The sequence below is a fragment of the Cellulomonas terrae genome (assembly GCF_007990265.1).
Taxonomy (GTDB): domain Bacteria; phylum Actinomycetota; class Actinomycetes; order Actinomycetales; family Cellulomonadaceae; genus Cellulomonas; species Cellulomonas terrae.
Map to the genome: position 1 here is coordinate 1 of NZ_BJWH01000005.1, position 115,343 is coordinate 115,343.

Here is a 115,343-nt window from a genome sequence, read left to right on the forward strand (position 1 = left end):
CCCGCCCCCGTCTGGCAGACCGAGTCGGGCTACTGGCGGGTCCCGCCGGAACGTCCCGCCGACTGGGGCCTCACCGAGGACCAGCACGCCGTCGAGCTCCTGGTCGCGGACCCGTCCGGACACGTCGCCGTGTACATCGGGGCCGTCGGCAAGGGTCGCATCGACCTGGTGAGCGACGCCATCGTGCGCACCGCCTCCGGGGCCGACGTGAGCGCCGGCAAGCGCCTCTACGGACTGGTCAACGGCGAGCTCATGTGGGCGCACGACATCGCCGCGTTCGGTCACCCCATGCAGTCCTACGCCTCCGGCCGCCTCGCGCGCGTCGGGGCCCTCACCGACGACGAGGCCTGATGACCACCGACGTTCCCGTCGAGACCCCGGCCACCCACGGGGAGCCCCCGCGGCACAGCAGCCCGCTGCTGGCACGCCGCGGTGCGGTCCGTGGCGCGGGTCCCGACGACGGTGTCGCCTGGCACTACGGCGACCCGACCGCCGAGCAGCGCGCCCTGTCCCGCGGCGGCGCGGTGGTCGACCAGTCGCACCTCGGCGTCGTCACCGTCACCGGCCCCGACCGGTTGACCTGGCTGAACTCGATCACCACGCAGGAGCTGACGGCGCTGGCGCCGCGGACCTCGACGGAGCTGCTGGTGCTCAGCCCGCAGGGGCACGTGGAGCACGCCGCGGGTGTCGTCGACGACGGCGAGACCACCTGGCTGATCACCGAGACGCCCATCGGGCTGGCCGCGTGGCTGAACCGCATGAAGTTCATGCTGCGCGTCGAGATCGTCGACGCGACCGACGACTGGGCCGCCATCGGCGAGCCCGTCGACGCGGAGGGCGCGCCCGACGAGCCGATCACCTGGCGCGACCCGTGGCCCACCACGGCGCCCGGCGGCACCCGGTACGGGCCGGCCGACGACGAGCACCCCGGCGCCGACCGCGACTGGCGGCTCGTGCTGGTCCCGCGGGACCGGCTGGTCGAGGAGGTGCGCGCACGGGAGGCCGCCGGCTGGCCGCTGGTCGGCACCTGGGCCAGCGAGGCCGCACGCGTCGAGGCGTGGCGTCCGCGCGCGTCCCACGAGGCCGACCACCGGACCATCCCGCACGAGCTCGACTGGCTGCGCACCGCGGTCCACCTGACCAAGGGCTGCTACCGCGGGCAGGAGTCCGTCGCCCGCGTGCACAACCTCGGCCGGCCGCCGCGCCGCCTGGTGATGCTGCACCTCGACGGCTCCGGGCACCTCCTGCCCGAGCCCGGTGCGGCGGTGCACGACGTCGTCAGGAGCGCCGACTCCCAGGAGCCCGGCCGGGTGGTCGGGCAGGTCACCACGGTCGCGCGCCACCACGAGCTCGGCCCGGTCGCGCTCGCCGTGGTCAAGCGGTCGGTGCCGGCGGACGGCGAGCTCGTCGTGGACTCCGAGGCGGGGTCCGTCGCGGCCGGCCAGGAGCAGATCGTGCCCGGCGACGGCGTGTCCGTGGACCGGCCCGCCGCGCGCGGGCCCCTGACCCGCGGCCTGGGGCAGCACCCGATGCTGTGACGGGTCCGGACTCGCGCGCGCGCGTCGTCGCCGAGGTCAGGCTCCGCCAGGGCTGGGCCCGGGTGCGCGCCGCGTGGTTCCCGATCCTGCAGGCGTCCGTCGCGGCGGGGATCGCGTTCGCCATCGCCAGGTACGCGGTCGGGCACCCGTACCCGTTCTTCGCCCCGGTCAGCGCGTGGATCGCGCTCGGGTTCACGACGGACCGGTCGGTCCGGCGGGTCGCCGAGCTGGCCGTGGGCGTGGCGATCGGGGTCGCGCTCGGGGACCTGCTGGTGCACCTCATCGGCAACGGCGCCTGGCAGGTGGCCGTGGTCCTGTTCCTGGCGGCGATCATCGCGCGGTTCATCGACCGCGGGCAGATGCTCACGACGCAGGCGGGTGTGCAGGCGCTGGTCATCGTGGGCCTGCCCGCGATCTCCGCGACCGGGGGGCCGGTCGGGCGGTGGGTCGACGCGGCGATCGGCGGTGCCGTGGCGCTCGCGGTCGCGCTGCTGACCCCGCGCGACCCGCGTCGGTACCCCCGGACGCTCGCGCGTGCCGCCGTGGAGGACCTGGCGGGGGTGCTGCGCATCCTCGCGCGCGGGCTGCGGGAGGGGTCGACGGCGGACGTCGAGGACGCGCTGGTGCGGGGGCGGGCGTCGCAGCCGGCCCTCGACGAGTGGTCCGAGACGGCGACGAACGCCGGCGAGCTGGCCCGGGTGTCCCCGACCATCCGCAAGTACCGCGAGGAGCTGGCCGGGCTCGCCGCCGACGCGGTCCTCATCGACCGTGCCATGCGCAACGCCCGCGTGCTCGCACGGCGCTGCCTCTCGGCAGTCGACGCGCACACCCACGACATGGCGACGGTCGCGGCGCAGGTCGAGGCCACCGCGAACGCGGCCGACGAGCTCGCAGCGGCGCTGGGTGCCGGCCGTGACCCCGAGCGTGCGCGGACCCTGCTGCTGGCCGTCGCCGGGGCGCTCGACCCGTTCCGGCTGGCCGCGAGCGACTGGCAGGTGCAGAGCCTGGTCCTGCTGCACCGGTCGCTCGTGGTGGACCTGCTGGAGGCGGCCGGCGTCGCCCCGCAGGCCGCGCGCGACTCTCTGCCCGAGATCTGACCCGCCGGGTCGAGCCGGGACGGTGACCGGACGGCCGACCGGCCCGCAACCTCCCCCGCCCGGGGGGCGGGTTCGGTACGGTCGCTGCGTGGACGTCTCGGTCAGCGCGTTGCGCGCAGAGCTCAGGCAGTGGATCGAGGCCGCACGCGCCGGGGAGGACGTGGTCATCACCGAGCGCGGGATCCCCGTGGCGCGGCTCAGCGGCATCGCGGCGGCGGACCTGCTGACGCGGCTCGAGCGGGACGGGCTCCTGACGCCCGCCCCGGCACCGCGCCCACCGGCGCGGTCGTCCACGGAGCGCGGCGCCCCGGCGGCCAAGGGCGGGGTCTCGGACCTGGTCCGTCGGCTGCGGCGCTGAGATGGCGGTCGTCTACCTCGACACCAGCGCGCTGGTGAAGCTGTGCGTCGCCGAGCCCGGTTCCGCGCTGGTCGCGGCGCTGTGGGACGGCGCCGACCTCGTGGTCACGTCCCGGCTGGCCGATGCCGAGGTGCGTGCGGTGCTCGCCGGGGGCCGGCGCGCGGGCCGGCTCGACGACGAGGCGGCGGCGCAGGCGCTCACGGCGTGGGAGCGGCTGTGGCCCGGGCTGCACGTGCTGGAGCTGCGGGACGTCGTGACGGCGTCGGCCGCCGCGCTCGTCGGCCGCCACCCGTTGCGCGCCGCGGACGCCCTGCACCTCGCCTCGGCCCTGGAGCTGCGGTCGCCCGACCTCGTCGTCGCCGCGTGGGACGAGCACCTCGCGGCTGCGGCGCGCGCCGAAGGCCTGCTCGTCGTCCCGTGATGTCTCGTAGGCTCGCCCCGTGATCGCGAGCCTGCAGGTCGTCATCTTCTTCGTCTTCTACATCGCCATCTTCGGGCTGAGCCTGTGGGCGCTCATCGACCTGCTCCGGCGGCCGTCGAGCGCGTTCCCGCAGGCCGGGAAGCGGACGAAGGGGTTCTGGGGAGCGATCGTCGGCGTCGCCACGGCGGTGTCCTTCAGCGTGATCCCGATCCCCGGGGTGCCGCACCTCCCGTCGTTCCTCGCGCTGCTCGCGGCGGTCGGCGCGATCGTGTACCTGGTCGACGTGAAGCCGGCCGTGACGCCGTACTCCGGCCGGCGCGGTCCGCGCGGTCCGTCCGGCCCCTCCGGCGGCTGGTGAGCGTGACCGACATCGGAGCCGCCGCGGTCCCGCTCGCGCGGGTGCTGCGCGGGGGACTGGTGGAGTCTGTGCACACCGGCCACGTCGTGGTGCTGGCACCCGACGGGTCGCAGCGGTTCGCCCTGGGTGACCCCGACGCGACGATGTGGGCGCGGTCGTCCCTCAAACCGTTGCAGGCGGTCGCGATGCTGCGCGCGGGGCTCGACGTCGACGGTGCCGAGCTCGCCCTGGTGTGCGCCAGCCACAACGCGGAGCCGGCGCACCTCGACGTCGTCCGCGGCATCCTCGCGTCCGCGGGACTGGGTGCCGACGACCTGCGGAACACCCCCGACTGGCCCCTGGACCCCGACTCCGCGTGGCGGTGGCGTGCCGACGGGCACGGCACCGAGCCGCTCACCCAGAACTGCTCCGGGAAGCACGCGGGGATGCTCGCGACGTGCGTGGCCGCAGGCTGGCCCACACAGGACTACCTCGAGCCGGAGCACCCGCTGCAGGTCGCGACGCGGGCGGTGGTCGGTGAGCTCACCGGCGTACCCGTCGAGCTGGTGACGGTCGACGGCTGCGGCGCACCGCTGTTCTCCACGACGCTGCGGGGGCTCGCCCGCTCGTTCGCGGGGCTCGCGTGCGGCGACGGGCTCCCGCGGCGCACAGGTCGAGCGATGTCCGCGCACCCGTGGCACGTCGCCGGCACCGGTCGGGACGCCACGCGGTTCATGGAGGCGGTCCCCGGCCTCGTCGCCAAGGACGGGGCCGACGGCGTCTACGCGGCCGGGCTGCCCGACGGCGGTGCGGTCGCGCTGAAGATCGTCGACGGGTCGTCCCGTCCCCGGCCCGCCGTGCTCGCGGCCGCGCTCACCGTGGCGGGCGTCGACCGCGCGCTCGTCGAGGCCGTCGCCCTGACGCCCGTGCTGGGCCACGGGAGGGCCGTCGGCGAGGTCGTCGCGACGTTCGGCGCATGAGGGCCGTCGTCCAGCGCGTCACGCGCGCGTCCGTGACGGTCGACGGCGTCGTGGTCGGCGCGATCGACCGGCCCGGGCTGGTGGCGCTCGTCGGCGTCACGCCGGGCGACGGTCCCGTCCAGGTCGAGCTGGTCGCCCGCAAGATCGCCGAGCTGCGCATCCTGCGCGACGAGCAGTGCGCGGTGGACGTCGGAGCCCCCGTGCTCGTCGTCAGCCAGTTCACGCTCTACGCGGACACGCGCAAGGGCCGCCGGCCCACCTGGAACGCGGCGGCACCCGGGCCGGTCGCGCAGCCGCTCGTCGAGGCTGTCGTCGACGCCCTGCGTGCTCGCGGGCTCGAGGTGGCCACGGGGGTGTTCGGGGCGGACATGGCGGTCGAGCTGGTCAACGACGGACCGGTGACGATCCTGCTGGAGTCGGTACCGGACGCCTAGCCACGCTCGCAGCGGCTCGTCGCGACGCTCAGCACCTCCATGCCGGGCGGCGGCGCCGGCGGGTCGACGATCGTGGGGTCCGCGGCGTCGGTCAGGCGGACGCCGAACTGGTCCCGGCAGTACGCACCGTCGCCGAGCGCCTCCCAGCCGCGGGCCACGAGCTCGGTCCCGACGTCGGCCCGCGCGGTGCCGGAGTCGACGACCGCGTACAGGTACGACACCTGGGAGCACTCCTGGAGGCAGAGCGTGTTCTCGACGCTGGACACGGTCAGCAGCTGGGCGCCGGTGGCCACGGGCAGCGACGCGCCGACGCTGGTCATGCGCGCGAGGCTGGGACCTCCCAGCCCGCCCAGGGTGAAGCCGACCGCGAACAGGACCGTGGTCGCGAGGGCCATGAGCCACCAGCGGGAGGGCGCTGCGCGCAGCAGGAACCAGGTCGGGACGAGCGCCACCAGCATGAGCGCGATCGCGACCGCCGTGCTCGCGGTGGTCCCCCCGTTCCCGGTCAGGAGGAGCGTGGCGCCCACCAGGAACGTCCACGCCGTCCAGACGGCCAGGACGCCGACTCCGCGGAGCACCCACCTGCCGGCCGTCGCCCGACGCTCCTCCTCGGCGGGCTCCGTCACCATCGCCACCACGGCACTCCCTCCCCGGCCGCGACCGCGCGGCAGCACAGATGCACGCCCGCGCGATCGGTGCTCCGCGGGCCCGACGGAACATACCGAACCAGGAGGAGCCCTGAGCCACGAGAAGGTCGGGGGCAAACCACCCGAAAGGATTCAGCACCGACCACCGTGAACCGGGAGGGTCCGGACAGACGGAGAGGGCCCCTCGGAGTAAGCGTCCGAGGGGCCCTTCCGTGCTCGCAGGTCTTCCGTGACCGGCGGACCGGTCACCGACGCCGCGCTGACGGTGCGGCTACGTCCCGGCACCCGGTTCGTCGCCGACGCGGTTCACCCCGAGGGGCTCCGGCACCGACGACCCGCCACGGGCGGGACGACTGCGAACGACCTTCCGGTCCTTGACGGCCCCCGCGTCGTCATCCGCGGGTCGTCGTGTTGCCACGGCGATGTGGTCGTCCGTTCTCCGGTCGGTCCGACATCCACAGCCTGTCCCCACCGGCGCCACCTCCCCGAAGGGCGTTCTGCGCCGCCGGCTCGAGTCCCCGAAGGGTCCCGTGCGTCGAGGTCCCGGCCCTGTCCGAGTGGTCCTCGACCCGGTCCACGTGATCTCCGAAGAGGCCACCTGACCTGCGGTTTCAGTCTCCCCGGGAGGGATCCTTCGCCTGCGGTTCTCGATCTGTCGATCTCGATGTGAGATTTCTAACCCTCTTCGGCAGGGGGCCGCAAGGGCTTCTCGGAGCTTTCTTTGTCCACCGCTCTACCCACACCCTTGTCCACAGGTTCGCCCGCGTGAACGGCCGGTAGACACAGGGGTGTGGACGAAAGATGTGGACGACGGGCGCGTCGTTCACCCGTCCGGCGGGGGGCCTCTTGTACCCTGAGAACCGGTGAAGGCCCCTCGGAGTAAGCGTCCGAGGGGCCTTACCCATGTCGTCGGGCGACGGGGATGATGGCGGGATGCTGATCGAGGCGGTGCTCGGCGACATCACGACGCAGGGCGTCGACGTCGTCGTCAACGCCGCGAACTCGTCCCTGCTCGGCGGCGGGGGAGTCGACGGCGCGATCCACGCCGCCGCCGGTCCCGAGCTGCTCGCCGCGTGCCGGGAGCTGCGCCGGACCACGCTGCCGGACGGGCTGTCCGTGGGCGACGCCGTCGCGACCCCCGGCTTCCGCCTGCCCGCCCGGTGGGTGGTCCACACCGTCGGCCCGAACCGGCACCGGGGGCAGACCGACCCCGTGCTGCTGGCGTCGTGCTTCGCGCGGCCGCTCGAGCTCGCCGTGGGGCTGAGCGCGTCGAGCGTCGCGTTCCCCGCCGTCAGCGCCGGCGTGTACGGCTGGGCCGTCGACGACGTCGCCCGCGTCGCCGTCGGGACCGTCCGGGCGTGGCAGGAGGGGACGACGGCCCCGGGCTCGGGACCGGAGGGCGTCGCGCTGGTGCGGTTCGTGCTCTTCTCGTCGGCCGCGCTCGACGCCTTCCGTGCGGAGCTGGACCGCGCGTAGCGTCACCGGCATGCCCGAGCTGCTGCCGGCCCTGCCGGACTCCGAGTTCCGTCGCGTGCTGTGCGTCGTCGCGCACCCCGACGACGTCGAGTACGGCACCTCGTCGGCGGTCGCGATGTGGACCGCGCGCGGGGTCGAGGTCTCCTACCTGGTGCTCACCCGGGGAGAGGCCGGCATGGACGCGACCCCGCCGGACCGCACCCGGGAGGTCCGCACCCGCGAGCAGGTCACGGGATCGGCGGCGGTCGGGGTCAGCGACGTGACGTTCCTGGAGCATCCCGACGGCGTGCTCGAGTACGGGCTGCCGCTGCGGCGGGACATCGCGCGGCGCATCCGGGAGCTCCGGCCCGACGTGGTGCTCACCGGGTCGTGGGAGATCGAATTCGTCGCCGGGCTGAACATGGCCGACCACCGCGTCGCCGGGCTGGCCACGCTCGACGCGGTGCGCGACGCCGGGAACCGATGGGTGTTCACCGAGCTCCTCGACGACGGCCTGGAGCCCTGGCAGGTCCGCTGGCTCCTGGTCAGCGGGGACCCGCGGGCGACGCACGGCGTGGCGGTCGACCGCGACGCCCTGCAGGCCGGGATCGCGTCCCTCGACGCGCACGCCGAGTACCTCGCCGGGCTGCCGGGACACCCGGCGCCGAAGGACATGCTCCCGATGATCGCCGGCATGCAGGGGCGTGCGATGGGGGTCGAGCACGCGGTCCTGTTCCGCGCGTACGACCTCCAGGCACCCCCGCCGCTGCTCGACTGACTAGCGGCGGGCGCGCGCCGGGCTCACCGCCTCCTGCGGGTGCAGCACGAGCGCCGTGGCCGCCCGGCGCCGCTGGAGCACCTTGTCGACCTCCGCGACGATCGGCAGCAGCAGCGCGAGGCCCAGGCAGGCCAGCCACTGCGGACCGGACAGCGGCTGCGTGGTGAGCCACCTCTGCAGGAAGCCCAGCTCGGTGGCCAGCACGACGAGGATGACGGGGACCGAGAGCACCTTGACGGCGGTCAGCACCGGGGCGGCGAGGCCCGACTCCGGCTCGCGCCGCAGGACCAGCCCGGACAGGACCGAGCCGAGCCCCATGACGACGAACGCCATGGTCATCGACGCGGTGGCGCGGTCGGCGGCCGGGGTGTCCGGACCGGCGACCAGCGGGACGGCTGAGGCGATGCACAGGACGGCGCCGTAGAGGATCCAGCGGCGCACCGCGGCGCCGTTGCTGATGCCGAGCCTCGGGTCCCGGGGCGCTCGGTCCATGATCCCGGGGCCGACCGGGTCGAGCATGATCGCGATCACCGGGAACACGCAGACGAAGAAGTTGAGGAAGAGCACCATCATCGGGGTCATCGCGACCCCGTCGGCGATGTCGAAGACGCTGGCCGCCAGGAACAGCACGACGAGGCCGATGAGCTGGCTCATCTGGAACCGGATGTACGCCGTGATCTTCTGGTAGATGCTGCGGCCCAGCTCGACGGCGTGCACCAGGGTGCTGAAGTTGTCGTCGGTCAGGACCAGCCGCGCGGCCTGCTTGGTGACCTCGCTGCCGGAGCCCATCGCGACGCCGATGTCGGCCTGCTTGATCGCGGCGGCGTCGTTGACGGCGTCACCGGTCATGGCGACCACGAGGCCCTGCTTCTGCATGAGCTGGACGAGCCGGAGCTTGTCCTCGGGGGTGACGCGGCCGAACACGTGCAGGTTCGGCAGCCGCTCCAGCAGCTCCTCGTCGGTGAGGGCCGCGAGCTCGGGTCCGCTGATCGCGCCCGGGCCGAGGCCCAGCTGCCGGCCGATCGCGCTGGCGGTCACCGCGTGGTCGCCCGTGATCATGCGGACCTCGATGCCGGCCTTCAGGGCGATCTCGACGGCGACCTTCGCCGTGGGCCGCAGCGGGTCGACGATGCCGACCAGGCCCACGAACACGAGCTGCTCGACGTAGGACATCGGGTCGGCGACCAGGGCCGTCTCGTCGGCGGGCGTGAGGAACCGCGTCGCGAAGGCGAGCGTGCGCAGGCCCTGCTCGGCGAGGCGGTCCATCTCCGCCTCGATGTCCGGGCGCATGGTCTCCAGCGGGACCACCTCGCCTGGACCGGCCAGGGCGTGCGTACAGCGCTGCAGGACCACGTCCGGCCCGCCCTTGACCACCTCGACCAGCGACCGGTCGCCACGCCAGGGGAGCCAGTGGGCGGTCGCCATGAACTTGTACGCCGAGTCGAACGGGACCTCTGCGACGCGGGGGTACGTCCGGCGGCTCTCCTCGGCGTCGATGCCGAGCTTGGCGGCGAGCACCACGAGCGCGGCCTCGGTCGGGTCGCCGATGACGGCGCCGTCGTCGGAGACCGTCGCGTCGCTCGCCAGGCAGAGCCCGTACGCGAGCGGCGTCAGGTCGGGCACCTCCGCGCCGGCCGTCTGCAGGATCTTGCCGGTCTTGGCGTACCCGTTGCCCTCGACCGTGAAGTGCTGCCCCACCGTGTAGAGGGCGACGACCGTCATCTCGTTGAGGGTCAGCGTGCCGGTCTTGTCGGAGTTGATCGAGCTGGTCGCCCCGAGCGTCTCGACGTCGTTGAGGTTGGCGACGACCGCCTTCGCGTCGGCGAGCTGCCGGGCCCCGTACGCGAGCATGGCCTGCACGAACGTCGGCAGGCCGGTCGGGATGGCGGAGATGGCCACCGCCGTCGCGAGGAACAGCAGGTCGCTCGGGGACTGGCCGCGCACGATGCCGATCACCACGATGACCGCGACCGCGCTCCACGCGATGACGCCGAGGACCTTGGTGAGCTTGTCGAGCTCGCGCTGCAGCGGCGACTTCGTCTTCTCCACCGACGACAGGAGCGTGGCGATGGTGCCGATCTGCGTGGTCATGCCCGTCGCGGTGACGAGCATCGTCCCCGTGCCGCGGGTGACGGACGTGTTCTGGAACGCCATGTTGGCGCGGTCGCCGAGCGGGACGTCCTCGTCGGCGAGCGTGAGCACGTCCTTGCCGATCGGGGTGCTCTCCCCGGTCAGCGCCGCTTCCTGGGTCTCCATCGTGGCGGTCCGCAGCAGCCGGCCGTCGGCGGGCACGATGTCACCGGCCTCGAGCTCGACGATGTCGCCGGGCACCAGGTCGTGGGCGGGGATCTGCACCAGCGCGCCGTCCCGCCGCACGCGGGACTGCGGCTCCTGCATCGTGGCCAGGGCGTCGACGCTCTTGCGCGCGAGCATCTCCTGGCGGGCCCCGATGACGACGTTGATCACCACCAGGAACCCGACGATGAGGGCCGTCGACCCCTGCCCGATGGCCGCGCTGACCGCCGCGACGGCGATCAGCATGATGTTCATCGGGTCGCGCAGCTGCTGGAAGACGACCGACCACACGGACGGTGGCGCCTGCGCGGTCAGGGTGTTGGAGCCGTACCGCTCCCGCCGGGAGGCGACCTCGGCGGCGGACAGGCCCGCCGTCGGATCGGTGGAGAGCTCCGCTGTCGCGGCCTCCGGGTCGAGGGCCCACCAGCGGGTGGGCGCCGTCTCGGTGGACTGGGGGGCAGCGGTCTCCGTCACGTCAGCTCCTGGCCTCGGCGCTCGCCCCCGTGGGGGCCCTGAGCCGACGCTAGCGCGAGATGCCCGGATCGGGGACGATCCGGGCATCTCGCGTGCGTGATCAGGCGACGGGCAGCGCGACCTTCTCGTGCGCGGGCTCCGGGTCGGCCTGCCGGCTCAGCGCGCTGGGCCACCACATCGCCTTGCCGATGTCGAGGTTCAGCGCCGTGACCAGCACGGACCGGACCACCAGCGTGTCCAGCAGCACGCCGAACGCCACCGCGAACCCGATCTCCGCGAACGCCACCAGGGGCAGCGTGCCGAGCACCGCGAACGTGCCCGCGAGCACCAGCCCGGCCGACGTGATCACCCCGCCCGTCGCCGCGAGCCCGACCAGTGAGCCGCGGCGGTGACCGAGCCGGATCGCCTCCTCCCGGACCCGCGTCATGAGGAAGATGTTGTAGTCGATCCCCAGCGCGACCAGGAACACGAAGACGAACAGCGGGAACGACGTGTCCGCCCCGGCGTAGCCGAAGACGTACCGGAACACGAGCGCGCTGACGCCGATCGCGGCCCCGAACGAGAGCACGACCGTCCCCATGAGGACCAGCGGGGCCAGGATCGACCGGAGCAGGACCACGAGGATGAGGAACACCACGAGCAGGATGATCGGGATGATCAGCCAGTTGTCCGCCGCGGAGGCCCGTTGCACGTCGAGGTTGACCGCCGTCGCGCCGCCCACCAGGGCGTCCGCGTCGGGCACGGCGTGCACCGCGTCCCGCACCCGGTCGACCGTGTCGTAGGCGTCGTCGCTGTCAGGAGCCGACGTGAGCGTGCCCTCGAGGTACGCGAGGTCGTCGTGCACGACCGGCTCCGAGATGCTCGCCGGGTCGATGCCCTCGACCTGCGCGAAGACCGCGGCCACGTCCGTGGCCTGGTCGGCGTTCGCGATGACGACGACCGGTGAGCCCGCCCCGCCGGGGAAGTGCGCGGCGAGCACCTTCTCGCCGACGATGGACGGCTGCTCGCCGCGGAACGACTCCTCCGTGGTCAGGCCGGTCGGGTTGAGGACGACGACGCCCAGGCACGCCACCGCGAGGATCGCGGACGTCGCGATCCAGGTCGTGCGCGGGCGGCGCTCGATGCGGCCACCGACACGGGCCCAGAAGCCGTGCTCGGACGGCTCGTCGTCGCCGAGCTTCGGGGTGCGCGGCCAGAAGATCCACCGGCCGCACGTCACCAGCAGGGCCGGCAGCAGGGTCAGCATGACGAGCACCGCGACGCCGACGCCGACCGCCGCGACCGGGCCGAGGCCCGCTGTGGAGTTCATGGTCGCGAACAGCAGGCACAGCATGCCGATGGCCACGGTGGCGCCCGAGGCGATGATCGCCGGGCTGGCGCGGTGCAGGGCGAGGGCCATCGCCTCGTGCCGGTCGCCGTGCTTGCGCAGCTCCTCGCGGTAGCGCGCCACGAGCAGGAGGGCGTAGTCCGTGCCCGCGCCGAACACGAGGACCGTGAGGATGCCGGCGCTCTGCGCGTTGACAGTCAGGTCGTAGTTGTCGGCGAGCAGGTAGATGAGGGCCTGCGAGACCGTGAGCGCGACACCCGCCGACAGGACCGGCAGGATCCACAGCACGGGGCTGCGGTACGTGATGAGCAGGATGACGATGACGACCGCGACGGCCGCGTAGAGCAGGGTGCCGTCGATGCCCTCGAACGCGGCCGACGAGTCCGCGGCGCTCCCGGCCGGACCGGTCACGTAGACGTCGAGGTCCCCGGCGCCGTCCTCGGCGGTGGCGCGCAGGTCGTCGACCGCGTCGGCCGCGAGGTTCCAGCCCTCCGCCCCGAGGTTGAGCGGGACGATGATCTGGGCGGCCTGCCCGTCCTCCGACGGGATCGGACCGATCACCTCACCGTCGAGGGTGTCGAGCGTGCCGAACTCCTGGGCGTCCGCCGCGACGGCCTCCAGGTCGTCGGCGGTGAGGCCCGAGGTGCGCTCGTACACGATGACCGCAGGGATCGTGTCGGCGGAGACGAAGCCGGTGGCGACGTCGAGCACCTCCGTCGACTCGGCGTCGGCGGGGAGCCAGGACTTCGCCTCGTTGTCCTGCGCACCGGTGAGCTTGCCCGCGAGCGGTCCGAGGAGCGCGACCACGACGAGCCAGAAGACGATCACGGCGAACTTGAGGTAGCGGTGGGTGATCCACCCGGCGACCTGAGACATGGGTGTGTTCCTCATGTAGGGGTGTCGACGACGACAGGAAGGTGCGGCCTGTGCGACGGGAGATACATCGTCGAGGGGCCGGTGTCGGTGCTGCGAACGAGCCTAGGATTCCGCCGTCGCCAGGCACAGGGATATCAGGGAGACCCCCGAACGACCCCTCAGGTTCCCCTCAGGAAAGGGTCAGGGTGGCCACCGCGCGCTCGACGTCGGCGATGTCGTTCCAGACGTGGAACGCGAGGCGGACGCCGCCGCCACGGCCCGCAGCGCGGGTGCCCTGTGTCGCGAGCAGGGCCCGCCGCGAGCCGGCCGCGTCGTCGGGCAGCCGGACGATCGCGCTGCCGCCCGGCGGCAGTCCGACGCCCGCACGGAACGCGTCGGCCAGGCCGACGGTGTACCGGTGGACGGCCTCGCGCTCGGCGTCCGCGAAGAGCTCCAGCGCCGGGACGGCCCCCACCCAGCACAGCCAGGCGGGGGACACGTCGAAGCGCCGCGCGTCCCGGGCCAGCGCCATCTCCGGCCCGTACACGGACGACCAGATCTCCTCGCCCGCGTACCAGCCGGCGCTCGTCGGGCGCAGCCGGTCGAGCAGCTCGGGCCGGACGGTGAGGAACGCGGTCCCGCGCGGGGCGGACAGCCACTTGTAGGACGCGCAGACGGTCACGTCGACCAGGGTCGCGTCCACCGGGAGCCAGCCCGCGGCCTGCGTGACGTCGCAGACGGTGAGGGCGCCCGCGGCGGCGGCAGCGGTCCGGACGGCGTCGAGATCGGCCACGCGCCCGTCGACCGACTGCACCAGCGAGAACGCGACGACGTCCGTGGACGGGCGGATCTCCTCGGCCAGCGACTCCAGCGACACGGTCCGGACGGTCACGCCCCGGTCAGCGTGCGCCAGGAACGGGAACACGACCGACGCGAAGTCGCCGTCGATCGTCACGACCTCGGCGCCGTCCGGCACGCTCGCCGCGACCAGGCCGACCAGCGCGGACGCCTGCGAGCCGACGGCGACCCACGACGCGTCGACGCCGACGAGCTGGGCGTACGCCGCCCGGGAGGCCGCGACGGCCTCGTCGTAGATGCCCAGGTCGGCCTTGCCGGCCTGCCAGGTGTCGAGCGCGTCGCGCATCGCGTCCACCGTCGCGCGCGCCGGGAGGCCACACGTCGCTGCGTCCAGGTAGCCGGGGACGTGTCGGAACGCGGCGCGCAAGGTGTCGACGGAGGTCATGCGTTCGATGGTCGCCCGGCGGACGCCCATCACACAACGACGGGAATCCATATCAAGCCATCACGGCGAGTGATACTGGTGCGGTGACGCACCGGTCGAGCCACCCCCCGACGTCCGAGCATGTGGCCGCCACGGCAGCCATGTCCTCGGGCGGTCCGGCTGACGCTGTCGCTGCGTCCGAGCACGTGGTCGCCCCGGCAGCAGCCACATCCTCGGACGTCGGGGGTGTCGTGGGGCTCGAGGTCGCGTCGTTGCGGATGCTGCGGGCCATCGCCGACGCCGGGACGATCACCGGTGCCGCCGCGCTGCTCGGGTACAGCCAGCCCGCGGTCAGCCAGCACGTCCGCCGCCTGGAGCGCCGGCTGGGCACCGCGCTGCTCGACCGGTCCGGCCGCTCGATCCGCCTGACCGAGGCGGGGGAGGTGCTCGCCCGGCACGGCTCCACGGTCGGCGCCGCGCTGCGGGCGGCCGACGCGGAGGTCTCTGCGCTCGCGGGCCTGCGGGCCGGTCGCGTGCGGGTCGTCGCGTTCCCCTCGGCGAGCGCCACGATCCTGCCCGGGGCGCTCGCGGACCTGCGGCGTCGGCACCCTGGGCTGACCGTCACGCTCGACGAGGCCGAGCCGCCCGAGTCGCTGCACGCGCTGCGGGCGGGTACCGCCGACGTCGCCCTGGCGTTCGCCTACCCGGGCGTCGACCTGGGGCGCGGCGAGGACGACCTGGCCGGACTGGTCACCCGGCATCTTCTCGACGACCCGACGATGGTCGCCCTTGCCGCGGACCACCCCGCCGCCGACCGGGACGAGCTCGACCTCGCCGACCTGGCGGACGAGCCGTGGATCGCCGGCTGCCCGCGCTGCCGCGGCCACCTGCTCACCGCGGGCGCCGCGTGCGGGTTCGCGCCGTCGATCGCGTACGCGACCGACGACTACGTCGCCGTCCTCGGGCTGGTCGCGGCCGGTCTCGGCGTCGCGCTGCTGCCCGAACTGGTCCGGCCGACCGCGCAGCGGCAGCCCGGCGTCGTCCTGCGTCGCGCGTCAGGCACGTCGGCGCGCGCCGTGCATGCCGTGACCACCCCGGACCTCCTGCGGGTGCCCGGCGTCGTGGCGACGATCCAGGCGATCGCGGCGGCGGCCGAGGATCGCTGACAGCTCCCCGCGCTCAGCCGGCGAGCGCCTCCTGGAGCGTCGTCTCAGGCGGGCCTGCGTAGACCGGGGAGCGGCCCGTGAGCGCGTCCCACGCCGCACGCCAGGACGCCGGCAGCTCGCGAGCGCGCCAGACGAACGCCTGGATGGGCCGGACCGACTCCGACGACACCCCGACACCGGTCACGGAGATCCCCGCCGCGGTGCATGAGAACAGCGCGCGGCGCACGTGGTAGTCCTGCGTCACGACCACCGCGTCGCGGACCCCGAATACGTCGTGCGCCCGGACGCAGGAGTCGTGGGTGTCGAAGCCGGCGTGGTCGCGGACGACCTTGTCGGCGGGGACGCCGTGGTCGACGAGCCAGTCGAGCATCGCGGTCGGCTCGTCGTGCTGGGCCGTGCCGTTGTCGCCGCTGACCAGCAGGACGTCGACGACGCCCCGCGCGTACAGGTCGCGTGCGGCCTCGAGCCGGCGGGTCAGGTAGACCGACGGGGCGCCGTCCGGCTTCAGCCCGGCCCCGAGGACGAGGGCGACCGGCGTGGTCGGGACGTCGGCGGCGCCACGGACCTCGCTCTGACCCACACCCTGCACCCAAAGGACGGGGGCGGCGACCAGGGCTAGCAGGACGCAGCCCACGATCCACGCGACGCGGCGCCGGTTGCTCACGCCCGGAGCGTAGGGCGCGCGAGCGGGCTTGCGTGTGGACTTCGTTCCGCCCAGGGGAACGAAGTCGTCACGCGGGGCCCGGCGTCGTGGCGACGATCCAGGCCATCGCTGCGGCGGTTCGCCGCGGACACCTCACCTGACGGTCGCCGCGAGGCGGCGGGCGGCGACGGCGAGGTGACTCGACGAGCGACTGGCAGCAACGGCCGCCAACCCTTCCGGCAGCTCCACGCCGATCCCACGGCGCTCGGCCAGCTGCGCTGTCAGCTCGACCGCGTCGGCAGAGCCGCGCAGCCGGTGAGCACCCGTCATGAGGACACGGAGTGCACCGAGGACCGCGGCTTCCGCGTGGTCGTCGATGCGCGCGGCGTCGGTCAGGGTCTCGACGAGGCGGTTGAGCTTGGGCGGCAGGTCGTCGGCGACGCCGTCGGCGTCCGGGACCAGCAGCGCGAGCAACTCCTCCCCGAGGACGTCGGCATCCAGGCGGCCCGATCGTGCGGCACCGGCTAACGCTTCTGCGGCCCCGGTCCGCACGGTGACGTCCCGGAACGCGGCCAGGCGGACCAGGGCCGCCGATGCCGGGCCGTGGAGCGGGGCGCGGGACGACCCGAGCGCACGAAGGACGGGCAGCAGGTCGGCCCGCGGCCTGTCCGCGTACATCGAGAGCAGCGGAAGCAGGTGAGCTCCGAGCAGGTCCGGGTCGTGCACGAGGACGGTGGCCCAGTGCCGCGGACCGGCCCCCCAGCGCGCGTCGTGCCAGTCGACGACACTGAAGTGGTCGTGCCAGCCGGTCCGTACGGTCGACGTGTCCAGCCAGCCGAGCACGGGGTCGTCCGGTGCCCCCCGTGCCGACCCGGGGACGAACCAGCCCGTCACTCGTCCGGCCGGGGCGTAGTGCGTGAACGGGCGGTCCATCGTCTCGCGGACCCAGCGATCCTCGACGCCGAGCGTCCGGAGCGCGTCAGCTGTAGAGGCGCTGACGAGCTCGTGCAGACTGAGCGCACCGACGGCCTCGAGCTCCGCACGGGTCGAAGGCTCCAGCCGAAGCAGGGCGGTGCCGACGTCGTGTGGCGCCCACCTCGCACCTGATTCGGGCGCCTGAGCCAGCCGCCGGACCAGGGCCTCGCCGTCGATGCTCCCATCGCTGGACGTCGGGGTACTGAGCAACAGGGCACCGCTGCCGACGACCGCCCGCAGCTCCACCATGCGTCGGTAGGTAAGCATGGGCGGAACCCACGACGGTTCGCGCCACGTCAGTGTGCCCGAGGCCCAGGGCTCAGGGGCGACGGCCGCCCCCGGAGGTGCATCCTCGGGTCGATCGATGGATCCTCCCCTGCGCCGGACGCCGTCGACGGCGGCGCCGACCGGTACGCCGAGCCAGGCCCGCACCAGGTCGACGAAGGACGCCGCCATCGTCCAGTCGGGCGCGGTCAGCGTGGGCTGGTCGGGATGGAACGTGTGCGTGAGCGCGGTGAGCGTCCGCGCGTCCTCTGGCCGAAACCTGACGAGACCGTCGAGGGCACGTTCGAGGTCCTCCGGGGCCGAGTCCCCGACCGGGATCCGCGCGAGCAGGTCGACCAGCTCATCGACGTCGCGGACGGACTCGACGGCACCCGCGCGCGGCAGGTCGACCGGAGTGGGTGGTGCGATCGGCTCGGCGACGGCAGCACTGGCTCCCGCCGGAAGGCCGAGCTCGGTACGCAGTGCGTCTCCGGTGCCGCTGAAGCGCGCATCGATCACCGCCACGACGTCGCGTCGTGCCTCCGGCCCAGCTGCGGGCAACGCTTCCCTCAGGACCGCCGCAGTCGCGCGCGCCAGGTCGGGACGGTCCGGGTCAAGACCCTGCGCGAGGACGCGGACGAGGGAGTCGGCAGCGAGGTCGCCTTCTGCGTATCGGCGTTGGAGCAGGCGGAGCTGCGCGCGGACCAGACCCTTGTCCGGACGAGCCAGGACCGCGTCGCTCACGTCGACGAGCGATTCGGCGTCGCAGCGCACTCCGTCCCGTGCGAGGGCGGCCTGTGCCCAGCCGACGCTGACTCGTGACGGAGCGGCGAGGAGGGCGACCACGGAAGCCGCGTGCCCGGCCAGCTCGTCGTCCGTGGGCGCGAGCCAGCCGGCGAACTCCTTCCACCCACGTAGGTCGTTCTCCGTGAACGGGTTGCCGAGTGTGCCGATCAGCGCGTCCAGCACGTCCGCGCGACCCTCGTCTGTGCCGCCCGTGAGCGCCTCGACCAACGATTCGGGGCGTTGCGTCGACGCGCACACGCTGAGCACGAGCCCGGCACCGGGGACATCGAAGGCGTGCCGCAGCGACCTGGCCAGCTGCGGGTCCGACCGCACGCGGCCGGGCAGGTCCTCCCACGGGTACGCGTGCAGCGACCACGTGGCCCAGGCCGGGCTGTCCGGCTCGTCTGCGAGGTCGGCCTGCACCAGAGCGGCGACCGCCCGCCAGACCTCGCCGCGGTACCAGTCGGGCCGGAACAGCCCCCGAACGACGCTGTCCGTCCACCGGCGTCCGCGGGCGCGGAACAGGTCGAGGACGGCGGGGGGCGCCTCGGTCGCCGGCACGGCGAGAAGACTGGCGAGCGAGGACGCCATGTCCCACGCCTCCGTCGCCGTCCCGAGTCGGGCTATGGCGAACGCGGCGGTCTGCTCGCTGTCGAGCCCGGTGCTGGGGACCACCGTGTAAAGGGCGCTCCCGACGTCGCTGCGGCGGCCCGCGGGGAGTGGTGCCACGGCCTCGACGACGGCGGCTTGGTCCGCGGCGATGATCGCTCTCGAGATCGTCTCGGCGTCGGCACGCGCCATTGCCTGCAGACGCTCCATCCTGCGAACCAACGATCGCTGCTTCTCCGTGAGGGCCGCGAGGAGCTGGTCGTCGTCGCCCAGACGGCTCTCGGTGTCAGCCATCGGTGCGACGGTCCGCGAGGCGGACTGCGAGCACGTGGGCGCACGGTCCGCGCCCCGAGCCGTGCTTCGCGTACCAGGTGCACGTGCATCGCTCGGCGCCGTCGGCGCCGCGCCGTACCAGGTGCCGCCCACCCGAGGTGCGTACTGAGTGGTCGGCTCCGTCCGCGACCACCGCGCCGTCGAGCACCAGGCGCTGGGCGCGGGCCAAGCGAGGGTGCTCGCTGAGCACGTCTCGTCCGAAGGGCAGGACGCGGTCGAAGTAGCGTTGCTCGGCCACGTCGAAGCCGCGGCGGCCGTGTGCGGCCTCGAGCGCGTCCGGGTTGGCGTCGACGAGATCCTCGAGCAAGGCTCCCTCGCCGGAGAAGCCGCGCGTGGTCTGCGGGCTGAGCGACACAGACAGGCGGGAATGGGGAAGGTCGACAACCCAGCAGCTCGTCGCCGCCGCGTCGCCGACCTGGCCGTACACCCGCAGACCGGTGGCGTGCCGCAGAACGCTCTCGAGCACGCGGATCCGCTCCGGTCCTCCGACCGCGACCGAGCCCGGCGCCGGACTGGACCCGAGACGGAGGCCGCTCCTGAGCGGCTGCACCCAGAACACCGCCTGCGCCGGGGTGCTCCGGGGGAGCGAGCGGACGAAGGCACGCAGACCCATCGTGTCCACCTCTGCGACGAGGCTGAGTTGTGCGAGCAGGACCTGGAGCTCGGCGAGCGAGCGGACCCAGCGTTGGGGCAGGCTCACCTTGCGCTCGTGCGCATGCCCGTCGAGCGTGCGGACGTCGAGGCCCTCGTCCGCGACCGACAGCCGCATCGGGTCCCCCTTCCGGACCTGCGCCAGCAGGCGGCGGAGCGCCGGGTTGATGTCGACGTTGGTCGTGCCGTGTCGTGCACGGCTGATGTCCAACCCGCTCGGCAGCACGTCGAGCCGAGCGGTGACGCCGCAGCACGCCGAGAGACTCTCGAACCGTAGGGCGTCCGGATCGGCGGTCACGATCGGGTCCGATGCCTGCAGTCTCTGGAAGGATCCGGGCGGGACGTAGAACCGGGTACCCGGAAGGTGGCCGACGGCGAGCAGGCCGGCGGCGACGACGTCGGATCGTTCAGCGTGGGCGTCGAGAAACACCGTCGTGTCGGTGGTTGTCAGCTCGACAGACGTCGCTCCGTCGGAGATGCGGCCCTGCGACGGACGCGCGTACCGGTAGAGCACGTCGACGGAGTTCGCCATGCCGCTCCATCGGCCCGGTCCGCGTTCGAGTTGAGGTCGTGCCCTCATCTCATCGTTACTGTGTCGCCAGCATCGTCGCTGTCGAAGGGGCCTGAGACGTGCCACCGCTCTGGACCGCCCGCCGCCTCTTCTGGACCGGCGTCGCCGTCGCGCTCGGTGCTCGGCTCGTCGCCGGCTTCGTGCTCGGGCCGCTGGTCACGGTGGTCGCTGCCGGGTACACCGTCCTCGCCTTGGTCGAGCAGCTGGCGGCGCTCGCGGTGTACGCGGGGGCTGCGATGGTCGGTGCGTCCTTCGTCGTCCGCGTCCTCGGGCAGCGCGGCGTCGTGCCCGCGTCGGCGCGCAACGCGAACAGCGCACGACCCCACGCCCGGTCGAACAAGCTCTAGCCCAGCGTCGCGAGCCAGGTGCGGACGGCGTCGGCCACGGCGGTCGCGCTGGTCGGGAGGTGCGGGCCGGGCAGGAAGACGGTGGTCACCGGGCCGGGGACCGCGGACAGGTGGTGGGTCAGCTCGTCCGGGGAGCCGAACGGGTCGGTGGAGCCCGAGACGGCGAGGACCGGGACGCGGATCTCCGGCAGGTGCGCGATGCGGAGCGTGTCGAGGCGGCCCGGCGGGTGCAGCGGGTAGGAGAGCAGGACGAGCCCGGCCGCGGGCAGACCCTGCGCGACGGCCATCGAGCACATGCGACCGCCGAACGAGCGGCCGCCGAGGACCAGGGACCCGGTGCCGACGCCCAGTGACGACGCGAACGCCTCGGCCTGCGCGCGGACCTCCGCGATCGCCGGTCCGGCAGTCTTCGGCAGGTCGACGCGCAGCACGGGCAGCGGTGCGACGGCCTTCTCGACGGCGACGAGCGGCGCCGCGTCGCGACTCCCGCCGAACCCGGGGGTGAGCAGCAGGCCGGCGACCATCACACGAGCCCGAGGACCGAGCGGATCGTGCGGACCACGCCGTTCGCGTTGTTCGAGGGGGCGACGAAGCGCGCGTGCGCCCGGACGTCGGGGTGCGCGTTGTCCATCGCGAACGAGTAGTACGCCGCGTCGAGCATGCCCACGTCGTTGAAGTAGTCGCCGAACGCCATCGTCTGCTCCGGGGTGATGCCGAGGCGCTCCTGGACCGCGCGCAGGGCATGACCCTTGTCGGCGGTCGGGCTCATCACGTCGACCCAGTGCTTGCCCGACACCAGGGGGTCGAGCTGCTGCAGCAGGGGGCCGGCGCCCGCGGCCGCCGAGCCGAAGTCGTAGACCGCGACCTTGAGCACGTCGTCGTCGACCGCGAGCAGGTCGTCGACCACCTCGAGCCTGGCGTAGTACGGCGTGGCCTGGTCGAGGAAGGCGTCGTCGGACCGTTCGACGTAGGCCGAGCGCTTGCCGCACACGACCGTGCCGAGGTCCAGGTGGGTCGCCGAGCGCACCACCTCGACGGCGGCCCGGGCCGTCGTCGGGGACAGGCCGTCCGCGCTGATCTCCTCGTCGTGCTGGACGACGTAAGACCCGTTCTCCGCGATGTAGACCAGCTCGTCGCGGGCGAACTGGCGGCGCAGCGTGGCGTACTGCCGGCCGCTCGCCGGGCACAGCAGGATCCCGCGGGCGGACAGCTCGTCCAGCAGCGGCCAGAAGTCGTCGTGGATCCGCTTCTCGTCGTCCAGCAGGGACCCGTCCATGTCCACGGCGATCAGCCGGATGTCGGGGACGGTGTCGAAGTCGGGAGGTTCCACGGGGACGATCTTCTCAGCCGGCCTCGCGGGCCAGGTGCTCGACGGTCGCGACCAGCGCGGTCAGGCCCGTCTCGACGTCGGCCAGGCTGACGGCCTCGTCGGGGTGGTGGCTGATCCCGTCGGGGTTGCGCAGGAACAGCATGCCGACGCCCGTCACCGCCCCCATCGCCATGGCGTCGTGCCCCGCGCGGCTGAACAGGGCGGGGACGTGCCGACGGCCGGTGTGCTCGATCCCGGCGCGCACGACGTCCTGCAGGAGGGTGTCGCACCGGACGGCAGGGGCCTCGTGCAGCTCCCGGGCGGACCACGTGAGCCCGCGCCGGCCGGCGATCTCGTCGAGCTCGCGCGTGATGGCTCCCCAGACGCGGTCGCGGTCGTCGTCGTGCTCGCCGCGCAGGTCCACCGTCAGCCGCGCCTCGCCGGGCACGACGTTGACCGCGCCGGGGAACGTCTCCAGCCGCCCGACGGTGCCGACGATGTGGTGCTCGGCGCGGCACAGCCGCTCGACGGCGAGCGCGACCTCGCTGGCGCCGAGCAGGGCGTCGTGCCGCTTCTCGTAGCGGGCGCCGCCGGCGTGCCGGGCCTCCCCGTCGATCTGCACCGCGAACCGGCGTGCGCTCGCGATCGAGGTCACGACGCCCAGCGGGGCGCCGCCGTCGTCGAGCTCCGGGCCCTGCTCGATGTGCGCCTCCAGGTAGCCCGCCAGCGACTCCCGCGACCGCGCGGCCGTCTGGACCCGGCCCGGGTCCAGGCCGAACTCCGTGAACGCGGTGCGCAGGGTGGTGCCGTGCTCGTCGGTCAGGTCCCACCACGCCTCGTCCCAGCGGCCGGCCATCGCGGACGACCCGAGCAGCGCCGTGCCGAACCGGGCGCCCTCCTCGTCCCAGAAGGCGACGACGTCGAGCCCGAACCGCAGGGTGCCGGACACGGGCCGCAGCGCACGGACCACCTCGATCGCCATGAGGACGCCGAGGATCCCGTCGTACCTCCCCGCGTCGCGCACGGTGTCCAGGTGCGACCCGAGCAGCAGCGACGGGGCGTCCGGGTCCCGCCCGGCCAGGTGCCCGCACTGGTTGCCGGCCGCGTCCTGCCACGTGTCCAGCCCGACCTCCCGCATCCACCGGGCCGCCACCCGGTTCACGCGCGCGTGCTCGGGGGACAAATAGACGCGCTCGATGCCGCCGGACATCGAGGTGTACGCCGCGAGCTCGTCGCAGCGCGCCATGATGCGCCGGGCGGCGGTGCGGGCGTCGAGCATCAGGCCTCCGCGTAGGCGGCGTCGACGCCTCCACCGTGGGGCACCCGCGCACCGGCCCGCCGCAGCACCTGCTCGAGGGCGGCGAGGGTGGTCAGCACGGTGTCGAGCCGTGCGTTGGCGCCCATCGTGCCGATCCGCCACACGCGGCCGTGCAACGGTCCGAACGACGTGCCGATCTCGATGCCGAAGTCCTGCAGCAGCGCCCCGCGCACCGCGTCGCCGTCCACGCCGTCGGGGATCTCGACCGCGACCACGTTGTTCATCTTGTGCGCCACGTCCCCGAACACCCCCAGCCCCAGACCACGGACCCCGGCGAGCATCGCGCGACCGGCCCGCTCGTGCCGGTCGATGACGGCCTGCCGGCCCTCGTCGACGATGATCCGCGCACACTCCCGCGCCGCGTACAGCATGCTCGTCGCCTCGGTGTGGTGGTTGAGCCGCCGCGGTCCCCAGTAGTCGAGGATCATGCCGAGGTCGAAGTAGTTGGAGTGCACGGGCTCGCCGACGTCCTCGTCGGACTCCTCGCGGATCCCGGCCTCGATGCGGCGACGCCCGCGGATCACCTCGACCGCCTTGTCGGACAGGCTGATCGGCGCGCTCCCCGACGGGCCCGACAGGCACTTCTGCAGCCCGGCCGTGGCGGCGTCCAGACCCCACGCGTCCATCTCGAACGGGTTGCCGCCCAGCGACGCGGTCGCGTCGGTGTAGAACAGCACGCCGTGCTTCTCGCAGAGCGCACCGAGCTCCTCGAGAGGCTGGAGCATGGTCGTCGACGTGTCGCCCTGCACCGTCGCGAGCACGTGCGGGCGGACGCGCACGATCGCCTCCTCGACGACGGACGCCGGGAAGACCTGCCCCCACGGCACCTCGATGGTGTGCACCTCGGCCTGCGCGCGCAGCGCGATCTCCGCCAGCAGGTGCCCGAACCGCCCGAACACCGGGACCAGGACGCGCTCGCCGGGACGGACGAGGGACACCAGGGCCGCCTCGATCCCGGCGCGCGACGTGCCGTCGACCAGCAGCGTCGCCTCGTTGGTCGTGGCGAAGACCTCGCGGTACAGGGCCATGGTCTCGTTCATGTAGCCGGTCATCACCGGGTCGTACTGGCCGACGAGCGGCGTCGACAGCGCCCGGAGGACCCGGGGGTCCGCGTTGACCGGGCCCGGGCCCATGAGCAGGCGGGGCGGCGGGTTCACCGGGTGGGTCATCTGAGGCCTCCGAGGGCGTGCCGGACCAGGGACAGATCGGTGCCGCGCGCCCCGACGAGGCAGACCCCGACGGGAGCGGGTCCCACGCGCAGCGCGGGGACGGACAGGGCGGGCAGCCCGCCGATGCCGGCGAGCGCCGTCGTGCGCAGCGTGGCAGCACGGACCTGGTCGAGCTCGGCGGCGCTCGCGGTCCGCACCGGAGCGGGGCCGGGTGTCGTGGGCAGGACGAGGACGGCGTCGTCGACGAGCGCGCGGATCACGTCCGCGAGCCGCTCGACGGTCGACCGGGCGGATGCCTCGTCCGCCGGGGTCACCCCGCTCGCCAGCGCGAACCGCTCGCGCACGCCGGGTCCGACCGCGTCGGGGTGCGCGGTGACCCAGGCGCCGTGCGCCCGCCACGCCTCCGCGGCCTGCACGACGTGGAAGGCCTCGAACCACTCGTCGAGCGGCCCGACCTCGACCTCCTCGAGCGTCCCACCCGCCCAGGCCTGGAAGGCCTCGCGCGTCGCGGGCTCGACCAGCTGGAGCACCTCGACGGGGACCACCCGGCGCGCGGGCAGCGGCGGGGCGTCGTCCTCGAGGCACCACGTGACCACCGCGTCCATCGTCGTGCCGTCGCGGGTCAGCCAGCCGACCGTGTCGAACGACGGCGCCAGCGGCACCATGCCCTGCCGCGGCACCAGCCCGTGCGTCGTCCGCAGCCCCCACAGACCCTGGTAGCTCGCGGGGACGCGGATCGAGCCCGCCGTGTCGCTGGCCAGCCCCACGTCCGCCTGACCGGTCGCGACCGCGGTCGCCGGACCGCTGGACGAGCCGCCCGGCAGCGCCCCCGGGACGGCGCCGTTGGCGGGCGTGCCGTAGTGCGGGTTCGCGCCCGCGATCGAGTACGCGAGCTCGTCGGTGCGGGCCAGGCCGCGCACCGACGCACCCGCCTTGAGCAGGTCGAGCACCGCCGGGGCGTGCTCGCGCTCACGGGCGGCACCCCGCAGCCACGTCGGGTTGCCGGCGCCGATCCGGTAGCCGCGGACGGCGAACAGGTCCTTGACCGCGACCCGCAGCCCGGCGAGCGGTCCCTCGAACGCCCCCTGGTACAGCGGGTCCCCGACCGTCCGCCAGACGGACCGGTCGAAGCTCGGCGTGCGGCCGGTGACGTGCGCGGCCGTGATGCGCCACCGCCCGTCGGCCAGCTGCCACACCTGCGTCTGCAGCCCGGTGCCGCCGCCCTCGTAGCGGGACGTCGCGACGATCAGCCAGCAGTCGTCGGCCAGGCGGCGGGACTCGACCCGGTCCAGCACCCGTGGCGCGATGCCGCCACGCGTGCTGCGGAAGGCGCTGATCGCGTCGTGCCCGACGAGGAGGCCGTCGCTGTCGCCGCGCAGCGTGCCCTCGCCGGGAGCGAACGCGTCGTCGAGGGCCGCGACGTCGTCGGTCGCCAGCGCGCGCTCGTAGGCGTCGAACGCGTCCTGGAGGTCGCTCGGGATCATCGCTCGATCGCCGCCAGGTCGGCCTTGCGGATGCGCGCGTGCGCCCCGCAGACCCGGTCGACCACCTGTGAGATGTCGATGTCGGTCGCGGCGGACAGGTACGCGTACGCCAGATGCTCGTCGAGACCCCACCGTGCCTGCAGCAGGGCCAGCGCGGCGCGGACGCACCTGCGGACGGCTTCGTCCAGGTCGGGATCCATGCCTGTCGGCACCAGGTACTCGGGCGTCTCGACGAGCGGCCCCTCGAACGGCCCGAACCGGGCGAGCGCCTCGACCGCGGGGATCACGTCGAACCGGAGCGTGACCCGCAGGGACGCCTCCAGCGCGGTCAGCGCGACCTCGCCGTCGCCCTGCGCGTAGTGCGGGTCGCCCACGTACGCCAGCGCACCCGGGACCTGCACCGGCAGGTACAGCGTGCTGCCCACCTGGAGCAGGTTGATGTCGATGTTCCCGCCGTGCGTGCCGGGTGGCACCGAGTGCGGGCGATCGTGCCCGGCGACCGCGACGCCCATGATCCCGAGGAAGGGCGCCAGCGGGAACTCGATGACCCGCTCCCCACCCTCGACCGCGGGAAGGCAGCCGACGCGGCCGTCCCTGACCGTCGTGAACACGCTCACGTTCTCCGGCCCCCGCGGCAGCTCACCCGGCAGCGCGCCGCGCCCGTGCCGGTTCGAGATCACGCCGTAGGGGACGCGCGGGGTCGTCTCCAGGACGGTGATCGCCAGCAGGTCGCCCGGCAGCGCGCCCGCGACGTGGATCGGCCCGGTCACCACGTGCGGCCCGTCGTGCCCGGACCGCGTCAGGGCGGCGACGATCTCGACCGCGTCGGTGAGCACGTCGTCGGGTGCGACGCCGTGGCGCCCGAAGAACGCCAGCGGGTCGCTGCCCTGGTCGTCGAGCAGGCCCTCGTGGCTGACCGTGTCGATGGTGACCTCGGTGCCTGCCTCGACGCGGAGCACCGGGGTGTCCGCCTCGCACGGGAGGCGGCCCCACAGGACCGTGTCCGGGGTCGACCGCAGGTAGGCGGCGGCCCGGATCTCACCCGTGCCGGGCTGCAGCGTTGCACTCATCGGTCCCGCACCCCCACGATGACGCCGTGATGAGAACCTGGGACGACGCACGCCGACACCTGGTGCTCATGCTGGCACTGACGTTCACGACCGGCATCGTCGACGCCGTCGGCTTCCTCGGCCTCGACCGGGTGTTCACCGCGAACATGACCGGGAACGTGGTCATCCTCGGCATGGCGCTCGCGGGTGCCGACGACCTGCCGGTGCTCGGCCCGGCGCTCGCGCTGGTCGGCTTCCTGGCCGGCGCCGCACTCGGCGGACGCGTGCTGCGCACCGCCCCGGCCGGCTGGTCCGACCGCACGAGCGGCACGTTCGCGGCCACCGGCGTGCTCGCGGTCGGGCTCGGTGTCGGGGCGCTCGTCGCGCCCCCCGTCGAGGGCACGGTCTGGGCGCTCGTCGTCACCACGCTGCTGGCCGTCGCGATGGGGCTGCAGGCGGCGAGCGCGCGTCGGCTCGCGGTCAAGGACGTGACCACGGTCGTCGTGACGTCGACCCTCACAGGCCTGGCCGCCGACTCCCGGCTCGCCGGAGGGGCGGGCGACGGCTGGGCGCGACGCTCGCTCGCGGTCGCGCTGATCCTCGTCGGCGCCGCGGTGGGGGCGTTGCTGCTGCACGTCGGCGGCGAGCGCGGCGTGGGCGTCGGGATGCTCGTCGCGGGCGTGCTCGCGCTGGTGGCGGCGGTCGTCGGGCACGCGCACCGCGAGGCCTGACCGCTCACGCACGGGCGCGGCCCCGTCCGGGTGCCGTCACGGCCCCCTCGTGCACGACGGGCGTCCCGTGCAGCCAGACGGTCCGCACCCCTCCCGTCAGCGTGGCGCCGTCGTAGGGCGACACGGGGTTGCGGTGCTCCAGCGCGCGCACGTCGACCACGCGCTCCTCGTCGGGTGCGAACGCGACGAGGTGCGCGGGAGCGCCTTCCTGGAGCACGCCGAGCGCGTCGAGCCCCGCGACACGGGCGGGGCCCGTGGTGAACAGGGGGAGCAGGTCGTCCAGCGCGACCCCACGGCGCCGCGCCTCCGTCCACACCACGGACAGACCCAGCTGCAGTCCCGCGATGCCGCCCCAGGACAGGCCGAAGTCGGCGTTCTTCAGGTCGGGGGTCGACGGGGAGTGGTCGGAGACGATCGCGTCGATCGTCCCGTCGAGCACGCCCGCCCACAGCAGGTCCTGGTTGCCGGCACCGCGGATGGGCGGGCAGCACTTGAACTGCGTCGCCGCCGACGGCACGTCCTCGGCCCGCAGCGCGAGGTAGTGCGGGCACGTCTCGACCGTCAGCGGCAGGCCGTCCGCCTTCGCGGACCGGATCAGGTCGAGGGAACCGGCGTCGGACAGGTGCAGGACGTGCGCGCGGGCGCCGGTGCGACGCATCGCCTCGATCACGCGGGCGATCGCGTGGCGCTCGCTGACCGGCGGCCGGCTGGCCAGGAAGTCGGCGTACCGCGGCCCGAGGGCACCGTCCGCGTGCAGGTCGGCGGGGTCCTCCGCGTGCACGATCAGCACGCTGCCGAGCGTGGCCACCTCCGCGAGCGCCGCCTGGAGCTGCTCGGCGTCGAGGTGCCCGAACTCGTCGACGCCCGACGGGGTGAGGAACGCCTTGAACCCGCGGACGCCCGCCGCGTGCAGCGGCCCCAGGGATCCCAGGTTGTCCGGCACCGCCCCGCCCCAGAACGCCACGTCGACGCTCAGCTTGCCGGCGGCCGCGGCCCGCTTGGCGGCGAGCGCCTCGACGGTCGTGGTGGGCGGGAGGGAGTTGAGCGGCATGTCGACGATCGTCGTGACCCCACCGGCGGCCGCGGCGCGGGTGGCCGACGCGAACCCCTCCCACGCGGTGCGACCCGGCTCGTTGACGTGCACGTGGCTGTCGACGAGACCGGGCAGCAGCACCTCGTCGTCGGCGAGCTCGACGGCCGGGGTGTCGTCGGGGGAGCCGATCGACGTGATGCGTCCGGCGGTCACCGCCACCTGAGCGGGCCGCCAGGCGTCGCCCACCCAGGCGCGGCGGGCGCGCACGACGAGGTCAGGAGGCGTCATCTGCGTCAGGCTACGGCCACGGGCGCGTCCGCGCGGATCTCGAAACCCGCGAGGAGACCGGTCATCTGCTTGGCGGGCGGCGGTGCGTACTCCCCGGTCGCGGCGGGCCGGAGCCCCAGGGCGACCAGGGACTGGGCGAGCACCGTGCCCGCGGCGACGCCGTCGACCACGGGGACGCCGACCTCGTCGCCGACCACCGCGCACAGCTCGGCCATGCCCGCGCAGCCCAGGACGACCGCGTCGGCCCCGTCCTGCTGGACCGCGCGTCGGCACTCGTCGACGAGCCGGGCGCGGGCCCCGTCGATGGCGAGGACGGGGACCTCGCACGCGCGCACGGCGACGCACGCGTCCCGGAACCCGTACCGGTCGACCAGCTCGCGCGCCCGGCCGGTGGTGCGGCCCAGCGTGGTGACCACGGCGAACCGCCGGCCGACGAGGGACGCGGCGTGCATCGCGGCCTGGGCGATCCCGATCACCGGACCGCGCGCCAGCTCGCGTGCGGCGTCGACACCCGGGTCGCCGAAGCACGCGACCACGTAGGCGTCGACCCCCTCGGCCTCGCCGAGCGCGATCTGCTCGAGGAGGCCGGGGACGGCCAGCGCCTCCTCGTAGTGGCTCTCGATCGACGCGGGTCCCATGGTCGGCTGGACGGCGTCGACGAGGGTGCCCGGTGCCGCCACCACCCGGGCGGACCGACCGATGAGGTCGGTCATCGCCCGGGTGGTGTTGGGGTTGATGACGCGGAGGTGCACGCTAGACCTCTGCGCCGACGCCGGTGCGCTCGACCGCGGTGCCGTCCGAGACGTGCTCGTCGGACGCGTCCAGCACCGGGATCTGCGGGTTGCGCCGCTCCAGGAAGACGAAGATCCCGTAGCCGAGCCCGCAGCCGATGAACCAGCTGTAGCTCGCGATCCAGGTCACGTCGAACGCGCCCATGTCTGCGAACGCCTTGGGCAGCACCGCCGCAGCCACCGAGACGAGGCCCGCGACGAGCACGGTCGCGACGGCGTTGCGGTTGTAGCCGCCGGAGTACCAGTACCGGCCCTTCGTGGACATCGTGAACATGTCGTCGACGTGCACGCGCTGCTTGCCGACCACGTAGTAGCCGGCGATGAGGATGCCGAACAGCGGACCGATCAGCGCCCCCAGGACCCCCAGCGTGTAGTGGATGGCGGTGGCGTTCGAGTACCAGTTCCACGGCGTCAGCAGCACCGAGCCGACGGCCGCGATCATGCCGCCCATGCGCCAGCTGATCCGCTGCGGGGAGACGTTCGAGAAGTCGAACGCGGGCGAGATGAAGTTGGCGACGATGTTGATGCCGACGGTCGCGGTGACGAACGTCAGGCCGCCCAGCAGGATCGCGAACGGGGTGTCGATCTGCTGCACCGTGTGGATCGGGTCGGTGATGAGCTCGCCGAACACGGGGACCGTCGCCGACGCGCAGATGACGGTCAGCAGCGAGAAGAACAGGAAGTTGACCGGCAGCCCCAGGAAGTTGCCCTTCTTCACCGCGCTGAAGCTCTTGCCGTACCGCGCGAAGTCGCCGAAGTTCAGCATCGGCCCCGAGAAGTAGGACACGACCAGCGCGATCGCACCGAGCATCACGGGGATCGACGCCCAGAAGCCCATCGGCGGACCGGAGGAGAGGTTGAGGGAGATGTTGCTCCAGCCCGCCTCGGACACCAGGTAGATCGCGAGCATGATCATCACGACGTAGACCGCGGGACCGGCCCAGTCGATGAACTTGCGGATGGTCTCCATGCCCGTCCAGAACAGCGCCGCCTGCGCGACCCAGAGGATCGCGTAGGAGATCCAGCCGAGCGTCGACAGCCCGAGGAAGCCCGTCTCGAGCAGGGCCTCGGAGCCCGGGATGAACTTGAGGAAGATGATGTTGAGCGCCTCGGCCGCGAGGAACGTCTGCACCCCGTACCAGGCGACCGCGATGAGGCCGCGGATGATGGCCGGGATGTTGGCGCCGAGCACGCCGAACACCGCGCGGTTGATGACCGGGTACGGGACACCGGTCTTCTGGCTCGGCTTGGCGACGAGGTTGCAGAAGACCTGCACGATGACGATGCCGACGATGAGCGCGACAAGCACCTGCCAGCTGGCGATGCCGAGCGCGAACAGGGAGCCGGCCGTGACGTAGCCGCCGACGCTGTGCACGTCGGACATCCAGAACGCGAAGATGTTGTACGACGACCAGGTCTGCTTCTTCAGCGGTGCCAGGTCCTCGTTGGTGAGCCGGGGGTCGTAACCGGGCTCGACGGTGCCGGCGCCCGGGGGCAGGCCGGCGGCCTCGACGACGTCGTTCGGCAGCTCTGTGGTCTCGGGGTTCATGGGTGGTCCTCACGCGGGGAGAGTCGTGGTGGGGGTTCGTGCGAACCGGTCGCCGGCGTCCCGACGAGCTCTGTCCGTCTGTGTCCGTCATCCCGTACGGTGAAGCGATCGCTGAACGCCTGTGAATCTATGACTTCACAACCTGCTGTCGGTTTCCGGTTTGTGAACTTTGGGCTTCAGTCCTGAGTCGTGAGGAGACTGTCGTGACCGCGGTGGACGATGCCGGACGGCTTCTCGACGCGTTCGACGCCGAGCAGCTCGGCGCCCGCCTGCGCCAGCTGCGCGAGGAGCGCGGACTGACCCTGCGCGAGGTCGGCCGGCGCGTCGGCATCTCCACCAGCGCGGTCTCCCAGATCGAGCGCGGCGTGCTGCGCCCGTCGGTGAACCGGCTCTTCGCGCTCGTCACCGCGCTCGACGCGAGCCTCGTCGACGTCTTCGGCGGGCCGTCGGTCGTCGCGCCCCAGCCGGTCGCCGACGGCTACGTCGTGCGCCGAGCCGTCGAGGCCGACGTCGTCCGCCTCGCGGGCGGGGTCGTCTTCCGGCGCCTGTCGCCCGGACCGTCACGCGACGTCGACTTCTTCGAGTCCACGTACCCGCCCGGCTCCACCGGCGCCGAGCAGAACGAGCTCCTCACGCACGTCGGCTACGAGATCGGCACCGTGTCGCAGGGCGAGCTGACCATCGACTTCCCCGACGAGCGCGTCGTCCTCCGCGCCGGCGACACCGTCTCCTACGCGTGCGGGACCCCGCACCGGCTCAGCAACCAGACCGACGGCGTCACCGTCGCGACGTGGGTGATCGTGCACCCCGACCGGACGTCCTGAGCGTGCGTCGAGGGGCCGGGCGGCGTCGCCCGACCCCTCGACGGGACGGTCAGCGGTGGCCGTGCCGCTTGTCGAGGTCCACCGTCCAGACCTCGCCACCGAGCGTGACGACGTAGGCCGTGCCGCGGATGACCTGGAACGAGACCGGCTGGTTGAGCCCGTCGGCCAGGAGCTCGAGCGATCCGTGCCGGCCGACCTTCAGCAGCTGGCCGGTGTACGGCGACGCGGGCGAGCCCTCGTCCCCACCCGTCCAGACGCCCTGCGCGAGCGCGTACAGCCGGTGGTCCCGCCCGGCCTGGACGTCGATCATCAGCGGAGCGCCCGAGGCGACCTCGGTCGCGGAGTCCGACCACGGCCCGAACGAGACGATCTTGCCGTTCTCCGGCAGGTGGGGGACCGGCCCCGACTCCGTCATGTAGACCTTGCGCCCGTCGACGGCGATCCCGGTCGGGACGATGTTCCCGAAGGCGATGCGCACCGAGATCGAGCCGTCGAGACCCACCCGGTACACGCGGTTGTGGTGGCCGTCGGTGACCAGGAAACCGCCCTTGTACGGCACGAACGCGTACTGCACCCCCGTCTCGACGAAGAAGCTCGTGGCCGGCGGGTTGTCCTGGGCGAACGTGCCGAGGTCCGCGAGGAGCGTGACGGTGGTCGGCCCGTCCACCCGGTAGATGCCGTTGACGCCCGTGCCGCCGACCTCGGGGGTCACGAACGTGACCAGCACGTACGCCGTGCGGCCGACGAACGCCACGTCGGTGACGCCAGCCCCGTTGTTCGTCGGCAGACCGCTGACGAACGGTGTCACCGCGCCTGTGCGGGGGTCGATCCGGGAGACCGCCCCGGCGACCGGTTCGGTGACGTACAGGGCGCCGTCCGGGCCGACCGTGCTTCCCCAGCCACCGGACAGGCCGCTGACCAGGAGCCGAGGCTCCCCGCCGGGCGACGGACGGTGCGCGCTCGCGGTGGACGGCGCGAGCACCAGCAGCAGGACTGCGGACAACAGGACAAGAACTCGTCGGGGACCCATAGGACCCCTCCCCTCGACAACTTCCCGGAACTCGTGCGTGTCGGGGTTGCGGGGGCAGCGGCGACGTCGCCCCTGCGCGCCCGGGATGCTCCTTCGGTGCCCATCGAAACTAGACCTGGAGGCGGTCGGGAGAAATGACCCGAGGCAACCGCTCGACGCGGTCGGGCACCACCGGCCGCGGACAGGGGACCGGTCGACCCTAGGCTGGACGGGACGAGGCGCGTCGGGAGACTCGAGGCGGGCGCGCCCAGGACACGGGAGTCCGGATGACCAGACACAGCGTGCACACCGACGACGCCCCCGCCGCGCTGGGGCCGTACAGCCAGGCGATCGTCGCCGGCGGCTTCGTGTTCTGCTCCGGCACCGCCGGCATCGACCCGGCGACCGGAGAGGTCCCCGAGGGGATCGAGGCGCAGACCGAGCTCGCACTGCGCAGCATCGCCGCGACCCTCGAGGCTGCGGGCTCGTCGATGGACCACCTGGTCAAGACGACGATCTTCTACTCCGACGTCGCCGACTTCGCCGCGCTGAACGCGGTGTACGCCCGCCACATGCCGACGCCGCAGCCGGCGCGGTCGGCACCCGCCAACGTCATCCTCCCGCGCGGGCTGCTCGTCTCGATCGACGCGATCGCCACGCTCCCCTGACCGCGGGCGCGTGGGCGGCGGGGGGACGTCGTCACGCCTGCGGCGAACACGGGCAGTCGAGGCACCACCCCGCAGTTAGCATCGAACAACGCCGCCCCGTCGACCCCCGGTGCGCCAGCCAGGGGAGCCGGCACGCAGCTCGTGAGGAGTGCACATGTTCGAGAGATTCACGGACCGAGCCCGTCGCGTGGTCGTCCTTGCCCAAGAAGAGGCACGGATGCTCAACCACAACTACATCGGGACGGAGCACATCCTCCTGGGCCTCATCCACGAGGGTGAGGGTGTCGCAGCCAAGGCTCTGGAGTCGCTCGGCATCTCGCTCGAGGCCGTGCGCGCCCAGGTGCAGGAGATCATCGGCGAGGGCCAGCAGGCTCCGTCGGGTCACATCCCCTTCACCCCGCGCGCCAAGAAGGTCCTCGAGCTGTCGCTGCGCGAGGCGCTCCAGCTGGGGCACAACTACATCGGGACCGAGCACATCCTGCTCGGCCTCATCCGTGAGGGCGAGGGCGTCGCCGCCCAGGTCCTCAACAAGCTGGGCGCGGACCTGAACCGCGTGCGCCAGCAGGTCATCCAGCTCGTCTCCGGCTACCAGGGCAAGGAGCCCGTCGCCGCCGGCGGTCCGCAGGAGGGGCAGCCCTCGGGCTCGGCCGTCCTCGACCAGTTCGGCCGCAACCTCACGCAGGCTGCGCGCGACGGCAAGCTCGACCCGGTCATCGGGCGCGAGAAGGAGATCGAGCGGGTCATGCAGGTGCTGTCCCGCCGCACCAAGAACAACCCGGTCCTCATCGGGGAGCCCGGCGTCGGCAAGACGGCCGTCGTCGAGGGCCTCGCGCAGGACATCGTGCGCGGCGACGTGCCCGAGACGCTCAAGGACAAGCAGCTCTACACGCTGGACCTGGGCGCGCTCGTGGCGGGTTCGCGCTACCGCGGTGACTTCGAGGAGCGCCTGAAGAAGGTGCTCAAGGAGATCCGCACGCGCGGCGACATCATCCTGTTCATCGACGAGATCCACACGCTCGTCGGGGCCGGTGCCGCCGAGGGTGCCATCGACGCCGCGAGCATCCTCAAGCCGATGCTGGCGCGCGGCGAGCTGCAGACCATCGGTGCCACCACGCTCGACGAGTACCGCAAGTACGTCGAGAAGGACCCGGCCCTGGAGCGTCGCTTCCAGCCGATCCAGGTGGCCGAGCCCAACCTGCAGCACGCGATCGAGATCCTCAAGGGTCTGCGCGACCGGTACGAGGCGCACCACCGCGTGTCCATCACGGACGCCGCGCTGGTCGCCGCCGCCACGCTGGCGGACCGGTACGTCAACGACCGCTACCTGCCGGACAAGGCGATCGACCTGGTCGACGAGGCCGGCGCCCGCCTGCGCATCCGCCGCATGACGGCTCCGCCGGAGCTGCGCGAGCTCGACGAGCAGATCGCCGAGACGCGCCGCGACAAGGAGTCGGCGATCGACGAGCAGGACTTCGAGAAGGCGGCCCGTCTCCGCGACGCCGAGAAGCAGCTCGGTCTCAAGCGCGTGGAGAAGGAGAAGGCCTGGAAGTCCGGCGACCTCGACGCGGTCGCGGAGGTCGACGAGGAGCTCATCGCCGAGGTGCTGGCGATCGCCACCGGCATCCCGGTGTTCAAGCTCACCGAGGAGGAGTCCAGCCGCCTGCTCCACATGGAGGAGAACCTGCACAAGCGGGTCGTCGGCCAGGACGCCGCCATCAAGGCGCTCTCGCAGGCCATCCGTCGTACGCGTGCGGGCCTCAAGGACCCGAAGCGTCCCGGTGGGTCGTTCATCTTCGCCGGCCCCACGGGCGTCGGGAAGACCGAGCTGGCCAAGGCGCTCGCGGAGTTCCTGTTCGGTGACGAGGACGCGCTGATCCAGCTCGACATGTCCGAGTTCTCGGAGAAGCACACGGTCTCGCGGCTGTTCGGCTCGCCTCCCGGCTACGTCGGGTACGACGAGGGTGGCCAGCTCACGGAGAAGGTCCGTCGCAAGCCGTTCTCGGTGGTCCTCTTCGACGAGGTCGAGAAGGCGCACGCGGACATCTTCAACTCGCTGCTGCAGATCCTCGAGGACGGTCGCCTGACCGACTCGCAGGGCCGGGTGGTCGACTTCAAGAACACCGTCATCATCATGACCACGAACCTCGGCACCCGGGACATCGCCAAGGGCCTCATGACCGGCTTCCAGGCCGGCGGGGACCTGTCGACGTCGTACGAGCGCATGAAGTCGAAGGTCAACGACGAGCTCAAGCAGCACTTCCGGCCTGAGTTCCTCAACCGCGTCGACGACGTGGTCGTGTTCCCGCAGCTGTCCCAGCCGGAGATCTTCCAGATCGTCGACCTCATGGTCGCGAAGCTGGCCAAGCGTCTGCGGGACAAGGACATGGACATCGAGATCACGCCCGCGGCCAAGAAGCTGCTGTCGGAGAAGGGCTACGACCCGGTCCTGGGTGCTCGGCCGCTGCGCCGCGCGATCCAGCGGGACATCGAGGACGCACTGTCCGAGAAGATCCTGTTCGGCGAGCTCAAGGCCGGCCAGAAGGTGATCGTGGACGCCGAGGGCGAGGGTCTGCTCGGGGAGTTCCTGTTCCGCGGCGTCCCGCGTGGGGCGCACCCCGCGGAGCCGGTCGCCGTCGGTGCCTCGTACGGCACCCCCGGCTCGGGCACCGACCTGCCGGCCGCCGGCCCGACCATCAGCGACAGCGGGACGGGCACCCTGCCCCAGGTGGGCTGACCTCGCACCGCACGCACGACGAACGCCCCGGTCCACTGCGGACCGGGGCGTTCGTCGCGTCCGGACACCGGGACGGTGGCAGGGTGGGTGCATGCCTGGACAACGCCGTCTGCCCCGATCCGCACCCGAGGAGCAGGGGGTGGACCCGCAGGCACTCGTGCGGCTGGTCGACGCGCTCGTCGGCTGGCCCGAGCTCCACTCGCTGATGGTGGTGCGGCACGGGACGGTGGTCGCGGAGGGGTGGGCGGAGCCGTTCGCGCCGGACCGGCTGCACGAGCTCTTCTCGCTCAGTAAGAGCTTCACGTCGACGGCGGTCGGGTTCGCGGTCGCCGAGGGGCTGCTCGGTGTGGACGATCTCGTCCTGGACCACCTCGCGGACGAGGCGCCGGCCGAGCCGGGCGAGAACCTGCGGCGGATGCGGGTCCGGGACCTGCTGACCATGACGACCGGTCACGCGGACGACCCCACAGAGCGGGTGTTCCAGACCGGCGACTGGGTCAGGGCGTTCCTCGCGGAGCCGGTCGAGCACGAGCCCGGCACCTTCTTCGTCTACAACACGGCGGGCACCCACGTGCTCGCGGCGCTGGTGCAGAAGGTGACCGGGCAGCGCCTGATCGACTACCTGGGCCCACGGCTGCTCGAGCCGCTGGGCATCGAGGGGGCGACGTGGCAGCAGTCGCCGACCGGGGTGGACGTCGGCGGCAGCGGGTTGTCGGCGACCACGGAGGACGTCGCGGTGTTCGGCCAGCTCTACCTCCAGGACGGCGTCTGGGAGGGGCGGCAGGTGCTGCCCGAGGGCTGGGCCGCCGAGGCGACGAGGCTCCAGGTACCGAACGGTCCGAGCCCCGACGTGGACTGGGCGCAGGGGTACGGGTACCAGTTCTGGCGCGGACGCCACGGCAGCTACCGCGGGGACGGCGCGTTCGGACAGTACTGCGTGGTGCTGCCTGACCAGGACGTCGTCGTGGTGACGACGTCCGGGGTCGGCGAGATGCACGGTCAGCTCGCGCTCGTCTGGGAGCACCTGCTGCCCGGTCTGGCCGACGGGCCGCTGCCGGACGACCACGACGGCCGGCGGCTGCTGACGGAGCGGCTCGGCGGGATGCGCCTCGACCCGCCGCACGGGTCGCCGACGTCACGGACGGGGCACCGGCTGCGGGGGCGGACGATCACGTTCGAGCCGAACACGCTCGGGATCCGCAACGCCGTGCTGGAGACGGGCGACGGGCACGACCGGCTGACCGTCGACCACGAGGAGGAGACCGTCATCGTCTCCGTCGGGCACGCCGAGCCGGTGCTCACGCGGACGAGCCTGCGGCGCGGTACCCCGGAAGACGTGCTGGTCAGCGGCACGTGGACGTCGCCGGACTCCTACGTGCTGACCGCCCGGTTCGTCGAGGCGCCGTTCGTCCTGACGATGACCGCGACGGTGACCGGTGACGACGTGGTGGTCGACGGCGGGTTCAACGTCTCGTTCGGGCCGACGGAGGTTCCGCGGTTGACGGGCTCCCTGGTGCAGGACGAGGACGTCTGGGTCGGCTGACCTGGCAGGGAGGCGCTCGCGGGAGTTCGATCGGCCGTCTCGGCCTGGGTCAGCTGAGCTCCAGGACCGTCCACCAGTCGTTCACGTCGCGCTTGCGGTAGGCGGTGACCTCCTGCTGCCCTGCGGTCAGCCGTGCGTCGGAGGCGCGGTGGGAGTGCAGGGCGGCGTCCGTCGCGACGTGCACGAGCCGGACGCGGGCGCCTGCGGTCCACGGGCGGGCGTCCACGACCTCCACGCGCCAGTCCGCCGACGCGTCGGCGGTGTCCGAGGCGCTGACCTGCTGCTGCCGCGACAGCGGTGACTGCACCCCGGCGCTGCTGCGCAGCCACCCGCCCGTGGACACGTGCTGCAGCCGCACGACCGACCCGTCGCGCAGCCCGGTGCCGTCGGGCGTCCCGGCGGTCCCGACCAGCAGCCAGCGGTCGTTGTCGTCGGACCCGGCGAAGCACGTGACCTGCTGGAGGCCGTCGGAGCCGGGGTGGGTGTACGGGAGGTCGTGGGAGTGCAGCGTCAGCCCGGTCCACACGTGCGAGAGCTTGACGGTGTCACCGGTGGACACGGGGTCCTTGACGCCGGGCGCCTTCTTGGTGAGCACCCGGGGGCGTCGTGGCGTGTAGTCCTGCAGGAAGAACCCCCGCCACGAGTGGCCGTTGGACGCGGTCCAGTCGTGCTGGTCGGCCTCCGACGTGAGCGTCACCGGCTTGCGGGGCGTGTTGCTGTCGTAGATCAGCACGGTGGTCCGGCCCGTGGCGCGGTCCTGCTCGTAGCCGTACGCGACGACCTGGTGGTTGTCGCCGATGGAGGCCAGGTTGCGCGCGACGACCAGGCCGAGGACCACGGGCCGTCCTGCGTCGATGGACGCGATGAGCCGGGGGAGCTCCTCCTCCTTGGTCCAGCGCGTGACGCCCTTGAACACCCACGTCTCGTCGTCGGAGTGCATGGACCAGGTGACGAACTTCGCTGCGGAGCCGGTGAAGAACGAGTCCCGCAGGCGCTGCGTGAACAGCTGCGCGAGCCAGTGGCTGTCGGGCGGGACACGGCTGGGCGCCCACAGGTCGGAGCGCCACGCAGGCACCGGCTGACCAGCGAGGAAGTAGTCGAGCGCCGCGTACGCCATGCCGCCGCACCGGCCCGCCGTCGTGATCTTGGCGCCGTTGGGCAGCGTGAGCACCTCGTTGACGAACGCGTTCGGGAACGCGAAGCCGTGGGTGGCGGGGTCGAACGCGACCGCCCGTCCGGTGAGGACCTGCTCCGGCATCGCCATCCCTCTCGTCCCTGCGAGCCGCACGCCCGCGCGCGGCACCCTCTTGTCGAGGGTGACACGAAGGAGTCGGGAGGGGCGGGTGAGATACACCGACGGCCCCGGTCGTGCGACCGGGGCCGTCTGTGCGTCCTGCGCGAGGTCAGCCGCCGTAGCTGGCCAGGTACGCCGGGATGGTGGCGGTGCCCTGGGCCACCCCACCGGCGTCGTTGATGACGTGCGCGATCACCCCGTTGCCACCGAGCGACACCGTGAGGATGTTGTGGAACCTCACGCCCGGCTTGACCGGCACCTGGAACCCGCTGTCGACGACGATGCTCGGGTCGACGTTGAAGAAGCTGTACACGCCGCCGCCCCACAGCTCGTGGGTGGTCACGGCGTCGGCCACCCGGTAGCCCGCGTAGCCGCGGCGGGTGCCGTTCTGCCACGCGGCCTGGTTCGGCACGTCGTACGGGAGCTCGTTCTGGTAGAAGATCGTCCGCCCGCGGTCGCCGTTCCAGAGGGTGTTCTCCTTCTGGTAGTGCTCGACGAACAGGCCCAGCCCGAGCACGTCGTTGCCGTTGACGACCAGCCCGTACGCGGACGGGTTCTCGGTCCAGCCCACCCCGGCGCCGTGGTCGCCGCGCCACGACCAGATGTGGTCGATGATCGTGTCGTCGGAGTTCACGACGATGGCCGACGTCACCTTGCCGGGGATCCGGCCGCCGACGCGGACGAACACGTCGTGCAGCGAGACCGGGTTGGCGGCGCGGTCGGTGTGGTTGCCGGCCGACCCGACCTCGAGCATCGCCGGGGAGTTGACGACGCCCGCGTCGAACAGGACGCCCGCGATGCGGACGCCGTTGACGTCGCCGACCCTCATCGCCGTCTGGCCGGCCGTCGGGACGATCGTCGCGTAGCCGAGGCCGAGCACCACGGTGTCCGGACGGTTGACGTCGATCGTCTTGTCGAGCGTGTAGATCCCCGGGGTGAGCAGCAGGTGCAGGCCCTGCGCCAGCGCGGCGTTGATGCGGTCCGCGCTGTCACCGGGCTTGGCGACGTAGAACTGGGTCAGCGGGATCGACGTGCCCGGGGTGTTCGGCCACGAGACGCCACGGGCGTTGGTGCGCGTCGACGGCACGAACACCGCGTAGCTGGAGCCGTCGAGGTACAGGTACGGCTTCTCCCGGCTGATCGGCGTGGTGTCGAGCACCGTGTGCGACGGGTTCGGGAAGCTCGGCGCCGGGGAGCCGGTCACGCCGGAGAACACCATGTTCCAGACCGAGCCCTCCCAGCGGCCCAGCGCCGACTCGCGGGTGTACCACTGCTGCTGCGACGCCGACTTCATCGCGCCGTCGACCTTGGAGTCGGCCGTGAAGCCGCCCGAGGCCCAGCCGTACGAGGACGGGAACACCGCGAGGTCACCCGCGACGTGGATGCGCCGCATCGGTGCCGCCTGCGAGACGGCCCAGCGGTTCTCCCCGGTGAACGGCGTGATCTTCAGGTTCTCCATCGAGCGCCAGAAGTTCTGCGTCGCGTTGCCGCCGAACCACTGGGCGTCGGCCCACACGCCGCCGGTGATGTTGACGTCGTCGGGGTTGCGGCCGAGGCCGTTGATCGACGTGTTGAAGCCGATGTGCGCCTGGACGTCGTAGGTGCCGGGGGCGAAGAGGAACTGGTCGCGACGGGTGCCGAACTGCGCCTCCTCCTGGGCCGTGAACGTCTCGTCGAGCTTCGCCTGGATCGCGGCCTGGCCGGTGCTCGGCGTGAACACGTGGACGTTCGGGCCGAGGTCGCCACCGCCCGGGATCGGGTCCGTCGGGGTGGTCGTCGTGCCGGTGCTGATCTGGACCTCCCAGAGCGAGTAGCCGTAACCGGTGCCGCGGGCCGTCAGGTCGAGCCGGACGTAGCGCGCAGTCGCCGCGACGTCGAGCGTCTGCACCCCGCCGGTGCCGTTGGTGACCGTAGCCGCCGTCGCCCACGTGGTGCCGTTCGTCGACGTCTGGACGCGGAACGCCTTGCCGTACGCGCCCTCCCACCGCAGCGTGACCTTGCAGACGCTCTGCGACGAGCCGAGGTCGACCTGCCACCACTGCGCGTCCGCGAACGTGCTGGACCAGCGGGTGCCGAGGTTGCCGTCGACCGCCGCGCTCGCGGGCGTGCCGCCGTTCTCGGTCGTGGACGCCGTGGCCGTCTTGCCCTGGGCGACGTTGGCGGTGCCGCAGGTGCCCGGCGTCGGGGTGGGCGTGGGCGTCGGCGTGATCCCGCCGACCTCGCCGAACACCTGGAACTCCCACAGCGAGTAGCCGTAGCCGGTGCCGCGGGCCGTCAGGTTGAGCCGCACGTACCGGGCGCTGCCGGTGACGTTCAGGTTCTGCGTGCCGCCGGTGCCGTTGGTGACCGTGGCGGCCGTGGACCAGGACGTGCCGGTGGTGGACGTCTGGACGGTGAACGCCCTGGCGTACGCGGCCTCCCACACGAGAGTCACGTGGTCGAGCGTGGCGGTCTGGCCCAGGTCGACCTGGATCGTCTGCGGGTCGGCCGCGAGGCTGGCCCAGCGCGTGCCGGCGTTGCCGTCGACGGCGTTGCGGGCGGGGGTGTAGTCGGCGTTCTCCGTCGACGACGCCGTGACGGTCTTTCCTTGGGAGAGGTTGACGGGGGCGGCGTTCGCGGCCGAGGCGGCGGTGATCGCGCCGACGGCGACGACACCGGCCGCCAGGACCGCGGCGACCCAGGCTCGCGCCCGGGAGTGGACATGGGTGTGCATGAAAGGTTCCTCACGGATCGGGTGCCGGCTCCGTCGCCGCGCACCGGTGGGAGCACGGCCCGGCCGGACCTGATGCGGGTGCGGCCGGGCCGTGCGGCTGGGGTGCTACGGGATGAGCTGGTAGTTCGCGTCCAGGACGGCTCCGGCCCACGGCTTGTACAGGTCGTAGCCGCGCGGGTTGCACTGCAGACCGCCGTTGATGCAGTGCTCGGTCAGCGCCTGGAGCACGGCCGGGTCCCACGCGTTGAAGAAGTCGTAGTGGAACGAGAAGCCACGACCGCTGGAGAACCGGACGTCCGACATGTTCCCGTCGGCCGGCCAGGACAGCTTGAACTCGATCATCGGCACCGCGACCGGGTGGGTCGCCGTGCACTCGCCGTTGACCGGGTACGCCATGTGGCTCTTGTGGTTGGCCGAGTCGAGGTTGATCCCGTCCCAGCAGCTCGGCGCCTGGTAGCGGACGTTGAGCTGCGAGCCGATCGGGCAGCTCGCCGGGATGTCCCAGTTGAACGAGCTGTTCCCGCACTCGAAGCCCTCGACCGCGCCGGGGGCCGTCCGAAACTCGTCCTTCGTGGCCGTCATGCTGCCGACGAGGAACCGCAGACCCTGCGGGAACGGGACGACCTTCTTGTAGTCGATGATCCCGGCCTTGTAGTAGATGGTCTGCTCGTTGCTGGCGATGACCTTGGTCTCGCCGCGCATGAGCGTCGGGAACCAGTACGCGGACTCGTCCTGCGGGACCGTGCAGCTGGTGCTGTTCGCCGCCAGCAGCGACGCCGTCGTCGTGTTCGCGTTCGTCGAGCGGTTGCCCAGGAACGTGTGGCTGTGCGACGCGCCCGCCTGGCCCGGGTACACGATCGGGTCGTCGTTGAGCGTGTGCGTCGGGGTGCAGTTGGCCTGGAACTCGTGGTGCGTCACCGACGTGTCGGCGCCCGGCGGGGCCGGCGGCAGCGGCTTCGGGGTGTGCGCCGGAGTGGTCGCACCACCGGTGCCGAGCACGGCGAGGTCCCACAGGGAGTAGCCGTAGCCGGTGCCGCGCGCGGTGAGGTTCAGCCGCAGGTAGCGGCCCGTGCCCGACGCGGCGACCGTCTGGTTGCCGCCCGTGCCGTTGCTGACCGTGGCGACGGTGGTCCAGGTGGTGCCGTTCGGGGAGAGCTGCACCTGGAACGCCTTGGCGTAGGCCGCCTCCCAGCGCAGCTCGACGCGGTCGACGGTGGCGGTGGCGCCCAGGTCGACCTGGATCCACTGCGCGTCCGAGAACTGGCTCGCCCAGCGGGTGGTGCCGTTGCCGTCGACGGCCTTGGACGCCGTGAAGTCCGGGCCCTCCGCCGACGAGGACGTGGCGAGCTTGCCCTGCGAGATGTTGACGGGTGCGGCGCTCGCGGACGACGCGATCGCGACGCCGGTCGCGACGAGCACGGCGCAGAGTGCACCGGCGAGCCAGGGCCGGGTCGTGCGTGCACGGGGACGGGTGGGCATGAGGTCTCCTTCGAGGTGGACCACGCGGGTCAGGACAGGTCCGAAGGAGGTGCGACGATGCACGCACGCCTTCGGCGTATCGGCTCTGTGAGGGGTTGGCCGAGGGTGGTGCCCGGGGCGGGTGGCCGCCCGCCCCGGGCACGTCAGCTGGTCAGGAGTAGATCCCGACCTCGTACAGCGAGTAGCCGTACGCGGTTCCGCGGGCTGTTCCGTGCACCCGCACGTAGCGGGCCGAGCCGGCGGTGTTCAGGGTGTCGACGTTCCCGTCGCCCGCGGTGACGGTGGTCAGGGTCGACCACGTGTTCCCGTCGTTCGACGTCTCGATGCGGTAGCCCTTGCCGAATGCGGACTCCCACACGAGCTGGATGGACGAGAACGACCGGACCGAGCCCAGGTCGACCTGGATCCACTCGCCGTCTGCCCAGTTGCTGGCCCAGCGCGTCGCGTAGCTGCCGTCCGTGGCCTGCCCCGGCGTGAAGTTGCCGTTGTAGGGGTCGAACGACGACGCGGTGGCCGGCCGGCCCTGGGCGATGTTCGTGCCGCCGACCGCCGGCGGGACCACGCGGAACGACCTCGTCTCGACGCCCACGTTGCCCTTGCCGTCCTCGGCGAACACGTAGACCTTCCAGACGCCGAGCGTCTGCGGGGCGGTCACCGTGAACGTGCTGCCGCTGCGCGTGAACGTCGCCGGCGCGAGGCCGCCGGAGTCGTTCACGTACTTGCTGTTCAGCAGCACGTTGTAGGTGATCGGGTCGCCGTTCGGGTCGCTCGCCGCGGCGTTCACCGTGAACGTCGAGCCGGCGACCACGCTGCCGCTGTTGGGCACGGTCATCGAGCTGAACGTCGGGGGAGTGTTGACCCCCGCCGCCCCGGCCGAGCCGCCGTACGCCTTGGCGACCGCGTAGTACGAGAGGCGCTTGTTGTTGCCCGGCTTCACGTTGAACCAGATGCCGCCGAAGTCGCCCTCGTTGCCGTAGTGGAACAGCGTGGCGCCGAGCGCGACGCCCGGGTGCGCCTTGATGCAGTCCCACGCCCGCGTGTAGCCGGCCGCGTTCTGTGCGTCGGTGCCCTGGTCGGGCACGCCGTTGGCGTCGTCGGGGACCTCCCACTCGCCGGCCGGTCCGCCCTCGGTGATGAGGTACGGCTTGGTGTAGCCGCCCGCGATCCACGTGGCCTTGGCGTCGCACACCGCGTTGTAGGCGTTCAGGCCGTACAGGTCGAGGTCCGGCGAGTTCGCCTTGTAGTACGGCCACGCGCCGGTCCACGCGTCGGTCGACGTCACCGGGTGGTTCGGGTCGATCTGGTGGATCCGCTTGGCGGCGTCGTTGACGAACGTCGCGTAGGCGGCGCGCTGCGCCTCGAGCTCGGCGCCCGAGTAGCAGTTCCCGAGGCCGAGCAGGGACTCGTTGCCGACGTTCCACATGAGCACGCCGGGGTGGTCCTTGTAGGCCGTGACCCACGTGACGATGTCGTTCATCGAGTTCGCCTTGTACGTCGCGTCCGTGACGTAGTTCGGGCAGCCGCCCGAGCCGGGACCGCCACCGGGAGCCAGCCAGAAGCCCGCGACCGTCCGCATGCCCGCGGCCGCCGCCGCGTCGAACAGGACCTTCGAGCCGGCGTCCGTGCCCCACGTGCGGATGGTGTTGACGCCCATCGCCTGGAGGGTGGCCGCGTGCTGCGGGAACTCGGCCGGGGCCGGACCCCACGTCATGCCCTTGGTCACCCAGTTCTGGCCGTTCACCAGCAGCGACCAGCTCCCCTGGGTCCCCGCGATGCGGACCTTTCCGTCGGCGGGGCCGGTCGGGTCCGGGGTCGGCGTCGTGGTGCCGCCGCCGGTGGTCCGCACGGCGACCTCCCACAGCGAGAAGCCGTAGCCGGTCGCGCGGGTCTGCAGGTCGAGCCGCACGTACCGCGCGGTGCCGCTCACCGTGATCGACTGCGTGCCGCCCGTGCCGTTGGTGACCGTCGACAGCGTCGTCCACGTCGTGCCGTCGGTGGAGCCCTGGAGGCGGAAGGCCTTGCCGTACGCGCCCTCCCAGCTCAGGGTGACGGCGCAGACGGCCTGGCTCGCGCCGAGGTCCACCTGCCACCACTGGTTGTCGGCGAACGTGCTCGCCCAGCGCGTACCGGCGTTGCCGTCGACCGCGAGGCCGGCCGCCGTGCCGGCGCCCTGCTCGGAGGACGACGCGGTCGCGGTCTTGCCCTGCGCGACGTTGGTCGTGCCACAGGTGCCCGTCGTCGGCTGCGTACCGCCCGGCGTGCCGTAGACCTGCACCTCCCACAGGGAGTAGCCGTAGCCGGTGGCGCGCTTCGTGCCCAGCAGCTGCACGTACCGGCCGCTGCCGGTCACGTTCAGGGTCTCCTTGCCGCCCTTGCCGGTGGTGGTCGTGTAGATGCTCGTCCACGCCGTGCCGTTGTCCGACGTGCGGATCTGATAGCCCGACCCGTAGGCGGCCTCCCAGGTCAGGACGACCTGCTCGACCTGCGCGGTCGCCCCGAGGTCGATGGTCAGCCACTGCGCGTCGGACGGTGTGCTCGCCCATCGGGTGCCGGCGTTGCCGTCGGTGACCGCCGACGCCGGCGTGTAGTCGGCGTTCTCCGTGGACGACGCGGTGGCGGTCTTGCCCTGCGAGAGCAGGACGGGCGCCGCCTGGGCGGTGGCGGGGAGGGTGATGCCGGCCGCGACGAGCGCGGCGGCGGCCAGGACGCCGAGCAGGCGGCGGCTGCGGCCGGGCGGTGGGGCGGTCCTGGCAGGGGGGTGGGCGGTGGTCGTGAACACAGGTGTCTCCTCCGGGGCGTGCCCGTGGCAGGGGACGGGAGGTCGGTCCGCAGTCGACCTCGTCGTCGATCCGGTGCGCCGGGCGTGCAGTTCGTCGTTGAGCTGGTGCCGGTCGATCTGGGAGAGCGCTCTATCGTCCGATCCGAGTTCGAGCCGGCGACATCGTGCTGAAGGGGTGGGGATGGTGCCCTCTCTGGCTCCCGAGGGGACCGTATACCCGATTTCACCCGCTCGTACAGTCGAGCCGCTGGGAGAAGTGGTCATCGTGACGCCCGAGACCGCTCAGGATCTGCGAGAGCGCTCTCCGATCCTGCTATCCTGTCGGCATGGCAGACGAGCCCGGGGCGGGGAGTGCGAGCACGGCCGCACTCGGGGGGACGACGCCCTCCGCCACTCTGGAGGCGACGCCGCCGGGCGGCGTGGCTGTGGTCATGACCTCGGACGACGCGCCGCTCGCCCGGGAGTCCGCGGCAGCGCGGAGACCCGCAGCGCCGGGCGTCTCCGGCTCCGGGGCGCCCACCCTGGAGGACGTCGCGCGCGTGGCCGGCGTCTCGAGAGCCACGGTGTCACGGGTCGTCAACGGGCAGCGTCGCGTGGCCGCCGACATCCAGGCCGTCGTCCGCGAGGCCATCGCCACGACCGGCTACGTCCCCAACCTGGCGGCTCGGTCCCTCGTCACCCGTCGCACGGGTGCGGTGATCGTCGTGGTGTCCGGCGTCGAGGAGCAGGGATCGCCGTCGACGATCGACTTCGCCGACCCGTTCTTCGGTCGGGTCGTCGGCGGCATGCTGCGCGCGCTGCGGCCCCACGACGTCGACCCGATCCTCATGCTCGCCGAGACGGACTCGGACCGCGCCCGCGTGCTCTCCTCCCTGCGCAACGGCAACGCGGACGGCGCGCTCGTCGTGTCCACCCGCGGCGACGACCCGATGCCGCGCCTGCTCGTGGAGGCGGGGCTGCCCGCCGTCGTCTTCGCGCGCCCGGGCAGGCCGATCCCGCTGAGCTTCGTCGACGTCGCCAACCGCGACGGTGCACGCCTCGCCGCCGAGCACCTCGTGGCACGCGGCTGCCGGCACGTCGCAGCGATCTCCGGTCCCCTCGACGTCCCCTCCGCGCAGGACCGGCTCTCCGGGTTCCAGGACGCGATGGCCCGGCACGGGCAGGCGTTCGTCCCGACCGTCGGGGGCAACTTCACGTACGAGAGCGGCGTCGTCGCGATGACGTCCCTGCTCGCCGACTACGGGGACGTCGACGGGGTGTTCGCCTCGAACGACCTCATGGCGCTCGGCGCGATCGAGGCGCTCCAGGCCACCGGCCGGCGGGTGCCCGAGGACGTGCGCGTCATCGGGTTCGACGACAGCTCCGTCGGCGCTCTGTCCCGCCCTGCGCTGACGTCCGTGCGGCAACCGATCGAGGAGATGGCCGCCGAGATGGCCCGCATCCTCCTCGACACGATCGCCGACCCCGGCCGGCGCGTCACGTCGACCATCTTCGAGCCGACCCTCCGCATCCGCGACAGCGCCTGACCCTCGCCCGTGCGGACGCCCGCGTCGTCCAGCGGTGACGTCCGCATTCCGACGGATAGGAACCCGCACGAGGGCGGACGTTGCGCCTCGCGCACACGCGGGTGCAGACAGCGCGACGTCCGCACGTCCGAGCGGAGGGGGGCTCGGTCGTGCGGACGTCGCGGTGCAGAGGTGGTCAGCCGCCGATGGCAGCCTCGACCTCGAGCGTGTACTGCTTGGCCGCGTCGGCCGGGCTCAGGCGGCCGAACAGGACCTCCTGGTTGATGCGGCGGGTGATCTCCGCGACCTGACCGGCGCCGACGGGCGGGACGACCGGGCCGTCGACGATCTCGTCCTCGAGGTCGGCCAGGAACTCGGCGGCCTGCTTGTCGGTGGGCGAGAACTTGTCCTGCACCGCGGCGCGGACCTCGGTGTTGGCCGGGAGGCCACGGTCGGAGAGCAGGATCTCGCCGGCGGCGGGGTCGTTGAGCAGGAAGTCGACCAGCAGCGCGGACTCCTCCGGGTGCTCGGACTTGGCCGAGACGGAGTAGTACATGGCCGGCTTGAAGTACATACCGGTGCGCTCCTCCTCCGACTCGCCGGGGACGCGGAGGAGCGTGAGCTCCTTGCCCGACGCGTTGGTGATGGCGGTCAGCTGGTTGGTCCAGAACCACGCCATGGCACCGGTGCCCGTGCCGACGAGGGACTGCTCCGGACCGCCGGCGTCGACCTCGACGGTCTTGGCAGCGTCAGGAGCGCCGCCACCGGCCTGCAGGTCGAGCGAGTACTGCCACCACTCGGCGAGGGTCTTCTCGTCGTACCCGAGCTTGTGGTCGTCGGTGTACAGGGACTCGCCGCGCTGACGGGCGAAGATGGAGAACCCGGGCTCGTTGAAGCCGTAGTCCTGGGCGCCGTAGATCGTCTTGCCGGTCTTGGCGGAGATCTCGTTGGCGATCTCGACGTAGTCGTCCCACGTCCACGTCGTGTCGTCGGGCATCTCGACGCCGGCCGTCGCGAACGCGGCGGGGTCGGCGATGATCGCGTACGCGTTGACGCCGGTGGCCACGCCGTACAGGGCGTCGTCGATGGTGCCGGACTGCAGCACGTTCTCGTCGATCTTCGACGTGTCGACGCCCAGCTCGTTGAGGTCGGCCAGGACGCCGCGCGAGGCGTAGTCGTTGAGGAACCGCTCCTCCTGCGTGATGACGTCGGGGGCGTCACCCCCGGCGACCGACGTGCCCAGCTTGTCGAAGTAGCTGTTCCAGTCGGTGTAGTCCGGGACCACGGTGATGTGGGGGTACTTCTCCGTGAACTTGTCCAGCACCTGCTGCGTCAGCTCGTGGCGGGTGTCGGAGCCCCACCAGGAGAAGCGGATCTCGACGGGCGCCGGCGGGCCCGAGGAGGTGGCCTCGGCGGCCGGTTCCTCGGAGCCGGCGCAGGCGGTCAGGGCCAGGGCCGCGACGGCCAGCAGGGCACCTACGCGGAGGGACGATCGGGGGCGGCGCATGTTTCTCCTTGGTTGACGAGGACGACGGTGTGCTGTCAAAGGCCGGCGGAACAGGACTGCTACTTGATGCCCGTCGTCGCGATCCCCTTGACCAGGTACTTCTGGCCGAACAGGAAGGCGAGGAAGACGGGGATGAGCGAGACGATCGACATCGCGAACATCGGCCCCCACGAGCTGGCGCCGGTGGAGTCCAGGAAGGTGCGCAGAGCAACCGGAGCGGTGTACATGTCCGGTCTGACGAGGAAGATCAGCTGGCTGAAGAAGTCGTTCCACGTCCAGATGAAGGTGAAGATCGCCGTGGTGGCCAGGGCCGGCAGCGAGAGCGGGAGCATGATCCGCAGGTAGATGCGCCCGTGCCCGCACCCGTCCAGGCGCGCTGCCTCGTCCAGCTCCCGGGGGATCCCGCGGAAGAACTGGACCATGAGGAAGATGAAGAACGCGTCCGTGGCCAGCAGCTTCGGGACGATCAGCGGGAGGAACGTGTTGATCCAGTCCAGCCGGGCGAACAGGATGTACTGCGGCACGATGATCACGTGGATCGGCAGCATGATCGACATGAGCATGATCGCGAACCACAGCTTGCGGCCCCGGAACTCGAGCCGCGCGAACGCGTAGGCCGCCATCGAGCAGCTGACCAGGTTCCCCAGCAGCGAGCCGAGGACGATGACCGCCGAGTTGATCAGGTACCTGCTGAACGGGTACTGCAGCGCGTTCCAGCCCTCGGAGTAGTTCGTCCAGTCGACCTCGGACGGGATCAGGGACACGTCCCGGAAGATCAGGTCGGTCGGCTTGAACGAGCTGACCAGCAACCAGACCAGCGGGTAGAGCATCAGCGCGCAGAGCGCGATGAGGCCCGCGTGCTTGAGCGCGGCGCGCCGGCGGTCCGGCCACGGGGACCGGTAGCGGACGGGCGGCGCCTCGTCGGCCAGCGCGGCGATGCGCTGGGCGGGCGTGGGGGCGTCGGTGGGCACGGTGCGCACGTGGACCTCAGTCATCGTAGAAGACCCAGAACTTGGAGGCGAAGAAGTTGATCAGGGTCATCACCGCGACGATGAGCACCAGCAGCCAGGCCATGGCGGAGGCGTACCCCATGTCGAAGGCTGTGAATCCCTTCTGGTACAGGTAGAGCGTGTAGAACATCGTCGAGTCGGCCGGGCCGCCGGTGCCGCCGGAGACGACGAACGCCTGCGTGAAGCTCTGGAACGCCCCGATCACCTGGAGGACCAGGTTGAAGAAGATGATCGGCGTGAGCAGCGGGAGCGTGATCGAGCGGAACTTGCGCACGACGCCGGCGCCGTCGATCGCGGCGGCCTCGTAGTACATCTCCGGGATCTGCCGCAGCCCGGCCAGGAAGATGATCATTGGGGCGCCGAACGTCCAGATGTGCAGGAGCACGAGGGTCCACAGCGCGGTCTCCGGGTCGGACACCCAGCCCTTGCCCTGGATGCCGAACAGGGCCAGGAACTCGTTGACCAGACCGTCGATGCCGAACACCTGACGCCACAGGATGGCGACGGCGACCGAGCCACCGAGCAGCGAGGGCAGGTAGAGGACCGAACGGTAGAAGGGGAGGCCCTTCAGGCCGCGGTCGAGGATGAGCGCCAGCGCCAGGGCCGCGAGCAGCTGCAGCGGGACCGCCGTGAACACGTACGTGAACGTGACCCTCAGCGAGTTGAGGAGCCGAGGGTCCTCGAACAGCCGCGTGTAGTTCTCGAGGCCGATCCACTCGGGCGGCTGGAGCAGGTTGTAGTCCGTGAAGGACAGGTAGCCCGATGCGATCATCGGACCGATCGTGATGAGCCCCAGGCCCAGGAACCACGGCGCGAGGAATATCGCGGCGCTCTTCCCGTCGCCGTTGCGCAAGCCCCGCCGGGAGGGCGCGGTCTTGGCGCCCCTGGCGGTCTTGCGCAGCTCTGTCACTACGGACATGTCGTCGATCACCTCACTGTGTTCGCGATAAGGATCCGACGAGAAACCGGTTCCTCGGTCGGTACCGTAGCACCCGTGGAACGGGTTGGGAACCGGTTTCCCGTGGTGTATGTTCGGCGCGGAGCCGCCCTCACGTCGGTGGCTCGACGGGGACCGCAGGAGGCTGCAGTGACGCAGAACGGGTGGACGCGCAGCGCGTCGACCATCGCCGAGGTCGCGCACGCCGCGGGCGTGTCCCGGGCGACAGTGTCACGGGTCATGAACGGCCGGTCCACGGTCGACCCCGAGCTGGCGGCGCGGGTCCGGGAGGTGGCCGAGCAGCTGCACTACCGGCCGAGCAACACCGCGCGCAGCCTGTCGCTCGGGCGGACCAACACCGTCGCCGTCGTGGTCCCCGACCTGGCCAACCCGATGTTCCAGCAGGTGCTCCGCGGCGTCGCGTCGGCCGCCGCCGAGGAGGGCTACCGGGTCCTGGTCGCGGACACCGCCGAGCACGCGGCCGACGAGGAGCGCATCGCCCTCGACGCGCGCCTGCGCTGCGACGCGCTCGTCCTGGTCTCCCCGCGCATGCCCGAGCAGACGCTGCGCGCGCTCCTCCCCGAGATCCGCCCGGTGGTCGTCGTCAACCGGGCCGCCGACGGCTCGACCCCGACGCTGGCCATCGACTACGCCGCCGGCATCGACCAGATCGTCGAGCACCTCACCGGCCTCGGCCACCGGCACCTGCTGTACCTGGCCGGTCCCACGGACAGCGCGTCGCACGGCGCCCGCCTCGACGCCCTGCGGGTCGCGGCCGCCCGCCGCGAGGACGTGCGGCTCAGCGAGCGGCCCGCGGGGTCGTCCGTCGAGTCCGGGTACGCCGCCGCGCAGGACGTGCTGGAGTCCCGTGCCACCGCCGTCGTCGCCTACAACGACCTGGTCGCGTTCGGCCTGCTGGCCCGGCTCAACGAGCTCGGCGTGGCGGTGCCCGGGGACGTGTCGATCACGGGGTTCGACGACATCGAGCTCGCCCGGTTCGCGACCCCCTCGCTGACCACCGCGACCGTCCCGCAGGCCGAGCTCGGCCGCCAGGCGTGGGCGCACCTGCGCTCGCTCGTCGGCGGCGACACCATCGACCCCACCCCGCCGCTGATCGAACCCGTCCTCGCCGTGCGGGCCAGCACCGGCCCCGTGCCCCCGGCCGCGCGGCTGGGCCGGCGGACGGCCACGGACCCCGTGGGACCGGAGGTCCCCGAGCTCACGGCGACCGGCTGGGCCGCCGACCTGGGCTCCTTCCTGCTGCGGGGCAGTGCGCGGGGCTCGTCGACCGTCCCGCTCGCCCGCTACGTCTCCGGCGAGCGCGTGCCCAGCGTCCATGCCCCGCGCCCGTACCTGCACCCCGTGCACTCGGCGGCCGGCACGGCCCTGACCGAGACCAGCCCCGTCGACCACCGCCACCACTACGGCGTGTCCATGGCCGTCCCCGTGGTCAACGGCACCAACTACTGGGGCGGTCGCACCTTCCTGCGTGACGAGGGCCCGACCCTGCTGCCGAACCACGGCCGACAGGTCAGCTCGGGTGCGCGCCTGGACGACGACGGCGCGACGCTCGTCGACGAGATCGAGTGGCTCGACGAGCGCGACCGGCCGCTGCTCTCCGAGGACCGGCGGCTGTCCGCCGCGCCCCTGGCCGACGGCCGCGGGTACGTGCTGCGCTGGTCGAGCGTGCTGCACGCCGCGCACGGACCGCTGCGCATCGAGAGCCCTGGCACCAACGGCCGGCCGAGCGCCGGGTACGGCGGCATCTTCTGGCGGCTCCCGTCGGCGGACGTCACCACGGTGCTCGGGGCGGGGCTCGTCGGCGAGGAGGCGGTGCACGGCAGCCTGTCGCCGTGGCTCGCGTTCGTGCAGCGCCGTGAGGGTGCGACGACGACGGTCCTGCTGGTCCAGCACCCCGAGCAGTTGCGCCCGTGGTTCGCCCGGGTGGCCGAGTACGTCGGTGCCGGCCCTGCGCTCGCGTGGGACACCGTGGTCGACGTGGCGGCGGGCGACCGTCTCGACGTCGGGCTGGCCGCCGTCGTGGTGGACCGGGCGCTCGGCGCCGACGAGGCAGGACAGCTCGCCGCGCAGGCGTGGGGATGAGCGTGCACCCGGTCCGCGACGCGAGGCAGCCCACCGCGACCGCCCTGCCGACCGTCGCGGTGGTCGGCATCCACGGCCACGGCGCCTCGCACGTCCGCCGGGTCGTCGACCTGCAGGAACGCGGCCTCGCGACGCTCGCGGCCCTGGTCGACCCGCGCCCGCTGGACGGCGAGGCCCCGTGGTACCCGGACCTCGACACCCTGCTCGCGGAGGCCCCGCCCGACGTCGTCGTCATCTCGACCCCGATCCACACCCACCTCGCGCTCGGATCCGCGGCCCTGAGGGCCGGCTGCGACGTGCTGCTGGAGAAGCCGACCACCGCGTCGCTCGCCGAGCACGCCGAGCTGCTGGCCGTCGTCGAGCAGACCGGGCGGCTGTGCCAGGTCGGGTTCCAGACATTCGGCTCCGGTGCGGTCGACGAGGTCGCACGGATCGTCGCCACCGGGGAGCTGGGGGAGATCACCGGGGTCGGCGCCGTCGGCACCTGGGTGCGGACCGCGGCCTACTACGAGCGCGCGCGATGGGCCGGGCGGCGCACCCTCGACGGGGTCGAGGTCGTCGACGGGGTCGTCACCAACCCCCTGGCCCACGCGATCGCCACGGCGCTCCTGCTCGCGGGTGCCAGGACCGCGGACGACGTGACCGACGTGCGCCTCGACCTGCACCGCGCGCACCCGATCGAGGCGGACGACACGTCGGCGGTCGTCGTGGAGACCCGCGCCGGGATCCGCGTCGCCGCCGGCCTGACCCTCTGCGCCCCCGAGCGATCGCCGGCGCGCGTCACGGTGCGCGGGACGCTGGGCACCGCGAGGCTGTTCTACGAGACCGACGAGATCGAGGTGTCGTCGCCGCGCGGTACCCGTCGGATCCGGTGCGGTCGTGTCGACCTGTTGACCCAGCTGCTGACCGCCCGCGCCCACCCGCCCGTCACCCTGCGGTGCTCGGTCGCGGACACCGGGGCGTTCCTGCGCGTGCTCGAGGCCGTGCGGACCGGTCCGGACCCGCTGCCGGTGCCGGACGCCTTCGTGGAGTGGCTCGACGAGGGCGGCGCCCGGCACCCCGTGATCGCCGACGTCGAGGAGTGGTGCGCGCGCGTCGCCGACGAGGGGGCGACGTTCACCGAGCTCGGCGCCCCGTTCGCGGTAGCGCGCTGAGCGCGGTCTACGCTCACTGCTCGTGATCCTGCGCGACTACGGCGAGAAGGACGGCCCCGCGACGCTCGACGTCTTCCGCCGCGCGATCCGGCTGACGGCCGCCCGCGACTACACGCCCGAGCAGGTGGCCGCGTGGGCGAGCGACGAGATCGACCCCGCCGGGTGGGCGGACCGACGGCGGGCGTCGCGCACCCGGGTCGCCGAGGTCGACGGCCGCGTGGTCGGGTTCACGGACGTCGACGAGCGCGGCTACGTCGACATGCTCTTCGTCGACCCCGCGGTCGCGCGGCGGGGCGTGGCGACCGCGCTGCTGGCCTGGGCCGTGAGCACCGCCCGGGAGCTCGGAGCCGCCGAGCTGAGCACCCACGCGAGCCTGACCGCGCGGCCGTTCTTCGAGCACCACGGGTTCGTGGTCGTGACGGAGCAGCGGCCGGTGCTGCGCGGCGTCACCCTCACGAACTTCGTCATGCGACGAGACCTGGAGCCGGCGGCCGACTGAGTGGCGGACCGCGCCGTGCGGCTGCGCGACGGGGGAGCCGCGCCGAGGCGTGCCAGAAGGCACGCGTGCGGCACGATCGGACCATGTCCGGACGGTGGCGGCAGGCAGCGGTGCTGGCGGGTGCGCTCGCGCTCGTGGGCTGCACGCCGGGCGGACCGTCGCCGAGCCCGACGGCCGCGTCGACTCCGATCCCGACCGACGTGCTGGCGGGGATCAGCGTCGAGGTCCGGCAGGGGCGCAGCACGTGGGCGGACCGCGTCGTGCAGGTGCGCGTGACGAACGCGGGTCCGGGGGACGTCTCGGTGGCAGGCGTGCGGCTGACGACGCCCGACGTCGAGGGGGTCGCGGCGACCGACAAGGGGAGGGTCCTGCGTGCCGGGGTGGACCGTGACTTCTCGGTCGCGCTGGGCGACCCGGTCTGCGACGACCCGGGCTCCAGCCCGGCCTCCGTGGAGGTCGACGTCACGGACGACGCAGGACGGCGGTCGACCGTCGTGGCCGAGCCGACGGACCCGCAGGGGCACCTGGCCCGGATCCACGGCGAGGACTGCGCGGCGGTCGCGGTGGCGGAGGGGGCGACCCTGACCCTCGCGGACGCGATCACGACCACGGACGTGGCCGGCACCCCCGCCGCGCAGGTCGTGCTCGCCGTCGAGCCGGTTCCCGGTGGGCCGCGGGTGGAGGTCACGCAGGTGGACCGGACCGTGCTGTTCGCACCGCCCGGAGGGGCCGTGAGCTGGCCGGTCGCGCTCGACACGGACGCCGGGCCGGGCACGGCGACACTGCCGGCGACTGCGGGGCGGTGCGATCTGCACGCCGTCGCCGACGACAAGCGCGGGACGTTCTTCGGGGTGCACGCGCGGGTGGACGGGGTCGACCAGCCGGTGTTCTACCTGGCGTCGAGCGAGGCGTTGCGGTCGGCGCTGTTCGCGTTCCTCCGGACGGCGTGCGGCGCCGAGGCGACCGGCTGACGCTCATGCAGCGACCCCTGTCCTCAGCCGCGACAACGGGGACGGCGACGGCAAGCACACGCTGACCACCAACCTGTGGTGGGGCATGAACGCCACCGAGTACCGGCTGTGCGAGGACGGCGTGCTCATCGACACGCAGTCCCTCGTCGCCCGTACACAGCGCAACGTCCGCGCTCGGGTGGGGTCCAGGCCCCTCGAGTGCGGACGTTGCGGGTGGTGGGTCAGGGGAGGCGGACGTGCTGGGGGCCCAGCTCCTTCACCGTCGAGACGCCCAGCAGGGCCATCGTGCGGCGGATCTCGCGGTCGAGGATCGCGACGGCGCGGTCGACGCCGCGTTCGCCGCCGGCCATGAGGCCGTACAGGTAGGCGCGGCCGACGAGGGTCGCGTCGGCGCCCAGGGCGACGGCGGCGACGATGTCGGCGCCGGACAGGATGCCGGTGTCGGCCCAGACCTGGGTGCGGTCGCCGACGGCCTCGGCGACGTCCGGCAGCAGGCGCAGCGGCACGGGGGCGCGGTCGAGCTGGCGGCCGCCGTGGTTGGACAGCACCACCGCGTCGGCGCCGGCGTCGGTCACGCGGCGCGCATCCTCGACGGTCTGGATGCCCTTGATGATCAGCGGCCCGTCCCAGGAGGCGCGGATCCACTCCAGGTCCGCGATGGTCATGGTCGGGTCGAACAGCTTGTCCAGCAGGTCTGCGACGGTCCCCGACCAGGAGGACAGGGACGCGAAGGTGAGCGGCTCGGTGGTCAGCAGGTTCATCCACCAGGCGGGGTGGGTCGCGGCGTCGACGACGGTCTTGACGGTCAGCGCCGGGGGGATCGAGAACCCGTTGCGGGCGTCGCGCAGCCGGGCGCCGGCGACCGGGACGTCGACGGTGAGCATGAGCGCCTCGTAGCCGGCGGCCTTCGCGCGGGCCATGAGGTCCTCCCCGGCGGAGCGGTCCTTCCACACGTACAGCTGGAACCACTTGTGCGCGTCGGGTCCGGCCTTCGCGACCTCCTCGATCGAGGTCGTGCCCATCGTGGACAGCGCGTAGGGGATCCCGCGGCGCTGGGCCACCCGGACCACCGCGCGCTCGCCCTCGTGGTGCATCATCCGCGTGAACCCGGTCGGCGCGAACGCGAACGGCAGCGCCGACGCGGTGCCGATCATGTCGGTGGTCGGGTCGACGTGGGACACGTCGTGCAGGATCGACGGCTGGAACTCCAGCTCCCGGAACAGGTGCCGCGCCCGGCGCAGGCTGATCTCGGCCTCGGCCGCGCCGTCGGTGTAGTCGAACACCGAGCGCGGGGTCCGCTTGCGGGCCAGGGTGCGCAGGTCGGTGATGGTCAGCGCGTCCGCGAGGCGGCGCTCGGTGCCGTTCAGGACCAGGGGCTTGGGTCGCAGCAGCGGCTTGAGCTCGGACCACGAGGGGATCTGACGGTCGGTCACCGGGACTCCAGGGTGTGTGGCGCATCGTCGGGCAGCACAGGATTGAAACGATACATTATCGTGGTCGGTCTCGGCCGGGCAGGGCGGCCCGACCGGGTCGAGTGTGGCACCGCGAGCCGGACCACAACGCGTTTGTAACGATTCAGCGAGATTCGTTGACAGTCGCTCGGGGCCTCGCCTAACGTCCGGAATGCGCTTTCACACCCCGAGCAAGGAGGCTCAACGACGATGAAGCGAATCATCTGGAAGACAGCCGCTGGAGCAGCCGTCGCCGCCCTCGCCCTGACCGCCTGCTCGTCCGGCGACTCCGGCGACGCCGAGCCCACGGCCAGCTCCACCGGTCCGGACACGTCCGAAGTGACCCTCAACTTCACCTGGTGGGGCAACGACGACCGCGCCGCCCGGTACAACGAGGCGCTCGCGCTGTTCGAGGAGAAGTACCCGTACATCACCGTCCAGACCAGCTTCGCCGCGTTCCCGGACTACTGGACCGCGCGCTCCACCGAGGCCGCCGGTCGCTCCCTCCCGGACGTCATGCAGTTCGACCTGTCGTACCTGCGTGAGTTCAACCAGAACGGCCAGCTGCTCGACCTGCAGGAGTGGGTCGACAACGGCACCATCGACCTCGGCGGGTTCGACGAGACGCTGACCACCGCGGGCGTGCTCGAGGACAAGATGATCGGCATCCCGACGTCGACCAACACCTTCGCCATGTTCCAGAACCCCAACGTGATCGAGCAGACCGGCGCGACCTTCCCCGACGAGGCCGAGTACACGTGGGAGGACTACAACGAGTTCATCGCCGAGGTCTCCGGCGCCGGCGAGACGACGGCCGACGGGTACGCGCTGTACGGCGCGGTCGACTACACGGGCACCTTCTGGTTCTTCATCCAGTGGCTGCTGCAGAAGGGCGTCACCCCGTTCGAGGACGACGGCACGTTCGGCTTCGACGAGGCCGACGTCACCGAGTTCCTCGACCTGACGGCCGACCTGCGCGCCGACAAGGCCGTGTACCCCGTCGACCGGAACGTCTCGCTCGCACCCAAGGGCGGCTTCACGGTCAACGAGACCGCGTCCGAGATGAGCTGGGACAACTTCCTGGCCGGCTACGTCGCCGACTCGGGCACGCAGAACCTCTCCATGGCGCAGATCCCGTCGATCGAGGCGGGCGAGAAGGCCCTCTTCTTCAAGCCGTCCATGCTGCTGTCCTCGGGCGCCAACACCGAGTACCCCGAGCAGGCCGCGACCCTGATCAACTTCTTGCTCACGGACCCTGAGGTCGGGAAGATCTTCGGCACCTCGAAGGGTGTCCCGGCGGACGCCGACCAGCGTGCCGCCGTCGACACCACCGAGGGCAGCGTCGACGCCCAGGTGATCGCGTACGAGGAGAAGGTCGCCGAGCAGGTGACCGAGTCCACCCCGATCCCCGTCAAGGGCTTCGGCACGATCGAGGCCAAGTGGCGGACCCTCGCGGAGGAGCTCGCCTACGGCACGCTGAGCGTGGACGAGTTCGCCGAGCAGTGGTTCGCCGAGGCTGAGCTCTCGACCCAGTGACAGGTGGTGGGCCGCCCCCGGACCGGCGGGCGGCCCACCCCCCACCTGCGGCCCCTCGGAGCCGCCTGTACATCGCACCCGACGAACGGATCACGCTCGTGACCCTCACTGCTGAGGCTCCGACAACGGGCCCCTCGACGGCCGCGCACACCGCGGCCCGCAAGCGCCGCAAGCGGACCGAGTCCCTGGCCGGCTACGCCTTCCTGAGCCCCTGGCTGCTCGGGTTCGTCCTGCTCACCGCGGGCCCCATGATCGCCTCGCTGTACCTGGCGTTCACGAACTACAACCTGTTCGCGCCGCCCGAGTGGATCGGCCTGGAGAACTTCACGCGCCTGTTCGACGACCCGAACTACCGGCAGGCGTGGAAGGTCACTCTCACCTACGTCGTGCTCGGGACACCGATCAAGCTGCTCGCCGCGCTGGCCGTCGCGATGCTGCTGAACAACGCGTTCAGCGGCAAGGGGTTCTACCGGTCCTCGTTCTACGCACCCTCGCTGATCGGGGCCTCGGTCTCCATCGCGATCGTGTGGAAGGCGATGTTCATCGACAACGGCATCGTCGACCAGGTCCAGCAGTTCTTCGGCTTCCCCGCCGGCGGCTGGGTCGGTGACCCCGAGCGCACGATGCCGATGCTCATCCTGCTGACCGTCTGGCAGTTCGGGGCGCCGATGGTCATCTTCCTGGCCGGGCTCAAGCAGATCCCGACCGAGCTGTACGAGGCCGCGTCGGTCGACGGCGCCGGAGCCTCGCGCAAGTTCTTCAGGATCACGCTGCCGATGCTCTCGCCGGTGATCTTCTTCAACCTGCTGCTCGAGATGATCCACGCGTTCCAGATCTTCGCGTCGGCGTTCATCATCTCCAACGGCACCGGCGGCCCCGCGAGGTCGACGCTCTTCTACACGCTCTACCTCTACTTCCGTGGCTTCCAGGACTTCCAGATGGGCTACGCCTCGGCGATGGCCTGGATCCTCGTGCTCGTCGTCGGCGCACTCGCGGCCGTCTTCTTCTGGAGCTCGAAGCACTGGGTCCACTACTCCGGGGAAGGAAAGTGATGATGACCACGAGCAACGTCAGCACCGTCACCTCGACCTCCGACCACATCGTCAGCTCGCACGACAGCGCACGGCTGCGCCAGTCCACCAAGAACCGCAAGCGCGGCCGGGCCCTGGTCTTCCACCTGTGCTCGCTCGCCCTGATCGTGATCGTGCTCTACCCCGCGGTGTGGATGCTGATGTCCTCGTTCAAGCCGTCCAGCGAGATCGTCGGCAACGTCAGCCTCATCCCCGCGGACTTCACGACGGCCAACTTCCAGAAGGCCATCGAGGGCATCGGCGGCGTCTCGTTCTGGACGTTCTTCATGAACTCGACGATCCTCGCCGTCGGCTCCGTCATCGGGATCACGCTGTCCTGCTCGATCAGCGCCTACGCCTTCGCGCGGATCGACTTCCCGGGCCGGAACATCTTCTTCGCCCTCATGATCGGCACGCTCCTGCTGCCGTTCCACGTCGTGATCATCCCGCAGTACATCGTGTTCAACCGGCTCGGCCTGGTGGACACGTTCGTCCCGCTGCTGATCGGCAAGTTCCTCGCCGCCGAGGCGTTCTTCGTCTTCCTCATGGTGCAGTTCATGCGCAACCTGCCCCGTGAGCTCGACGAGGCCGCCCGCATCGACGGCGCCGGGCACGTGCGGATCTTCCGCTCGATCATGCTGCCCCTGATGAAGCCCGCCCTGGTCACCAGCGCGATCTTCGCGTTCATCTGGTCCTGGAACGACTTCTTCGGCCCTCTGCTCTACCTGAAGAAGCCCGACTTGTACTCGCTGCCGATCGCGCTGCGGCTCTTCGTCGACCAGACCACGACGTCGGACTACGGCGCCCAGATGGCCATGGCCGTCCTCGCCCTGGTGCCGGTCATGCTCTTCTTCCTCGTGTTCCAGCGCTACCTCGTCGAGGGCGTGGCGACGCAGGGGCTCAAGGGCTGATGGCGGTTTCCGCGCGGCGGCAGGAGCGTGTGAGGCTGGGCGCCATGAGCACCCCGCTTCCCGACGACGACTCCGGCCGCCCCGCGGACCCGCAGCCCGACGGAGCCGTCCGCGGACCCGACGACGTCAGCTCGCGGCCCGACGGCGAGGCGCCCGGACCCGACCAGAGGCCGCTCCTCGGCGGCGGACGGTTCGGGCTGTTCAGCGAGGCGCTGCTCGTCGGCCTCGGCGTCTCGGTGCTGAGCCTCCCGGTCATCACCGCCGTCCCCGCGCTCGCCGCCGGGGTGTCCCACGTCCGCCGGCACCTCGACGGCCGGCCCGACACCGTCGCCGCGCTCTGGGAGGACTTCCGGGCCGCCTGCCGCGGCGTCTGGCTGGTCTCGATCGGCATGCCGGTCCTCCTGCTCGTCCTGCTGTTCAACCTCCAGCTCATCGGCGCCGGCGGGATGCCCGGCGGGACCGGGGTGCGGGTCGCGACCGTGTTCCTCGTCGCGATCCTGCTCGTCGTCGTGCTCCGGTCCGCAGCCGGCTGGTCGCCCGGCGCACGGTGGGGGACCGTCGTGCAGACCGCCGCGAAGCGGGCCGGCGACGACCTCACCGGGACGTTCCTGCTCGTCGTCGCGCTCGGCCTGTGCGCGGTCATGGTGTGGATGCTCGCCCCGCTCGCCGTGATCGTCCCGGGGCTGCTCTCCCTGGCGGTCGTCGCCGTCGAGCACCGCGCGACCGTCCGCCAGGGCTGACGTTCCGCTACGGCAGCTCGGCGACGAACCGCTGGACCGCCTCCAGCGCCTCCTGACCGGCGTCGGTGCCGAGCAGGAACTGGAACTCGTGCCCGACGGGCGGGTCGTCGCCGTCGAACAGCAGCGTCTCGTGCGGGACGCCGAGCCGGTCGAGCGTGGCGATCATCGACAGGGTGTGGCCGAGGGCGGGGTCCGCGCCGCCGCAGGAGACGAGGGTCGGCGGGAAGTCGGCGGTCACGTGCTCGACCACCGAGATGCCGGCGAAGCGGGGGTCGTCGAGGTAGGCGGTCGTGCCGGTGAAGGCCCGCATCACGGAGTCGACGAACCAGCGGTTCCGGCCGTGCAGCCCGCGTGCGAGCGACATGTCGAACACACCGCAGAAGAGCACCGTGCCGGCGAGCTGGTCGAGGGTGATCCGCGGGTGGGCGTCGATGGACGCGGCGTACTGCGGGCTCGCCACCATCCCGGCCACCTGGGACGCGATCTGCGCGCCCGCCGAGTCGCCCGCGAGCACGAGGCGTCGTGCGTCGACCCCGAGCTCGTCGGCGTGCTCCGTGAGGAACGCGAGAGCGTCGAGCACCTGGAGGGCGGGGGTCGGGTACGTGGCCCGCGGGGCGATCGAGTAGCCGATGCCGACCACCGTGCTCCCGCCTCCGGCGAGCACGCGCAGGTAGTTGGCGATGAGGTCCTTGCTGCCGGACAGCCACGCGCCGCCGTGCACCCACACGATCGTCGGGCGTGCGGGTCCGGGCGCGGTGGACCGGTGGACGTCGAGCAGGGCGTCGGGGTCGCCGGGGCGGTACGGGACGTCGATGGTCGAGATCACGTCGCCGGGGACGAAGGGCGCGGTCGCGGCCAGCCGCTCGTACCCGTTGCGGTCGAACCGGCGTCGGATCACGACCGACGCGGGCCTCGGGCTCACGTAGGACGCGATCCCGAAGCCCGCGAGCCCGGCGGCGACGAGGCCGAGCAGCCAGCCGACCGCGAGCCCGAGGCGTCTCATCCCTCGATCGTCGCACCAGGGTGCAAGCCTCAGGCGCGCGTGAGCGTCCCCGGCAGGGCCGTCCACGACTCCGGTGCGAGCGTCACGACGGTGCTGCCGGTCGCCGACGCGGGGCCGTCGACCTCGGACACGTGGCGCTCGGCGACGGCGGCCGCGTGCTCCGGCCCGTCGACGGCGGGCTCGTGGTCGGCGGTCACCTGCACGCCCCGGCCCAGCGCGAGCGTCACGCCCGGGTGCGACAGCTCGACCTCGACGGGCTCCGCGGAGCGGTTGACCAGGAACACCGCGACGTCGGGGCCGTCGAGCGTCGCGGCGGCCGTCACCGCGGGGACCTCGCCGTGGGCGGTCGTCGCCATGGACGGACCCGAGACGCGCAGGTCGAGGGCGGTGCCGCGGGCGAGGCGCGCGGTCGTCGCGAAGGGGTGGAACGTCGGCTGGCGCCACGCCGGTCCGCCGGGCTCGGTCATGATCGGCGCGATCACGTTGACCAGCTGGGCCAGGCACGCGACGGGCACGCGGTCGGCGTGGTTGAGCAGCGTGACCAGCAGGTCGCCGACGACCACCGCGTCGAGCGCCGAGTAGACGTCCTCGATGATGCGCGGGGCGTCGCGCTGCAGCGGCAGGTTCTTCTCGCCGACGAAGCGGGACTGCAGGTACCAGACGTTCCACTCGTCGAACGAGATGGTGATGACCTTGTCGGAGCGGCGACGCGCGGCGACGGCGTCGGCGGACGCCTCGACCCGGCGGATGAACCGGTCCATCGCGGTGCCGGACCCGAGGAACGAGGCCCGGTCGCCGTCGAGCTCCTCGTAGTAGGCGTGCATCGAGACGTGGTCGACGACGTCCCACGTGTGCTCGAGGACGGTCTGCTCCCACGAGCCGAAGGTGTCCATCATCATCGACGACGAGCCGCAGACCACGAGCTCGATCGACGGGTCGACGAGGCGCATCGCCTTGCCGGCCTCGGCGGCGAGCTTGCCGTACTCGTCGGCGTCCTTGTGCCCGATCTGCCACGGGCCGTCCATCTCGTTGCCCAGGCACCAGAGCTTCACCGCGTACGGCTTCTCGCGGCCGTTCGCGATCCGCAGGTCCGCCCAGCGCGAGCCCGCCTCGCCGTTGCAGTACTCGACGAGCGCCGCCGCAGCGGCGACCCCGCGCGTGCCCAGGTTCACGGCCATCATCGGCTCGATGCCCTCGCGCTCCGCCCACTGCAGGAACTCGTCGGTGCCCACGGTGTTCGGCTCGATGGTCCGCCACGCCAGGTCGATGAACGGCAGGCGGTCCTCGACCGGTCCGACGGCGTCCTCCCAGACGTAGTTGGAGACGAAGTTGCCACCCGGGTACCGGACCATGCTCACGCCCAGCTCGCGGGTCAGGTCGGCGACGTCCCGCCGGAAGCCGTGCTCGTCGGCGCTCCCGTGCCCCGGCTCGTAGATGCCGGTGTAGACGGCGCGCCCGAGGTGCTCGACGAACGACGCGAACAGGCGACGGTCGATCTCGCCCACGCGGAAGTCGGGGTGCAGCAGGACGGTGGCTCGCTGGGACATGGATCTCCTCTGTGCAACGTTCGGTCCACCGCTTAGGCTACCTACCGACGGAGAACGCTTTCCGCAACGACGCGACGACGACACCGAGGACTCCCGTGAACGACCAGAACCCGACCGCACCTCGCCCCGCATCGAGCAGCAGCACCGCCGCCGGTCCGGGCGTCGTCCCGGAGTTCGCACCCGCACCCCCGGGAGAGCTGCGCCGGTACGCCGTGGTCGGCACCGGGCACCGGGCGGGCATGTACGTCGACGCGATCGTCGGGGAGCACGCCGACGTCGCGACCCTCGTCGCGCTGCTGGACACCAACCCGGGCCGGATGGACCACTACGAAGGCGTCGTCTCGCAGGCGCTCGGCCGGCCCGCGGACCTGCCCCAGTACGCGCCGGACGGTCTCGAGAAGATGATCGCCGAGCAGGCGGTGGACGTCGTCGTCGTGACGGCGCCCGACCACGCGCACGCCGAGCTCGTCGCCCGGGCGCTGGCCGCGGGCGCCGACGTCGTCGTCGAGAAGCCCCTGACCGTCGACCGCCCCGGCTGCCGACGCATCACGGGTGCGGTCGCGGAGACCGGCCGCGACGTCGTCATGACGTTCAACTACCGGTACGCCCCGCGGAACTCCTCCCTGCGCCAGGTCATCGCGTCCGGCGAGATCGGCGAGGTCACGTCGGTGCACTTCGAGTGGGCGCTCGACACCGTGCACGGGGCCGACTACTTCCGCCGCTGGCACCGCGACAAGAAGAACTCCGGCGGCCTGGTGGTGCACAAGTCGAGCCACCACTTCGACCTGGTCAACTGGTGGCTCGGCGACGTCCCGGCCCGCGTGTACGCCCGCGGCGGCCTGAAGTTCTACGGCGACCGCAACGCCGCCGAGCGTGGCCTCGGCTCCCGGCCCGCCCGCGGCACCGGCGTCGTCGGCGACCCGTTCACGCTCGACCTGAACGCCGACCCCCGCCTGAAGTCGCTCTACCTCGACGCCGAGGAGCACGACGGGTACCTGCGCGACCAGGACGTGTTCGGTCCGGGCATCACCATCGAGGACAACCTGGCGCTGCTCGTCGACTACCGGCGCGGCGCCACCCTGACGTACTCCCTGAACGCGCACAGCCCCTGGGAGGGGTACCGCGTCACCGTCAACGGCACGGCCGGGCGCGCGGAGCTCGAGGTCGTCGAGCGCGGCGCGATCGCGCTGGACGAGGACGGGAACGCACTGCTCGACCCGTCCGCGACGCCGACGTCGCTCGGTGACGCGCTCCGCCCCGAGGGGGAGCGGCTGCTGGTGCAGAAGCACTGGCAGCGCGCCACGGAGCACCCGATCCCCGACGGCATCGGCGGGCACGGCGGCGGCGACGCGATCCTGCTCAAGGACGTGTTCCGACGGCACCTGCGCGTCTCCGAGGACGCGCTCGGCCGCCCGGCCGGGTACCTCGACGGGCTGCGAGCCGTGTCCGTCGGCATCGCGGCCAACCAGTCGCTGGTCACCGGCCTGCCGGTGACGATCGCCGACCTGGACCTGGGCGCGTCGTGACCCGTCTCTCCGCCCTCCACGACGTCGGCCGTGCGGTCGACGTCGTCGCCGACGGCACCACCCTGGCGCAGTACGTCTACGTCCCCACCGACGTGCAGCTGGAGAGCCCGCGCCCATACCTGCACCCCGTCCGCACCCGCGGCGGCGACCTGGTCACCGCCTTCCGCCCGCACGACCACGTGTGGCACAAGGGCATCGCCTGGTCGCTGCCGGTGGTCGGGGAGCACAACTTCTGGGGCGGCCCCACCTACGTGCACGGTGAGGGGTACGTGCAGCTGGAGAACGACGGGTCGATGGACCACGTCGCGCTCACCGACCTCCGCGTCGCGCCCGACCGCGTCGACCTCGCGCACACCCTCGCCTGGCACACCCAGGCCGGCGCGCACGTCGTCGACGAGCGGCGCACCCTCGGGTTCGTGGTCCCCGCGGGGCGCGACGACGCCTGGGTGCTGACGTTCGAGACGACGATGACCAACGTGTCCGCCGACGACCTGACCATCGGGTCGCCCACCACGCGCGGTCGGGAGAACGCCGGCTACGGCGGGCTGTTCTGGCGCGGGCCGCGGTCGTTCACCGGCGGGACCCTGCTCGCCCCCGACTTCTCCGGAGGGGAGGAGGCCCGGGGCACGCGCGGGCCGTGGATGGGGTTCGTCGGCCGGCACGACGGCACCGACGGCACCTCGACGGTCGTCATCGTCGACGGCACCGACAACCCGTCCCACCCTCCGCAGTGGTTCGCCCGCACCGAGCAGTTCGGCTGCCTGAACCCGGCGCCGTTCTTCTCGACGGAGGTCCCGTTCGCCCCCGGCGACGCCCTGCGGTTCCGGTACGCGGTCGTCGTCGCCGACGGCTCCTGCGACCCGGCGTCGGCGGCCGACCTGGCTGCTGTGGGCGGGCGCGAGATGCTGTCCCGATGAACGGACTTCCCGGGGGCGTCTCCGTCAGCCACCTGCGCGTCTACGACTGGCCCGCGTCCGACGGCGTCGGTGCGGCGGGCAGCGGGTCGCCGCACCTGCACGTCGTGTCGTCGGAGGCCTACGTCGTCCTCGCGGGCACCGGCTCCGTGCACACCCTCGGGTCGGCGGGGTTCACCGTCCACCCGCTGCGGCCCGGGGCGATCGTGTCGTTCGGTCCCGGGGTGGTGCACCGCGCCGTGAACGACGGCGACCTCGAGGTGCTGGTCCTCATGTCCAACGCGGGCCTGCCCGAGGCCGGCGACGCCGTCCTGACCTTCCCGGCGTCCGTCCTCGCCGACCCCGCCGCCTACCGCGCGGCCGCGACCCTGCCCGGCGACGGTGCGTCCGACGACGAGCTCGCCGCCGCCGCGCGCCGCCGCCGCGACCTCGCCCTGGAGGGGTACGCCGAGCTCGGCGCCGCCGTCGACCGCCTCGGCCCCGCCGCGCTCACGCCCCTCCACGACGCGGCGACGCGCCTGGTCCGACCCTTCGCGCCCCGCTGGCAGGAGACGTGGACGCGCAACGTCTACCCCGAGACCGAGGACACGGCTGCCGCGCTCGAAGGCCTGTTCCGTGGCGTCGCGCCCCACCTGGCGCGCGGGACCGTGTCGGGTGTCGACGCCGACCCGGCGCCGCGCCGGTACGGCATGTGCGGTCGGCTCCTGACCTGGCCGACGGCCGGCTGAGGCCGCGTCAGCGGTTGTCGCTCTTCGCCTGGCGGCGGGCGCCCTGGGCCTGCGACGACGCGTCGCGCTTCGTCCCGCCCGTCGTCTGGCTGTGGCTGCGAACCTCGCCGGGGCCGACTCCCGCAGCCGCGGGACCGGCACTGCCCGGACCGGTGGACCGGTTCGCGCGGGCCGCGGCGAGCCGCTCCTGCTTGAGCACCTCGGCGGCCTCGGCGGCGCGCGTCTGGAGCAGCCCGCTGACTCGGGAGAGCGCGTCCTCGAAGACCTCCGCCTTCTGCGCCGCCTGCGTGTTCTTCGGCCGCGAGATGCCTCGACCGCCGTGCTCCTCGACACCGGCGCTGGCCTGACGGCGGTAGTTCTTCTGGTGCTTCTTGCGCGCGCGCCGGATGCGGGAGTGGAGCCGGATCAGCTGGTCCTCGTCGAGCTCCTTCATGCGGGCCGGCTCGGTCTCGCGCACGAGGTCGCGTTCCTGGCCGTTGAGTGCGCCGAGCAGATCGTCCATCGGAGTTCCCCCGTCGAGTCGTTCCCGCGTCGTTGCGTCGTTTTCGACCGTAGCGGGCGGGGGCCGTCGTGTCGCGGGCAGTCGGACCGGGTCCCGCGCAGGGCACGATAGGTTCCGTTGTCCGACCGTGAGGTGGAGGAACAGGTGGACGAGCGCGTCACCCGTGTGGGCCGGTTCCTGCACAGCAAGGGCCCGGCCGAGATGCTCTACGGCGCCCTCGTGTCGAGCGTCGTCCTCGCCGCGACGAGCGCGGGGGCCAAGACCGGTGAGCTCGTCGCGCTCGCGACCGCCATGGTCTCGGTGACGTACTGGCTCGCGCACGTCTACGCCGACGCGATCGGCGGGCGGTTCGAGGACACCGACCACAGCGCGCACCACCGGCTCCGGCACGCTCTGCGCAACAACACCGGCGTGCTGCTGGGGAGCCTCCCCGTCCTGGTGGTCTTCCTCATCGGTCGGCTGCTCGGCATGACCGTGGCGAACTCCGCGTTCCTCGCGCTCTGGTTCACGGTCGCGATGCTCGCGGGCGTCGCGGCGTTCGCGGCCCATCGAGCCGGGGTCCGTGGCGCCCCGCTGCTGGGCGAGACCGCGCTGGCAGCCGGCTTCGGGCTCCTCGTCATCGCCCTCAAGCTGATCCTGTCCCACTGACCTCTACTTCGCCTGGTCGTAGCTGTCCACCACCGCCACGTTCAGCGCGAAGTCCACAGGCGTGTCCCCGAACAGCAGCCGTCCGGCCTCGACCGCCGACTCCCTGACGGCCACGGCGACGACGTCGGCCACGTCCGCCGGCGAGTGCACCATCACCTCGTCGTGCAGGAAGAACACCAGGTGCGGCCGACCCTCGACGGCCAGGAGCCGACGCCGCAGCGACGCCATCCAGCACAGCGCCCACTCGGCGGCGGTGCCCTGGACGATGAAGTTCCGCGTGAAGCGGCCCCAGTCACGACCGTGCCGCCGGGCCGCCCGCACGTCCTCGGCGTCGGCGCCCTCCGCGGACGCGGCCAGCAGCTCGGCCTGGCGTGAGGCGTTCGGCCGCGGGGACGTGCGGCCGAGCCACGTCGAGACGACGTCACCGCGTTCCCCCGCCCGCGCACCCGCCTCGACCAGGGCGACCGCCTGCGGGTACGCCTTGGTCAGCCGGGGCATCAGCACGGCCGACGGGCCGGTGGTGGCGCCGTAGATGGCGCCGAGCATCGCGTACTTGGCCTCGGACCGGGTCTCGACGATGCCCGCGTCGACCACCCCCTGGTACAGGTCGGCCTGCCGGCCCGCCGCGGCCATGGCGGCGTCGCCGGACATGGCGGCCAGAACACGCGGCTCCAGCTGCGCGGCATCGGCGACGACGAGCTTCCAGCCGTCGTCGGCCCGGACCGCACCCCGGATGCTCGCGGGCAGCTGGAGCGCGCCCCCACCGCTGGTCGCCCAGCGTCCGGTGACCACACCGCCCGGCACGTAGTCGGGACGGAACCGGCCGTCGTGCACCCAGGTGTCCATCCACGCCCAGCCGTTCGAGCTGAGCAGCCGGGCGAGCTTCTTGTACGCGAGCAGGGGCTCCTTGACCGGGTGGTCGAGGTGCTGGATCTCCCACTTCCCGGTCGACCCCACGTCACACCCCGCCGACCGCAGCCCGCGCAGCAGGTCAGGCTGCGAGTCGAGGTTCAGCGACGGCTGCCCGAGCGCCTCCCGGACCTCGTCGGCGAGCGCCTCCAGCTTGGCCGGTCGTCCGCCTCGGGAGCGCGGACCGAGCAGGTCCGTCAGGAGCGCATCGTGGGCCTCGACGCTCCACGGCATCCCGTCGTGCTGCATCTCCGCGGCGATCAGCGCCCCTGTCGACTCCGCCGCGAGCAGCAGCCGCAGCCGCCCCGGCTCGTCGGCGCCCGCGACGGCCGCGAGCTGGACCCGCAGCTCGTCCAGAGGATCGGCGGGCGTCGACGGTCCCGCGTCGTCGAAGAGGCTGCCCTCGACCGGCGGCGGGACCCGCGGACCGTCCCACGGCCCCGCGGGTGCCGTGGCCAGCGCCGACGACTGCGAGTAGACGCTCCGGCGCAGGATCGCGTGGCAGAGCCGCAGGTCGTGGCACCGTTCGACGCGCACCCCGGCAGCGAGCAGCGGCGGGTAGCGGCGCGACGTGTCGTCCCAGACCCACCGCGGCCGGTCCGCCTCACGCTCCGCGACGATCGCCGCCAGGTCCCCGGCAGCGACGACCTCGGAGCCGAGCGGCTCACCCTGGTCGGTCAGCGACTGCAGCTCCACGACGCCGGCGCGCGACGGGTCGTCGAGGAGCAGCAGCAAGGACACGGCTCATCGTCGCAGCCGGGTCCGACACCACCGGTCAGGCCGCGTTCGCCCGGACCGCGTGGCATCGCAGGAGGTCGGGGTCGGGGCGGCCGGTCGAGGAGAACTTCACCCCCTGGTGACCGAGGGGTGGACGATGTCCTCGAGTCGGACAGGCGTCAGACGCGGACCCGGGCGGCGTCGCGGCGCATCGGGAAGATCCAGGGACCGTCGTCCGACGACGGCGCCATGGGGACGCGCTCCTTCACCGGCACGTACCCGAGCGCGGTGTAGTAGCCGACGTTGTCGGGCTTGGTGGTCTCCAGGTAGGACGGCCCGCCGGCGCAGTCGATGACCGCGAAGACGGTCGCCATGAGCCGCTTCCCGCGACCGGCCCGCTGCAGGTCGGGCCGTACTCCGAGCGCCTCGACGTACCAGGCGTCGGACGGCACGCCCGCGGAGGTGACGTCGCCGAACTTGATGATGCCGAGGCTGTGCTCGCGGGTGTGCAGGGCGATCCGCGCGATCCGGAACGACTGACGCCACCAGCGGGCGGGGGTCATGGGGTAGCTGCCGGGCGGGTACAGGGCGATGGCCCCCGTCACGGCCCCGTCGAGCCGGGTCACGTACGCCTGCCCGTAGCGGACGGAGTCGGACAGCGTCATGCGGTACATCGCGCGCAGCTCGCGCTCGCGCCGGGCGCGCACGGGGAACAGGTGGACGAAGCCGGGGTCGTCGGCGAGCGCCGCTGCCAGCACCGTCGCCGCATCTGCGATGCCGGACGGCAGCAAGGGCTCGACGACGTCGGGCGGCGGGGGAGCGGACATGTCGCGCATCCTCTCTGGGACGTGCGTCCAGATGCAACCCCCGGATGACTCCGGTGAAGACCCGCCTGACCTGCGCAAACACTTACGAGGCTGTCAGCGCGTCCTTCAGCTTGATCCGCCCACCGCTGCGCAGGACCGCGTTCGAGTAGATGCGACCGGCGAGCCAGACCAGGACGGGGATCAGGGCGAGCGACAGCCCGAGGGACACGGCGACCTCCCACGGTGCCACCTCGCCGAGCGCGATCCGGATCGGCATGAGCATCGGCGCGCAGAACGGGACGAAGCTCAGCCAGACGACGAGGGGGTTGTTCGGGTCCCACGGGGCGATGCTCACGCCGATGAGGTACGGGATCATCATCAGGGTCATGATCGGCGCGGTCACCGAGCCGACGTCCTCCTGCCGGGACACCAGCGCCGAGAGCGCGGCGAGGGCCAGCGCGTACATCGTGAAGCCGACGACGAACCAGACGATCACCCACAGCGCGGTCACGCCGAGGTTGATCGAGCTGGCGTCGACGAGCCCGAGGACCGCCGCGGTCCCCGCCCCCGCACCGACGACGAGCACGACCTGGGTCAGCCCGATCACCCCGATGCCCAGCACCTTGCCCGCCATGAGCTGCCACGGCCGCACGGTCGCCAGCAGCAGCTCGACGACGCGCGACGACTTCTCCTCGACGACGCCCTGCGCGACCAGCTGGCCGGCGGTCATGAGGGAGATGAACAGCAGGATCCCGGCGACGAACCCGGCCACGACCTGGGCGGAGTCGCGCTCCGGCTCGGGCTCCAGCGCGGTGACGTCGGGTGCCGCCTGAGCGATCTCGCGGCCGACCTCACCCGGGTCGCCGCCGAGGTCGGTGACCGCCGACGACAGCGCCTCCTGCTGCGCCAGCGACCCGAGCACGGGCGCCAGCGCGTCGGGGAGCTCGGTGTGCACGAGGACGGTCAGCGGGTCGGTGCCGGTCACGACCGCGCTCACGGTGCCGTCCTTCAGGAGCGGCTCCGCGGCCTCGGCGGAGTCGACCTCCTGCGTCTCGACCGTCGTGCCGATGACGGAGCCCAGGGCGACGAGCTGCTCGGCGACCCCCGACGCCTCCGGGGTCACACCGACCTTCTGGGCAGAGTCGGACTGGGATCCCACGAGGTGCAGCAGGACCCCACCGAGCACCACGGCGGCGACGAGAGCGACCGTGGTCCAGACGAAGGCCTTGGACCGGACGCGGGTGGTGATCTCGCGCCCCGCGATGAGGCGGATGGCGGCGCCGTTCGAGATCTCGACGACGGTCGGGCGGGGGGTCATGCGGACACCGTCTCTCGGTCGGTCGCGGTGGCGTCGGTCGTGACGACGTGCCGGTAGAGCTCGGTCAGGGAGGGGCGGAGCAGGCCGAACTCGTGCACGGGGCCCGCAGCCATCGCGGCCCGCAGGATCTCCTGGTCGACGGCGTCGGCGGCCTGCCCGCGCACCTCGACGACGGACCGGGTGCCCTGCGAGGAGACGAGGTGGGCCGACGGCACCGTGCTGATCCACGTCGACGCCGGTGGTCCGTCGACCACCCATCGCCTGTCCTCGGTCCGGCGCAGCTCCTCGATCCCGCCGAACTTCACCATCGACCCGCTCTTGATGATCCCGACGCGGTCGCACAGCGACTCGACGAGCTCGAGCTGGTGCGACGAGAACAGCACCGGCACACCCGCGGCGGCCTGCTCGCGCAGCACCCCGCTCATCACGTCGACCGCGACGGGGTCGAGGCCGGAGAACGGCTCGTCGAGCACCAGGATCTCGGGGGAGTGCACGAGCGCGGCGGCCAGCTGGACGCGCTGCTGGTTGCCCAGCGACAGCTTGAGGATCTCGTCGCCGCGCCGCTCCGCGATGCCGAGCACCTCGGTCCAGTGCTCCATCGCGGCCTTGGCCGACGACGGGCTCAGACCGTGCAGCCGCGCGAGGTAGACCAGCTGGTCGCTGACCTTCATCCGCGGGTACAGGCCTCGCTCCTCGGGCATGTAGCCGATCCGCTGCCGCACCGCGAGGTCGACCGGACGGCCGTCCCAGCGGACCTCGCCGGAGTCGGCCTCCAGCACGCCGAGCACGATCCGCATCGCCGTCGACTTCCCCGCCCCGTTGGAGCCGACGAAGCCGACGATCTCGCCGGCCGGCACCTCCATCGACAGCTCACGCAGCGCGCGGAGGTCGCCGTAGGACTTGTCGAGGGACTCCAACGTCAGCGCAGGCATGAGTCGATCCAAACAGAGATCACCGACGGGATGCGACACCCTGCCGCGCGTACCTCACGGTGCGGCGCCGTCCGCCACCGGCGCAGGCCGGCCCCGGGTGCCCCATCCGACGAGCACCCCCGTGACCAGCAGACCGATGGCGACCAGCCGCACGAGGCCCAGCCCGATGTTGGCACCGCTTCCCGGCTCGCCCGTCGTCAGCGCCCAGACCGCCAGGAGGATGACCGCGCCGGCGCCCACGAGCCCGGCGGCGAGCCGTGCGGACCCGCGAGACGGTCGTCCGGGGACGGTCAGGAAGAGCAGTGCCGAGACGATGCCGAGCCCGCAGGCGAGGAGGTTGAGGACGGTCGGCGCGGCGCCTCCGTCGGTGGCCGACCGCACGCCGCTGACGATCGTGGCGACGAGGAGCAGCACCAGAGCTGCGCCCCCGAACGCCGCCGCGCCACGGATGCTTCTCATCTGGTTCTCCTCGATCGGGAGGCTCCCAGGTGCGGAGCCCGAGGCGTCGGCCGGCTGACCGTCGGGAGGACCGTAGCGGGTCGTGGTCGTCGCCGGTGCGCGGGTGTCACCGGGTCGTCCTAGGCTCCCGGACGTGCACCACCTCTCCCGTGCCGACGCCCGCAGGGTCGCCGTGCGCGCCCAGCGCCTGACCGCGGACCGCCCGACGGACGTGCACGACACCGTGCACGACCTGTGGCTCCTCCTGCTCAACCCGACCGCCGCGATCGCCCCGAGCGCGGACCTGGTGCTGTGGAGCCGGATCGGGTCGGCGTACGACCCGCGGGAGCTCGCGGACGCGCTCGAGCAGCAGTCGATCCTCGAGTTCCGTGGCACGCTGCGGGTCGCGGAGGACCTCGCGCTGTACCGCGCCGAGATGGAGGTCTGGCCGGAGGTCGGCGCCCGCGCGTCGGACTGGCAGCGGTCCAACCGGCGGTGGGTCGCGGACAACGAGGGGTGCCGCCAGGACATCCTCGAGCTCCTGCGCGCCGACGGCCCGCTGCCGGTGAGCGAGCTCCCCGACACGTGCGTGCGGCCGTGGAGGTCGTCGGGGTGGAACAACAACCGCAACGTCACCATGCTGCTCGACCTGATGATGCAGATGGGCGACGTGGCCGCGACGGGCGGCACAGGCCGCGACCGGCTCTGGGACCTGGCCGAGCGCGTCTACCCGCAGGTCCCCCCGGTCCCGCTGGAGGAGGCGTTCCGGATCCGCGGCGAGCGCCGCCTGGCCGCGCTGGGCATCGCCCGGGCCAAGGGGCCCGCCCACCCCGTCGAGCCCGTCGACGTGGGCGAGGCGGGCGAGGCCGCGACGGTCGAGGGGGTGCGCGGGCAGTGGCGGGTGGACCCGGCGCTGCTCGACGCCCCGTTCGAGGGCCGTGCCGCGCTGCTGTCCCCGTTCGACCTGCTCCTGCACGACCGCAAGCGCATGACCGACATCTTCGAGTCCGACTACATCCTCGAGATGTTCAAGCCCGCGGCCGCGCGCCGCTGGGGCTACTACGCGCTCCCCGTGCTCGTCGGCGACCGGCTGGTGGGCAAGCTCGACGCGACGGCCGACGTCAGGGCCGGGGTGCTGCGGGTCAACGCGGTGCACGAGGACGAGCCGTGGAGCGCCGACGCGCGCGCCGCCGTGGACGCGGAGATCGACGACCTCGCGCAGTGGCTGGAGCTGGACCTGCTCCGACCGTAACCGCGGCCTGCCGCTCTCACCCTTCCCGCAGCACGGCCACCGCGCCGGCGGGGAGCGAGAGGGTGCCGGTGACCGAGGCGTTCGTGAGGAGCTCGTGGCCCTGCGCGGGCACCGTGACCTCGTCGGTCGTGTGGTTGAGGACGAACAGCCACGAGCGACCGTCGTCGGCGACCCGGCGGACCGCCTCGACGCCGTCGAGCTCCGGCGTCAGACCGGCCTCCGCGATCAGCGCGTCCGTCACGCCCTGCAGCCCGTCGGCGTTGAGCCGCGTGCCCAGGTACCAGGCGGCTCCCGCGCCGACGGGTCGCCGGGTCAGGGCAGGCCAGCCGGCGAGGTCGCCGTCGGCGAACGTGCGGACGGCGGAGGTGCCGGGGGCGAGGTGGGTCTGCTCCGACCAGAGGTCGGCGGGCGTGCCGTCGTCGAGCGTCAGCGTCTCGCCGTCCTGCAGCGCCCAGAACTCCTCGGTGCGCACGCCCAGCAGCTCCCGGAAGGCGCCCGGGTAGCCGCCGAGGCGGACGTGGTCGACCTCGTCGGCGATGCCCGAGAAGTACGTGACCAGCACGGAGGCGCCGCGCTCCGCAGCCCGTGCGATGTTGGCCGCGTCGGCGTCGGTCACCAGGTACAGCCCCGGAACGACGACGAGCGAGTACCCCGACAGGTCCGCCGACGGCCGCACGATGTCGACCGTGACATTCCGCTGCCACAGGGCGCGGTAGTGCGCGAGCACGCGGTCGGGGTAGGTGACGGCGGCCGACGGGTGGCTGTCGAGCTCGGTGCCCCACCACGCGGGGTAGTCGAAGACGATCGCGGCCTTCGCGCGCACGCGCGACCCCTCGACCTCGGCCAGGGCCTGCAGCGTCGAGCCCAGCGCGACGGTGTTCCGCCAGACGTCGGTGTCCGTCCCCGCGTGCGGCAGCATCGCCGAGTGGAACTTCTCCGCCCCCGCGGCGGACTGGCGCCACTGGAAGAACATCACCGCGTCGGCGCCGCGGGCGACGTGCGCCAGCGAGTGCCGGATCATCTCGCCCGGCCGCTTGGTCCGGTTGCGCGGCTGCCAGTTCACCGCGCTCGTCGAGTGCTCCATGAGCATCCACGGGTCGCCGCCGGCCACGCCGCGCGTGAGGTCCGCGCTGAACGCGAGCTCGACGTGGGCCTCCGGGTCGTGGGCGCGCGTGTAGTGGTCGTTGGCGATGACGTCGAGGTCGTCGGCCCAGGAGAAGTAGTCCATCCACTTCGTGCCGGTGGAGAGCATGAGGTTGGTGGTCGTCGGCACGTGCGGGGTGACCTCGCGCAGCACGTCCCGCAGCGCGCGGTAGTGCACCAGCAGCTCATCGGAGGAGAACCGCGCGAAGTCCAGCTGCTGCGTCGGGTTCGGGTACGTCGGGGCGCTGCGCGGGGGGAGCACCTCGTCGAAGTCGTCGTACCGCTGCGACCAGAACGCCGTGCCCCAGGCGGCGTTGAGGGCCTCGACCGTGCCGTACCGGTCCGCGAGCCAGCGCCGGAACGCGACCGCCGCGTCGTCGGAGAAGTCGTGCGGGACGTGGCAGCCCAGCTCGTTGTCGACGTGCCAGAGGACCAGCGCGGGGTGGCGCCCGTACCGCTCCGCCATCGTGCGCGTCATGCGCAGCACGTACTCGCGGTACTCCGGCGAGGACACCCGGTACGCCTGCCGACCGCCCGGGTGCAGCACCGTCCCGTCCGCCAGGACCGGCAGGAACTCGGGGTGCTTGCGCGTCAGCCACGGCGGCGGGCTCGCGGTCGCGGTGGCCAGCGTGACCTTGATGCCCGCCGCGTGGAGCCGGTCGAGGATGTCGTCCAGCCAGCCGAACTCGAAGACGCCCTCCCGCGGCTCCAGCTGTGCCCAGCTGAAGATCCCGACACTGACCAGCGTGACGCCGGCCTGCTGCATGAGCTCGACGTCCTCGATCCGGGTGGCCAGCGGCCACTGCTCGGGGTTGTAGTCGCCGCCGTACTGGATCATCAGGTCCTCGTCGCTCGTCGTAGGTCTTCGATGCCGTGCAGGAAGCCGTCGCGCAGGGTGCTGCCCGGCGCCAGGTCCGCCTTGGTGACCGGGCGGCCCAGGGTCGCCGAGGCGTAGATCGCGGTGACCAGCTCGAGTGACCGGTGCGGGTCCGCGGCGACCGGCGGCAGCGGCTCCCCGGAGCGCAGCGCCGCGTAGACCGCGCGCAGCAGCGGAGTGTGGCCGGAGGGCTCGTCGTCGACCGGCAGCGACCAGGCTGCCGGCGCCGCGTCGGGCTCTCCGCCGGTGCGGGACGGCGCCGCGGTGAGCCGCCACGAGCGGGCGTCGTGGCCGTAGAGGTGCTCGACCTCGACCGTGCCGAGCGTCGTGTCGACCCGGACGTAGCTGACCTGGCGCGGCGACAGTGCGGTGGTCAGCACGGACACGATCGCGTCGTTGGCGAACCGGATCACCGCGGTGGACGTGTCCTCGGTCTCCAGGTCGCGGTCGAGGCGGAACGCGCGGGCGTCGACCTCGGCCCACTCGCCGAGCAGGAACGCGAGCAGGTCGAGCTGGTGGATGCCCAGCCCGAGCAGCGGCCCGCCGCCCTCCGTCGCCCACTTCCCACGCCACGGCACCGCGTAGTAGTCCTCCTGCTTGCGGTACCAGAGCGTGTGGCAGACGCCGACGAGCGGCCGCCCGAGCGTGCCGTCCGCGAGGAGCCCCTGCACGTGACCGACGGCGGTCCCGGTGCGCTGCTGGAACACGACCGCGTACTCGCGGCCCACCTCCTGGGCGACCGCGAGGACCGCGTCCAGGTCCGCGAGCGACAGGACCGGTGGCTTCTCGCACACCACGTGGGCACCGGCGCGCAGGGCGGTGATCGCCTGGTCCCGGTGCAGGCCCGGCGGGGTGCACAGGTGGACGACGTCGACTGTCTCGGCGGCGAGGAGCGCGTCGAGGCTGTCGTACCGGCCAGCGACCGCGTACCTGTCCGCGAACGTGTCCCGGACCTCGGGGCTGGGGTCCGCGACCGCGACGACGTCGGCCAGGGGGTCGAGCGCGAGCACCTGTGCGTGGGCGTGGGCGATGGCGCCGGTCCCGACGACGGCGACCTTCAGCGTGCCCTGCGACAGCTCTGTCACGTCTGCTCCCTCACAGCCTGAATCGATCCATCGCCACGGTAAGCGCTTGCCTCCGATCCGTCCACCACGCCGCCCTGGACCGGCACGCGTCTCTAGTCCTGCGGGGACGAACGACTGCGGCAGTCTGCGACGGGAGCGGCAGTTAGCACACACGTCCTCGTCGCAGACTGCCGTCCTCGCGGAGAGTGTGCGACCGGCGTCAGGCGCTCGGGTCCGAGGAGCCCCGGACGACGAGCTCCGGCTGGAACTGCACGCGCTGGTGCTGGAAGGCCGCGCCCTCCGAGCGCTGGCGCAGCAGCAGGTCGGCCGCGGTCCAGCCCAGCTGGTGCGTCGGCTGGCGCACGGACGTCAGGGGCACGGTGAGCATCGACGCGAAGACGACGTCGTCGTACCCGACCACCGCCATCTCGGCGGGGATCGCGACGCCGTGTGCCCGCAGCGCGCGCAGGGCGCCCAGGGCGGTGAGGTCGTTGACGCAGAACATCGCGGTCGGCCGGTCGCCCTCGGCCGCGAGGAGCCGGTTGACCCCCTCCTCGCCGCCCTCGGCGTTCAGCGACCCGATGGTGATCTCGACGAGGGCGGACGCGGGGTCCAGCCCGGCACCGGTCAGGGCGGCGAGCACGCCCTCGCGCCGGTCGACGCACTGCTTGATCGTCTGCGGCCCGTTGATGAACGCGATGCGGGTGTGCCCGAGGCCGACCAGGTGCTCGACGGCCAGGGCGCCACCGCGCACGTCGTCGACGGCGACCGAGGAGATGTCGTCGACCGGCGAGGTGGTGTCGAGCAGGACCACGTCGATGCCGCGGTCCCGCAGCGCGAGCAGGGCGTCCAGGGAGCCGGCGGACGGCGTGACCATGACGCCCTGCACGCCGTGCTCCTCGAACAGCCGCAGGTAGCGGGCCTCACGCTCGGGGTCCTCGTCCGACGAGCTGAGCATGAGGGTGTACTCGTCGGCGGCCAGCCGGTCCTCGACGCCGCGGGCGACCTCGGTGAAGAACGGGTTGGCGATGTCGAGCACGATGGCGCCGACGGTCTGGATGGTCCCGGCGCGCAGCTGGCGGGCGGAGGCGTTGCGGACGAACTGGAGCTCCTCGATCGCCACGAGGACGCGGTCGCGCGTGCTGTCGCTGACCTGGTCAGGGCGGTTGAGCACGTTGGAGACGGTGCCGACGGACACGCCTGCCCGCTTGGCGACGTCCGTGATGGAGGGCCGGCGATCGGCGCGTCCCCGTGTCGTCGTCGACATCGACCGTCGTCCTCTCCGTCGAGCTCTCGAGCGTGCGCCCGATGGTAGTTGCCCGGCGACGGCCGTCGTGGGTGCCTCGCGGGACCATGACTCTTGTGGCTCTGCCTCCGTGCGCGTACGGTGCAGGATAGTGAATCGATTCATAGCGCACAAGGAGAGGGGTCCCGACGCTGGGCTCCGGGACCTACCCTTGACAGTACGGTAAACGCTTACATACAGTGCGTGAATCGTTTCAACGTCGAATCGAGGAAGGTGGGCGCATGACCCGCGTGTGCTTCGTCTCCCGTGTCCGGCCCGACCGGCTGGACGAGTACCGGTCCCGCCACGCCGCCGTGTGGCCCGAGATGCTCGAGGCCCTGCGTGACACCGGCTGGCGCGACTACTCGCTCTTCCTGTCCGGCGACGGGCTGCTCGTCGGCTACCTCGAGACCGACGACTACGCCGCCGCCCAGGAGGCCATGACCCGCACCGCGGTCAACCCACGCTGGCAGGCTGAGATGAGCGAGTTCTTCGTCGACGACGGCAACCCGGACGAGGGCTTCACGGTCCTCGACGAGGTGTTCCACCTGGAGGACCAGCTGCGTGCGGCCGGCCTCGCCACCCACCCCCAGGAGCTCCGCGCATGACCATCCACGACGCACTACGGCAGCAGACGATCGAGCTCCCCTCCTGGGCGTTCGGCAACTCCGGCACCCGGTTCAAGGTGTTCGCGCAGCAGGGCGTCCCGCGCGATCCCTACGAGAAGATCGCCGACGCCGCGCAGGTGCACCGGTACACGGGCGTCGCGCCGCGGGTCAGCCTGCACATCCCGTGGGACCTGGTCGACGACTACGACGACCTCGCGCGGCACGCCAAGGAGCACGGGGTGTCCATCGGGGCGATCAACTCGAACCTGTTCCAGGACGACGACTACATGCTCGGCTCGCTGACGCACCCGTCGGCGAGCGTGCGGGCGAAGGCCGTCGCGCACCACCTGCAGTGCATCGACGTCATGCGCGCCACCGGGTCGACGGACCTCAAGCTCTGGCTGCCGGACGGCCTGAACTACCCCGGCCAGGACTCGCTGCGTGCCCGGCAGGACCGGCTCGCGGACTCGCTCGCGGAGATCTACGCGGCCCTCGACCCGAACCACCGGCTGATCCTGGAGTACAAGTTCTTCGAGCCGGCGTTCTACGCGATGGACATCCCCGACTGGGGCACGTCGCTGCTGCACTGCCTGGCGCTGGGCGATCGCGCGTTCGTCGTGCTCGACACCGGGCACCACGCGCCCGGGACCAACATCGAGTTCATCGTCGCCCAGCTGCTGCGCGCCGGACGACTGGGTGCGTTCGACTTCAACTCCCGGTTCTACGCCGACGACGACCTCATGGTCGGCTCCGCGGACCCGTTCCAGCTGTTCCGGATCATGCACGAGATCGTGCAGTCGGGGGCGCTCGCCCCGTCGTCGGGGGTCAACTTCATGCTCGACCAGTGCCACAACATCGAGCCGAAGATCCCCGGGCAGATCCGCTCGGTCATGAACGTGCAGGAGGCCACGGCGAAGGCGCTGCTCGTCGACGCCGAGGCGCTGCTGGCGGCGCAGACCGCCGGTGACGTGCTCGGCGCGAACGGGCTGGTCATGGACGCCTACAACACGGACGTCCGGCCGCTGCTGGCGGACCTGCGGGAGTCGCAGGGGCTCGACCCCGACCCGATCGGGGCGTACAAGGCGTCGGGGTACGCGGAGAAGATCGTCGCCGAGCGCGTCGGCGGCACACAGGCGGGATGGGGAGCATGAGCGTCGCAGACGAGCTGGTCGCACGGTCCAACAGGCTCGGGGCGGACCCGCGCACGACGAACTACGCGGGTGGGAACACGTCCGCGAAGGGCACGGCGACGGACCCGGTCACGGGTACCGACGTCGACCTGCTCTGGGTCAAGGGCTCGGGCGGTGACCTGGGGACGCTGACCGAGAAGAACCTCGCGGTGCTGCGGCTGGACCGGGTGCGTGCGCTGGTCGACGTCTACCCGGGCGTCGAGCGCGAGGACGAGATGGTCGCGGCGTTCGACTACTGCCTGCACGGCAAGGGCGGCGCGGCGCCGTCGATCGACACGGCGATGCACGCGTTGGTCGACGCGGCGCACGTGGACCACCTGCACCCCGACTCCGGGATCGCGTTCGCGACGGCGGCCGACGGCGAGAAGCTCACCGCCGAGGTCTTCGGCGACACCGTGGTGTGGGTGCCGTGGCGCCGGCCGGGGTTCCAGCTGGGGCTGGACATCGCGGCGATCAAGGCGGCGAACCCGCAGGCCATCGGGTGCGTCCTCGGTGGGCACGGCATCACCGCGTGGGGGGACACGTCGGCGGAGGCCGAGGAGCGGTCGCTGCACATCGTGCGGACCGCGGAGGAGTACATCGCCTCGACGCTCGCGGGAGGTCCGCACCCGTTCGGTGACGTCGTGGTGGAGGCCCTTCCCGACGAGGAGCGGCGCGCCCGTGCGGCCGCGCTCGCTCCGGTGATCCGGGGACTGGCCTCGTCGGACAAGCCGCAGGTCGGCCACTACACCGACTCCGAGGTGGTGCTGGACTTCGTGTCCCGCTCTGCGCTGGGTCGGCTGGCCGAGCTGGGCACGAGCTGCCCGGACCACTTCCTGCGGACGAAGGTCAAGCCGCTGGTCGTGGACCTGCCCGGCGATGCGCCGCTGGACGAGGTCGTCGGCCGCCTCAAGGAGCTGCACGCCCTCTACCGGGCGGACTACCAGGCCTACTACGACCGCAACGCCACCCCGGACAGCCCGGCGATCCGCGGCGCCGACCCGGCGATCGTGCTGGTCCCGGGCGTGGGGATGTTCTCGTTCGGCAAGGACAAGCAGACCGCCCGCGTGGCGGGGGAGTTCTACGTCAACGCGATCAACGTGATGCGCGGCGCCGAGGCCATCTCGACGTACGTGCCGATCGACGAGGCCGAGAAGTTCCGGATCGAGTACTGGGCGCTGGAGGAGGCCAAGCTCGCGCGCATGCCGAAGCCGAAGCCGCTGGCCACCCGGGTCGCGCTGGTCACCGGTGCCGGGTCGGGGATCGGGCGGGCGATCGCCGAGCGGCTCGCCGCCGAGGGCGCGTGCGTCGTGATCGCCGACCTCAACCTGGAGGGGGCGGCCGAGGTGGCCGCGTCCCTGGGCGGTCCCGACGTGGCGATCGCGGTGCGGGCCGACGTGACGTCCGAGGACGACATCGCCGGCCTCATCGAGTCGACGGTGCTCGCGTTCGGTGGCGTCGACCTGGTCGTGAACAACGCCGGGCTCTCCATCTCCAAGCCGCTGCTGGACACCACGGTCACGGACTGGGACCTGCAGCACGACGTCATGGCCCGCGGCTCGTTCCTGGTCGCCCGCGAGGCAGCCCGGGCGATGATCGCGCAGGACATGGGCGGCGACATCGTCTACATCGCCTCGAAGAACTCCCTGTTCGCCGGCCCGAACAACATCGCCTACTCCGCGACGAAGGCCGACCAGGCGCACCAGGTCCGGCTGCTCGCCGCCGAGCTCGGCGGCCACGGGATCCGGGTCAACGGGGTCAACCCTGACGGCGTGGTCCGCGGCTCGGGCATCTTCGCCGGCGGCTGGGGCGCCCAGCGCGCGGCCACCTACGGCGTGCCGGAGGAGGAGCTGGGTGCGTACTACGCCCAGCGCACCCTGCTGAAGAAGGAGGTCCTGCCCGAGCACGTGGCAGCGGCGGTCTTCGCCCTGACAGGCCCGGACCTCGTCCAGACCACCGGCCTGCACGTCCCCGTCGACTCCGGCGTCGCGGCGGCCTTCCTGCGATGACCGACCAGAACGGCACTCTGCGACGAGCGCGGCAGTTCAGACTGCCGCGCTCGTCGCGGACTGCCGCGCCCGGCGGAGCGGCTACGTGAGCGCGTTCGCCGCCGTCGACCTCGGGGCGTCGTCGGGGCGGGTCATCGTCGGGACCGTCGACGGCGCGCGCGTGGCGCTGCACGAGGTCAACCGGTTCCCCAACGGTCCCGTGGCGGTGGCGGGCGCCCTGCACTGGGATGTCCTCGGGCTGTACCGGGGCGTGCTCGACGGGCTGCGCGCCGCGGGCCGTGAGGCGGGGGTGCTCAGCGGCGTCGGCATCGACTCGTGGGCCGTGGACTACGGGCTCCTCGACGGCGACGGTGCCCTGGTGGGCAACCCGGTCCACTACCGCGACGGGCGCACCGACGGCGTGCCGGAGAAGGTCTTCGCGACGATCCCCGCGGCCGAGCTCTACGCCCGCACGGGGCTGCAGGTGCAGCCGTTCAACACGGTGTTCCAGCTCGTCGCCGCACAGGGCACCGCAGCGCTCGCCGCAGCACGCACCGCGCTGCTGGTCCCGGACCTCCTGGGCTACTGGTTGACCGGCGCGCGCGTCGCGGAGGTGACCAACGCGTCGACCACCGGGCTGCTCGACGCGACCACGCGGACGTGGGCGACCGACCTCGCGGAGCGGCTCGGCATCGACAGCTCGATGCTGCCGCCGCTCCTCGACCCGGGCGCGCTGCTCGGCCACGTGCGTGCGGACGTCGGGCTGCACGGGTCGGTGCCGGTCTGGACCGTGGGCTCGCACGACACCGCGTCGGCCGTCGTCGCGGTCCCGGCGACCGGCGACGACTTCGCGTACATCTCCTGCGGCACGTGGTCCCTCGTCGGGCTCGAGCTCGACCGCCCCGTGCTCACCGAGGCCAGCCGCGCGGCGAACTTCACCAACGAGGCCGGGGTCGACGGCACCGTCCGGTACCTGCGCAACGTCATGGGCCTGTGGGTGCTCCAGGAGTCGATCCGCACCTGGAACGACGCCGGGCTCCCCGCCGACCTGCCCGACCTGCTGGCCGCGGCCGCCCGCGTCCCGGCGCTGACCACGGTGGTCGACCTCGACGGTCCGACGTTCCTGCCGCCGGGTGACATGCCGGCCCGCATCGCCGCCGAGGCCGTGCGCACCGGACAGACGCCCCCGCAGTCGCAGGCCGAGACGGTCCGGTGCATCCTCGACTCGCTCGCGCTGGCATACCGCAGGGCGGTGCGGCAGGCGTCGGCGCTCGCTGGCAAGGACGTCCGTGTGGTGCACGTGGTGGGCGGCGGAGTGCGCAACGAGCTGCTCTGCCAGCTCACCGCGGACGCGACCGGCCTGACCGTGGTCGCGGGGCCCGTCGAGGGGGCCGCGCTGGGCAACGTCCTGGTGCAGGCGCGGGCCGCCGGCGTGCTGACCGGGGGGCTCGCGGACCTGCGGGCGGTCGGCGCGCGCGGCCTGGAGCTGCGGCGGTACGAGCACGGCGCCACCGGTGGTCCGGCGGACCGGCAGTGGGCGGCTGCCGAGCAACGGCTGCGCTGACTCACCCGAGCGTCGCGGCGACCACCAGCAGCACCGGCACGCACAGCACCGTCGTGAGCAGGCCCGCGTCCCGCGCGAGCGCTTCGCCGTGCCGGTACTGCATCGCGTAGACGAGCACGTTCTGCGCGGTCGGCAAGGACGCCATCGCGACGACCGCGAGCAGCGCGTGCCCAGGGAGGCCGAGCGCGGTGCCGAGCCCCCAGGCGAGCACCGGGTGCGCGACCGAGCGCAGGCCGACGGCGAGCGCGAGGTCCCGGCGCGGTGCGGTCGAGTCCACGGTGCGGGGCAGGGCGAGCGACATCCCGAACGTGAGCAGCGCCAGCGGCGCGGCGGCGGCCCCGACCAGCCGGAACGGCTCGTAGACGACCTCGGGAAGGTCCCATGGAAGCGCCGCCAGGACCAGGCCGACCAGCGTGCCGACGATGATCGGGTTGCTCAGCGTCCGTCGCGCCACGGAGCCACCCAGGGAGCCCCGGTCGAGCACGGCGAACGCGATCGGCGCCAGGACGAGGAGCTGGAACAGGAGCGTCGGCACCACCGCGACCGCGTCGTCCAGCAGGTAGACCGCCAGCGGCAGGCCCACGTTCCCGGCGTTGACGTAGGAGGACGCCAGCGCGCCGACCGTGACGTCCGCCGCCGACCGCCGCCAGGCCGCACGCAGGACCACGATCGCCACGAGCGCGATCGTCGCGGTCGACGTCCAGGTGACCACCGCCGTCCGCGAGAGCAGCAGGTGCAAGTCGGCGTGCGCGACCGTGGTCAGCAGCAGCGCCGGCGTCGCGACCGCGAAGACCACCCGCGCGAGCACAAGTGCGGCGCGGTCCCCGAGCACGTGGCGGTGCGCGAGGAACCAGCCGACGGCGACGACGAGCCCCATCGTGCCGAGCGCTGTCAGCACGGCGGTCACCGGAGGATCACGGGACCGATCCTCGCAGGCGAACGGGGGCCCGGACCCGTCGCGGGTCCGGACCCCCGTGGTGGGTCAGCCGTGCACTCGCCTCTGCCGGGCCAGAAGGACGGCTCCCGTGCCGCCCAGCAGGAGGACGAGTGCGGCCACCAGGATGCCGGCCGCTTCTGCGCCGGTCGTGGCCAGGGTGCCGCTGCCGCCGGCCCGCGTCGCCGTGGTCGGCGCTGCCGTCGTCGCGGGGTCCGTCGCGCCGACCGTGGGGGTCGGGGCGGCGGCCGCCGTCGCCGTGAGCGTCGCGGGCTCGGAGTACACCCCGCCGAACCTGTTCGCGACGTACGCGCGGTACTGCAGACCCGGCCCGGCTGCCCGGGCCAGCCGAGCCGTGGCTGCGGGGGCCGTGCGAGCGGTGACGGTGTGCGTCGCCCCAGTCGCGCCCGGGATGTCGGTCCACACGCCGCCGACGGCCTCCTGCCATTGCACCGACGGTGCCGGGGAGCCCGTCACGGACACCGTGAACGTGACCTCGGTGCCGTCGACGGCGGTGACGTCGGCGGGCTCCGTGACGATCCAGGCGACCGTGCCCGCGGCCGACCGGTCACCGTCCTGCTGGTCGGCGACGAACGACGCGACCCACGACATCGCCGAGTTCCAGTTGACCGTGATCTCGTTGGTCGACCACGACTGGATGTCGTCGACGTAGCAAGCCTGCGGTGCGCACATGTGGTCGGCGTCGTACAGGCCGCCGATGACCGGGTCCCACGTCCCCACGTCCGAGTTCGGTCCGCCGGACACCGAGCCCCGCGGCGGGTTGGGGAGGGACTCGCTCAGTGAGTTGGCGAACCAGCGGCTGTGCTGGTCGTCGGAGAACACGTCCCCGTAGCCCGTGATGTACGAGTTGTTGAGGGCGTTGCGGCCGAGCAGGTAGTCCATCGACTCCAGCACGGCGTCAGCGAACCGCTGATCGCTCGTCAGGTCGAACGCGGTGCCGAGCACGACCTGGTTGTTGAGGACCGCCGAGTTGGACCCCCATTCGTAGACGCCGTTGGCGTTCCCCGGGTAGACCGTGCCGAACGGCTGTGCCGCCTGCCGCGCCAGGTAGGTCTCCGCGCCGGCCACCACGGACTCGCGGATGGCGGTGCGTCCGGGGATCTCCGACTCGACCACGGCGAGGTCGAGGCGACCGAGGCCGGCCGTCTCGCCCCAGTACATGCCGCCCTCGGACCAGATGTCCGCGGTGTGCAGCTCGCTGGCGAGGACCGCGTCCTCGAACTGCTGCTCGCCCGTCGTCAGGTAGAGCTCCGCGGCGGCCCAGTAGAACTCGTCACTGACGTCGTCGTCGTCGTAGGGCCCCCCGCCGGGGCTCGGGTCGGAGTTGGGCGCCGGCTGGAGCAGGTCGGGGTGGGCGACCGCGGCGTCGTAGGCGACGCGGCCCGCGGCGAGCAAGTCGGCCGCGAAGTCGGCGTCGTACGACGACCACAGGCGCGCACCCTGCGCCGCGACGGCGGCGAAGTTCAGCGTGGCCGCGGTCGTCGGGCGGTGCAGCCGGCGCTCCTGCGGGTCGCTCGACGGCATCAGGGGCAGGCCGGTCCAGTCCACGTCGTGCACCTTGTGGTGGACCATGCCGGCGAGCGGCTGGCCGGCGGGCACCTGCATCTTCATCATCCACTCGAGCTCCCAGCGTGCCTCGTCCAGCACGTCCGGCACGTCGTTGCTCTGCTCGTCGCGGGGGATGTCGAGGCTGCCGTCGCCCAGCTCGGCCGCGTCGCCCGTCGGTGCGTAGAGGGTCCGCTCATAGGTGCTGAGCAGCTGCGCCACCGCGATGCCGCCGTTGACCACGTACTTTCCGTGGTCGCCGGCGTCGTACCAGCCACCGGTGACGTCGAGCGTGTAGTCGCACCTCCAGTCGCCGTACAAGTTCTGTGCCTCGGCCGGCGAGATGCACGGCACGGCCGTGTCGCCCTTGTTGGGAGCGACGCCCACGTGGCCCGCGTCACGGGTGTACTCGGGGTCGCCCATGATCGACCCGTCGATCGCGATGCCGCTGCGGACGGGGTAGAAGTAGTTCAGGGCGTCGTACCGCAGCTGCTGGTAGATGCCGGCGCCGATCTCGAAGGGGTGGCTCGTCTCGCCGTCGGCCGTCAGCACGTACGTGCCCGGGGCGGTGACGCTGCCAAAGTCGATCTCGTGCACGTTCCGGCCTGCGGTCGGGTCGACGCCGCGCGGGGTGGTGGTGCCGGACGCCACCGACGTGCTGCCGGACATGAGGTTCCAGGTGACCGGGTCGGCCTCCGCCGTCACGAGCGTCGCCTGCTTGGGACCCTGCGGCAGGTAGCCCACCTGGTTGACCCGGACGCGAGGGCCGGTGTCGGGCTCGTACGCCGGTGGTGCCTCCGTCGTCTCGACGAGGGACAGCTCCGTGATGCAGAACGTGTAGGGCGACGCCCGGCGGCCGAGCTCGAGCTGGATGCGCCCGAACGCGGTCGCGGGGTCCGAGCTGAACGACGCGTCGGCGGTGAACGGGTAGGTGAACGTCGTCGGCGTGGACGTCACGGCGGCGGAGGAGTCGAGCACCCGGTGCCACGGGTCGCCGTACTGGCCGACCAGGACGTTGATGTTCGCCGCGCTGCTGGCGTACGCGGTGAAGTCCAGGACGTAGTTCGTACCCTCGACGATGTCGATGTGCGGGTACTCCAGGCCGGCCTCGTAGGGGTTGGCGTACCCACCCTGGAGGTCGATGCAGGCACTCAGGCCGTCCGTACCCGCTCGCGCCGTGCCGCCACCGGCCGAGTCGTAGAGGGTGAAGCCGCCGAGGTCTCCGTCCCCGAAGTCGTGGTCGACGACCGTGCCCGGCGTGCCGGAGCCCGACGTGACGGAGAAGTTGTCGACGCAGAACGTGTAGGCGGCGGGCTGCCCGCCGAGCTGGAACGAGGTCGGACCCGTCGCCGTGGTCCAGTCGGCGTCGACCGGCGATCCCGGTTCGCCGGGGGCCGTCGGCCAGTCCGCCGGGGAGAAGCTGAACTCGACGTGCTGGGGCGTCGCAGTGCCGTCGAGGACCACGGGGTGGCCGAACGTGGCGGGGTACGCCGGGCCGCCCTGGAGCTGCACCGTGACCGCAGCGGTCGCGTGCGCGTCGAACGCGACCGTGTAGGTGAGGTCGCGCTCGTACGTCACCCCGTCGTGCTGCAGCGCGATGTCCCACGGGTTGGTACCACCGTCGACCTGTGCGCACAGCTCGCCGGTGGCGGCGCTGGAGGACACCGTGCCGGCGTTCGCGTAGGAGAACCAGCCCTGCGGGTCGCCGCCCGCGAAGTCGTGCTCGTCGGTGACCGGTGCGCCGGTCGCCGAGGACGCGAAGGCGGAGAGGGCGACGAGGGCGGACAACGTGGCGCCGGCCACCCATCCGGCGCGGCGTCGGGGCCGCGCGACGTGAGAGGAAACCACAGTGTCTCCTGAGAAGAGGGTCGCGCCCAGGGTGAGGACCAGAGACCGGGAGCGCTTCCAGTCCCTGGGAGCAGGGACGCTAGCACTGGACGCGTGTACAGGAAAGGGCTGATCAGGACCTCATGCGGATGGCACCCGGCGGGAGTCGCTCAGTCGGGTGAACCAGACCGGAAGCGCTCCCGGTGGGAGGTTCGACCCTGCGGCGGTTCACAGGAATGCCCTACAGCCGGTAATCTCACGCCGGAGCGAGCCGGCGGGAGGCATCGATGACATCGCCGACCGGCAGACAGCCCACCCTCGACGAGGTGGCCAAGCTCGCTGGCGTCTCTAGGTCCGCGGCCTCGCGCGCCATCAACAACGCGGCCCACGTGAGCGCGGCCAATCGCCTCGCCGTCGAGCGCGCCGTGCGCGAGCTCGGCTACGTGCCGAACGTGACGGCCCAGGCGTTGGCGCGGCAGAAGGTCGGCGCGGTCGTGCTCGCGGTGTCCGACCACAACAAGGAGCTCTTCGGGGACCCGTTCTTCGGGCAGATCATCGCGGGCGTCACGGCGGCGCTCGAGGACACCGATCTCGACCTCAAGCTCCTGCTCTGCCACCCCGAGCGCGGCCACGACCGCGTGCGACGCATGCTCCGCCCACCCCGCGCCGACGGCATCATGGTGATGGCCCTGCGGGGCGACGACCCCCTGCAGCGCATGGTCGAGAAGTCCGGCCTGCCGACCGTCTACGGAGGGCTCCCGTTGCACGGGCAGCCCGAGTGGTTCGTGGACGTCGACAACCGGGGAGGTGCCCGGGTCGCCGCCGAGCACCTCGTCAGCCTCGGACGCCGCAGGATCGCCAGCATCGCCGGGCCCGCCGACACGCACGTGGCCGTCGCCCGGCTGGACGGCTTCGCCGACGCGCTCTCGGTCGCGCAGCTCGACCACACGCTCGTCGAGCACGCCGACTTCACGCGCGAGGGCGGAGCCGCGGCGATGGAGCGCCTGCTGGAGCGCGAACCCGGGCTCGACGCCGTCTCGGTGGCCTCCGACAACATGGCTGCGGGCGCTCTGCAGACGCTGCTGCAGCACGGACGCCGGGTGCCGGAGGACGTGGCCGTCGTCGGCTTCGACGACCTCCCGATCGGGCACCTGACGCAGCCGTCCCTGACGACGATCCAGCAGCCGATCCGCTCGCTCGGGTACGAGATGGCGCGCTTGCTGCTGGCGGTCGTCGACGGTGAGAAGCCCAGCCCTCTGCTGCTGCCCACCCGTCTGGTGGTCCGCGAGTCCGCGCCGGCGCGGGTGTCGCTGGCTGCGTCCTGAGAGGCCGGCCGACCGCAGGCTAGGCGGGTCCGGTCATGGGTGCTGCTCGGACGATCGGGTGCGGGCGGCAAGGATCCCGTCGCGCACGGCGAGCCGGATCACCCAGTACAGGGCGGCCAGCACGAGCAGCGGGACCGCCACATAGACGAGGACGAGGATCAGCAGGTGGGAACCGAGCATGACCGCACGCGAGTCCTCGCGGCGGAGGGAAAGCGCTTGCCCTGTGTCCGTCCGCGTGGCACGATCGGTTCCGACGCGCAGGTCAGACGTGCGTCCCGCACACGGAGGTAGGGCAACGATGCCGGCAGTCGCACTGGTCACCGGGGGCAGTCGGGGGATCGGCCTCGGAATCACGCGGCGGCTGCTCGCCGACGGCTTCGCAGTCTCGATCCTCGCCACGCGCGAGGAGCCGTCCGAGCTGCTGGAGTCGCTCGACGCGCCCGGCCGGGTCCGCTACGTGCGCGGCTCGGTGGCCGACCTCGAGGACCACGCCCGGTTCGTCGACGACGCGGTCGAGGCCTGGGGCCGCCTCGACCTGCTGGTGAACAACGCCGGGGTCGCTCCCAGCGTGCGGGCAGACCTCCTCGAGGCCGGCCCCGAGAGCTTCGACCGGGTGCTCGGCATCAACCTGCGCGGGCCGTACTTCCTGACGCAGACGTTCGCCCACCGGGTCATCTCTCTGGGCTCTTCCTTCGCGGAACGCCCGCGCGCGACGGTGATCAACGTGTCGTCCATCTCCGCGACCACCGTCTCCACCAACCGCGGCGACTACTGCATCTCCAAGGCCGGCGTCGCCATGGCCACCCAGCTGTTCGCGGTGCGCCTCGCGCCCGAGGGGATCGTCGTCTACGAGGTCCGTCCCGGTGTGATCGCCACCGACATGACCGCGGGCGTCACCGAGAAGTACGACGCCCTGATCGCCGAGGGCCTGGCGCCCATCAACCGCTGGGGCCGGCCGTCCGACGTCGCCGGTGCGGTCTCGATGCTCGCGTCCGGCCAGACCCCGTACTCGACCGGCGAGGTGTTCCACGTCGACGGCGGCATGCACATCCCGGTGCTGTGATGACGACCTCGCTGGACGGCGTCCCCGTCGTCACCGTCAACACCGTCGTCGTCGGCACCGGCTCCGCCGGGTTCTGCGCGGCCGACCGCCTGTGGGAGCTCGGCCAGACCGACCTCGTCATGGTCGCGGACAAGGTCAACGCGGGGTCGTCGCGCAACGCCGGCTCGGACAAGCAGACCTACTACAAGCTCACGCTCTCCGGCGGCGACGGCGACTCCGTGCGGGAGATGGCCGAGACGCTGTACTCCGGCGGCGCGATGGACGGCGACAACGCGCTCGCGGAGGCCGCCCTGTCCGCCCGCGGGTTCCTGCGCCTGTGCGACCTGGGCGTGCCGTTCCCGCAGAACCGGTACGGCGAGTTCATCGGCTACAAGACCGACCACGACCCGCGTCGTCGCGCCACGTCCGTCGGGCCGTACACGAGCCGGTCGATGGTCGAGCAGCTCGAGAAGAAGGTCCACCGCAACGGGACCCGCATCTACGACGAGTGCCGTGTGGTCGACGTGATCGTCTCCGAGGGGGCGGTCGTCGGGCTGCTGGTCCTGCGGACCGACGTGCCGCACGACGGCGCCGAGTCCCCGTTCCTGCTGTTCCGCTGCACCAACATCGTCTACGCGACCGGTGGACCTGCCGGGATGTACGCGACGCGCGTCTTCCCCAACGGCCAGTGGGGTGCCTCCGGGGCGGCCTACCGCGCCGGGGTGCACGGCAAGAACCTCACCGAGTGGCAGTTCGGCCTGGCCTCGACGCACCCGCGCTGGAACGTCTCCGGCACGTACATGCAGGTCATCCCGACGTTCGTGTCGACGGACGCCGACGGCGGTGACGAGAAGGAGTTCCTCACCGAGGCGATCCCTTCGTATGGGCAGCTCATGTCGCTGGTGTTCCTCAAGGGCTACCAGTGGCCGTTCGACATCCGGAAGGCGCTCGACGGCTCGTCGCTCATCGACCTGCTGGTCTACCGCGAGACCGTGCTCCGTGGGCGACGGGTGTTCCTGGACTTCCGTCGGAACCCGGTCCAGCCGGAGTTCGACCCGTCCGCGCTCAGTCCCGAGGCGTACGAGTACCTGGATCGCGCGGGCGTCCTGTTCGGCACGCCCATCGAGCGGCTGCGGCGCATGAACGAGCCCGCGTACCAGTTCTACCTGGGCAAGAACCCGTACGTGGACCTCGAGACGACCATGCTCGAGGTCGACGTGTGCGCGCAGCACAACAACGGCGGGCTCGTCGTCGACGCCTGGTGGCAGTCGAACATCCAGGGGTTCTTCCCGGTCGGCGAGGCCGGCGGCGCGCACGGGGTCTACCGGCCCGGCGGCGCGGCGCTGAACAGCGGGCAGGTCGGAGCGACGCGCGCGGCGCAGTTCATCGCGGCGCGGCGCACCTTCGACCCGCCGTCGTTCGAGGCCGCGGCCCCGGTGCTCGACGCAGCGGCCGCCCTCGTCGAGGCGGCCTCCGCCCGTGCGGCCTCCGGGGTCCCCGACAACACCGGTGACCTGCTGCGCGAGGTCCAGGTGCTCATGAGCGCCAAGGCCGGACCGGTCCGTTCCGCGGAGTCGATCCAGGAAGCGCTGGTCCAGGTCCACGCGTGGCTCTCGACCTACGAGTCGACGGTGTCCGCCGACGCCTCGTCGCGGCGCTCGATCAACCGGACGTTCCTCGTCCGCGACATCCTCACCAGCGCCTACGTGTACCTGTCCGCGATGGCCGACTACGTGGCGCACGGCGGCCGGTCGCGCGGCTCCGTCCTCTACACGGACCCGTCCGGGAGCATCCCGCACGGCCTGACCGAGCTGCCCGACGTCTTCAGGTTCACCCTCGACGGCGGCGCGCTCGACGACGAGGTGCAGGAGACGTCCTGGGTGCCCGCCGACGGGTTCGTCCCCGTGGTCCCGCGCGCCGCCGACGACCCCGCCGGTGAGCCCGTGTTCCGCTGGCGTCCGCGCCGGCCGATCCCCGAGGACGACGACTTCTTCGAGAACGTCTGGCGCGAGTTCCGCGAGCACGGGAACATCCACTGATGCGCATCGCCCTGCCGGACCCCCGGGTCGAGGTCCGCGGGGCGGCGTGGCTGGAGGACGGTCTGCCGCACCGGCTCCCGGCCTGGACGCGACCGCAGTTCTCCGACGACTTCATGGCCATGGTCGAGGCGCAGCCGTCCGGGGTCCGGCTGCGGTTCCGCACCGCCGCGACGACGGTGCGCCTCGACGTTCACGTGCTGCGCGTCGCGGTCGACCCCGCGCCGCCCGGTGAGCCGCAGCCCTTCGACGTGCTGGTCGACGGGGCGGTCGTCCCGCAGCCGTCGGGGATCGCGTCGCACGCCGGGGTCCTCGCGCTCGACCCGCTCACCCGCACGACGACCGAACGTCCCGGCCCGCCCGGCGTCGTCGACCTCGTTCTCGGCGGAGACGGCACCGTCGAGCGCGACGTCGAGATCTGGCTGCCCCCGGGAGAGACCACGCGGCTCGTCGCGCTGACCGCCGACGCCCCCGTGTCCGCGCCGCGTGCGGTGGACGCTCCCCGCTGGGTGCACCACGGCTCGTCGATCAGCCACGGCGCCGGAGCCGCGTCGGCCCTCGGGGCGTGGCCCATGGTCGCCGCACGAGCCGTCGGTCTGGACCTCGTCAACCTCGGCTTCTCCGGCAACGCCGTGCTCGACCCGTTCGTCGCCCGCGCCATCCGCGACCAGCCCGCCGACGTCATCACCCTCAAGCTCGGCATCAACCTGGTGAACCATGACGCCATGCGCCTTCGCGCGTTCGCCCCCGCCGTGCACGGCTTCCTCGACACGATCCGCGACGGCCACCCGACGACGCCGCTCGTCGTCGTCTCCCCGCTGCTGTGCCCGCTCGTCGAGACCACCCCCGGGCCGACGTCGCTGGACCCGGCCGACCCGTCGGTGTTCCGCACGACCGGCCACCCCTCCGACGGCGCCCTGACGCTGACCGTCATCCGGTCGGCGCTCCGGGCCGTGGTCGAGGCGCGTGCCGACGTCGCCCTGCGCTACGTCGACGGCACCACGCTCTACGGCTGGCCCGACTGGGACGACCTGCCGATGCGCGACCTCATGCACCCCGACGCCGAGGCGCACCGGTTGATCGGGACACGGTTCGCGACGGTGCTACGGAGCCTCCAGCGCGGTTAGCTGCTCCCGCCACAGCGCGTCCATCGCGTCGTGGTCGCGCATCAGGTCGACCGACACGAGCAGTCGCCGCGGGGTCAGCGAGAGACACCACGGCCCGGTCACCGGGACGGTCTCGGTGACGTACCGACCTCGTGCCGGGCTCGCGCCGATCCACGGCGACAGCCAGTCCGCGCGGTAGGCGCGCATCACCCGGGACGACTCCCAGTGCTGGTCCTGCACCCACCGGACCAGCTCGTGGTGCTCGTCGTCCATCATCTCGTCGTACAGCGCCGACAGCGACGAGCCGGGTGGCGGGGCCACGTACTGCGCCGGGGGCGAGTCCTCGATCGCAGCCCACCAGCCGTCCCAGTCGGCCTGCGTCACGGTCACGGTGGAGGGCCTGACAGGGACGGGTGGCGTCAGTGCCGGGATGTCGGTCCCCACCTGCAGGCCGAACCGGTCGCGGACGTACAGCGCCGCGGTGAACCCGACGCCGTCCGTCCGTTCGACCGTCAGCCCAGGCTCAGCACCGCGGAGGTACACCGCTCAGACCTCGCCGAGGATCCTCTGCCGCATCTCGCCCAGCTCGTCGGCCGTGATGAGGCCGCGCCGGAACAGGTCCTGCGCCTCCGCGAGCCGCGCCTCGGCCGACCGCTCCGGCGCGAGCGCGAGGCTCCGGTGCGCCTGCGCGAGGACCTGCGCGTCGGCGGTCAGCGGGTCCAGGCCGGCGTCCCGCAGCACCGTCCTCTTGCGGGCTGCCACGACGATCGACCAGATGATGCCCGCGAAGATCAGCACGGCGACCAGGACGAACCCCGCGGTGAAGGCTGCGTCGTTCGCAGCGGGCAGCATCGGGTTCGGGTCCATGTCGTCCTCCGGCCGGGTCGGTGTGCATCAGTGACGCTAGCGGCCCCCACGGCGGCCTGTCCCGAGAACTCAGAGGTGCGGGAGGACCAGTCGCACGTAGCGGTCCGCCAGCGTCGACACCGTCTCGTCGCCCGGAGCGTCCCAGACGGCCTGGTGGAAGATCTCCACCTCGACGTCCCCGGTGTAGCCGGCCTCGGCGACCCACCGGGTGATCGTCGCGAAGTCGATGTACCCGTCTCCCACGTGCCCGCGCGAGAGCAACGGGTCGGCCGCGAGCGGCAGGACCCAGTCGCACACCTGGTAGCTCGCGATCCGCCCGGTCGCGCCGGCCCGGGCGATCTGCCGCTGCAGGTCCGGGTCCCACCACACGTGGTACGTGTCGACGACCACGCCGACGACGTCCGCCGGGTACGGCTCCGCGATGTCGAGCGCCTGGCCGAGAGTCGAGATGACGGCCCGGTCCGCGGCGAAGATCGGGTGCAGCGGCTCCAGCACGAGCCGGACGCCGTGCCCGGCCGCGAACGGCGCGAGCTCCCCGATGCGGTCGGCGACGCGCTGGCGTGCGCCGACGAGGTCCCGACCACCGGTCCCGGGCAGTGCCGGACCGCCCGGTGTGCTCGCGGCGGGCAGTCCGCCGACGACCATGATCAGCTCACGCGTGCCGAGCGTCGCCGCCTCGACGATCGCCCGACGGTTGTCGTCCAGCGCCGCCGTCGCCGCCGCGTCGTCGTCCGCGGTCAGGAACCCGCCGCGGCACAGCGACGAGACCCGCAGGCCGGCGTCCGCGATGATCTTGGCGGCTTCGACGACCCCGGCCTCCTGGACGCGGTCGCGCCAGACGCCGACCGCCGGGAGCCCTGCGCGCACTGCTCCGTCGACGGCCTCGCGCAGGGTCCACGCCTTGGTCGTCGCCGTGTTGAGGGACAGCCGGGACAGGTCGCGGCCGTCCGACGGCGCAGCCGGCGCCGTCACAGCGTGATCGTCGGGACGTCGAGACGACGGCCCTCCGCCGACGACCGGAGCCCCAGCTCGGCCAGCTGCACGCCGCGCGCGGCCGACAGCAGGTCGAACCGGTGGGTGCGCCCGGCGACCACGTCACGCAGGAACTCCTCCCACTGCAGCTTGAAGCCGTTGTCCAGGTCGCCGTTGGCCGGCACCTCGAGCCACTGGTCGCGGAACGACTCCGTGACGGGCAGGTCCGGGTTCCACACCGGCTTCGGGGTGTGCGCGCGCTGCTGGGCGACGCACTTGTTCAGCCCCGCGACCGCCGAGCCGTGCGTGCCGTCGACCTGGAACTCCACCAGCTCGTCGCGGTACACCCGGACCGCCCAGGACGAGTTGATCTGCGCCACGACGGGGTCGCCGTCGGGCGTCTCGATCTCGAAGATCCCGTACGCCGCGTCGTCGGCGGTGGCGTCGTACGCCGTGCCCTGCTCGTCCCAGCGCGTCGGGATGTGGGTCGCAGTCTGCGCGTTCACCGTCCTGACCGTGCCGAGGATGCCCTCGAGGACGTAGTTCCAGTGGCAGAACATGTCGACGACGATGCCGCCGCCGTCCTCCTTGCGGTAGTTCCAGCTGGGGCGCTGCGCCTCCTGGCCGTCGCCCTCGAACACCCAGTAGCCGAACTCGCCGCGCAGCGACAGGATCCGGCCGAAGAAGCCCTCGTCCACCAGCCGGCGCAGCTTGACCAGGCCCGGCAGGTACAGCTTGTCGTGCACCACGCCCGCCGTGACGCCCGTGCTCTCGCGCAGGCGGGCGAGGTCGATCGCCTCCGCCAGGGTCTCGGCCGTCGGCTTCTCCGTGAAGATGTGCTTGCCGGCCTTCATCGCCGCGGTCAGCGCCGAGTAGCGGCGGCTGGTGACCTGCGCGTCGAAGTAGATGTCGACCGTGGGGTCGTTGATGACGGAGTCCGCGTCCGTGGTCCAGTGCTCGACGCCGTGCAGCTCGGCCAGCTCGCGGACCTTGTCGGCGTTGCGGCCGACGAGGATCGGCTCGACCTGGACGCGCGTGCCGTCCTCGAGCGTGACGCCGCCCTGGTCGCGGATCGACAGGATCGAACGGACGAGGTGCTGGCGGTAGCCCATCCGGCCGGTGATGCCGTTCATCCCGATGCGCAGGGTGCGGGTCGTCATGAGTGCTCCGAGTGTTCTGGACCGCGGTGTCGGTCGGAGTGGAATGCGCTTTCCAGCGTAGCCTACGGAGGCGCCACCTCGTCAAGAGCTCACGGCCGGGTCGTGCTCGTCAGGTGGCCGACGTCGTGTCGGCGGCCGGGGTGCACCTGGAGCGCAAGCGCTGCGCCCGGTCGCCACAGGGCCATGGCCCCAGGCCTCGCCGCACGGCTCGCCGCCGCGGCGGCGCGGCGACCTTCCGGGCTAGCCCGGAGGCCCACCGCTCTGCGTCGCCGCCGTGGCGCGGCGACCTTCCGGGGCGTCCGGAGGCCCACCAGCTCGGCGACGGCGCCGCGGCGAGGCGACCGTCCCGGCTAGGCCCGGATGCCCACCAGCTCTGCGACGGCGCCGCGGCGAGGCGACCGTCCGGGCTAGGCCCGGATGCCCACCAGCTCTGCGACGGCGCCGCGGACGGCTGAGCGGAAGACGTCCGACCCGGCCAGGTCGTCGCCGAACACGACTCGCACGTCGAGCATCCGGTCGGCGAGAGAGCCAAGCGGCCCCTCGGCGGCGGCCGCGAGGGTCGGCGCCAACGGGTCGTCGAGCCCCACCGGCCGACCCTCGACCTCGAGCTCGCCCTGCGAGGTCGCCCGGACGTAGGCGATCCAGGCGGCGACGGTCGCGGCGGCCGCCGTCGGGACCGCACCGCTGTCCAGGCGGTCGCGGACCGTGCCCAGCAGCCGCTGGGGGAGCTTCTGGGAGCCGTCCATCGCGACCTGCACGGTGGTGTGCCCGGTGTTCGGGTTCGCGAAACGGGCCAGGACGTCGTCCCGGTACTGCGCGAGGTCCAGCCCGTCGGGGGCGACGAGCGTCGGCAGGACGTCGTCGTCGACGAGCGCCCGCACCGTCGCCTCCAGGGCGGGGTCGGCGACCGCCTGCGCGATCGTCGTGTATCCCCGCAGCGCGCCGAGGTAGGCCAGGGTCGAGTGGCTGGCGTTCAGGACGCGCAGCTTGGCGCGCTCGTACGGCGCGACGTCCTCGGTCAGCGTCGCCCCGACGCTCTCCCACGCCGGGCGCGGCCCGGCGAACCGGTCCTGGATGACCCACTGCGTGAACGGTTCCCCGATCACCAGACCGGCGTCGCTCAGTCCGAGCAGGGACCGCGCTTCGGCACGGTGCGCGTCGGTCGTCGCAGGCACGATCCGGTCGACCATCGTGCCAGGGAAGCACACCGACGTCTCGACCCACGCGCGGAGCCGGTCGCCGTTCGGCACGGCGTCGAGGGTCGTGCCGACGAGCGCCGCGAGGACGGCGCCGTTGTCAGCCAGGTTGTCGCAGCAGACCACGGTGAGGTTGCCGGCGTCCTGCCTCGCGCGCAGGGCGAGGCCCCGCAGGAGCAGGCCGAGCGGAGAGCGGGCGGGCGTGTCGGGCCGGCCGCCGCGCAGCTCCGACGCCAGGGAGTCGAGGTCGGCGGCCAGGTCGGGGTCCGTCAGGTCGGGGCGGCCGTCGGCCGCCCGCCGGTACCCCTTCTCCGTCACGGTCAGGGTCACGACGTGCGTGGTCGGCGCGGCGATGGTCGTGAGCACCCGAGGGGTGTCGACCCCGGGGAACGCGACGTCGCGCAACGACCCGACGAGCCGCAGCGAGGTCTCGGTGGTGCCCTTGGTCAGCACGCCGTAGAGGCCGTCCTGCGGCGCGAGCTGCTCGACCACGCGGGCGCTGCGCTGCGTGACGCCGAGGATGCCCCACCGGTTCTCGCCCGACGCCGCGGCGGCGTCCTCGGTGAAGACGGCCTGGTGCGCCCGGTGGAACGCGCCGAGCCCGAGGTGGACCAGGCCGACGCTCACGTCCGCGGGGTCGACGGCGGGAGCCTGCACCCCGGACGGGAGCCTCGAGGTGGACAGGGTCGCGCGGGAGAGCCGCGGCGCGCCGCTGAGGGCGGTCATCCGCCGGCCGCCGACGACTGGGCGGGAGCCACGCCCGTGGACGCGCGGACCACGAGCTCGACCCCGATGAGCACCGAGGGCGGGACGGCCCCCGCGCCGATGTCCCCGATCGTGATCGCCGGTGCCGGGTGGCGCGTCCGCTCCGCTGCCGTCAGAGCCGCCGCGAGCGCGGACTCGGCGGCTGTCGGGACGGAGCCCGCCTCGATGAGCAGGTCGACCGCCGCGCGGCCCAGCCGGGCGAGCGGGACCGTGACGGTGGTGAGGGCCGGCGACACCAGGGTCGCCGCCGGGATGTCGTCGTACCCCACGACGGAGACGTCCTCGGGCACGCGCACGCCCCGGGCGCGCAACCGGCTCAGGATGCCGAGCGCGAGCAGGTCGTTGTGGGCGAGGACGGCGGTGACGCCGCTCGCGGCGACGAGGTCGCCTGCTGCCACCCCGCCTCCGAAGAGCGGCGGGAAGTGCCCGAGGTCCACCACCTCGACGCTGCGCAGGCCGTGCGACGCGTGCTCGAGGCCGCGCCGCCGCTGGGCGTCGGACCACGAGCCGACCGGTCCGCCGGCGTAGCCGATCCGGCGGTGCCCGAGCGCGTACAGGTGGGTCACGGCCTGGCGGACGCCGTCGGCGTTGTCGATGACGACGGACGGCAGCCCGGAGTGCAGCCGGTTGACGAGCAGCAGGGGGACGTCGTCGTCGAGCACGTCCCGGCCGAGCCGGTCGAGCGCGGCGTCGGCCATCCTCGGCGAGCACAGGATGACGCCGTCCACCTGGGCGCCGAGGTGCCCGACCAGCTCGCTCTCGAGGCGGGGGTCCTCCTCGGCGTCCGCGACGAGCAGGGCGAAGCCGAGTGCCCGCGCCCGCGCCTGGACGCCCTTGGCCACGGCGGCGAAGAAGGGGTTCTCGAGGTCCGGCACGACGAGGCAGAGGTTCCCCGTGCGGCCGGTGATGAGCTCCCGCGCGGCCCGGTTGGGCCGGTAGCCGAGGTCGCGGGCGACCTGCTGGACGTGCTCGCGACGAGCCGGCGCGACCAGGTCGGGGGCGCTGAGCGCGCGGGAGGCCGTCGCCGGCGAGACGCCAGCGGCTCGCGCGACGTCGCGCAACGTGACCACCACGGTCCCTCCTCGTCTCGACCCCTCGATGGATGAATGCGATTTCAGCACGGCCGCTCCGACCGCCGCAAGGGCCGTCCCGGCATGCGGGACCGTTCGGTCAGAGGTCTTGTGGTCAGCCCGTTCACCTGGTTGGGTGCGATGAATGCGTTTGCACCGCGTGTCATCGGAGGTTCCTCCCGACGGCGGACGACAGCTGTTCCGAGGAGGATCGTGATGGTGAGCGAGACCGGGTGGTCGTTGCACCCCGACCGGGCGTTGCCCAGCGACCCCGTGGTGCGGCCGATCGCCCGGGAGATCCTGGCGGCGACGGCGGACCTGCCGATCGTCTCGATGCACGGTCACGTCGACGCGAGCCTGCTGGCGCGTGACGAGCCCTTCGCAGACCCGGCCTCGTTGCTGGTCACCCCCGACCACTACCTGGTGCGCATGCTCGTGTCCCAGGGCGTACCGCACGACGACCTCGGGGTTCCCCGCCGGGACCGGCCGGGCGTGGTGGCGGACCCGCGGGAGGTCTGGCGCACGTTCGCGACGCACTGGTCGCTGTTCCGCGGGACGCCCACGCGCTACTGGCTCGAGCACGTCCTCGTCGAGGTCTTCGGCGTGGACGAGCGGCCGTCGGCCGACTCCGCCGACAGGCTGTACGACCTCCTGTCCGAGCGCCTGGAGAAGCCGGCGTTCCGTCCGCTGGCGCTCTTCGACCAGTTCGGGATCGAGATCCTCGCGACCACCGACCCGGCGACCGCGACCCTCGCCGACCACGCCGACCTGGCGGACCGCGGCTGGGGCGACCGGATCGTGCCGACGTTCCGGCCGGACGCGTTGCTGCACGTCGACCGCCGGGGCTGGCGGGCGGACGTCGCCCTGCTCGAGGAGCGGTCGGGCGTCACGATCGGTGGGTACCGCGACCTCGTGCACGCTCTGGAGGAGCGCCGCAGGGCGTTCGTCGCGGCCGGCGCGCGCGCGACGGACCACGGGCACCTCTCCGCGGACACGACGCCGCTGAGCGAGACCGAGGCGGAGCGGATCGTGTCGGCGGCCCTGCGCGGTGACGTGGGCGCGGCGGACGCGCAGGCGTTCTCGGGTCACATGCTGTTCGAGATGGCCCGCATGTCGGCCGAGGACGGCCTGGTCATGCAGCTGCACCCGGGCGTCCTGCGGGACCACGACCGGGCGGTCCTCGACCTGCGCGGTCCGGACGTCGGCTACGACATCCCGACGACGACCGAGTACGTGCGCGCCCTGCGCCCGGTGCTGGAGGCGTTCGGTCACCACCCGGGGCTGCGACTGGTCCTGTTCACGGTGGACGAGGACACGTTCAGCCGCGAGCTGGCTCCCCTCGCGGGCGTGTACCCCGCCGTGCGGCTGGGCGCGCCGTGGTGGTTCCTCGACACCCCGGACGGCATGCGGCGCTTCCGTGAGGCGGTCACCGACTCGGCCGGGTTCGCCAACACCACGGGGTTCGTCGACGACACGCGCGCGTTCTGCTCGATCCCCGCGCGGCACGACCTCGCCCGCCGCATCGACGCAGGCTTCCTGGCCCGGCTCGTGGCGGAGCACCGGCTCGACGCCGACGAGGCGATCGAGACCGCGGTCGACCTCGCCTACCGGATCCCGCGTCAGGCCTACTCTCCGCCGAGCACGGCACACGCCTTCCCGCCGCCCTCGAGCGGGCCCGAGCACGGTGCGAAGGAGCACAAGTGAACGAGATCCTGGAGCGCCTCGCGGCGCACCGCCTGGTCCCCGTCGTCGTGATCGACGACGCCTCGCACGCCGACGCGCTGGCGCAGGCCCTCGTCGACGGGGGGCTCCCCGTCGCGGAGGTGACCTTCCGTACGGCAGCCGCAGCCGACGCGATCCGCGCCATCGCCGCTCGCGGGGACGTCCTCGTGGGTGCGGGCACGGTACTGACCCCGAAGCAGGTCGACGACGCCGTGGCCGCGGGTGCCTCCTACGTCGTGTCGCCCGGCACCAGCCGTGCGGTGGTCGAGCGCTGCCAGGAGCACGGCATCCTCGCCCTGCCCGGTGCGGTCACGGCCACCGAGGTGCAGGCCGCGCTCGAGCTCGGCCTGACCACCGTGAAGTTCTTCCCGGCCGGGACCTCGGGCGGGGCCAAGGCGGTCGCCGCGCTCGCCGCGCCGTTCGGCGACGTCGGGTTCGTGCCCACGGGCGGCATCGGCCCCGGCAACCTCGCGGAGTACCTGGCGCTGCCCTCCGTCCGGGCGGTCGGCGGCTCCTGGATGGTTCCCCGTGACCTCATCCGCGGCGGCGACCTGGACGCCGTCCGGGACCTCACCGCCGAGGCCGTCAGCCTCGTCGCCCACCCCTGACCTCGATCGCGAAGGAACACCGCTCATGTCCGACCTGGTCATCCGCCCCGCGGGCGAGACACGCTACGACGCCGTCTCCCTCGGCGAGGTCATGCTCCGCCTCGACCCCGGCGAGGGTCGTATCCGCACCGCCCGGTCGTTCCGGGCCTGGGAGGGGGGCGGCGAGTACAACGTGTCCCGCGGGCTGCGCAGGGCGTTCGGCCTGCGCACCGCGATCGTCACCGCGCTCGCGGACAACGAGGTCGGCCGGCTGGTCGAGGACCTGATCCTCACCGGCGGGCTGGACACCTCGTTCATCCAGTGGGTGCCCTACGACGGCATCGGGCGTCAGGTCCGCAACGGTCTCAACTTCACCGAGCGTGGCTTCGGGGTCCGTGGCGCGGTCGGCGTGAGCGACCGCGGCCACACCGCCGCGGCCCAGCTGGCTCCCGGGGACGTCGACTGGGAGCACCTCTTCGGCGAGCTCGGGGTGCGCTGGTTCCACACGGGCGGCATCTTCGCGGCGCTGTCCGACACGGCCGCCGAGACCGTGATCGAGGCCGTCACGGTCGCGCGCAAGCACGGCACGATCGTCAGCTACGACCTCAACTACCGGCCGAGCCTCTGGAAGGCCGTCGGCGGGCAGGCGCGCGCGCAGGAGGTCAACCGGGCGATCGCGCCGCACATCGACGTCATGATCGGCAACGAGGAGGACTTCACCGCCTCGCTCGGCTTCGAGGTGGACGGGGTCGACGAGAACCTGTCGGCGCTGGAGCTCTCGTCGTTCGCCGCGATGATCGACCGCGTGGCCGAGACCTACCCGAACTTCCGGGTCATCGCCACGACGCTGCGCACCGTGCACTCCGCGACGGTGAACGACTGGGGCGCCATCGCGTGGTCGAAGGGCACGGGGGTGGTCAGCGCCACGCACCGGGAGCGCCTGGAGATCCTCGACCGGGTCGGGGGCGGCGACTCCTTCGCGTCCGGCCTGGCGTACGGGCTGCTCGCCGGCGAGGACCTGCAGACCGCGGTCGAGTACGGCGCCGCGCACGGTGCCCTGGCGATGACGACACCGGGGGACACGACCATGGTCAGCAAGGCCGAGGTGCTCAAGCTCGCAGGAGGCGGCGGGGCCCGCGTCGACCGCTGAGCACGCGTCCTCGCGTCGCCTCGGCGTGCGCGGCCCCGTGTGGTGGTCGCCACGCCGAGGTGGACCGACGGGCGCGTGCCCGCGGTCCCGTGGTGCACTTGGGCCAGCAACCGCACGCTCAGCACGACCCCGGAGGTACCCGATGAGCCACTCGACCCTGCCGTCCGCGATGCCCGGTGCATCGCTGGAGCTGGACCCCGAGGGGCAGCTGCTGTGCCCGAGGTGCCGGGCGACGACCCTCGACGTCCAGGGGATCGACCAGGTGAGCGGGATGCCGTGGGTGAACCACGTCCTCGTGTGCCGGACGTGCAGCGTCACGTCCCGGCTCGCCCTCGTCGGCGCCTTCGGCCGCACCGTGCTGCGCTGGCTCGACGACTGACCCTACGGTCCCATTAGATCGCGGCGGGGTGACCGGGCCGCGAGACGTGCGCACCACGCGGCACCGCTCAGGTGACGGCGCCGAGCTGCCAGGGGACGAACTCGTCGGACCCCAGGTCGAGCTCCTCGGAGACGGTCTGGCGGCCGGAGGCGACGGCGATGATCAGCTCGAACAGCTCGTCGCCGACCGACGCGACGGTCGCCGTGCCGTCGACGATGCGCCCGGCATTGAGGTCCATGTCCTCGGTCATCCGCAGGTACGTGGCGGTGTTCGTCGCGACCTTGATGGACGGGGTCGGCTTGCAGCCCAGGACGGACCCGCGACCGGTGGTGAAGACGACGACGGTCGCGCCGCCGGCGACGAGGCCGGTGACGGAGACGGGGTCGTATCCGGGGGTGTCCATGAAGGTGAAGCCGCGGGCGGTGACGGGTTCGGCGTACTCGTACACCTCGACCAGCTCGGCGGTGCCGCCCTTGGCGACGGCGCCGAGCGACTTCTCGAGGATGGTCGTCAGGCCGCCGGCCTTGTTGCCGGGGGAGGGGTTGTTGTCCATGGTGCCGCCGCCGGCCGCGGTGTAGCCCTTCCACCAGTCGAGCCGGTCGAGCAGCTTCTGGCCGACGTCACGGGAGACGGCGCGGCGCAGCAGGAGGTGCTCGGCGCCGAACACCTCGGGGGTCTCGGCGAGGATCGAGGTACCGCCGGCGGCGACCAGGCGGTCGGAGGCGTGGCCGAGCGCGGGGTTGGCGGTGATGCCGGAGTACCCGTCGGACCCGCCGCAGTTGAGGCCCAGGACGAGCTCGGAGACGGGCGCGGGGGTGCGCCGCAGGGCGTCGATCGCGGGGAGCATCGCCTCGATCGCCTCGACGCCGGCGCGCACGGTCCGGCGGATGCCGCCGGTCTCCTGGATGACGAGCGTCGTGACGGGCTTGTCGGCGGGCAGGTCGAGGCCGTCCAGGAGCGACTCCGCGGGGAGCATCTCGCAGCCGAGCCCGAGGACGAGCAGCCCGGCGACGTTCGGGTGGTCGGCGTAGCCGCGCAGGGTGCGTCGGGTGATCTGGGCGCCCTCGCTGGTGGGCACGAGGCCGCAGCCGGTGTCGTGGGTGAGGGCGACGACGCCGTCGACGTGCGGGTAGGCGTCCAGGACGCGGCCGCGGAACTGGTCGGCGATGAGCCGGGCGGTCGACGCGGAGCAGTTCACGGAGGTGACGATGCCGACGTAGTTGCGGGTGCCCCACCGGCCGTCGCTGCGCGCGTACCCGTCGAACGTGCGGACCGGTCCGTCCGGGGTCGGCAGCGTGACGCGGGCGGTGCCGAACTCGTAGGAACGCTCGTCGTCGTCCATGCCGAGGTTGTGCGCGTGCACGTGGTCGCCGACGGCGATGTCCCGGGTGGCTCGGCCGATCGACTGCCCGTACTTGTGCACCGGCGCTCCGGCAGCCACGGCGCGGACGGCGAGCTTGTGCCCGCGGGGCACGCTCTGGGTGACGACGAGGGAGTCCAGGACGGTGCCGGACTGCAGGTCCCGGGTGGCGACTCCGACGTCGTCGTCGGGACGCAGCACGAGAACGCAGTCGGCCAGGCTGAACGTCGTCGTCACCGGCTCAGGATACCGCTTTCCCGCGCATTCCACCGGCGTGCCCGGCCGGAACGAGCCATCGACCCGGGGCAAGCGCCTACCCTCCTGACCATGGCTGCTTCCGTGACGCTCAGTGACGTCGCCCGCGAGGCCGGCGTCTCGCTGGCCACCGCTTCCCGCGCGATCAACGGCAGCGCCAACCGCACCGTCCGCGCCGACCTGCGCGACCGGGTGCTCGCCGCGGCGACCCGGCTGCGGTACACGCCGGACGCGAACGCCCAGGCGATGGCTCGCGGCCGGACGACGTCGTTGGGCCTCGTCGTGCACGACATCGCGGACCCCTACTTCTCCTCGATCGCGGCGGGGGTCGCCCGGGCGGCCGACCGCGCCGGCCTGCAGGTCACGCTCGCGAGCACCCAGCACGACCCGAGCCGCGAGAGCGGGCTGGTCGACCTGCTCAAGCGGCAGCGGGCGCGCGCGATCGTCATCGCCGGTGGTCGCCTGGACGACGAGGCCACCAACGACGAGCTCCGCGCGGCGCTCGCCGACTACCGGTCGGTCGGGGGATCCGTCGCCCTGATCGGTCAGCCCATCCTGGGCGTGGACAGCATCGTGGTCGACAACGCGCAGGGCGCCGGGGACCTGGCGAAGGCTCTGCACGGCCGTGGATACCGCCGGTTCGCGATCCTGGCCGGCCCCGCCGACCACCTGACGGCGTGCGAGCGTCGCGACGCGTTCCGGGGGGCGCTCGCGGAGCTGGGCAGCCCGGTGCCGGACGACGCCGTCATCACGAGCGCGTTCACGCACGAGGGCGGCGAGGACGCGATGCGCGCCCTGCTGCGCGGCGGTGAGCTGCCCGAGCTCGTGTTCGCGGTGAACGACGTCATGGCCCTCGGTGCGCTCGCCGCCGGTCGTGAGGCGGGGGTCCGCGTGCCGGAGGACGTGGCGCTCGCGGGGTTCGACGACATCTCGACGCTGCGGGACGTCGTCCCGGCCCTGACGACCGTGCGGATCCCGCTGGTCGACATCGGGATCGCCGCCACGGAGCTGGCCCTCGCGGACGCGTCGGACGAGCCCCGGCTGACGCACGTCCCGACGCAGGTGGTCCTGCGCGACTCCACACCCGGCATCTAGGCGTTCGCGGGCGACCACACGCCCGTCGCGGAGTCCTCCAGGCCGAGCAGGTGCGTCGCCATCCGCAGGCGCGCCCGGTCGGGGTCGCGCGCGGCGACGGCGGCGAGGATCGCCTCGTGCTCGACGAACGCCCGGTTCTCGGCGCCGTCGTGGGAGAGCCCCCGCCACAGCCGGGTCCGGGACGCCCGGCCGGCGAGGCCGACGACCAGCGCCGCGAGCACGGGGTTGCCGGACGCTCGGGCGACCTCCTCGTGGAACGCGAGGTCGGCGTCCACGAGTCGGTCGTGGTCGAGCGGCACCTCGACGAGGGCGCGCGCGGTCTCGTCGAGCGCGGCGCGCAGCCGGGCGAGACAGTCGTCGCCGATGTGCAGCGCGGCGAGGCCGGCGGCCTCGGTCTCGAGGAGGCGGCGCACGGTGTGGAACGCGGCGGCGTCGTCCTGGAGCTCGGCGACGAAGCCGACGGGGGCGAGCAGCAGCGCGGGGTCGAGCGTCGTCACGTAGGTGCCGTCGCCGTGCCTCGACTCGAGGATGCCGAGCGTGCCCAGGGCGTGGACGCCCTCGCGCAGGGAGCCGCGGGAGACGCCGAGGGTCGCGGCGAGCTCTTTCTCGGCGGGCAGCCGCTGCCCTGCGTGGAGCCGTCCGTCGAGGATCATCTGCTTGACCCCGGCGACGACGTCGTCGGAACGTGACACGGAGCGAACCTACGCGGTGACGCGGTCAGTACGCGTCGAACGGGAGCCCGTACACCTGCGTGGCCGTACCGCCGAGCACCGCCGCCCGGTCGTCGTCGCTCAGCTGGTCGACCGTGGAACGCAGGCCGTGCCAGACCTGGGCGTAGGAGTCGCCCTCCAGGAGCGCGTACGGCCAGTCGCTGCCGAGCATGAGGCGGTCGGGCCCGAACACCTCCAGCGCGCGGTCGACGGCAGGCCGCAGGTGGTCCGGGGTCCAGCCCGCCCCGGCCGCGGTGGCCAGCCCGGACAGCTTGGCGACGACGTTCGGCATCTCCGCGACCGCGCCGAGCAGCGCGGACCAGCGGGTCCAGCCGTCGCGCTCGCCGGACCGCAGCGCGGCGAGCGGGGGAGAGCCGAGGTGGTCGAGCACGACCGTCAGCTTGGGATGGTTCTCGGCGAGGGTCGCGACGTGCGCGAGCGCGGTCGGGGTGTGTGCCGTGAGGTCGAGCGTCAGGCGTCGCTCGGTGAGGAGCGTCAGGCTGTCGTCGACGGCCGCGTCGAGCAGCCAGTCGGGCTCGCGGTCGTCGTGCCCGCGGTGGCCGATGCCCACGATCGGCTCCCGCCGCCACTTGTCCAGCTGCGTGGCGGCGTCGTCGGGGGCGTCAAGGGGCACCCAGGCCACGACGCCGGCGACCCGGGAGGAGGAGAGGGCCTGGAAGAGCATGAGCTCGGAGTCCGCGCGGTTGTCCGCGGCCTGCACGAGGACCACCCAGGCGACGTCCTCGTCGGCCAGCTGGTCCTCGATGTCCGGGACCCGGTACGTGCGGTGCACCGCCGCGTTCTCCGCGGTCATCCAGGGGTAGTGCACCGTGTCCGGGTTCCACACCTGGAGGTGGGCATCCACGACATTGGGCATGGACCGGACGCTAGCAGTGGTCCGATGTCTGAGCGCCTCCCGGCGTCGATCCCTCATCGAACCCTCATCGAGACCACAAGTCATCGGAGGACTCGGCTCACCGACCGACGGCGTAGCCCTGCATCCCTCGCGGGTTCGCCGCCGCGACGAGCATCCCGTCCGGCCGGACCCCGGCCGCGCTGAGCCGCCCGAGCTCCCACGGTCCGACCGTCTCCACGTCGTGCCCGCGCGCCGCGAGCGCGTCCAGGACGTCGCTCCCGAGGCGTGCCTCGGCGACCAGCCCGCGCGGCGTGCGGGTGCGCGGGTAGAACGAGCTCGGGACGTGCGTCGAGTGCCACATGGGCGCGTCGATGGCCGCCTGCAGACCGGCGCCGCCGACGAGGTGCCGGAGCAGGAACGGTACGGTCCACTGGTCCTGCTGGTCGCCGCCGGGGGTGCCGAACGCCACGCCCGACCCGTCGTCGTCGAGCAGCAGGGCGGGGCTCAGCGTCGTCCGCGGTCGCCTGCCGGGCGCGAGGCTGGTGGGCAGGCCCGGCTCGAGCCAGAACATCTGCGCTCGGGTGGGCAGCGCGAAGCCGAGGCCGGGGACGACCGGGCTCGACTGCAGCCAGCCGCCCGAGGGTGTCGCGGACACGCGGTTGCCCCACCGGTCGACGACGTCCACGTGGCAGGTGTCGCCCGGGCTCAGCCCGGTCGGCGAGATGGTGGGTTCTCCGACGCCCGGCCCCGCCTCCGTGCGAGCCGCCCACAGGGCCGCGGCGACGCGGGGGACGCGCCCGTCGGGCGAGCCCGGCAGGAGGCCCTCGGAGGCGTCGTGGCCGACGAGCCGCGCGCGCTCGGCGGCGTACGCGCCGGAGAGCAGGGTGTCGAGCGGGACGTCGTCGACGTCGCCGTACCAGGCTTCCCGGTCGGCGAACGCGAGCTTGGCCACCTCGACCACGGTGTGCACGAGCTCGACGGTGTCGTTGGTGCGCACCAGGTCGGCGACGCCGAGGGCGTCGAGCATCGCGAGCTGCTGCAGGAGCACCGGTCCCTGTCCCCAGGCGGCGGTCTTGTGCACGGTCCGGCCGGCGAACCGCAGCGATGTCGTCGGTTCCTCGGTCGCTCGCCAGCCGGCCAGGTCCGACGCCCGGAGCAGCCCGGTGTGCCGCCGGCCGGAGGAGTCCTGCACGGCGACGCCCGACTGGAACGCGTCGACGGCCTCGGCGACGAACCCCTCGTAGAACGCGTGCCGGGCGGCCTCGATCTGCGCCTCGCGTGAGCCGGCGCCGGTCAGGAGCCGCTCGAACGTGTCGGCCAGCACCGGGTTGCGGAAGCGCGCACCCGGCGCCGGGACCTCGCCGTGCGGGAGGTAGACCGCGGCGGACGTGGGCCAGTGCTCGGTGAACATCGGCGCGACCGTCGCGACGGTGCGCGACGCGGCCCGGACCAGGGGGTACCCGTCGCGCGCGTAGCCGATCGCGGGTGCGAGCACGTCGGCCAGCGGGAGGGTGCCGTACCGCGCGAGCAGGTCGAGCCAGGCGCCGAACGCCCCGGGGACCACGGCGGCCAGGTGGCCCGTGCCGGGGACGAGGTCCAGGCCCAGGTCACGGTAGGTGTCGATGGTCGCGGCGGCGGGTGCGGTGCCCTGCCCGCAGATCACGAACGTGTGCCCGTCGGCGGCGCGGTGGCCGATGATCGGGGCGTCGCCGCCGGGACCGTTGAGGTGCGGCTCGACGACGCTCAGCGTGAAGCCCGCGGCGACCGCGGCGTCGAACGCGTTGCCGCCGGCCTCGAGCACGCGCATGCCGACGGACGACGCGAGCCAGTGCGTCGAGGCGACCATGCCGACGGTGCCGACGAGCTCGGGGCGGGTGGTGAACACCCTCCGATCCTGCCTGACGGGCGGCGGTAGCACCCCTTGCGCACTCATCCGCGGAGTCATAAGGTCCTGCGACTGGTGTTGATACGTGTCAACACGGGTGGGGCAAGCCGGCAACTGAGTGAGGAGCGGGTCGATGACGACCAGCAGACGAGTGATCGGGGCGCTCAGTGCGCTCGCGGTCGCGGTGACGACGATGGTGGCGGCCGCCGCGGGAGCGCAGGCGGTGGGGCCTGACCGGCTCCCGCTGACCATCACGAACTCCAGCGGCCGCAGCGAGGCGGTCTACGTGTACGTGCTCGGGACCAACCTGAGCACGGGCCGGCTCGGCTACGTCAACGCGGCGGGCACGTTCACCGCATGGCCGGCCGGGTCGAACCCCCCGTCGGCCGCGCCCGACGTGGCGATCGCCGGCCCCGGCAACGGCGGCAGCACGACGGTCCAGGTGCCGCGCGGCATCTCCGGGCGCGTGTACTTCTCCCTCGGCCAGAAGCTGAAGTTCTTCCTCACGCCCGACGGGCTCGTGCAGCCGGCGCCGTGGGCGTCCGGTGACGCCAACCACCAGATCCTGTTCGACTGGAGCGAGTTCACCTACAACGACGCCGGGCTGTGGCTGAACAGCTCGCAGGTCGACATGTTCGCCGTCCCGCACACCGTGACGGTCACCGGTGCGCAGGGCACCCGTCGCACCGGCGACCTGGTCGCGAACGGCCGGGAGAACACGATCAACCAGATCGCGGCCCAGCCCGGCTGGGGCAACACCGTGGTGCGTCGCTCCGACGGCACGGTCCTGCGCGTGCTCGCCCCCGGCAAGGCGGCGGGTGCGGGCCTGTTCAGCACCACGTACCTCGACCCCTACATCGCGTCCGCGTGGAACGCGTACACGGGCAAGACCCTCACCGTGGTGCCGTTCGGCGACCAGCCGAACCTGAAGTACTTCGGCCGCACCTCGGGCACGACGATGCGGTTCACGAACGCCGCCGGTCAGCAGGTCGCGTCGTTCAACCGGCCCAGCAGCGCCGACGTGTGGGGCTGCGACGGTGCGCTGCACGCGCCGAACGACCAGGTCGTCGGCCCGATCGCCCGCACGCTGTGCGCCGCGCTCAACCGCGGCACGCTCGGCACGGTGGACACGCAGCCGAGCACCGACGCGTCGGCGTTCTACAAGAGCAACCCGACCAACCAGTACGCACGGATCGTGCACGCCAACATGGCCGACGGGAAGGCGTACGCGTTCGCGTTCGACGACGTCGGCGCGTTCGAGTCCCTGGTGCACGACGGCTCCCCGTCCGCGGCGGGCCTGATCATCCAGCCGTTCACCGGCGGCGGCACGACGAACCCGCCGCCCACCGGCACCGGCGTCGCGCTGGTGAACGCCAACGGCATGTGCCTGGACAACAGCGCGCAGAGCACGGCAAACGGCAACAAGATCCAGATCTGGGGCTGCAACGGCACGGTCGCCCAGAAGTGGACCTTCGTCGAGGCCGGCACGACGCTGCGCGTCCAGGGCAAGTGCCTCGACATCGCCGGCGGCGGCACGGCCAACGGGACGAAGGTGCAGCTCTACGACTGCAACGGCACGGGCGCGCAGGTGTGGATCCCGCGGAACGGCGGGTACTACAACCCGCAGTCCAACCGCTGCCTCGACAACCCCGGGCACTCCACGACGCCCGGCACGCAGGCGCACATCTGGGACTGCAACGGCGCCGACGCCCAGAGGTGGAGGCTCGGCTAGACGCCGCCCTCGAAGCCCAGCTGTCGCCACGCCTCGTACGTGGCGACAGCTGCGGCGTTCGAGAGGTTCATCGAGCGCCGGCCGGGGAGCATCGGGATCCGCACCTGCGCGGTGATGCGGGGGTGTGCGAGGACCTCCGCCGGCAGTCCCGTGGGCTCCGGGCCGAACAGCAGGATGTCGTCCGGGCGGTACGCCAGGTCGGTGTGGTGCTGGGTCGCGTGGGTCGTGAAGGCGTAGACCCGGCCGGCCTCCGCGGCGAGCAGGGCCTCCAGGTCCGGGTGCACCACCACGTGCGCGAGGTCGTGGTAGTCGAGCCCCGCCCGGCGCAGCTTGGCCTCCGACAGGTCGAACCCGAGCGGCTCCACCAGGTGCAGGGTCGAGCCGGTGCCGGCCGCCAACCGGATGGCGCTGCCGGTGTTGCCGGGGATGCGGGGCTCGAAGAACGCGACGTGCAGCACGCGCCGATCCTACGGATAGCGTGGAGACATGCCTTTTGCTGCCGACGGCACCCGCTACGACTCGATGACCTACCGCCGGACCGGCCGCAGCGGGCTGGACCTGCCCGCCCTGTCGCTCGGCCTGTGGCACAACTTCGGTGACACGACGCCGCTGGACACCCAGCGTGCGGTCCTGCGTCGCGCGTTCGACCTGGGCATCACGCACATCGACCTGGCGAACAACTACGGCCCGCCGTACGGCTCCGCGGAGGAGAACTTCGGCCGCATCCTCGCGTCCGACCTGCGCCCGTACCGCGACGAGCTGGTCATCTCGTCCAAGGCCGGGTACGACATGTGGCCCGGGCCGTACGGCGACGGCGGCTCGCGCAAGTACCTGCTGTCCTCGCTGGACCAGTCGCTGCGCCGCATCGGCGTGGACTACGTCGACATCTTCTACTCCCACCGCCCCGACCCGTCGGTGCCGGTCGAGGAGACGATGGGCGCCCTGCACACGGCCGTGACCAGCGGCAAGGCGCTCTACGCGGGCATCTCCAACTACTCCCCGGCGCAGACGCGGACCGCGCAGCAGGTGCTCGCCGACCTCGGCACCCCGTTGCTCATCCACCAGCCGAGCTACTCGATGTTCAACCGCCACATCGAGAACGTCGCCGACGACCAGACGGAGAGCCTGCTCGACGTCGTCGGTGACCTGGGGATCGGGACGATCGTGTTCTCCCCGCTCGCGCAGGGTCTGCTCACCGGGCGGTACCTGTCCGGCGACGTGCCCGCCGACTCGCGCGCCGCCGTCGGCCACTTCCTCAAGCCGTCGGCCCTGTCGGAGACGTACCTGTCCCGCGCACGTGCCCTGAACGAGATCGCGTCCGGCCGCGGGCAGTCGCTCGCGCAGCTGGCCCTGTCCTGGGTGCTGCGCGACGACCGCATCACGTCGGCGCTGGTCGGTGCGAGCTCGGTCGCGCAGCTGGAGGACAACGTCAAGGCCCTGAGCGCCCCGCCGCTCACAGCCGAGGAGATCGCCGCCATCGACCCGTACGCGGTCGACGGCACGGGCCGCTGAGCCTGAGTCCGCCCACCCCGGCTCGAGAACGGTAGTTCGCGACGAGCGCAGCAGTTCGAACTGCCGCGCTCGTCGCACACTGCCGTTCTCGCGGACGGGTTCGTGAGTCAGGCGCCGAGCCGGGTCGCCAGCCAGGTCAGCTGGCGGGCGGTGTGGTGGGCCTCGCCGCCCTCGTGGTGGTTGTACGGGTAGACCGCGATCTCCCGCTTCGCCGCGTAGGCGTTGTGGGCGGCGAAGACTGTCGACGGCGGGCAGACCGTGTCGCGCAGGCCCGTCGCGAAGAGTGCCGGGGCAGTCGCGCGGCGGGCGTGGTGGACGCCGTCGACGTACGACAGGGTCCGGAGCACCTGGTCGGCCGCGCCGCGGTGAACGGCGAGGTACCGGACGACCTCGCCGTACGGGTCGGCGTCGGTGATCGCCAGGGCCCGCGGGACGTCGCACAGGAACGGTGCGCTGACCATGACTGCGGCCAGGTCGGGCACCAGGCCGGCGACCGCGAGGGCGATCCCGCCGCCCTGGCTGTTCCCGACGACGGCCACACCTGGCGCAGACGACTCGGACGGGCGGCCCGGACCCGCTGACGGGCGCGCCACGGGGCTGGTCGCCGCCGACGCCAGGGCACGCACGGCGTCGACGGCGCGGACGGCGTCGGTGAAGACGCGGCGGTAGTAGTACGTGGCGGGGTCGAGGATGCCGCGCGTGACGAAGCCCGGGGCGGCCGGTCCGGACCCGACGGGGTCCGGGGTGACGCCGCCGGAGCCGTACTGGCCGCCCTGGCCGCGGGTGTCCATCAACAGGTGCGCGTACCCGGCGGCGGCCCAGGTCAGCCGCTCCTGCGGCAGCCCGCGACCACGCCCGTAGCCGAGGTACTCGACGACGGCCGGCAGGTCCGCGGCCACGCCGGCGGGCCGGGTGTACCAGGCGCGCACCGGCTGCCCGTCGAACCCGGCGAACGTCACGTCCCACGTGTCGACGAGCGTCAGCCCGGTCGCCACGGGCACCACGTCGACCAGCACGTCGTGGCCGCGGGCGGTGCCGACCGAGGACGCCCAGAACTCGTCGAAGTCGGGGGGCGCCGGGACGTCGGAGCGGTAGCGCTCGAGCTGGTCGAGCGGGAGGTCGAACAGGGCCACGGTCAGGACACCGTCGGCGGGGGTGCGGTGCTCTCGCGGATCACCAGCTCGGTGCCCAGCTCGATGCGCGGGTTGGTGGGTGCCTCGCCGCGGGCCATGCCGAGCACCATCCGGGTGGCGGTCGCGGCCATCTCGTAGAGCGGCTGATGGATGGTGGTGAGCGGGGGGCCGATCCACTCGGTGACGGGCAGGTCGTCGTAGCCGACGACGGACAGGTCCTGCGGCACCCGCAGACCGAGCTCTCGGGCGGCGCGGAGCACGCCGAGGGCCTGGAAGTCGGAGCCGGCGAAGATCGCGGTCGGCCGGTCGGGCCGGTCGAGCAGGTCCATGCCGTGCGTGTAGCCGCCGCCGACGAAGAAGTCGCCGTACCGGACCAGACCCGGGTCGACGGCGACGCCGGCCTCGTCGAGCGCGGTGCGGTACCCGTCGATGCGGGCACGGC

General features: G+C 72.6%; 98 protein-coding genes (1 of these 98 running past the window's edge). 46 read left to right on the top strand and 52 right to left on the bottom strand.

The features are described 5' to 3' along the window. The 8 genes from CTE05_RS06670 to dtd form a co-directional block, all read left to right on the top strand. The coding region (locus CTE05_RS06670) for a heme-binding beta-barrel domain-containing protein (RefSeq protein WP_146845342.1) at positions 1-351 on the top strand (351 nt) is incomplete at its 5' end. Then, the gene (ygfZ, locus tag CTE05_RS06675; protein ID WP_146845343.1) at positions 351-1,538 is read left to right on the top strand and encodes a CAF17-like 4Fe-4S cluster assembly/insertion protein YgfZ; all 1,188 of its coding nucleotides are present in this window, start codon (positions 351-353) and stop codon (positions 1,536-1,538) included. The genes CTE05_RS06670 and ygfZ, both read left to right, overlap by 1 nt. Beyond that, positions 1,535-2,635, top strand: a complete 1,101-nt coding sequence (locus tag CTE05_RS06680; RefSeq protein WP_146845344.1) for an FUSC family protein — start codon at positions 1,535-1,537, stop codon at positions 2,633-2,635. Before ygfZ ends, CTE05_RS06680 begins: the two co-directional genes overlap by 4 nt. An 88-nt stretch (positions 2,636-2,723) precedes the next feature. Continuing rightward, positions 2,724-2,993 carry a type II toxin-antitoxin system Phd/YefM family antitoxin gene (locus CTE05_RS06685; protein WP_056593520.1) on the top strand — a complete coding sequence of 90 codons (270 nt, stop codon included), beginning with the start codon at positions 2,724-2,726 and terminating at the stop codon, positions 2,991-2,993. Position 2,994: 1 nt separating this feature from the next. Further along, positions 2,995-3,414: a type II toxin-antitoxin system VapC family toxin gene (locus tag CTE05_RS06690; RefSeq protein WP_146845345.1), complete on the top strand. Its 420-nt coding sequence runs from the start codon at positions 2,995-2,997 to the stop codon at positions 3,412-3,414. A gap of 19 nt (positions 3,415-3,433) precedes the next feature. After that, complete coding sequence (locus tag CTE05_RS06695; protein ID WP_146845346.1) at positions 3,434-3,772, top strand: DUF2516 family protein; 339 nt, start codon at positions 3,434-3,436, stop codon at positions 3,770-3,772. A gap of 2 nt (positions 3,773-3,774) precedes the next feature. Beyond that, complete coding sequence (locus CTE05_RS06700) at positions 3,775-4,731, top strand: asparaginase (protein WP_146845347.1); 957 nt, start codon at positions 3,775-3,777, stop codon at positions 4,729-4,731. Next, positions 4,728-5,165 carry a D-aminoacyl-tRNA deacylase gene (gene dtd / locus CTE05_RS06705; RefSeq protein WP_146845348.1) on the top strand — a complete coding sequence of 146 codons (438 nt, stop codon included), beginning with the start codon at positions 4,728-4,730 and terminating at the stop codon, positions 5,163-5,165. Before CTE05_RS06700 ends, dtd begins: the two co-directional genes overlap by 4 nt. Here the strand turns inward: dtd and CTE05_RS06710 are convergent. Continuing rightward, positions 5,162-5,800 (bottom strand): hypothetical protein, encoded by a 639-nt coding sequence (locus tag CTE05_RS06710; protein ID WP_146845349.1) that lies wholly within the window; start codon positions 5,798-5,800, stop codon positions 5,162-5,164. The genes dtd and CTE05_RS06710 overlap by 4 nt on opposite strands. A 945-nt stretch (positions 5,801-6,745) precedes the next feature. Between CTE05_RS06710 and CTE05_RS06715 the strand changes: the two genes are divergently transcribed. Beyond that, entirely contained in the window at positions 6,746-7,288 is a 543-nt protein-coding gene (locus CTE05_RS06715) for an O-acetyl-ADP-ribose deacetylase (RefSeq protein ID WP_146845350.1), read from the top strand. Between the two features lie 10 nt (positions 7,289-7,298). Next, positions 7,299-8,045, top strand: a complete 747-nt coding sequence (locus CTE05_RS06720; protein WP_146845351.1) for a PIG-L deacetylase family protein — start codon at positions 7,299-7,301, stop codon at positions 8,043-8,045. Here the strand turns inward: CTE05_RS06720 and CTE05_RS06725 are convergent, their stop codons facing one another. The 3 genes from CTE05_RS06725 to CTE05_RS06735 all read right to left on the bottom strand — a co-directional run bounded on the left by CTE05_RS06725 (position 8,046) and on the right by CTE05_RS06735 (position 14,239). Further along, positions 8,046-10,814, bottom strand: a complete 2,769-nt coding sequence (locus tag CTE05_RS06725) for a cation-translocating P-type ATPase (RefSeq protein WP_246123373.1) — start codon at positions 10,812-10,814, stop codon at positions 8,046-8,048. Between the two features lie 100 nt (positions 10,815-10,914). Beyond that, positions 10,915-13,017, bottom strand: a complete 2,103-nt coding sequence (locus CTE05_RS06730; RefSeq protein ID WP_146845353.1) for an MMPL family transporter — start codon at positions 13,015-13,017, stop codon at positions 10,915-10,917. Between the two features lie 169 nt (positions 13,018-13,186). Beyond that, positions 13,187-14,239 (bottom strand): aminotransferase class V-fold PLP-dependent enzyme, encoded by a 1,053-nt coding sequence (locus CTE05_RS06735; protein WP_146845354.1) that lies wholly within the window; start codon positions 14,237-14,239, stop codon positions 13,187-13,189. A gap of 230 nt (positions 14,240-14,469) precedes the next feature. Here CTE05_RS06735 and CTE05_RS06740 point away from each other — a divergent pair, with 230 nt between their 5' ends. Then, a complete protein-coding gene (locus CTE05_RS06740) occupies positions 14,470-15,384 on the top strand; it encodes a LysR family transcriptional regulator (RefSeq protein ID WP_307724282.1) in 915 nt (304 codons plus the stop codon). Positions 15,385-15,397: 13 nt separating this feature from the next. On the opposite strand, the gene CTE05_RS06745 is transcribed toward CTE05_RS06740, so the two are convergent. The 3 genes from CTE05_RS06745 to CTE05_RS06755 all read right to left on the bottom strand — a co-directional run bounded on the left by CTE05_RS06745 (position 15,398) and on the right by CTE05_RS06755 (position 20,177). Further along, positions 15,398-16,048 carry a SanA/YdcF family protein gene (locus tag CTE05_RS06745; RefSeq protein WP_246123379.1) on the bottom strand — a complete coding sequence of 217 codons (651 nt, stop codon included), beginning with the start codon at positions 16,046-16,048 and terminating at the stop codon, positions 15,398-15,400. Positions 16,049-16,180: 132 nt separating this feature from the next. After that, the gene (locus CTE05_RS06750; protein ID WP_146845356.1) at positions 16,181-18,955 is read right to left on the bottom strand and encodes a hypothetical protein; all 2,775 of its coding nucleotides are present in this window, start codon (positions 18,953-18,955) and stop codon (positions 16,181-16,183) included. Continuing rightward, on the bottom strand, positions 18,948-20,177 hold the full coding sequence (locus CTE05_RS06755) for an SWIM zinc finger family protein (protein ID WP_146845357.1): 1,230 nt from the start codon (positions 20,175-20,177) through the stop codon (positions 18,948-18,950). The genes CTE05_RS06750 and CTE05_RS06755 overlap by 8 nt, the downstream gene beginning before the upstream one ends. A 98-nt stretch (positions 20,178-20,275) precedes the next feature. Here CTE05_RS06755 and CTE05_RS06760 point away from each other — a divergent pair, with 98 nt between their 5' ends. Beyond that, on the top strand, positions 20,276-20,563 hold the full coding sequence (locus tag CTE05_RS06760) for a hypothetical protein (protein WP_146845358.1): 288 nt from the start codon (positions 20,276-20,278) through the stop codon (positions 20,561-20,563). On the opposite strand, the gene CTE05_RS06765 is transcribed toward CTE05_RS06760, so the two are convergent. From CTE05_RS06765 to CTE05_RS06790, 6 genes are read right to left on the bottom strand one after another with little or no spacing between them, the layout of a single operon-like run. Continuing rightward, positions 20,560-21,087, bottom strand: coding sequence for an alpha/beta hydrolase family protein (locus tag CTE05_RS06765; protein ID WP_146845359.1), 528 nt, complete (start codon positions 21,085-21,087; stop codon positions 20,560-20,562). The two genes, CTE05_RS06760 and CTE05_RS06765, sit on opposite strands and share 4 nt — an antisense overlap. After that, entirely contained in the window at positions 21,087-21,893 is an 807-nt protein-coding gene (locus tag CTE05_RS06770; protein WP_281286158.1) for a Cof-type HAD-IIB family hydrolase, read from the bottom strand. Before CTE05_RS06770 ends, CTE05_RS06765 begins: the two co-directional genes overlap by 1 nt. A 13-nt stretch (positions 21,894-21,906) precedes the next feature. Then, positions 21,907-23,151 (bottom strand): allantoate amidohydrolase, encoded by a 1,245-nt coding sequence (locus CTE05_RS06775; RefSeq protein ID WP_146845360.1) that lies wholly within the window; start codon positions 23,149-23,151, stop codon positions 21,907-21,909. Beyond that, complete coding sequence (locus CTE05_RS06780) at positions 23,151-24,359, bottom strand: pyridoxal-phosphate-dependent aminotransferase family protein (protein WP_146845361.1); 1,209 nt, start codon at positions 24,357-24,359, stop codon at positions 23,151-23,153. The genes CTE05_RS06775 and CTE05_RS06780 overlap by 1 nt, the downstream gene beginning before the upstream one ends. Beyond that, on the bottom strand, positions 24,356-25,843 hold the full coding sequence (locus CTE05_RS06785; protein ID WP_146845362.1) for an AtzH-like domain-containing protein: 1,488 nt from the start codon (positions 25,841-25,843) through the stop codon (positions 24,356-24,358). Before CTE05_RS06785 ends, CTE05_RS06780 begins: the two co-directional genes overlap by 4 nt. After that, complete coding sequence (locus CTE05_RS06790) at positions 25,840-26,913, bottom strand: acetamidase/formamidase family protein (protein ID WP_146845363.1); 1,074 nt, start codon at positions 26,911-26,913, stop codon at positions 25,840-25,842. The genes CTE05_RS06785 and CTE05_RS06790 overlap by 4 nt, the downstream gene beginning before the upstream one ends. A 29-nt stretch (positions 26,914-26,942) precedes the next feature. On the opposite strand from CTE05_RS06790, the gene CTE05_RS06795 reads away from it, so the two are divergent. Then, on the top strand, positions 26,943-27,623 hold the full coding sequence (locus tag CTE05_RS06795) for a YoaK family protein (RefSeq protein WP_146845364.1): 681 nt from the start codon (positions 26,943-26,945) through the stop codon (positions 27,621-27,623). 4 nt (positions 27,624-27,627) lie between these two features. Here CTE05_RS06795 and allB read toward each other — a convergent pair whose 3' ends face one another. From allB to CTE05_RS06810, 3 genes are read right to left on the bottom strand one after another with little or no spacing between them, the layout of a single operon-like run. Next, positions 27,628-28,944: an allantoinase AllB gene (allB, locus tag CTE05_RS06800; RefSeq protein WP_146845365.1), complete on the bottom strand. Its 1,317-nt coding sequence runs from the start codon at positions 28,942-28,944 to the stop codon at positions 27,628-27,630. 5 nt (positions 28,945-28,949) lie between these two features. Then, positions 28,950-29,696 carry an aspartate/glutamate racemase family protein gene (locus CTE05_RS06805; RefSeq protein WP_146845366.1) on the bottom strand — a complete coding sequence of 249 codons (747 nt, stop codon included), beginning with the start codon at positions 29,694-29,696 and terminating at the stop codon, positions 28,950-28,952. Between the two features lies 1 nt (position 29,697). Next, positions 29,698-31,284, bottom strand: coding sequence for an NCS1 family nucleobase:cation symporter-1 (locus tag CTE05_RS06810; RefSeq protein WP_146845367.1), 1,587 nt, complete (start codon positions 31,282-31,284; stop codon positions 29,698-29,700). Positions 31,285-31,487: 203 nt separating this feature from the next. Here CTE05_RS06810 and CTE05_RS06815 point away from each other — a divergent pair, with 203 nt between their 5' ends. Continuing rightward, positions 31,488-32,108: a helix-turn-helix domain-containing protein gene (locus CTE05_RS06815; RefSeq protein WP_222595426.1), complete on the top strand. Its 621-nt coding sequence runs from the start codon at positions 31,488-31,490 to the stop codon at positions 32,106-32,108. Positions 32,109-32,157: 49 nt separating this feature from the next. Here the strand turns inward: CTE05_RS06815 and CTE05_RS06820 are convergent, their stop codons facing one another. Continuing rightward, the gene (locus CTE05_RS06820) at positions 32,158-33,111 is read right to left on the bottom strand and encodes a ScyD/ScyE family protein (protein ID WP_186814765.1); all 954 of its coding nucleotides are present in this window, start codon (positions 33,109-33,111) and stop codon (positions 32,158-32,160) included. 293 nt (positions 33,112-33,404) lie between these two features. Here CTE05_RS06820 and CTE05_RS06825 point away from each other — a divergent pair, with 293 nt between their 5' ends. From CTE05_RS06825 to CTE05_RS06835, 3 genes are all read left to right on the top strand, one after another. Beyond that, positions 33,405-33,785, top strand: a complete 381-nt coding sequence (locus CTE05_RS06825) for a Rid family detoxifying hydrolase (RefSeq protein WP_146845369.1) — start codon at positions 33,405-33,407, stop codon at positions 33,783-33,785. Between the two features lie 154 nt (positions 33,786-33,939). Then, complete coding sequence (locus CTE05_RS06830; RefSeq protein WP_146845370.1) at positions 33,940-36,519, top strand: ATP-dependent Clp protease ATP-binding subunit; 2,580 nt, start codon at positions 33,940-33,942, stop codon at positions 36,517-36,519. Positions 36,520-36,658: 139 nt separating this feature from the next. Beyond that, entirely contained in the window at positions 36,659-38,062 is a 1,404-nt protein-coding gene (locus tag CTE05_RS06835) for a serine hydrolase domain-containing protein (RefSeq protein WP_246123381.1), read from the top strand. Positions 38,063-38,111: 49 nt separating this feature from the next. Here CTE05_RS06835 and CTE05_RS06840 read toward each other — a convergent pair whose 3' ends face one another. The 4 genes from CTE05_RS06840 to CTE05_RS06855 form a co-directional block, all read right to left on the bottom strand. Continuing rightward, complete coding sequence (locus CTE05_RS06840; protein ID WP_146845372.1) at positions 38,112-39,326, bottom strand: MIR domain-containing protein; 1,215 nt, start codon at positions 39,324-39,326, stop codon at positions 38,112-38,114. Between the two features lie 139 nt (positions 39,327-39,465). Beyond that, on the bottom strand, positions 39,466-42,069 hold the full coding sequence (locus CTE05_RS06845) for a discoidin domain-containing protein (RefSeq protein ID WP_146845373.1): 2,604 nt from the start codon (positions 42,067-42,069) through the stop codon (positions 39,466-39,468). A 105-nt stretch (positions 42,070-42,174) separates the two neighbouring features. After that, positions 42,175-43,548 carry a DUF1996 domain-containing protein gene (locus CTE05_RS06850; RefSeq protein ID WP_146845374.1) on the bottom strand — a complete coding sequence of 458 codons (1,374 nt, stop codon included), beginning with the start codon at positions 43,546-43,548 and terminating at the stop codon, positions 42,175-42,177. A gap of 151 nt (positions 43,549-43,699) precedes the next feature. Then, positions 43,700-46,327 carry a discoidin domain-containing protein gene (locus CTE05_RS06855; RefSeq protein WP_246123383.1) on the bottom strand — a complete coding sequence of 876 codons (2,628 nt, stop codon included), beginning with the start codon at positions 46,325-46,327 and terminating at the stop codon, positions 43,700-43,702. A gap of 326 nt (positions 46,328-46,653) precedes the next feature. On the opposite strand from CTE05_RS06855, the gene CTE05_RS06860 reads away from it, so the two are divergent. Beyond that, on the top strand, positions 46,654-47,853 hold the full coding sequence (locus tag CTE05_RS06860) for a LacI family DNA-binding transcriptional regulator (protein ID WP_246123385.1): 1,200 nt from the start codon (positions 46,654-46,656) through the stop codon (positions 47,851-47,853). Between the two features lie 175 nt (positions 47,854-48,028). Here the strand turns inward: CTE05_RS06860 and CTE05_RS06865 are convergent, their stop codons facing one another. Genes CTE05_RS06865 through CTE05_RS06875 form a run of 3 tightly spaced genes read right to left on the bottom strand, consistent with a single transcriptional unit; the run spans position 48,029 to position 51,268 of the window. Beyond that, positions 48,029-49,339 carry an ABC transporter substrate-binding protein gene (locus tag CTE05_RS06865; RefSeq protein WP_146845376.1) on the bottom strand — a complete coding sequence of 437 codons (1,311 nt, stop codon included), beginning with the start codon at positions 49,337-49,339 and terminating at the stop codon, positions 48,029-48,031. A gap of 59 nt (positions 49,340-49,398) precedes the next feature. Further along, a complete protein-coding gene (locus tag CTE05_RS06870) occupies positions 49,399-50,334 on the bottom strand; it encodes a carbohydrate ABC transporter permease (RefSeq protein WP_146845377.1) in 936 nt (311 codons plus the stop codon). Further along, a complete protein-coding gene (locus CTE05_RS06875; protein ID WP_146845378.1) occupies positions 50,327-51,268 on the bottom strand; it encodes a carbohydrate ABC transporter permease in 942 nt (313 codons plus the stop codon). Before CTE05_RS06875 ends, CTE05_RS06870 begins: the two co-directional genes overlap by 8 nt. Before the next feature lie 168 nt (positions 51,269-51,436). Between CTE05_RS06875 and CTE05_RS06880 the strand changes: the two genes are divergently transcribed. The 4 genes from CTE05_RS06880 (at position 51,437) to CTE05_RS06895 (ending at position 56,013) form a co-directional block, all read left to right on the top strand. Beyond that, positions 51,437-53,389 carry a DUF6807 family protein gene (locus CTE05_RS06880; RefSeq protein WP_146845379.1) on the top strand — a complete coding sequence of 651 codons (1,953 nt, stop codon included), beginning with the start codon at positions 51,437-51,439 and terminating at the stop codon, positions 53,387-53,389. After that, entirely contained in the window at positions 53,386-54,543 is a 1,158-nt protein-coding gene (locus tag CTE05_RS06885; protein WP_146845380.1) for a Gfo/Idh/MocA family protein, read from the top strand. Before CTE05_RS06880 ends, CTE05_RS06885 begins: the two co-directional genes overlap by 4 nt. Positions 54,544-54,565: 22 nt before the next feature. Then, entirely contained in the window at positions 54,566-55,042 is a 477-nt protein-coding gene (locus tag CTE05_RS06890) for a GNAT family N-acetyltransferase (RefSeq protein ID WP_246123386.1), read from the top strand. An 83-nt stretch (positions 55,043-55,125) separates the two neighbouring features. Beyond that, complete coding sequence (locus tag CTE05_RS06895; RefSeq protein ID WP_146845381.1) at positions 55,126-56,013, top strand: hypothetical protein; 888 nt, start codon at positions 55,126-55,128, stop codon at positions 56,011-56,013. Between the two features lie 221 nt (positions 56,014-56,234). On the opposite strand, the gene CTE05_RS06900 is transcribed toward CTE05_RS06895, so the two are convergent. Then, a complete protein-coding gene (locus CTE05_RS06900; RefSeq protein WP_146845382.1) occupies positions 56,235-57,446 on the bottom strand; it encodes an alpha-hydroxy acid oxidase in 1,212 nt (403 codons plus the stop codon). Positions 57,447-57,674: 228 nt separating this feature from the next. On the opposite strand from CTE05_RS06900, the gene CTE05_RS06905 reads away from it, so the two are divergent. The 4 genes from CTE05_RS06905 (at position 57,675) to CTE05_RS06920 (ending at position 61,721) form a co-directional block, all read left to right on the top strand. Then, the gene (locus tag CTE05_RS06905) at positions 57,675-59,000 is read left to right on the top strand and encodes an ABC transporter substrate-binding protein (protein WP_146845383.1); all 1,326 of its coding nucleotides are present in this window, start codon (positions 57,675-57,677) and stop codon (positions 58,998-59,000) included. Positions 59,001-59,185: 185 nt separating this feature from the next. After that, entirely contained in the window at positions 59,186-60,052 is an 867-nt protein-coding gene (locus tag CTE05_RS06910; protein WP_371863356.1) for a carbohydrate ABC transporter permease, read from the top strand. A 2-nt stretch (positions 60,053-60,054) separates the two neighbouring features. After that, a complete protein-coding gene (locus tag CTE05_RS06915) occupies positions 60,055-60,981 on the top strand; it encodes a carbohydrate ABC transporter permease (protein WP_146845385.1) in 927 nt (308 codons plus the stop codon). Positions 60,982-61,025: 44 nt separating this feature from the next. Next, positions 61,026-61,721, top strand: a complete 696-nt coding sequence (locus CTE05_RS06920; RefSeq protein ID WP_146845386.1) for a hypothetical protein — start codon at positions 61,026-61,028, stop codon at positions 61,719-61,721. Positions 61,722-61,728: 7 nt separating this feature from the next. Here CTE05_RS06920 and CTE05_RS06925 read toward each other — a convergent pair whose 3' ends face one another. Together CTE05_RS06925 and arfA are read right to left on the bottom strand one after the other, a co-directional pair. Further along, positions 61,729-62,724 carry an alpha/beta hydrolase gene (locus CTE05_RS06925; RefSeq protein ID WP_146845387.1) on the bottom strand — a complete coding sequence of 332 codons (996 nt, stop codon included), beginning with the start codon at positions 62,722-62,724 and terminating at the stop codon, positions 61,729-61,731. 29 nt (positions 62,725-62,753) lie between these two features. After that, the gene (arfA, locus tag CTE05_RS06930) at positions 62,754-64,271 is read right to left on the bottom strand and encodes an arabinosylfuranosidase ArfA (protein ID WP_146845388.1); all 1,518 of its coding nucleotides are present in this window, start codon (positions 64,269-64,271) and stop codon (positions 62,754-62,756) included. A gap of 95 nt (positions 64,272-64,366) precedes the next feature. Here arfA and CTE05_RS06935 point away from each other — a divergent pair, with 95 nt between their 5' ends. The 3 genes from CTE05_RS06935 to CTE05_RS06945 are packed head-to-tail and all read left to right on the top strand — an operon-like array spanning position 64,367 to position 67,439. Further along, the gene (locus tag CTE05_RS06935; RefSeq protein WP_146845389.1) at positions 64,367-65,797 is read left to right on the top strand and encodes a Gfo/Idh/MocA family protein; all 1,431 of its coding nucleotides are present in this window, start codon (positions 64,367-64,369) and stop codon (positions 65,795-65,797) included. Then, positions 65,794-66,714, top strand: a complete 921-nt coding sequence (locus CTE05_RS06940; protein WP_146845390.1) for a DUF6807 domain-containing protein — start codon at positions 65,794-65,796, stop codon at positions 66,712-66,714. The genes CTE05_RS06935 and CTE05_RS06940 overlap by 4 nt, the downstream gene beginning before the upstream one ends. After that, a complete protein-coding gene (locus CTE05_RS06945) occupies positions 66,711-67,439 on the top strand; it encodes a cupin domain-containing protein (RefSeq protein WP_146845391.1) in 729 nt (242 codons plus the stop codon). The genes CTE05_RS06940 and CTE05_RS06945 overlap by 4 nt, the downstream gene beginning before the upstream one ends. Before the next feature lie 7 nt (positions 67,440-67,446). Here the strand turns inward: CTE05_RS06945 and CTE05_RS06950 are convergent, their stop codons facing one another. Then, positions 67,447-67,941 carry a hypothetical protein gene (locus CTE05_RS06950; RefSeq protein ID WP_146845392.1) on the bottom strand — a complete coding sequence of 165 codons (495 nt, stop codon included), beginning with the start codon at positions 67,939-67,941 and terminating at the stop codon, positions 67,447-67,449. 144 nt (positions 67,942-68,085) lie between these two features. Between CTE05_RS06950 and CTE05_RS06955 the strand changes: the two genes are divergently transcribed. Continuing rightward, the gene (locus tag CTE05_RS06955) at positions 68,086-68,589 is read left to right on the top strand and encodes a hypothetical protein (RefSeq protein WP_146845393.1); all 504 of its coding nucleotides are present in this window, start codon (positions 68,086-68,088) and stop codon (positions 68,587-68,589) included. A 3-nt stretch (positions 68,590-68,592) separates the two neighbouring features. Here the strand turns inward: CTE05_RS06955 and CTE05_RS06960 are convergent, their stop codons facing one another. The 5 genes from CTE05_RS06960 to CTE05_RS06980 form a co-directional block, all read right to left on the bottom strand. After that, a complete protein-coding gene (locus CTE05_RS06960; RefSeq protein ID WP_371863357.1) occupies positions 68,593-70,233 on the bottom strand; it encodes a bifunctional 3'-5' exonuclease/DNA polymerase in 1,641 nt (546 codons plus the stop codon). A 161-nt stretch (positions 70,234-70,394) separates the two neighbouring features. Next, positions 70,395-71,042, bottom strand: coding sequence for a GNAT family N-acetyltransferase (locus CTE05_RS06965; RefSeq protein WP_246123389.1), 648 nt, complete (start codon positions 71,040-71,042; stop codon positions 70,395-70,397). An 82-nt stretch (positions 71,043-71,124) separates the two neighbouring features. Then, a complete protein-coding gene (locus tag CTE05_RS06970) occupies positions 71,125-72,339 on the bottom strand; it encodes an ABC transporter permease (RefSeq protein WP_146845396.1) in 1,215 nt (404 codons plus the stop codon). After that, positions 72,336-73,271 (bottom strand): ABC transporter ATP-binding protein, encoded by a 936-nt coding sequence (locus CTE05_RS06975; protein WP_146845397.1) that lies wholly within the window; start codon positions 73,269-73,271, stop codon positions 72,336-72,338. The genes CTE05_RS06970 and CTE05_RS06975 overlap by 4 nt, the downstream gene beginning before the upstream one ends. A 54-nt stretch (positions 73,272-73,325) precedes the next feature. Further along, on the bottom strand, positions 73,326-73,730 hold the full coding sequence (locus tag CTE05_RS06980) for a hypothetical protein (protein WP_146845398.1): 405 nt from the start codon (positions 73,728-73,730) through the stop codon (positions 73,326-73,328). A gap of 133 nt (positions 73,731-73,863) precedes the next feature. Here CTE05_RS06980 and CTE05_RS06985 point away from each other — a divergent pair, with 133 nt between their 5' ends. Next, positions 73,864-74,961 (top strand): DNA glycosylase AlkZ-like family protein, encoded by a 1,098-nt coding sequence (locus CTE05_RS06985; RefSeq protein WP_146845399.1) that lies wholly within the window; start codon positions 73,864-73,866, stop codon positions 74,959-74,961. A 16-nt stretch (positions 74,962-74,977) separates the two neighbouring features. Here CTE05_RS06985 and CTE05_RS06990 read toward each other — a convergent pair whose 3' ends face one another. From CTE05_RS06990 to CTE05_RS07000, 3 genes are all read right to left on the bottom strand, one after another. After that, the gene (locus CTE05_RS06990; protein ID WP_146845400.1) at positions 74,978-76,942 is read right to left on the bottom strand and encodes a beta-galactosidase; all 1,965 of its coding nucleotides are present in this window, start codon (positions 76,940-76,942) and stop codon (positions 74,978-74,980) included. Further along, positions 76,942-78,066, bottom strand: coding sequence for a Gfo/Idh/MocA family protein (locus tag CTE05_RS06995; protein WP_146845401.1), 1,125 nt, complete (start codon positions 78,064-78,066; stop codon positions 76,942-76,944). The genes CTE05_RS06990 and CTE05_RS06995 overlap by 1 nt, the downstream gene beginning before the upstream one ends. Positions 78,067-78,265: 199 nt before the next feature. Next, positions 78,266-79,312, bottom strand: coding sequence for a LacI family DNA-binding transcriptional regulator (locus CTE05_RS07000; protein ID WP_146845402.1), 1,047 nt, complete (start codon positions 79,310-79,312; stop codon positions 78,266-78,268). Between the two features lie 260 nt (positions 79,313-79,572). On the opposite strand from CTE05_RS07000, the gene CTE05_RS07005 reads away from it, so the two are divergent. The 4 genes from CTE05_RS07005 to CTE05_RS07020 all read left to right on the top strand — a co-directional run bounded on the left by CTE05_RS07005 (position 79,573) and on the right by CTE05_RS07020 (position 84,659). Further along, positions 79,573-79,938: an L-rhamnose mutarotase gene (locus CTE05_RS07005; RefSeq protein ID WP_146845403.1), complete on the top strand. Its 366-nt coding sequence runs from the start codon at positions 79,573-79,575 to the stop codon at positions 79,936-79,938. Further along, positions 79,935-81,089: an L-rhamnose isomerase gene (rhaI, locus tag CTE05_RS07010; RefSeq protein ID WP_146845404.1), complete on the top strand. Its 1,155-nt coding sequence runs from the start codon at positions 79,935-79,937 to the stop codon at positions 81,087-81,089. Before CTE05_RS07005 ends, rhaI begins: the two co-directional genes overlap by 4 nt. Further along, complete coding sequence (locus CTE05_RS07015; protein ID WP_371863354.1) at positions 81,086-83,116, top strand: bifunctional aldolase/short-chain dehydrogenase; 2,031 nt, start codon at positions 81,086-81,088, stop codon at positions 83,114-83,116. Before rhaI ends, CTE05_RS07015 begins: the two co-directional genes overlap by 4 nt. 85 nt (positions 83,117-83,201) lie before the next feature. Beyond that, positions 83,202-84,659, top strand: coding sequence for a rhamnulokinase (locus CTE05_RS07020; protein WP_146845406.1), 1,458 nt, complete (start codon positions 83,202-83,204; stop codon positions 84,657-84,659). A 1-nt stretch (position 84,660) separates the two neighbouring features. Here CTE05_RS07020 and CTE05_RS07025 read toward each other — a convergent pair whose 3' ends face one another. Further along, positions 84,661-85,557 carry an AEC family transporter gene (locus CTE05_RS07025; protein ID WP_222595427.1) on the bottom strand — a complete coding sequence of 299 codons (897 nt, stop codon included), beginning with the start codon at positions 85,555-85,557 and terminating at the stop codon, positions 84,661-84,663. An 84-nt stretch (positions 85,558-85,641) separates the two neighbouring features. Then, a complete protein-coding gene (locus tag CTE05_RS07030; protein ID WP_146845407.1) occupies positions 85,642-89,007 on the bottom strand; it encodes a glycoside hydrolase family 9 protein in 3,366 nt (1,121 codons plus the stop codon). Between the two features lie 266 nt (positions 89,008-89,273). On the opposite strand from CTE05_RS07030, the gene CTE05_RS07035 reads away from it, so the two are divergent. Further along, positions 89,274-90,311: a LacI family DNA-binding transcriptional regulator gene (locus tag CTE05_RS07035; RefSeq protein ID WP_146845408.1), complete on the top strand. Its 1,038-nt coding sequence runs from the start codon at positions 89,274-89,276 to the stop codon at positions 90,309-90,311. Positions 90,312-90,344: 33 nt separating this feature from the next. Here CTE05_RS07035 and CTE05_RS20195 read toward each other — a convergent pair whose 3' ends face one another. Then, positions 90,345-90,491, bottom strand: coding sequence for a hypothetical protein (locus CTE05_RS20195; RefSeq protein WP_186814766.1), 147 nt, complete (start codon positions 90,489-90,491; stop codon positions 90,345-90,347). Between the two features lie 118 nt (positions 90,492-90,609). Between CTE05_RS20195 and CTE05_RS07040 the strand changes: the two genes are divergently transcribed. The 3 genes from CTE05_RS07040 to CTE05_RS07050 are packed head-to-tail and all read left to right on the top strand — an operon-like array spanning position 90,610 to position 94,516. Beyond that, complete coding sequence (locus CTE05_RS07040; protein ID WP_146845409.1) at positions 90,610-91,374, top strand: 3-ketoacyl-ACP reductase; 765 nt, start codon at positions 90,610-90,612, stop codon at positions 91,372-91,374. Further along, positions 91,374-93,392, top strand: coding sequence for an FAD-dependent oxidoreductase (locus CTE05_RS07045; protein WP_146845410.1), 2,019 nt, complete (start codon positions 91,374-91,376; stop codon positions 93,390-93,392). The genes CTE05_RS07040 and CTE05_RS07045 overlap by 1 nt, the downstream gene beginning before the upstream one ends. Beyond that, positions 93,392-94,516 carry an SGNH/GDSL hydrolase family protein gene (locus tag CTE05_RS07050; RefSeq protein ID WP_146845411.1) on the top strand — a complete coding sequence of 375 codons (1,125 nt, stop codon included), beginning with the start codon at positions 93,392-93,394 and terminating at the stop codon, positions 94,514-94,516. Before CTE05_RS07045 ends, CTE05_RS07050 begins: the two co-directional genes overlap by 1 nt. Here CTE05_RS07050 and CTE05_RS07055 read toward each other — a convergent pair. The 6 genes from CTE05_RS07055 to CTE05_RS07080 form a co-directional block, all read right to left on the bottom strand. After that, entirely contained in the window at positions 94,493-95,038 is a 546-nt protein-coding gene (locus tag CTE05_RS07055) for a hypothetical protein (RefSeq protein WP_146845412.1), read from the bottom strand. The two genes, CTE05_RS07050 and CTE05_RS07055, sit on opposite strands and share 24 nt — an antisense overlap. Before the next feature lie 3 nt (positions 95,039-95,041). After that, positions 95,042-95,362 carry an SHOCT domain-containing protein gene (locus tag CTE05_RS07060; RefSeq protein WP_146845413.1) on the bottom strand — a complete coding sequence of 107 codons (321 nt, stop codon included), beginning with the start codon at positions 95,360-95,362 and terminating at the stop codon, positions 95,042-95,044. 69 nt (positions 95,363-95,431) lie between these two features. After that, complete coding sequence (locus CTE05_RS07065; RefSeq protein WP_146845414.1) at positions 95,432-96,334, bottom strand: sugar phosphate isomerase/epimerase family protein; 903 nt, start codon at positions 96,332-96,334, stop codon at positions 95,432-95,434. Then, a complete protein-coding gene (locus tag CTE05_RS07070) occupies positions 96,331-97,494 on the bottom strand; it encodes a Gfo/Idh/MocA family protein (RefSeq protein ID WP_146845415.1) in 1,164 nt (387 codons plus the stop codon). Before CTE05_RS07070 ends, CTE05_RS07065 begins: the two co-directional genes overlap by 4 nt. Before the next feature lie 407 nt (positions 97,495-97,901). Next, a complete protein-coding gene (locus CTE05_RS07075) occupies positions 97,902-99,416 on the bottom strand; it encodes a mannitol dehydrogenase family protein (protein WP_146845416.1) in 1,515 nt (504 codons plus the stop codon). Beyond that, the gene (locus tag CTE05_RS07080) at positions 99,413-100,528 is read right to left on the bottom strand and encodes a LacI family DNA-binding transcriptional regulator (RefSeq protein WP_146845417.1); all 1,116 of its coding nucleotides are present in this window, start codon (positions 100,526-100,528) and stop codon (positions 99,413-99,415) included. The genes CTE05_RS07075 and CTE05_RS07080 overlap by 4 nt, the downstream gene beginning before the upstream one ends. Positions 100,529-100,741: 213 nt before the next feature. Between CTE05_RS07080 and uxaC the strand changes: the two genes are divergently transcribed. The 4 genes from uxaC to CTE05_RS07100 all read left to right on the top strand — a co-directional run bounded on the left by uxaC (position 100,742) and on the right by CTE05_RS07100 (position 104,363). Then, positions 100,742-102,229, top strand: coding sequence for a glucuronate isomerase (gene uxaC / locus CTE05_RS07085; RefSeq protein ID WP_146845418.1), 1,488 nt, complete (start codon positions 100,742-100,744; stop codon positions 102,227-102,229). Next, positions 102,226-102,855 carry a bifunctional 4-hydroxy-2-oxoglutarate aldolase/2-dehydro-3-deoxy-phosphogluconate aldolase gene (gene eda, locus CTE05_RS07090; protein WP_146845419.1) on the top strand — a complete coding sequence of 210 codons (630 nt, stop codon included), beginning with the start codon at positions 102,226-102,228 and terminating at the stop codon, positions 102,853-102,855. The genes uxaC and eda overlap by 4 nt, the downstream gene beginning before the upstream one ends. A 25-nt stretch (positions 102,856-102,880) precedes the next feature. After that, positions 102,881-103,984: a sugar kinase gene (locus CTE05_RS07095; RefSeq protein WP_146845420.1), complete on the top strand. Its 1,104-nt coding sequence runs from the start codon at positions 102,881-102,883 to the stop codon at positions 103,982-103,984. 142 nt (positions 103,985-104,126) lie between these two features. Next, positions 104,127-104,363, top strand: a complete 237-nt coding sequence (locus tag CTE05_RS07100) for a hypothetical protein (RefSeq protein WP_146845421.1) — start codon at positions 104,127-104,129, stop codon at positions 104,361-104,363. A 67-nt stretch (positions 104,364-104,430) separates the two neighbouring features. Here CTE05_RS07100 and CTE05_RS07105 read toward each other — a convergent pair whose 3' ends face one another. Beyond that, positions 104,431-105,960 (bottom strand): UxaA family hydrolase, encoded by a 1,530-nt coding sequence (locus CTE05_RS07105; RefSeq protein WP_246123391.1) that lies wholly within the window; start codon positions 105,958-105,960, stop codon positions 104,431-104,433. Positions 105,961-106,050: 90 nt separating this feature from the next. Here CTE05_RS07105 and CTE05_RS07110 point away from each other — a divergent pair, with 90 nt between their 5' ends. Further along, a complete protein-coding gene (locus tag CTE05_RS07110) occupies positions 106,051-107,073 on the top strand; it encodes a LacI family DNA-binding transcriptional regulator (protein WP_146845422.1) in 1,023 nt (340 codons plus the stop codon). Here the strand turns inward: CTE05_RS07110 and CTE05_RS07115 are convergent. From CTE05_RS07115 to CTE05_RS07125, 3 genes are all read right to left on the bottom strand, one after another. Then, complete coding sequence (locus CTE05_RS07115) at positions 107,070-107,765, bottom strand: FadR/GntR family transcriptional regulator (protein ID WP_146845423.1); 696 nt, start codon at positions 107,763-107,765, stop codon at positions 107,070-107,072. The two genes, CTE05_RS07110 and CTE05_RS07115, sit on opposite strands and share 4 nt — an antisense overlap. Positions 107,766-107,790: 25 nt before the next feature. After that, entirely contained in the window at positions 107,791-108,660 is an 870-nt protein-coding gene (locus CTE05_RS07120) for an amidohydrolase family protein (protein WP_146845424.1), read from the bottom strand. A 97-nt stretch (positions 108,661-108,757) separates the two neighbouring features. After that, the gene (locus CTE05_RS07125; RefSeq protein ID WP_186814767.1) at positions 108,758-110,572 is read right to left on the bottom strand and encodes a gamma-glutamyltransferase family protein; all 1,815 of its coding nucleotides are present in this window, start codon (positions 110,570-110,572) and stop codon (positions 108,758-108,760) included. Positions 110,573-110,657: 85 nt separating this feature from the next. On the opposite strand from CTE05_RS07125, the gene CTE05_RS07130 reads away from it, so the two are divergent. Next, positions 110,658-112,256, top strand: coding sequence for a beta-1,3-glucanase family protein (locus CTE05_RS07130; protein ID WP_146845426.1), 1,599 nt, complete (start codon positions 110,658-110,660; stop codon positions 112,254-112,256). On the opposite strand, the gene CTE05_RS07135 is transcribed toward CTE05_RS07130, so the two are convergent. Then, positions 112,253-112,714 (bottom strand): tRNA (cytidine(34)-2'-O)-methyltransferase, encoded by a 462-nt coding sequence (locus CTE05_RS07135; protein ID WP_146845427.1) that lies wholly within the window; start codon positions 112,712-112,714, stop codon positions 112,253-112,255. The genes CTE05_RS07130 and CTE05_RS07135 overlap by 4 nt on opposite strands. 28 nt (positions 112,715-112,742) lie before the next feature. On the opposite strand from CTE05_RS07135, the gene mgrA reads away from it, so the two are divergent. Further along, positions 112,743-113,768: an L-glyceraldehyde 3-phosphate reductase gene (gene mgrA, locus CTE05_RS07140; protein WP_146845428.1), complete on the top strand. Its 1,026-nt coding sequence runs from the start codon at positions 112,743-112,745 to the stop codon at positions 113,766-113,768. A 107-nt stretch (positions 113,769-113,875) separates the two neighbouring features. Here mgrA and CTE05_RS07145 read toward each other — a convergent pair whose 3' ends face one another. Beyond that, complete coding sequence (locus tag CTE05_RS07145; RefSeq protein WP_146845429.1) at positions 113,876-114,901, bottom strand: acetylxylan esterase; 1,026 nt, start codon at positions 114,899-114,901, stop codon at positions 113,876-113,878. A gap of 2 nt (positions 114,902-114,903) precedes the next feature. Continuing rightward, a protein-coding gene (locus tag CTE05_RS07150) for a LacI family DNA-binding transcriptional regulator (protein ID WP_146845430.1) crosses the window boundary here: on the bottom strand, positions 114,904-115,343 show its 3' portion. It continues 649 nt past the right edge of the window; only the last 440 of its 1,089 coding nucleotides appear in the window; its start codon lies beyond the right edge, outside the window — the gene reads right to left on this strand; the stop codon is at positions 114,904-114,906.

Excerpts from the sequence above, each read along its gene's own strand:
- ygfZ (WP_146845343.1), top strand. The coding sequence starts at position 351 with ATGACCACCGACGTTCCCGTCGAGACCCCGGCCACCCACGGGGAGCCC.
- CTE05_RS06690 (WP_146845345.1), top strand. The coding sequence starts at position 2,995 with ATGGCGGTCGTCTACCTCGACACCAGCGCGCTGGTGAAGCTGTGCGTC.
- dtd (WP_146845348.1), top strand. The coding sequence starts at position 4,728 with ATGAGGGCCGTCGTCCAGCGCGTCACGCGCGCGTCCGTGACGGTCGAC.
- CTE05_RS06715 (WP_146845350.1), top strand. The coding sequence starts at position 6,746 with ATGCTGATCGAGGCGGTGCTCGGCGACATCACGACGCAGGGCGTCGAC.
- CTE05_RS06720 (WP_146845351.1), top strand. The coding sequence starts at position 7,299 with ATGCCCGAGCTGCTGCCGGCCCTGCCGGACTCCGAGTTCCGTCGCGTG.
- CTE05_RS06730 (WP_146845353.1), bottom strand. The coding sequence starts at position 13,017 with ATGTCTCAGGTCGCCGGGTGGATCACCCACCGCTACCTCAAGTTCGCC.
- CTE05_RS06735 (WP_146845354.1), bottom strand. The coding sequence starts at position 14,239 with ATGACCTCCGTCGACACCTTGCGCGCCGCGTTCCGACACGTCCCCGGC.
- CTE05_RS06750 (WP_146845356.1), bottom strand. The coding sequence starts at position 18,955 with ATGGCTGACACCGAGAGCCGTCTGGGCGACGACGACCAGCTCCTCGCG.
- CTE05_RS06755 (WP_146845357.1), bottom strand. The coding sequence starts at position 20,177 with ATGGCGAACTCCGTCGACGTGCTCTACCGGTACGCGCGTCCGTCGCAG.
- CTE05_RS06765 (WP_146845359.1), bottom strand. The coding sequence starts at position 21,087 with ATGGTCGCCGGCCTGCTGCTCACCCCCGGGTTCGGCGGGAGTCGCGAC.
- CTE05_RS06775 (WP_146845360.1), bottom strand. The coding sequence starts at position 23,151 with ATGCTCGACGCCCGCACCGCCGCCCGGCGCATCATGGCGCGCTGCGAC.
- CTE05_RS06780 (WP_146845361.1), bottom strand. The coding sequence starts at position 24,359 with ATGACCCACCCGGTGAACCCGCCGCCCCGCCTGCTCATGGGCCCGGGC.
- CTE05_RS06785 (WP_146845362.1), bottom strand. The coding sequence starts at position 25,843 with ATGATCCCGAGCGACCTCCAGGACGCGTTCGACGCCTACGAGCGCGCG.
- CTE05_RS06790 (WP_146845363.1), bottom strand. The coding sequence starts at position 26,913 with ATGAGTGCAACGCTGCAGCCCGGCACGGGTGAGATCCGGGCCGCCGCC.
- CTE05_RS06795 (WP_146845364.1), top strand. The coding sequence starts at position 26,943 with ATGAGAACCTGGGACGACGCACGCCGACACCTGGTGCTCATGCTGGCA.
- allB (WP_146845365.1), bottom strand. The coding sequence starts at position 28,944 with ATGACGCCTCCTGACCTCGTCGTGCGCGCCCGCCGCGCCTGGGTGGGC.
- CTE05_RS06810 (WP_146845367.1), bottom strand. The coding sequence starts at position 31,284 with ATGAACCCCGAGACCACAGAGCTGCCGAACGACGTCGTCGAGGCCGCC.
- CTE05_RS06825 (WP_146845369.1), top strand. The coding sequence starts at position 33,405 with ATGACCAGACACAGCGTGCACACCGACGACGCCCCCGCCGCGCTGGGG.
- CTE05_RS06830 (WP_146845370.1), top strand. The coding sequence starts at position 33,940 with ATGTTCGAGAGATTCACGGACCGAGCCCGTCGCGTGGTCGTCCTTGCC.
- CTE05_RS06840 (WP_146845372.1), bottom strand. The coding sequence starts at position 39,326 with ATGGCGATGCCGGAGCAGGTCCTCACCGGACGGGCGGTCGCGTTCGAC.
- CTE05_RS06845 (WP_146845373.1), bottom strand. The coding sequence starts at position 42,069 with ATGCACACCCATGTCCACTCCCGGGCGCGAGCCTGGGTCGCCGCGGTC.
- CTE05_RS06850 (WP_146845374.1), bottom strand. The coding sequence starts at position 43,548 with ATGCCCACCCGTCCCCGTGCACGCACGACCCGGCCCTGGCTCGCCGGT.
- CTE05_RS06860 (WP_246123385.1), top strand. The coding sequence starts at position 46,654 with ATGGCAGACGAGCCCGGGGCGGGGAGTGCGAGCACGGCCGCACTCGGG.
- CTE05_RS06865 (WP_146845376.1), bottom strand. The coding sequence starts at position 49,339 with ATGCGCCGCCCCCGATCGTCCCTCCGCGTAGGTGCCCTGCTGGCCGTC.
- CTE05_RS06870 (WP_146845377.1), bottom strand. The coding sequence starts at position 50,334 with ATGACTGAGGTCCACGTGCGCACCGTGCCCACCGACGCCCCCACGCCC.
- CTE05_RS06875 (WP_146845378.1), bottom strand. The coding sequence starts at position 51,268 with ATGTCCGTAGTGACAGAGCTGCGCAAGACCGCCAGGGGCGCCAAGACC.
- CTE05_RS06885 (WP_146845380.1), top strand. The coding sequence starts at position 53,386 with ATGAGCGTGCACCCGGTCCGCGACGCGAGGCAGCCCACCGCGACCGCC.
- CTE05_RS06895 (WP_146845381.1), top strand. The coding sequence starts at position 55,126 with ATGTCCGGACGGTGGCGGCAGGCAGCGGTGCTGGCGGGTGCGCTCGCG.
- CTE05_RS06905 (WP_146845383.1), top strand. The coding sequence starts at position 57,675 with ATGAAGCGAATCATCTGGAAGACAGCCGCTGGAGCAGCCGTCGCCGCC.
- CTE05_RS06915 (WP_146845385.1), top strand. The coding sequence starts at position 60,055 with ATGACCACGAGCAACGTCAGCACCGTCACCTCGACCTCCGACCACATC.
- CTE05_RS06920 (WP_146845386.1), top strand. The coding sequence starts at position 61,026 with ATGAGCACCCCGCTTCCCGACGACGACTCCGGCCGCCCCGCGGACCCG.
- CTE05_RS06925 (WP_146845387.1), bottom strand. The coding sequence starts at position 62,724 with ATGAGACGCCTCGGGCTCGCGGTCGGCTGGCTGCTCGGCCTCGTCGCC.
- arfA (WP_146845388.1), bottom strand. The coding sequence starts at position 64,271 with ATGTCCCAGCGAGCCACCGTCCTGCTGCACCCCGACTTCCGCGTGGGC.
- CTE05_RS06945 (WP_146845391.1), top strand. The coding sequence starts at position 66,711 with ATGAACGGACTTCCCGGGGGCGTCTCCGTCAGCCACCTGCGCGTCTAC.
- CTE05_RS06950 (WP_146845392.1), bottom strand. The coding sequence starts at position 67,941 with ATGGACGATCTGCTCGGCGCACTCAACGGCCAGGAACGCGACCTCGTG.
- CTE05_RS06965 (WP_246123389.1), bottom strand. The coding sequence starts at position 71,042 with ATGTCCGCTCCCCCGCCGCCCGACGTCGTCGAGCCCTTGCTGCCGTCC.
- CTE05_RS06970 (WP_146845396.1), bottom strand. The coding sequence starts at position 72,339 with ATGACCCCCCGCCCGACCGTCGTCGAGATCTCGAACGGCGCCGCCATC.
- CTE05_RS06975 (WP_146845397.1), bottom strand. The coding sequence starts at position 73,271 with ATGCCTGCGCTGACGTTGGAGTCCCTCGACAAGTCCTACGGCGACCTC.
- CTE05_RS06980 (WP_146845398.1), bottom strand. The coding sequence starts at position 73,730 with ATGAGAAGCATCCGTGGCGCGGCGGCGTTCGGGGGCGCAGCTCTGGTG.
- CTE05_RS06990 (WP_146845400.1), bottom strand. The coding sequence starts at position 76,942 with ATGATCCAGTACGGCGGCGACTACAACCCCGAGCAGTGGCCGCTGGCC.
- CTE05_RS07000 (WP_146845402.1), bottom strand. The coding sequence starts at position 79,312 with ATGTCGACGACGACACGGGGACGCGCCGATCGCCGGCCCTCCATCACG.
- CTE05_RS07005 (WP_146845403.1), top strand. The coding sequence starts at position 79,573 with ATGACCCGCGTGTGCTTCGTCTCCCGTGTCCGGCCCGACCGGCTGGAC.
- rhaI (WP_146845404.1), top strand. The coding sequence starts at position 79,935 with ATGACCATCCACGACGCACTACGGCAGCAGACGATCGAGCTCCCCTCC.
- CTE05_RS07015 (WP_371863354.1), top strand. The coding sequence starts at position 81,086 with ATGAGCGTCGCAGACGAGCTGGTCGCACGGTCCAACAGGCTCGGGGCG.
- CTE05_RS07035 (WP_146845408.1), top strand. The coding sequence starts at position 89,274 with ATGACATCGCCGACCGGCAGACAGCCCACCCTCGACGAGGTGGCCAAG.
- CTE05_RS20195 (WP_186814766.1), bottom strand. The coding sequence starts at position 90,491 with ATGCTCGGTTCCCACCTGCTGATCCTCGTCCTCGTCTATGTGGCGGTC.
- CTE05_RS07040 (WP_146845409.1), top strand. The coding sequence starts at position 90,610 with ATGCCGGCAGTCGCACTGGTCACCGGGGGCAGTCGGGGGATCGGCCTC.
- CTE05_RS07045 (WP_146845410.1), top strand. The coding sequence starts at position 91,374 with ATGACGACCTCGCTGGACGGCGTCCCCGTCGTCACCGTCAACACCGTC.
- CTE05_RS07050 (WP_146845411.1), top strand. The coding sequence starts at position 93,392 with ATGCGCATCGCCCTGCCGGACCCCCGGGTCGAGGTCCGCGGGGCGGCG.
- CTE05_RS07060 (WP_146845413.1), bottom strand. The coding sequence starts at position 95,362 with ATGGACCCGAACCCGATGCTGCCCGCTGCGAACGACGCAGCCTTCACC.
- CTE05_RS07070 (WP_146845415.1), bottom strand. The coding sequence starts at position 97,494 with ATGACGACCCGCACCCTGCGCATCGGGATGAACGGCATCACCGGCCGG.
- CTE05_RS07075 (WP_146845416.1), bottom strand. The coding sequence starts at position 99,416 with ATGACCGCCCTCAGCGGCGCGCCGCGGCTCTCCCGCGCGACCCTGTCC.
- uxaC (WP_146845418.1), top strand. The coding sequence starts at position 100,742 with ATGGTGAGCGAGACCGGGTGGTCGTTGCACCCCGACCGGGCGTTGCCC.
- CTE05_RS07095 (WP_146845420.1), top strand. The coding sequence starts at position 102,881 with ATGTCCGACCTGGTCATCCGCCCCGCGGGCGAGACACGCTACGACGCC.
- CTE05_RS07100 (WP_146845421.1), top strand. The coding sequence starts at position 104,127 with ATGAGCCACTCGACCCTGCCGTCCGCGATGCCCGGTGCATCGCTGGAG.
- CTE05_RS07110 (WP_146845422.1), top strand. The coding sequence starts at position 106,051 with ATGGCTGCTTCCGTGACGCTCAGTGACGTCGCCCGCGAGGCCGGCGTC.
- CTE05_RS07120 (WP_146845424.1), bottom strand. The coding sequence starts at position 108,660 with ATGCCCAATGTCGTGGATGCCCACCTCCAGGTGTGGAACCCGGACACG.
- CTE05_RS07125 (WP_186814767.1), bottom strand. The coding sequence starts at position 110,572 with ATGAGTGCGCAAGGGGTGCTACCGCCGCCCGTCAGGCAGGATCGGAGG.
- CTE05_RS07130 (WP_146845426.1), top strand. The coding sequence starts at position 110,658 with ATGACGACCAGCAGACGAGTGATCGGGGCGCTCAGTGCGCTCGCGGTC.
- mgrA (WP_146845428.1), top strand. The coding sequence starts at position 112,743 with ATGCCTTTTGCTGCCGACGGCACCCGCTACGACTCGATGACCTACCGC.